Origin of the sequence: Clostridium acidisoli DSM 12555, from assembly GCF_900176305.1 — a bacterium.
Lineage (GTDB): Bacteria > Bacillota > Clostridia > Clostridiales > Clostridiaceae > Clostridium_I > Clostridium_I acidisoli.
The window spans coordinates 922,095-1,022,521 of record NZ_FWXH01000002.1 but is presented as its reverse complement, the minus strand read 5'-3'; the positions used below and the strand labels follow the sequence as shown (position 1 = coordinate 1,022,521).

Sequence of the window (100,427 nt, the reverse complement as noted above, 5' to 3'; positions counted from 1 at the left end):
TTCAATCCCTGTCACCCCGACCACATAAAAATATGCGGGTGTAACTCAATGGTAGAGTGTCAGCCTTCCAAGCTGATTACGAGGGTTCGATTCCCTTCACCCGCTCCAAAAGATGCGTTTTTAGCTCAGTTGGATAGAGCAACGCCCTTCTAAGGCGTGGGCCGGGGGTTCGAATCCCTTAAAACGCACCATTAAAAACTTATTAAATATTATATGCGCTTTTAGCTCAGTTGGTAGAGCACCTGACTCTTAATCAGGGTGCCCAGGGTTCGAGTCCCTGAAGGCGCACCATATGGTGGGTATAGTTCAGTTGGTAGAGCGCCAGTTTGTGGATCTGGATGTCAAGGGTTCGAGTCCCTTTATCCACCCCATTTAAATTAAATATTGGGATGTCGTCAAGCGGTAAGACACAGCACTTTGACTGCTGCATTCGTAGGTTCGAATCCTGCCATCCCAGCCAAAATTAAATATGGTTTACTAGCTCAGTTGGTAGAGCACATGACTTTTAATCATGTTGTCCGGGGTTCGATTCCCCGGTAAGCCACCAATGTGCAGGTGTGGCGGAATTGGCAGACGCACTAGACTTAGGATCTAGCGCCTACGGCATGGGGGTTCAAGTCCCTTCACCTGCACCAATTAATTAGTTATGTTACAATATTATTGTTTAAACACAAGAATTCGAATTCCTATAGATTAAAACATAGAATGTAAATTACTTAAGTAATATTAAATTTTGCGGGAGTGGCTCAGTGGTAGAGCGTCACCTTGCCAAGGTGAACGTCGCGAGTTCGAATCTCGTCTTCCGCTCCATACATGCGGGTGTAACTCAATGGTAGAGTGTCAGCCTTCCAAGCTGATTACGAGGGTTCGATTCCCTTCACCCGCTCCATATAAACAAAAGAAGAAAAGGCTTAGAGTTAAACTTATGGTTTAGGTCTGAGCTTATTTTAATACAATACAATAATATATGCATCCATAGCTCAGTTGGATAGAGTTACAGACTTCGAATCTGGGGGCCGGGAGTTCAAGTCTCCCTGGGTGCACCAGAACCATTAATACAAGCTGATTTACAGAAATGTAATGAAGCTTGTATTTTGCTTTTAACACACTTTTAAACACAGTTAAGTCTTATTGTATGTTTAAAAAGAATGAACTTGAAACAATTCTATATGAAGGAAAATAAGTATTGATAAGAACCCACCTTTCGCACGACCTTATATGGACAATGTTTAATTTTGGCTACATCTTAATTATTGTCACGATTCTAAAATATAAACAGTAAAGTTAAAGGCTTAAATGGAGATGGCTAACATTTAGTAAAATTGGTTATAAAATAGTAATATTTATTATTTATGATAAACTTCTGCACCTTTAATCCATTCTTCAGGATGATTCATTGTCCATTGTAATTCATCTAAAAATATCTTTATGTGATAGCCATCCACTGCAGCATGATTAACAGTAATAGATAAAGGCATAGTAATTATACCATTCACTTCAGTAAATCCTCCAGATTCAAAGATTGGTGCATAATAATTCTTTGCATTTTGCAAATGCATGGACAAGCTATTAAAAGTAAACCATGGACTACAAGCTATGATATAGTTATTAGAAGGTGGTGTTCCCTTTGATGACATAATACCATGACTCTCTCCATGCTGTGCCATGTCTGAAATATAAATTTTATAAAATGCCTCAAAATCATCATCATATTCTGTCCAAAGAAATGTTATTGTTTTGTCATCCTCATGCAATATTGGGTAAAAAGGAGCTCGACAATCCCAATATCCTAACACATCATCTTGAATTGCCATAAGAAATTCCTTTTGTTTTCTAATAGCTCTGGTTACCAGGTAAAGATATGTAGGAAAGAATTTCAATCCTTTACTTTTTAATGTATTTCTAAGGATTGTGACATCCATTGTTATGCTAATAGAATAAATAAGTGTTGATACTGTTTCTGTAAAATAAGTATATGTTTGTGCTCTTGGCCATGTCTCCATGTCAATGATATGAAAATCTGTATTCATATATTCCTACCTCCGTTTAATATAAATTAATACAACTCAAAACCAAATTAATCACATTGGTCTATTGATATACTTAAAGTATATCATGCTTACATAAACTCATAAATTATCATTTTTATAACAGATATTTAAACCAACAGCCCTAATGCTTATGTCTCTATAGGATTCAGTTATATCAATGTTTTAAAGAAAGTCTGTGTTATTTATGTTTTTACATAAAAACAACGCATTTTAACTTCATATCTGCGGTTTGGCAGACAATTGTAAAGGCATTCATATATTGTTAATTTGTGAATTATTTGTTACAATATAATAGAAAATTCTTTATAGGGAGTGACTTAAAATCATGAAAAGACATATTAAAATTTTAACATTGTGCTTATTAGCACTTATTTTATTAGCAGGATGTGGCACTAATACTGTAGCAAGTAATTCTAAAAAGGCAAAGGCAAAACCTAAAATAAAAGTTACCGCACAATTGGTTGTAAATAAACTAAAAGAAAAAGAAGGACAATACATGACCAATATAAGTACTGTAACAGCAGAAAATGATCCTAATAAACTTTTAGGAAGACCAAACCAATATACTGAAAAAATTACATGGAGTGATAGTAGATCACAAAATTCTAATGTTGATTGTTCTATTGAATTATTTAAGAATAAAGCAGATGCAGATAGCAGGAAAAAGTATCTAGAAACTGTTATTAAATCAATGCCTATGTTAACACAATACATAGAACAAAAAAATAATGTGTTAATAAGGGTAGATGGCGTGTTAACACCAAGTCAAGCAAACGAATATATAAATGTTTTTAAATAAATGGATATATAAAAATTATCTTATTGCAGTGGGTAATTAAATCTTTACAGACTATACTTAAATTTGACATAAGACTGTCATAAATAAACACTACAATGTAAACATAAAGATTACCCCTTTAATATATATTTTTAAGCATTTGGTTAATTCCAGGTGCTATTTTTTTATTAAACAATAATTAACATAAAATAGATTAAAATTGTTGCAAAAAATAAAGCTTAGTGCTATAATTACCTACATGATTACCCCTTTAATATATTTTAAGCATTTGGTTAATTCCAAGTGCTATTTTTTTATAGTATTATTTTTTAGTATATAAGCATACTATTTCTGAGGTGAATAATATTGTTTCAACCTAAAAGAATTATATTTGAAAAAGCAGCATTAGAATACAAAACAGGAAGAGATATTTTAGAGTATTTTAAAGATAAAGATATACAATTAATATATTCTAAAAGTGGAAGGGTGACACAAATACCAGAAGATACGGCTTCTAAAATGTATTTTGAGGGGAAGAATACTTTGGTAGTAGGGGTAAGAAAATCTTATAAATTTCAATCATGTAAACCATCAGCACATTATCAGTTGCCATTAGTAAGCGGATGTATGGGGATGTGTGAGTATTGTTATCTTAATACGCAAATGGGTAAAAAGCCATATACTAAGGTTTATGTAAACATAGACGAAATATTGAACAATGCAGATAAATATATTGAAGATAGATTACCAGACGCTACAATATTTGAAGGAGCAGCGACTTCTGATCCGATTCCTGTTGAACCGTATACTGGAAATCTTGGAAGAGCTATAACTCATTTTGGGAAAAGTAATAACGGATATTTTAGATTTGTAACTAAATTTACAGATGTAGAGAATATTCTTAATTTAACTCATAATGGAAGAACAACCGTAAGATTTAGTGTAAATACAAATAAAATTATAAAACAATTTGAGCATGGGACTCCTAAAGTAGAGGATAGAATTAAAGCAGCAATGAAAGTTTTAAATGCTGGATATAATTTGGGATTTATAATTGCACCTGTGTTTTTGTATCCTAATTGGGAAGACGAATATAAAGGTATCATAGATAAAATTGGAAGTAACTTTATCAATTCGCATATCTCTTTTGAAATAATATCTCATAGGTTTACTAAAAGGGCAAAAGAGAATATCTTAACAGTATATCCAAAAACAATATTACCTATGGAAGAGGAGACAAGAAAATTTAAATTTGGTCAATTTGGATATGGTAAATACCTTTACAAAGATGAAGAAATAAATTATATGAAAAGATTTTTTAAAGAAAATATAAGAAAATATTTCAATGAGGCAAGTATAAATTACATTATATAAGAGCCTTCACATAATGTGAGAGGTTCAATTTTTTTGTGAAAAGAACGTACCTTTCGATACGTTCTTATAAAGGATTATTTAAAATTGCTGTTTTATGGCTTGATAAAATATAAAAATTTATTGTAATTCTAAATAAAATGTGATATTAAAATCAATCCTCCAACTATCCAACAGTAAAAAGAAAATGGACGCATAGCATTAACTTCCTTTTTATTAAACCAGCGCATCAATATAGTAACACTTATTAGGGCACATATACCAGCTGCAATTCCTCCAATAATAGAAGTATGTAATAGTGGACGATTAGCGGATTTAAATAGTTTTGGCACTTCAAGTATTGCTGCTCCGCCTATAATAGGAGTAGCAAGTAACATTGAAAATCTAGCTGATTCTTCATGTTTTAGACCCATACCAAACCCAGCAGTCATACTAGCACCAGACCTTGAAAAACCAGGAATAAGTGCCAATGATTGAAATAGACCTATTATTGCAGCTTGGCTGTAACTTAAATCTTCTATATCTTTTTTACCCTTTGAAGCAGTACTTTCACCTACAAATAATATAACTCCATTTACAATTAAAAATATAGAGGCAACTAGGGCACTTCCAAATAATGCTGTTAATTTCTTTTCAAAAATAAATCCTATTATTGCTGCTGGGATTGTTCCTACAATAATTAAAAATAATAATTTTTTAGAATCTTTACTGTCAAAAATAGATTTTATTATCTCTTTCCAATCTTTCCAAAAGAAGATAAAAAGTGCGATAGATGTACCTAAGTGCATCATAACTACAAATGGAAGAAACTTTTCCTTTAAGAATACAGGGTCAAGCTTCCAACCTAAAACATAAGGAGTAAGTACTGAATGTCCAGCACTACTAATAGGAAATAATTCTGTTATTCCTTGTACAATTGCTAATATTAAAGTTTGTATAATTGTCATTTATAATTTCACCATCCTTTGTTAGTCAAACTTAATTGTAGTAAATTACAGCCCTAAATTCAATATTAATGACTTAAATATTAGGATTGTTTATGTAAAATTAACATTGTTCTTTCTTTTACATAATTGCAATTGTAATTGTTAATGTTTTATAGGATAATAACTTATACAAAAAATATTTTCTGAAGATAAAATGAAAGTTTATTAGGAGGAGGCTACTATGTTAAAGGAATTTAAGGAATTTGCAATTAAAGGAAATGTAGTAGATTTGGCTGTTGGTGTTGTTATTGGAGGTGCTTTTAGCAAAATAGTTACCTCTATGGTAAATGATATAATTATGCCATTAGTAGTTACACTAACTGGCGGAGTTAATTTTACATATTTAAAAGTTGTCATTAAAGAAGCTCACGGAAAAGATTCAGCAGTTACCATTAACTATGGAACTTTTATTCAAAATAGTATTGATTTCTTAATTGTTTCGTTTTCTATTTTCTTATTTATAAAATTAATAAATAAGCTTAAAAGAGAAAAGAAATCAGAAATTGTTGAAACAGAATTAAAACCGTCCGAGGAGGTTTTATTACTTCGAGAAATAAGAGACTTACTGAAAAAATAAAAAATGTAAAATAAAGTTTATCAATAATAATGTGATATAATATTCATAAAAGTTAGGCAACTATAGTAAAATATTACAATACAACTATCGGTTTAGAAAGGAGAACTTTGTATGCAAGGTATGTATGCTACTGGAATTATCAGCATAATTAATCTAATAATTATTTTAGTTTTATTGGGATTTTTTATTTATGGGTTCGTGCTGTTTGTAAAACTTGCTAAAAGAGGAATTAAAGCACTTGATATTTACATAAATGAAAAGAATAATAATAAATTGTAGGTACACATGTTTTTATTAAGTTAAAAAATTATAAGACATAAAAAAGAAAGCCCAGGAGGATTAATCTTAGGCTTTCTTTTTTTGTAAACTCAATGTAAAATTTATATAAAATACAAGCATGTATTTAAAAAGTATTATATCCAAAAATCATAAAAATATACAGACATATATTAAAATTTCACTATTAAATCTATCATACATTTATAATATTTTAAACAATAATAAGTAGTAGCCAATGGGATTTTTTCCTATTAAGTAGGTAACGAAATAATAAATATGTCTGTATTATATACTATGTTATAAGTATATAAAAAGTTACATAAAAAAAGTACAATCGAAGGCACGCTATTATATTAGTAGTGCATAAATATAGAAGATTACGACATACTAACAGCAGGTAGGTTATGTAAATAAAATATTTATAGAGGAAGTGTTTTAAAGTGATAAAACTTAAAACTTTAAAAAAGCCAGCCATCATACTGTTAGTTTTTGTTATACCGGTATGTTTAATTTCTGGATGCAATAATAGAAGTTATTCTAATTCTGAAAATTCAGCACAAAAATTAGTTGAAAAGGAACCCAATAAAGACCAAGTTAAAAAAAGCTATGATAGTGCACTTCAAACATTAGTAAATGATGCCACAATAACTAAAGATCAGGCTACAACAATATTGAATGCTCTTATGTCAAACGTAAACAATGTGGGTAAGGAAAGTAAAGAAAAGTCAAAAGAGACTTTAAATAAATTAGTAGAAAATAAAACTATCACACAGCAACAAGCAGATAAAATAATGGATGTTTTAGAAATAAATAAGTAAAAGACAAGAATAGCCAAATCGCTACCACTTATTTACTTTTACATAAGGCTATGTTTTAATATAATGTTGAAATATAGCCTTAAAAAATTATAGGTTGGATTGTCCACCTATAATGCTTAATATTAGAAATTTATGAAATTGCAAGTTTTCTCCTTGGTGAATAATATAAGAAGAACACAAACCATAAATTGAATAATAGAGTTATAGCATACCTGTCTAAATATAACGTCTCACTTTGTTCATATATTTTATATATTCTTCTCCGAATTTCTTAATACACCATCTTTCTTCTGAAAGAATAATCCAGTGTGCGGATACTTGAAAACCGATTAATAATGCAAGTAATATCAACGAATGTGTTAGCAATACACACCCTAAAAAATAAATAAAATATGCAATGTACATAGGATTGCGGGATACTCGGTATAATCCGTTTAAATTTATTCCATTCATTTTAGGCTTAGCATAATTTACTACAGATACAGCATATAAAATAATTCCTAAACTATATATTACTAAACCTATGTAAAACCAATCAGAGTTAGTTTTGATTTTGAGTAATAATAGGTATAGTAAAATAAGGACGGTTGTAATTTGATAAACCCAGAATGCTACTTTTTCTCTTCCGATTAATGGAGCAAAGAAACCCGCACGTTTAAGTGATTCTTTGTCTATTATACTTAAAATCCCATACCTAATAAGTATTAGTGGTATTACTGTCAAAAATGCATTCATTTTACCCCACCTTTTAGTTTTTTGCTCTATAACATTTCTATTTTAGTTAGTTCGTCTTTTCTAACTATTGTTCATTAGATTATAGTCCTGTATAACACTTATTATAACATAAATTACAAAATATTACGCATACATTGGTTCTCTATTTTTTAAATCTTTTACTTTGGTATATGAATATGCTACATTGCTTTGAACTATAAAGTTTTTAGCCTTTATTATATCTTTATCAAATACTTGAAGCCATTTGAACCACTTAATATAATTACTTATGTATTTTGTTGCAACACCATTAAACCTATTCATCCACTTAGCGTATTTAAGCCACTTATCCAATGTTTTCTTACTTTTATAGGTCGCAGAATTAGTAAAGTCCGTAAAAGTTTTCTTACAAGATTTGCAGATATATCTTTAGACTTTTTTGCATAAATTGCTTTTATCTTAAATGATTCATTTACCTATATACTTAAAATTTTTAAGTATAAACCGTGATATTTATACAGACAATACAGTAAAAAGTTTAAATATGGAGGTTAAAATGGAAAGTGAAAAAGTGTATAATTTAGATGTTTTTTCTAGCATTCATGAACCATATTGGATTGAAACTACAAATGGAATAAAATATCATACTTTAAAAGATGATATAAATGTTGATGTTGCTATAGTTGGTGGTGGAATAACTGGATTAACTGCGGCATTCCTTTTAAAGAATAAGGGTCTAAAGGTAGCCATACTAGAGGCTAACAGGATTGCTCATGGTACGACAGGTCATACAACTGCAAAGATAACTTCACAGCATAATTTGATTTATGATAAAATAATATCTAAATTTGGAGAAGAGAAAGCAAGGCAATATGCAGAAGCTAATGAATCAGCTATTAAATTTATTGCAAATTTGGTAAAGGAAAAAAACATTGATTGTGATTTTTGTTGGCGTCCTGCATATGTATATACTCAATCCGATTATTATATAGGAAAAATTGAAAATGAGGTAAAGGCTGCTAGAGGGCTAGGAATAAAAGCATCTTATGAGGATAATATACAACTTCCTTTTAATATAAAAGCTGCTATTAAATTTGATAATCAGGCTCAATTTCATCCCTTAAAGTATTTACTTGCAATAGCAAAAGAAATACCTGGAAGTGGGAGTGAAATTTTTGAATTCACTAAGGTTGTGGATATTAAAGAGGCAGATAAGTGTACAGTATTAACGGAAAAAGGGAAAAAGGTAATTGCAGATAAAGTTATTATTGCATCACATTTTCCTTGTTATGATGGAAGATCAATGTATTTTGCAAGGATATATCCAGAAAGATCGTATGTACTTGGAATTAAAATTAAAGAAAAATTTCCAGAGGGCATGTTTATAACTGCTGAAGATCCAGTACATTCTCTTCGTTCTCAAAAGGATGAAGATGGTGAAATTGTTCTTATAGGTGGAGGAAAGCATAAAACAGGTAACCAGAGTCAAACCCAAATACATTATAAAAATTTAGGTGATTTTGCAAAAAAATCTTTTCATTTAGAAGAAATATTATATAGATGGTCTACACAAGATTGCATGACTGTAGATGATGTCCCTTATGTAGGGTATTGTTCATCTAAAACTTCTAATATATTTGTGGCTACAGGTTTTGGCAAGTGGGGAATGACTAACAGTACAGCAGCAGCAAATATATTAACAGATTTAATTGTAAAAGGAGAAAGTCCATGGTCACCAGTGTATAATCCATCCAGATTTGATATATCCGCTTCAGGTACAAAATTGGTATGTGAAAATGTGGATGTAGCAGAGGAGCTTATAAAGGGTAAAATTGCTCAAGCGCCTAAAGATGTAGAAATTAATATTGGTGAAGCTAAAATAATTATCGTTGATGGTGAGAAGGTTGGTGCATATCGTGATGAGAAAGGTGATTTGCATATGGTTGATATAACCTGTACTCATTTAGGTTGTGAATTAGTATGGAATGAAGCAGAAAAAACTTGGGATTGTCCTTGTCATGGTTCTAGATTTAGCTATGATGGTAGTAATGTGGAAGGACCAGCATTTAATACTCTGAAGCATAGAGGAGAATGGCCAAATAAAAAAGATGCTAATATATTTTAGATTTAAAGTTATAAATATATGGAATTATTGAGGATGTTATTGTAAAAAATTAATTGTGTAATGCTATATTATATAACGTACCATAGGTAATAGTTTTAAAGCTTAATTAGTATATTAAATAAAAGTTAATAATTATTATATTAAGTGAGGTAGATTATGTTATCAGGTATTAGTTTTATACAACAATCTCTTGAATTACATCTTTTCTTTGCACGAATTATGAAAGAACATTCATTTTTTTTAGAAGCAGGGTTTACACAAAAGAATTCAAGGTTTATTGATGAAGCGGATTCATTTAGAAGGGCCTTCGATAGATTTTTAGCAGATGTTGTATCGCTTTCTAATGGTGTTGTTAGGCCTAATGTACTGAAGTCTGGTGAAGTGGTAACCCCGTTTACTCTAAAGGCTGAAATGGTTTCGTCATATTTTACAGGAATAAATATTGCGACTGGTTTGACGAAAGCAGAAGAAGGGTTAAAGGGTAGCAATATAAAAGGAGATAGTAATGTTCTTGAGCGAAGAGTATACATGCTTAATGAAAGATCAAAGGATTTAGTTAAATCCTTAATACAGTTTAAGGCTATGGTATTATCAGATGTTCTGTCCTGTAGGATATTTACAGTTAATTATCCTTTACTTATAGATCATATTATGAGAGAAGCAAAATTTTATTTTTCTATAGTTCAAAGATTGCAAAATCGTGAACAAATTAATTTAGAACGAGAGGCTTATGAACAAGAAACATTCTGGAATAGAATTATGGCTGAGCACTCAAAATTTATTCGTGGACTTCTGGATCCAACTGAAAATGAACTTATAGATATTGCAAATAACTTTGGAAATGAGTTTGATAAATTGACAAAAGAAGCGAGAGAAGCTATGGAGAATACAATGCCCATTTCAAAAGTTACAGATGATAGCCTAAAAGCAACTGTAGAAATAAGTAAATTTAAAGCACAAGGTACCCAAGGATTGATAGAATGCAAGATTAAGTCAATAATAATACCATTATTAGGTGATCATACTTTACGTGAAGCAAATCATTATTTACGGTTGTTAAAGATATTTGAAAAATGACAAAAAATTAAACACACAAGCCTAGGCATGTGTGCAATATAGATTAAATAAAAAATAAAATTTATTTAAAGTGTTTTTTAGTGGTTACAGTGACAGAAGCATTTTGGCTTGGAATAACATTTTCATTAGGTCTTCCTTCAAACGGAATTCCAACTCCTTGAGCAGCTTCAAGTTTAAGTTTATTTAAGGCTTCTTTTGTTGATATTTTATTTTTACTTTTGTTTGCCATAATATATAACATCTCCTTTTTACTATATGTATGTAGTTTTGATAATACTATTACAGGTGGTTAGAGGTTAACATGGAATTTAAATATTAAAATGTAATGATTTTGGAAAAATAAATTTCAGGAACGTGAAAAATAGCTAAGTTATGACTTGGTTATTTTTAGAATGATACTATAGCAAAAGGGGAACGTTGAGTAACGTTCCCCTTTTGCTATAGTATCATTTTGTATTATTTTAGTATTAATACATATCATAATCGTCATAATAATCGTCATAATCGTCATAATAATCGTCATAATAATCATCATAGTAATCATCATGATATGGGTAAGCAAAAATAAATGGGAAAAAAGGAAATGGTCTACGGCGCCTACGATTCCTACGGCGTCTACGACGTCTAGGATAAGGTTGTTGTTGTGCAGGATAAGATGGCCTTTGTCTATTCATAAAAGGACAATTCATTGATTGGTTATCATCGTACATAGAAGAATTAATAGTATCAATAGTATCTCCTATAGGTTGTGTATATTGAGTAGTTGCATCATCTTGTTTTTTAGTGTCTAAAGTAGAAGTGTCATTTTCATTTCTATAAAACATATACTCCTCCGAGAAATAAAGTTATTTATATTTGTATTGTATGTTTTTATATAAATAAAGTTACAATAATAACAACATTCTTCATAATCAAAAATAATATATATATACATAAATTATTTTTAATATCTGAAAGTTTAAGAGGATTATCTGATTGTAGCATGTCCAATATTTTTAGGTAGAAAGAGTACTTCAATTGCTGGAAATAACATCAATAGAGCAAGAAATATAAAACCTAGTTCATATGCAGTAGTAATTGAAACGAAAATTTGTAGTAAATTAACAATAACCGTAATAAGGGATATTCCCATTCCTTGGGCCAATGTTGAAGTGACAGCATTTATAGTATTTGCACTATTTCGATTTTCAGGGGCTATTTCAGAAAAACTTAATCCATTGTAGGCAGTTAAGGCTAATGAACGTCCTACACCTGAAATTAATGCGAGAAACATTATCCAAATAGGAAAAGTATTGGTATGAATAAATGCTAAAGCAATCGATGTAATAAACACCATTCCAAAAGAGGATAATAAGGCATTTCTATAGCCTAGTTTACGAATAATTGGGTTCGTAAAAGGTTTTATTCCAATATTTCCAATAAAAATGAATAATACATAACTGCCTGCTTTTACTGCAGACCAATGAAAGACAGTTTGTAAAAAAATTGTTAGTATGTAAGGTAATGCCCCAACACATAACCACAAAATAGAACCACTTGTCTGGCAGATTCTAAAAGAAGTTATTTTTAACGAATCAAGTGAAAATAACGGATTGGGTGATGTTTTCAAATGTTTGAAAACCATAATGCCTAATATAATTCCTAAAACTATTAATATTAAAGCACTAAACCAATAATTTTTTCCATGAGTTGCTAGTTCGGCTCCGACTAGAATTATTCCAGAGGAAAAGGCAATTTCTATAAAACCTAATAGATCAAAAGCAGATGATTTATTCAAATTGTCTGTATCAATTAGTTTTATACCTATTAATGTAATAATTAAACCTATTGGAACATTAATAAGGAAAATCCACTGCCAAGTCCAGTAGGTAACAATAAAGCCGCCAACCAGTGGTGCTATTGCAGGAGCTATTAATGCAGGCCAAATTAGGTAACTAATCATTTTGAGCAACTTTGAGGCTGGTGTCTTTTCTAAGACAATTAGTCTTGCAGTAGGAGTCATGAGTGCTCCAGAAATTCCTTGTAAAATTCTCATTAACAATAGAAAATAAAAATTGGGTGCTAATGCGTTACTTAAGGATGTAACAGTAAATATAACAACAGCTATAATCCAAATTCTCTTTTTTCCAAATCGATTGGCCATCCATCCACTTAACGGTATAAAAATTGCAACGGTAATCAAATAAACACTGACTAGTAGAGAAATTGTTGACGAACCCGTATGAAAATATTGAGCCATTTTAGGGAGTGCAGTAGTTACAATTGTTCCGTCTAAAATCTCCATAAAGAGACTAGCAGCCATTAATAAGGCTATTTTTATTTCTTTTGACATTCTTTTCACCATTCTTTCTTTAGTTCTTGTTTAAAGTTTTCAATCCATTCAAGTGCCACATTGGCCTCTTGTAGTCTTAACTCTAGCTTTTTACTTGCATACCAGTGATCTTTTGAATCTTTCTCGGTTAATCTTTTAAGTGAATATTGTGTATCTTCTATAATGTACTTTTGTTCTTTATAGAACTCATCCAATAGAGCAAATTGTTCATCTAGAGAAAGATGCTGCATAACGTCAAGTTTTATTAAATAAATATCAGCATTATGTGCGCCATTTGGTACAGGCTGTTTCATTAGTTCAAAAAAACGTTTTTTACCCTTCTCTGTAATGGTAGTGATTTTTTTAATTTTTCCTTCTGAGCTCACATCGGTTATTTCTGCAAGACCGTCCTTCTCTAATTTTTCAAGTAGAGGATAAATTACGCCATAGCTGATTTTACGATGGCGTCCTAAAGAAGCTTGCATGGCACTACGTAAATCATAACCACTTTGAGGTTCTTCCATTAATTCACCTAAAATAAAAAGTTCATTCATCATTTTAATTCACTCCTATATATCTAAAAGATATATGCATTATATATCTAAAAGATATATAATGCAAGAGTTAAAAAAAGCTATGTACATTTATTAAGCGCATCCTATTGTAGTTTTTAAGTGTTTGTGTAACAATTTAAAAGTAGGTTAGCTTAGCATATTATTGACATTAGGCTAGTCTTAAAATTTTCTACAAAGGAGGAAAGACATGATGGAATCTAATAACAAGGCAATAAGATTTGATAAAATGGTTAAAGATAAAGAAAATGATGAATTAGGTTTATTTGAAAAATATGATGATATTTTATCTGAAATAAGAAGCAGAATAATTAAAAATGGGGCTTTAAGTGTAGTTGACATAGGTTGTGGAACTGCTAATTTATGTGGTGAATTAAGTGATAAAATGGATGTAATAGGAATAGACCAAAGTTTAGAAATGATATTATATGCTAAAGAAAAATATAATAAAATGAAATTTAAATTAGGTAATTTTTTAGATAAGCCTTTTAGAAAAAATGATGTGGATATTGTGGTAACAACGTATGCTTTTCATAGTATAAAAGATGATGAAAAAAAAGAAGCAATTAAATACATGTTAGAATATCTAAAAGATGATGGTAAAATTATTATTTCAGATTTTATGTTTGAAAATAACATTGAAAGGGAGAAATGTAAAAATAACTTGTATGGTAAAGGGCGACAAGATTTGTGGAGTGCAATTGATAACAAATACTATACTAATTTAGAAGAATTAGAAAAATGTATTAATTTATTAGGGTGTAAAATTCATAGCGAACATATTGTAAATTTTACGTGGATAGTAGAGATTGAAAAAATCAAAGATTGAAGGGAGTGGAAATTTAATGGAACTGTATAATAATGTACAGTTAGCCATTAATCAAAAATTATGACTAATGATGAAATATATAAACGTATAATAGTTATGACTAGTGTTAAAGGTGCAATTGCTTATATAAAAACTTGTGATATAAAGAAATCTGACTTAAGTAAATTATGTAAGAGATATAATATAAATATTGTTGAAGGAAAGGCTACTAAAGAAGAAATCATTGATAGATTTGTAAAAGAAACACTTGGCGTTAAGTTAAGAAAAAAGGCTATAAATAAATACAATACTAAATAATAACAGTATTATTATTTTTTGATTGTCAAAAATATAAAAGAAGTTAAATTTTATGTAAAATTTTAACTTTGCCACTGTCAAATCTATTGAAGCGGTTTGATCTGTAATAACATCATCTTTATTTATGTATCCATTCGAATTTATTAAATACGATATCTTAATTTTTTTAAAAGTTTTTAATGCAATTTTAATTTTTAGTATCCATAATGAAAAACATTACAACATTTATGAGGAGGATATTTCTTTGGAAAATTACCAATTATAAAGCAACATTTCTCGTACATTCTAATGGATATTATTAAAGAAAAATGGAGGTAATAAAGAAGATGATATTGCAGTCTAAACATAATAAGGTTCCAGAAATTACGGCCTATTTCTGGATTATAAAAGTGTTAGCTACAGGAATGGGCGAGGTAGCATCTGACTATCTGGCACATCAGCTAAATCCTGTAATTGCTGTAGCAATAGCTGGATTTGGGCTAGTAGCCTCATTGGCACTACAATTCTCAGTACGTAGATATGTGGCATGGATCTATTGGTTAAATGTAGTTATGGTAAGTATTTTTGGTACAATGGCTGCTGATGTTTTGCATGTTGGATTTGGAATTCCATATATTGTTTCAAGTATATTTTTTGTTGTTGCTTTGGTAATTATATTTGTAACATGGTATTTGAGTGAAAAGACTCTATCTATACATAGCGTATATACTCGGCGTCGTGAATTTTTTTACTGGGCTACCGTATTGGCTACGTTTGCACTTGGAACCGCTGTTGGAGACATGACTGCCACAACCATGAACTTTGGTTATTTATTCTCAGGAGTACTGTTTACAATCTTGATTGCTATCCCGGCTCTGGCTTACTCGTTGTTTGGTATAAATGAGATTTTCACATTCTGGTTTGCCTACATAGTTACACGTCCGCTAGGGGCTTCATTTGCAGATTGGATGGGGGTGACTTCGAGTCGTGGTGGTCTTGGACTTGGAACTGGGGCGGTAAGTCTTGGATTAGCAATTATAATACTTGGACTTGTTTGCTACCTAGCGATAACACGCAAGGATATTAAGAACAATGAAAATCTCTAAGGTGCAGTAGACAGCTGGAGATGGCTGTCTATTTTATATATATAAAATTGTTGCATGACGTAAAAATTACATTTAAAGTGAGAATGTGATTTTTATTCTTTGAATCAGTTTGTTTTTGTAGCATAAAAATGGGATTCATAGACATAATAAAAAGAAAGGTGTTTACGTTTCATATACCTTAATTAAATAAGATAAAGGAGATATAAAATTATGAGAAATAAACCAGATGACAGAAGAGATAATGTAGATAAAATTCAATATAATATTGATAAAACAATTGAAAATGTTCGAGGAACAGAGGAATTGATTGAAAAAACAGATGACAAAAGAACGAAAGAAACATTAACAGAAAAAAATGAGAGAAGAGAAGAAGCACTTGATGGTATGAGAAAAGAAATTAGAGATGAGGCAATAAGTAAGGAAAACGGATATAAGTAGACAAAAGCTACCAGTGATATAGATTTATAAATTGTGATTTAAATAGCAGGTAAAATCTGAACTATAACCTGCTATTTAAATCGCAACAATAAGTTACACTTTCTTTGATTTGCCAACAAAAAGGCTGAAAATAACTCCAATAACAGCTATACTGCAGCAAAGTAAAAACGTATCGTCATAGGAAAAAATAACCGCATTTAGCTTATTCATAGTATTAGTTAGATGATAAGTGGTTCGTGAAGTCAAAAAACCTGTCATTATGACTGTGGCAAAAGATAAAATGATTTGTTGAAAAGCTCCTGTAAGTGGAGTAACTCTACTTACTAAATTTTCAGGGGCTGCGTTAAGAATATGGGTATTAAGTGGCATTACAGTAAGTCCTCCAGCTATACCAAGCATTATAAGGCATGTTACAATATAGGTTACACTTGTATCAGCAGATATTCTAGAAAGCATAAACAATACTATAGTACCAAGTGCTGTTCCAATAAGTGCTAAGTATTTTGCTCCAATCTTATCAAATAAATGTCCACTTATAGGCATCATAATACTCATTGCAAGAGCCTGTGGCAAAAGCATAAATCCTGTGTTAAGTGAACTATAACCTTTAACATACTGTAAAAATAAAGGAGCCAGTATAAGTACTGAAAAAAACACAATCTGAAAAGTCCATAATACAATTATACCACGAGTGAATTCCGAAGCACCAAATACTTTAAGTTCAATTAAAGGCTGCTTTTGGTGTAACTCCCCAAAAATAAAAATAGCTAGTGCAATACCGCCTACTGTTAAACCTGTGATGGTATTGATGGAAGACCAACTTTTGCTTCCTTCATTTACACCGTAAACTAGCATTGCAAAGGCAATAGGTGCTAGTAACATTCCCCGAATATCAAGTGAGGGCACAGTTTTTCTATGAAAATTTGGTAAGTATTTAATATTTATTAAAATAGCTATAATTCCAATAGGCAAATTAATACGGAAAATCCACTGCCAAGAACTATATTGTAAAATATAACCGGAAACAACAGGACCAATAGCAGGTGCAAGTAACAGCGGCATACCTAATAAACCCATTAAGGAGCCTAATTTTTCTTTTGGTGCTAAATGATAAATAGTTGCTAAGCCTATAGGTATAACCATGCCACCTCCAATACCCTGAATAATCCTAAATATAATTAGTTGACTAGGAGAAGTAGCGAGAGAGCAGAGAAATGAACCTATGGTGAATAATCCAATAACAATAATAAAAATTCGTTTTGCACCAAATCGGTCGGTAATCCAGCCAGCTAAAGGAATAACAGTAGCAAGAGAAAGCGCATATCCGGTTATAGTCCATTGCATAGTTGACAAGGTACTACCAAAATATTTAACTATTCCTGGTATAGCTACGTTTAAAACTGAACCATCAAGACTAACCATTGTTTAGAAAGAAAAATCTTTCCCTAAATAAACTTTTGGAGCGCACATGTACATTTCGCGCATAACAACGTTTTTAGGTTGCTTTAGGGCATATACTACGGCATTTGCTATGTCTTCTGGGCTTAAAAAGATTTGTTCCATGGCTGAGTGTATGCGATTAAGTAGTTCATCAGAAAGGTGCTGGCCCTTCTTGATTTCTGCATTAATTCCAAGTTTTGAAGCAAGTCCTTGTATCATAGCAGGATCCGCACTTCGTCCGAAATTAGTGGCAACTGCACCAGGCATAATATTAGTTATTTGTATTGGTTCATCTGCAAGCTCTTGAGTTAATGCTTCACAGAGTGAATTTACCATGTGTTTTGTGGAACTGTAAAAATCCTTTCCAGGTTCTTTGGCATTACCAGAAGAAATATTTATGATATTTCCTCCTCCATTTTCGGAGTTTTGGCGCATTGCATGAATAGCTGATTGTGAACCAGCTAGCAGTGCCAAAATATTAACATCAATCATCTCACGCCAGCTTTCTGGATCAGTTTCAGCTATTTTGCCGTGAATGTGTAGGCCAGCATTGTTGACCATTACATCCAAACGTCCAGTTTCTTCTTTTGCCCTCTTAATAAAATCTTGAAGTTTATTTATATCTCGTATATCAAAAGCACTGGCACTGACACTTCCGCCAGAATTTTCGATTTGGGAACGAACAAGTTCAAGCTTCTCATTATTTCGCCCAGTAATATAAACATGCATGCCATCCTTAGCTAGACTGTTTGCAATGGCACGACCAATACCACTAGATGCACCAGTAATAACGGCAGTTTTTTTGTTTAACATATAAATCACTCCTCATATAATTAGTTTACCTAAGGCTTTTTTTGCAAAATGCATAATTTAATATTTTGCAACCGAGGTATAATAAATATGATATTGTGGTGTAATAAATTTGTCAATACATTTGAGATTAAATTGACGATAAATTAAAAAACGTGATATTCTATAATAAAGTGAAACTTGCACTCAGGTGGGGTTTTGGGTTGACCACATCTGAGTGTTAGTTGAACTAAAGTCCAGCGCGTAGCAGCCGTTAACTATCCACTTTCAGAAGTGGGAGTTCTACGGATGGTAGCGAATGGATAAACAAATTCTATAGGGGGGCTTCTTTTGGCTGAGATAAAAACAAGACAACGAATTATTCAGGTAGCAATTCCTTTATTTCGTGAAAAAGGGTTTGATGCCGTAACAATTAATGAAATATGTAGTGCTGCATCAATAAATAAGCATACATTTTATTACCATTTTAAATCTAAAGATGAGTTGCTAGAGGAGTATTATAATTTTGAAAATGAAATTACTCCTGAAATTTTTGCCCGTATTATGAATGCTGAAAATTATGTTGAGCAGGTGTGGATAGTTTTCCAACATTTAATTGACTTTGTGACAACTTCTGGTCCTGAGATTTTTAAGCAGCTTTCTATAAAAGACATCTCTGAAAAAGTTAGTGCATTTAAGGATGAAAAAATAAAAATTTTATACGACACTGTGCTTCCTATGATACAAAAAGGTAAAGATTCAGGGGAATTTCGAACAGGCATGGATAATAAACTTTTATTCATTCTGTTTTTGCAAGCTTTTCACGGGACATCTAATTGGAATATAAAAGATGGGCAATTTGATTTTGAAAAAATGATGAGAATCATTTATGAAGCCTTGTTTGATGTCGCACCTGAATTCCGTATAAGTAATGAATCAGAGTTTGATGAAGCTTGGGCAAAAATTAAAGGGGCTTTTTAACAAGCATATAAAGTAAATAAGATAAACCGTCATCTTCTACAAAGTAAATAGTGATGACGGCTTGTATATTTTATACTGTTAAAAATTAAAAACTTATTCTTCTGCAGAAGAATATTCAGCTTTTAGATTATTGTAATTAAAGTTATTATTCATAAAATCAGAATTGTTTATAGGAAAATGAAGTTCAATATTTTCTGTGGTTTGATATTGTAAATTTCCATAATTTAATGTGAAATCTAACAAGTGTCCTCCAAAATTCTTATCGTCATTTATAAAATGTAAGTGAAAACCAGAACCAGATATACCTAAATATAACTCAGGCATATAAAAACCAATAATTGTACCTTTGCATTTTTCAATATTAAACTCTGGTTGAACTTTAGTTGCATCAATTAGTTTAGGATAAGGTTTTTCTTGTTTTGGCACTGTTCTAACGTGAACGTGTTGAAATTCTCCAGTTATTTTAAGCATAGAAAAAACATTTTTACTGTCTAAATGTGATAAAATCATTTCTTTTAATGTATCCGAGTATACACTATTTTTTAAAACAAGTGTTTTATATTCTTCAAAAGTTCCAACTATTGAGTAAGGAACTGTTTGGTCACCTTTAGCAAAGCCAAAACTGCCATCTTCACGGGCTTGATAAGCTTTGCCATCAAGTACTATAAGTTCTCCATCTAAATCAGTAAAGGTTCCTATACCAATATCTCCATGTTTTAGCAATTCATTAATAGATAGGGTACCTTCAAATAATCCAGCTAATAAGCTACCCATGGAACCATATTGAAATAATTTAGTTTTTTTCATTTTTATTTTATGTCTCCTTCATTAGTTAATATGAATTTTTCTCTCAAATAGTAGATAAATAATACAATCATATATTATTATATTCATTCCTGTATAAAAAGTAAAAAATTAAAACACAGATTTAACCTTATTTTAATATTTTGAGTATATAATTAATAAAAAAGTCGTATAAATAGACATAAAGATGTTGTTATTGCTGATTTTGCAATAATACATAGATAGAGGGATAGGTATAAAATGAAATTATTTATTTTTTGCGTAATAACGAGCTATATAATATTACCTAACTTGTATTATAGAAAATTTTCAAAAAAAATAATAAAGAGAATCCCGTCAAAAGAAAAAGTAGTTGCTCTTACTTTTGATGATGGACCTGATCCAAGATATACTCTGGAACTTCTTAATGTACTTAAAAAAAATAATGTAAAATGCACTTTTTTTGTTCTTGCAGAAAGCGCTCAGAAATACCCCAATATAATTAAGCAAATACAAAAGGATGGACATTATATTGGACTACATTCCCTTAAACATATGAATGCTATTTTTAGGCCTCCAAATAAAACAAAAGAAGACTTTTCTAAGTCTGTGAGAATCATGAATGAACTTAATTTAAAAATTAGATTTTTTAGACCTCCGTGGGGGATTTTTAATCTAGTAACATTTCATTGCGCAAAAACAAATAACTTAAAAGTTGTATTATGGTCAATACATGCAATGGACTGGAGTAGACTAGTAAGTGAAGATTATATTAAAAATAAACTTATTAACAAAGTGAGACCTGGAGACATAATACTATTACACGATGGAAGGGGGGCAAAAGCCTGTCCTCTAAAGACGATTAATGCTTTAAAAAATGTTTTACCAAAACTCAAACAAGATGGATATAAATTTGTTATGATTAATGAAATATCCTCTAATGCTTCAAAGGTTAATTTTTTAAATTGCACACAGTAGCCGTAAAATATTAAAAAAGTCATGAATTATAAAAACATGGCTTTTTTTATTTTCATTTTATTATAGGTTTATTTAAATGATGAATTGGGAAATATATAAGAAAAACAATTGGAGAGTTAAAATATGATAGGAGTATCTAGGTTATTATGTGGAACTGAGAGTTTTGGAGATAAATTAAGATATGTTCGTGGGGCCAATATACAAAAAAATGGTGTTAGGGAAGGGGTTGGACCTGTAGTTGTATGGAATTGCACTAGAACGTGTAATTTAAAATGTAAACATTGTTATGCAAATTCTGATAGTAAAACCTATAAAGAGGAACTGAGTACTGATGAGGCAAAGAAATTCATCAATAATTTGCGTGAATTTAAGGTTCCTGTAATATTATTTTCAGGAGGAGAGCCATTACTTCGAAAGGATTTATTTGAATTAATTAAATATGCAAAGGAATGTAACATTAGAAGTACAATTTCAACCAATGGAACGCTTATTGATAAGAAAACTGCGGTTAAGCTTAAAGAATGTGGAGTTGGATATGTTGGTATAAGTTTAGATGGAATGAGAGAAAGGCATGACGAGTTTAGAGGATCAAAAGGGGCTTTTGTAAGTGCATTAAATGGAATTAGAAATTGCAAGGAAGTAGGGCAAAAAGTTGGACTTAGATTTACTATAAATAAGCATAATTATAATGAACTAGAAGATATATTTAGCCTAATTAAGGATGAAAAAATTAATCGTGTTTGTTTTTATCATCTAGTGTATTCAGGGAGAGGAAGTTCTATGATTGACGAGGATGTATCCAGTGAGCAATCTAGAAAAGCAATGGATTTAATTATTAAAAAAACTATGGAATTAGGGAATAGAGTAGAGATACTTACAGTAGATAACCACGCTGATGCAGTTTATCTTTATATGACGGCTAGAAAAAAATATCCTAATTCAGCAGATAATATTCTTAGGCTTATGAAGTTTAATGGTGGAAATCGATCAGGAATAGCCATTGCAAATGTTGATTATAAAGGAGAGGTTCATCCAGATCAATTTACAGCTAAGTATACATTAGGAAATGTAAAAAATAGAAATTTTAGTGACATTTGGTCAGATAATTCTAGCCCTATTATAACAGGACTAAGAAATAGAAAAAATATTCTAAAAGGAAGATGCAGTGAGTGTAAGTGGATTGATATTTGTAATGGAAATTTCAGAACAAGAGCTGAAGCTGTAACCGGTGACTTTTGGGCGTCAGATCCAGCTTGCTATCTAACTAATGATGAAATAGGTGTACCTAAGTCTGCAAAGTTAATTTGAGGAGGTCATTTTTATGATTATGTCATGGAACACAACGAATAAATGTAATATGTATTGTAAACATTGTTACAGAGATTCTGGCAATGAAGCTAAAATGGAATTAAGCACTGAAGAAGGAAAAAAACTTTTAGATGAGGTGGTAAAAGCTGGCTTTAAAATAATGATTTTTTCAGGTGGAGAACCACTTATGCGTAATGATATTTATGAATTAATAGAATATGCGAGAAAAATTGGATTAAGGGCAGTACTTGGGAGTAATGGTACGCTTATAACTTTAGAAGTGGCTAAAAAATTAAAAGAAGCAGGGGTTATGGGTGTGGGAATAAGTTTAGATAGCTTAGATTGTAAAAAACATGATGATTTTAGAAATCATTCAAGTGGATGGAAAAAAGCAATAGAGGGAATGAAAAATTGCAAAAAAGTAAAATTGCCATTTCAGATACATACAACTGTAATGGAATGGAATAAGGATGAAATATTAGATATAACAGATTTTGCTGTTAGTATGGGTGCGGTAGCGCATCATATATTTTTTATGGTACCAACAGGAAGAGGAAAAAACATAGAAGCTGAAGCACTAAGTAGGGGAGAGTATGAAAAAACATTAAAGAATATCATGTTAAAGCAAAAAGAGGTATCTATAGAGTTAAAACCTACTTGTGCACCTCAGTTTATGAGAATTGCAGCAGAAAATGAAGTAAAAACCAGATTTAAAAAAGGATGTTTAGCTGGAATAAGTTATTGCATAATAAGTCCTATTGGAGATGTTCAGCCATGTGCTTATCTGAATATGCCTATTGGCAATGTTAGGGAAAAACCATTTAGTGAAATTTGGAAAGATAACTTAACGTTTAAGAAATTAAGAACTATAGATTATAAAGGCAAATGTGGTATTTGTAATTATAAAAAAGCTTGTGGTGGGTGTAGAGCACGTGCAACTTTTTATAATGATGGGGATATTATGGCAGAAGATAATTGGTGTTTACATTCTATTAAAGAGGAGAGGCTTAAAGGTGTTAGATAAGGAAAGAAAAGAAATGCTTAATTTGCTACAAACTGAATTTCCTTTAAATACTACTAAACCATTTTTAGAAATTGCATATAAACTTAACCTTAATGAAAAGGAAGTTATTGATAGAATTGATAACTTAAAAGCTGAAGGATATATCAGGAGAATAGGAGGGATTTTTGATTCTAAAAAATTAGGGTATTACAGCCTTTTATGTGCCATAAAAGTGCCTAAAGAGAAAATCATGGAGGTAGCAAATTTTATAAGCAATTATAGAGGTGTTACACATAATTATGAAAGAAATAATGATTATAACTTATGGTTTACGGTTACAGCTGTCTCGAAAGAAGAGATTAAAAAGTTTTTAGAAGGTATTAAAATACATACAGGTATTAAAGATATATTAGAGCTACCTTGTATTGATGTATTTAAAATCAAGGCTACTTTCCATGTTAAGGAGTGATAATAGGTGTTAAGTTCATTGGATATAAAGATTATTAGGAAGGTCCAAGAGGATATTCCACTTGTGTCAGAACCATATAAAGACATGGCGAAAGAATTAGGAATTTCAGAAGAAAAATTTCTAGAAAAAATTAAAGAACTTTCAGAAAGAGGAATTCTCCGCAGGTTTGGTGCTATTTTAAATCATAGAAATGCTGGCTTCAAGGCTAATGCAATGGTAGTATGGAAAGTTCCAGATGAAAAAATCAAGGAAACAGTTCAATTTATGGTGTCGTTTAAAGAAGTAAGTCATTGCTATAGACGTCCTATACGTCCTAACTGGCCTTATAATATTTTTACTATGATTCATGGAGAGACAAAAAGTCAATGTGAAAAGATAGTTGAAGATATTTCTAATGTTAGTCATATTAATGATTTTAACATATTATACAGTACACATGAGTTTAAAAAAATAAGTATGAAGTATTTTGATTTTTAGGAGGAGCAGTTATGATCTTCCTTTTTTACATTAAAAAATAAAGAGGTGATTTTAAAATTACTTATTGCAACTTTTTATATAAAATTATTGTTGACATTTATATAGTATGGGTGTACTCTGTAGATGAAACATATGTGGTAATAATGTTAACGTTAACATAAAATCTTCAATTATACAAATCTATAAATTACATTTTATAAACGTTAGGGACAATTCTAATGATATAAAATAAAAAATTGGGGGGTATTGTTATGAAAAAAATTAAAAAATCAGCAAAGATGGGACTTTTAATGACTATGGCATTCAGCTTATTGTTAACTCCTATACCAAAAGTATTTGGAGCAGCTGGGGGGGATATTACAGTCTCAAATTTTGATCAACTAAAAGCAGCAGCCTCTTCAGCAAGCAGTGGTCAGAAAATAGAAATTGCATCAAATTTGATTGACTGTAAAAGTCAGCTTGTACTTGACAAAATAAATTCAGGAATTACTATTGAAGCAGCAAGCGGATACACACCAGTGTTAGACTTTACATCTTTTAGAGAGGCATCGAAAATAGTTAGTCCTAAGGCAACTGGTGACGCATTTGCAGGTATCAGAATTACTGGTGGACAGTATACAATAAAAGGCTTAATAATCCAAAAAGCATATGACAATGGGATGCTAATAAAACCTAACTATAGTTCATCTGTTCCAGTATCCCAGATAGTACCTGGTAAACCTGATGATAATACAATTATTGATTGTGTATTTAGATATAATGGGGATGCAGGACTACAAATTTCAGGTAGTGATGGACTTGAGACAGCAGGGGTTCATGTACGTCCCAATAATAACCATGTAATTGGATCTGTAGCTTATAGAAATTTTGACATATTGACAAGTGGTGGAAATGCGGATGGATTTGCGGCAAAACTTTATCTTGGAACAGGTAATGTATTTTCACATTGTGTATCTGCCGAAAATTCTGATGATGCTTGGGACAGCTTTGGCGTAGGTAATAGTGACGTTACTTATGAATATTGCGTAGCATATCATTCTGGTGATCCTACAATATTTACTGGAGCATATGACAAGGCAAATGGACTTCCCGTAGATACAAATATGACAGTTGGAAAATCAAAAGGCAATGGAAACGGTTTCAAAATGGGATCAGGTTCTTCAAAGTATGGTGATCAGACAAATGGTGTAAGGAATCTTAAAGATTGCTTAGCCGTTGACAATATAGCAAAAGGTTTTGATGAAAATAACGGTGCAGGAACAATAAATCTTACAAATGGTATGGGGTTAGGTAACCTAAAAGGTGACTATGTGCTTGATCTTATGACAGCTGGAGCATTTACCAATGCACAAGCATTTGCATCAAAAAATCTTAAGGCTCCTATTGGTGGAAGTATATCAATTGTAGATACATCAAAACAAGCAGCTATAAGATCAGAAGTTAATAGTGCTATATCAAAGATGAGACAAGAACTTGCAGCAAACAAAATTCCAACATACATGAACTTTAGTTTTTGGAATTAATAAAAATAACTGAATAAATGGGGTGTCTCAAAATTATAAGAAATTGCAGGGCAATTTGTTAAGTTGAGACACCCCAAATTATTTTACAAAAAGTATATGTGACTTATGAAATAATAATTAAGTAACTTGATTTTTAACATCACTAGTAAGATACATAAAAATAGCACTTTAAATGTATAATAACAAGAGCAATTAATAAGTCATTATATACAGGGAGCTGTTATTTATGTACAAGAAAGATGAACAAGAAAAAGCTAAAAAAAATCTAATAATAACATCTATATTGATTTATGGAATTATATTAATTGTTTTTTTTAGTTATAAGCATAATAAAATAAATGATGTTACAGTATTAAAATATGGACGGACTGATAATTATATATTGAATAGACCTGAAATTGGCATATCTAAAAATGATGATAAAAATCAATATGCAGGGCAGTATACTCCTTGGACTGTCAAGACAAATGGTGGCAAAAAAGTTGCTTATCTAACCTTTGATGATGGACCATCACTTAATACTAAAAAAATATTGAACATATTGAATAAAAACAATATAAAGGCTACGTTTTTTTTAATAGGTAAAAATGCTGAGAAACATCCTGATTTAGTAAAAGATGAATTTTATTGTGGTGAGGTTATTGGAAATCATACATATAGTCATCAATTAAATTATAAAGAGGGAACTGAAAGCTTTATTAATGATTTAAATAAATGCGATGAGGTTTTAAAGTCAATATTGGGTAAAAGTTACAATTCAAAACTTATTAGATTTCCAGGAGGTTCTTTTGGCCCTAAATTAGAACCGTTTAGAGCTTCGGTCACTAGTGCTGGATATAGGTTTATTGATTGGAATGATGCAATTGGAGATGCGAATGGATACAATTTACCTGTGAAAACGTTATTAAGTAATCTGAAAAAATATACTACACAAAATACCGTTGTAATTTTAATGCATGATGCCGGCGCAAAAACAACAACTGCAGAAGCTCTTCCACAAATAATTGAATATCTAAAATCAAAGGGGTATAGCTTTGATACTTTAGAATAAAAAAGTAAAATGCGGTTTATAACAAATATTGTTAAAATATATTGATTTACTTTATTTTAATAGTATATAATAAAGAAGAAAGTTATTGTACTGACTAGTCTAAATAAAGTGAAAATTACACTAAGGCGGGGATTTGCTTCTGACGCCATGTGAATGGCATATGTGTGATTATTTTGGGGTGATTATATGAATAAAACAAAAAATTTGATATTTACTTCTGCGATTAAAGTTTTTTCAATTAATGGTTATGATAGAGCAACTATGGATGGAATAGCTTCTGAGGCAGGGGTTGCTAAAGGAACCTTATATTACTATTTCAAAAGTAAGGAAGAAATTTTTAAATATATAATTTCTGAAGGTATGAAAGTTATTCAAGAAGAAATTGATGAATCAGTAAGTAAAACGGATGGAGAAATTGAAAAACTAAGAACTGTTTTTAAAACTCAACTAAGCCTTGTAAATAGAAATAGAGACTTTTTTAAAGTTGTTGCAAGTCAGCTTTGGGGGAAAGAAATAAGACAGTTTGAATTAAGAGACATAGTTAACAACTATATTAATTATATTGAAAGTTTTATTAGTACATCCATTAATGCAAAAATGATAAAAAAAGGAAATTCTATGTTGATAACATATTTGTTTGTTGGAATTTTAAGTTCTTGTTCAATATATGAAGTCTCAAAAAACGAGGAAAATATTGATGATATTGTTGATAATGTTATGAACTACATACTAAATGGAATCGGAATATAATTAATTGTGAAGCAAAGACTAAAGAATTTTATCATAGCTAAAGCTAGATAAAAAGATTAAAGAAAGCCTTCGGCTAGATGAAAGCTTTGACGATGCTAAGGCCGTCAAAGGTGAGAGAAGTTACTTAAGTAACAGGTAAAAGATGAATTTTACAGCTTAAAGTGAATGGACTTATATGTTTTAACCGTAGGTTTTGGTTTTAGGCGTAGCCTTTGATGTTCATGTTATGTTAATACTCTAATAAATACTTATGAACGAACTCTAAAGACTTTCAGTCAAAAGTTGAATGTCAATATACTTTAGATTATAAGTTCAAAGATTTTTCGTAGCATAGCGTAGAAAAATCATCCTTTCCCATTTTGCTGAAAGCAAATTCTCTCACCATTAACGGCATTATCGTTAATTCCTTAATTTTGCCACTCTGGCAATCTTTCACCTTTTTACTAACGTAGTAGAGTAAAAATCTTTAATCAGTTGCTTCGCAATTTCTTTATATTACGAATAAACTTTATTTAAGGTTTTTATACTCAACTCCAAAGTTATAAATTGCTGATATTATTGGTTTAATTGATAGACCAAAATTCGTTAATTCATATTCAACTTTCGGTGGAACTTCAGCATAAACAGTTCTTTTAACAATTCCATCTCGTTCAAGTTCTCTTAGTTGAAGCGTAAGCATTCTGTGAGTAATTTTGGGAAGCATTCGATTTAATTCATTAAATCTTTTTTTGCCATCAAGTAACCTGTATATTATGACACCTTTCCATTTACCACCAATTATGTTAAGTGCAGTTTCTACAGGGCAAACTTCATTAATGCAAGAATCCTGTGTTTCATTATTTATATTACTGTTCATATATTACCTCACTATAAAAAATATACTAAGTACTATAATGTACATTATATACAAATATAAATTACAATGCAAATGGTAAATCAAAATATTAAATAAAAGTATTGACTAAAAGTGATAAAATGTATATTATTTATATAATAACTAAATATATAAACAATCTTGTTCTTATCAAGAGAGGTGGAGGGACTGGCCCTATGAAACCCAACAACCGGCATTCTCATTCGAATGCATCGGTGTTAATTCCTGCAGAAATTTATTTCTGGAAGATAAGGAAAGACGCGGATTTTGTATAGGTGCGCTGCTTTTCTTATGAAAGGCAGCTTTTTTATTTTATAAATTACATTATGATTGGAGGCATAATTTATGTGTGGAGACTGTAAAAATTTTGAGACAATAGCCGTTCATGGAAGTTGTGAATGGAGTGAAAATACTGGAAGTATAAGTGTTCCTATATATCAAACTGCAACTTTTAAACATGCAGGTCTAAGCCAAAGTACTGGATATGATTATTCAAGGCTTCAAAATCCTACAAGAGAAGAACTTGAAAAGACCATTGCAAGACTTGAAGGTGGAAAAGAGGGCTTAGCATTTTCTACAGGAATGGCAGCTATAGATGCTGTAGCGAGATTATTTTTGCCTGGGGACCATGTTATCATATCAGATGATTTATATGGAGGAACTTACAGATTATTTGAAGATGTATATAAAAATTATGGGATTGAGGTAACTTATGTTGATACAACAAATTTAGAGGAGATTTTAAAAGCAATTAAGCATAATACTAAAGCTTTTTATATCGAAACACCGTCAAATCCTATGATGAAAATTAGTGATATAAAAAAGATATCAGAATTAGCAAGAAACAATGGAGTTATAACAATAGTTGATAACACATTTTTAACTCCATATTTTCAAAAACCGTTAGACCTTGGAGCTGATATAGTAATTCATAGCGGAACAAAGTTCCTAGGTGGTCATAACGATACACTATCTGGATTATTAGTGGCAAGTAGAGAGGATCTTATTGAAAAACTTAGATTTGCTCAGGTTTCTATTGGAGCAACGCTCTCTCCGTTTGATAGTTGGTTAATTCAAAGAGGAATAAAAACATTACCAGTAAGATTAGAAAAGCAGCAACAAAATGCTATTGAGATAGCAAACTGGCTTAAAGAATGTAGTGAAGTTGAAGAAGTTTTTTATCCAGGGTTTAAAGAAAATAAAGGGCATGAAATATGTTTAAGACAAGCAAGTGGTTTTGGGTCAATGTTATCATTTACTGTAAAGAAAAAGGAAACAGTTGAAAAAATACTTGGAAATGTTCAGGTTATTTCCTTTGCAGAGAGTCTTGGAGGAGTGGAAAGCCTTATAACATATCCTTATTTGCAAACTCATGCAGCTATACCAGAAGAAATAAGAAACAAAATTGGTGTTACTGATAAACTTTTAAGATTATCAGTAGGAATAGAAAACATAAATGATCTAATTGAAGATCTTAATAAAAGTTTTAACAAATAACGGGAGGTTTTATACATGAATTTTGGAACTAAACTTATCCATAATGGAAATGAAATAGATAAAAGTACAGGAGCTATAAGTATACCAATATATCAAACTTCAACTTTTCACCAGTTTGATATTGATGATTTTGGTAAATATGACTATTCTAGATCTGGAAATCCAACTAGGGAGGCACTTGAAAACAGTATTGCCATTCTAGAAGGTGGAGACAGAGGATTTGCTTTTTCGTCTGGTATGGCAGCAATTTCTTCTGTATTATCAATTTTTGCTTCTGGAGATCATTTGATAGCATGTAAAGACGTATATGGTGGAACTTATAGAATAACTTCACAATTTTTGAGCAAATTTAATGTAGAGACTAGTCTTATTGATACTACAGACGTTGATGAAGTAAGAGAACATATAAGGGAAAACACAAAAGCTATATTCTTAGAATCACCATCAAATCCACTATTAAAGATCACAAATTTTCATGCAATTATTAAAATTGCTAAAGAACACAATATTATAGTTATTGTGGATAATACATTTATGTCACCATATTTACAAAATCCAATAAAACTTGGTGCGGATATAGTAGTACACAGTGCTACTAAATTTATTAGCGGGCATAGTGATGTTGTTGGTGGACTTGTTGCAGTAAAAGGAGAGAAATTGGCAGAAAGAGTGTATTTTGTTCAAAATGCCTTTGGAGCAATACTTGGACCTCAAGATTCTTGGTTAATTTTACGTGGACTTAAAACTCTTAAAGTTAGACTTGATCAAGAGCAAAAAAGTGCTGCAAAACTTACAGAATGGTTAAATGAGCAGGATTTAGTAGAGAAAGTGTATTATCCAGGACTTAAAACACATGAAGGAAGTGACATACATTTTTCACAGGCTAAAGGTGGCGGTGCCGTTCTTTCATTTGAAACAAAAACTGTAGAGACTGCAATAAAATTTATGAAAAATGTAAAACTTGCAGCGGTAGCCGTAAGCCTAGGAGGAGTTGAAACAATTGTATCTTATCCAGTTAAAATGTCTCACGCATCAATACCCAAAGAAGAAAGAGAAAAACTTGGAATAAAAGATACCTTAATAAGAGTTTCGGTTGGGCTTGAGGATATTGAGGATTTAATAAAAGATTTTAAAATAGCATTAGAAGCATAGGATATAATTGAATTTTATGATATAATATCTATTAAAAATTTAGTGTTTTTAATGGAGGAACTATGAATAAACTTATAAAAGTAACATATAAAGATGATATTTTGAATAAATATAAAAACACTCCAATTAGTAAACTTCTAGAATATCATAATTTAAATAAAAGTTGTGATAAGGTTAAAGTTCCGGAATTGCTAATTGGTACTTGTATGGATAATAGAATACAAATTAATATTCCTCAGAATTTTGCTTATGTAATTAGAACAGGCGGCGGAAACTTACATAATAGCGATTTTTATGTTTCATATGCTCTTGGATTTGGAGGGGCTAAAGCTATTGCCATAATTGTACATAGTGATTGCGGCATGGTAAATTTAGCAGGAAGAAAAGAGGCTATAGTTAATGGAATAACAAAGGCTACGGGATGGAAGGCAATTCATGCTGAAGATTATTTTAATAGTTTTGCTCCTATTTGCGAAATTGGTAATGAAGTGAATTTTGCTATAAGTGAAGTTAACAGATTAAGAAAATTGTATCCAAGCATTTTAATTGCTCCGCTGTTATATAATGTAGAAGACAATCTTATATATATGATTGAGGAATAAATCCTCAAAAAAATAAAAGTGTATTCATGGTTTACATGAGTGCACTTTTTGTTTATAATTAATAATTAGACATGTATATAAAAATATTTATAATTATCAATAGTATCATAACATAAAACAAATATAAATGTCAATAGTTTTTTTGGAGGAAGATATAATGTCAAAATTGAACAATGAAAAGGAATTAGAAGAAAGGTATCTAGACAACACTCTAAAATTTGTAAAGGACAGTATTAAAACACTTGAAATTGAGTTTGATGAAAAATTAAATAAATTTAGAGCAGCAGGTAAAGAGATGTGGGAAAATAGCGCACATTTTTCTAATGACAGTGATAAGATGGCAGATATTAATGTTCAACTTTTTGCAGTAGAGACGGCCAATAGAAATTTTTATTTAGGTCAAAAGGAATTGAAAAAATATAAAAAAAGTATATCATCCCCCTACTTTGGAAGATTTGATTTTATTGAAGATAGTTATGAAGAAAAGGAAAAAATATATATAGGCAGATTTAATATTATGGATAATAAAACAAACGAAATATATGTTTATGATTGGAGATCACCTGTAGCTAGTATGTTCTATAGGCATGAAATAGGAGGAGCAACATATAAATCACCAGTTGGAAATATTAATGGTGAAATTATGATAAAAAGACAATACAAGATTGAAAAATCAAAGCTAAAATATTATTTTGACAGCAGTACTGGAATTAATGATGAAATACTTCAGCAGGTATTGGGTAATAATTCCTCAAATAAAATGAAAAATATAGTAGAAACAATTCAAAAAGAGCAAGACATAATTATAAGAGATATTGAAAATGAATTATTAATTGTTCAAGGAACAGCTGGTAGTGGGAAAACTTCTATAGCTTTGCACAGAATTGCATTTCTCCTTTATGCTTATTTAGGAAAAAAATTAGAATCAAATAATATAGTGATAATATCCCCCAATTCTATTTTTAGTAACTATATTTCTGATGTTTTACCTGAACTTGGAGAAGAAAATGTAAGGGAAATAACTTATGATGAAATAATAAAGAAGACTTTTGGAAACAGATTTAAAATACAAACTAGAAATGAAGTTTTAGAAAATATAATTAATGAAAAAAACTTTGATAAAAGGAAAACGAAAACGGACAATATTACATTTAAAGGCTCTATGGATTTTGTTACAATTTTAGATAGATTTATAAAATATTATGAACATAATTTAATAAATTTTAAGGATATTTCTTATGATGGAACTATTGTAGAAACAAGACAAGAGTTAAAAAATGAGTTTCTTAATAATAAAATTAATATGCCTATATGTAGAAGACTTAAAAGAATGGAGAACAGGATATTATATAAAATTCAGCCTATGAGAAAAGGAAGAGTATCAAAACTTGAACAGATTGTTAGGCAGTATCCTTGGCATGAATTTGATGCAAAAGCTTTTAGCAGACTTTTATCAATAAAAAAATTCAAAAGCACATTAAGAGATATAAGGAGTTTTACAATTGTAGATTATTTTGAAATGTATAAAATACTGTTCTGTAAAAAAGAACTGTTTTATAGGCTTTCATATGGAATAAAACTGCCACAAAATATAGAAGAGGTGTTATCAGAAACTTACAGTAGAATTAAAAATGGATACGTGGAATTTGAAGATTGTGCCCCAATATTATATATTAAATTAATTATAGGCGGAAATGAAGCTTATGAAGAGATTAGGCAGGTTGTTATTGATGAAGCACAGGATTATTATCCAATTCAATATAAGATATTTAGCATGCTATTTAAAAATGCAAGATACACAGTATTAGGTGACTATAATCAAATAGTTGAAAAAGAAAAAAACAATAATATATATAATGAAATAATTCATATATTAAACAAAAATAAATGGACTAAATTATCCTTAAAAAAGAGTTATAGATCTTCTTATGAAATAAATTTATTTTCTCGAAAATTATTAGAAAGTAGCGATGGAATAGAACCTTTTATAAGGCATGAAGAAGAGCCGCTAATCTTCCATAAGAATAATTTTAATGACATTAATAATGAGATAGTTAGTGCTTTAAAAAAATGTTATGAGGATGGTTTTGAATCTGTAGGTATTATATGTAAAACGGAAGAACAGAAGAATGAAGCATATAAAAATTTAAGCAAATTAATTAAGGTGAATGGACTAAGTGAAAATGATAGAGAAGTTAAAAAGGGTACAGTTATTGTTTCAACTTATATGGCAAAAGGTTTAGAATTTGATGCGGTTATAATTTATGATGTATCAAATAAAAATTATAGCAGCAAATTGGATAGAAGATTGCTTTATATAGCATGCACTAGAGCTCTTCATAGATTAATAATTTGTTATACTGGAGAAAAAAGTCACTTGATTTAGGTATATAATTGGATGCTCAATAAATATAATTTCATGAGGTTACTAAATAATAAAAAGGGGAAGTGCATCAAAGTGTTTGGGATATTAAAAGTAGGTGGGAAAGTTAAAATAGTTGATCTTATTTTAAGTGTATTTATAGCTTTAGCGGTAGGGGGCTTAAGTGGATTCCTAGGAATGAGTAATATGAAAGATTATGAAACTTTTACAAAACCAATATTTGCACCACCGGCCTGGGTGTTCCCAATTGTTTGGACAGTTTTATACATACTTATGGGGCTTGCTGCATATAGAATATGTCAGCAAGGAAAAGCAGGTAAAGATACTAAAAAAGCACTAGTATTGTATGGAATACAATTGTTTTTAAATTTCTTATGGACAATTATATTTTTTAGATTTAGACTATATGGGCTTGCGTTTGTAGAATTGCTTTTGTTACTTGTATTTATAATGCTAACAACCTTTGAATTTTTTAAAATTGACAAAATTGCAGGCTGGTTAATGATACCATATATTTTATGGGTTTCATTTGCAGGAGTTTTGAATTTTGCAATATGGTTTCTCAACAGTTAAAATTAATATAAACTTAAAGTGTAGTTAAAATAGAAGCACAATATTTTATGTTATAATTCTAAAATAGGTACATTTGCAGAAGTTAAATAAATTGTGTAGGTGATAGAAATGAAATATAAATTATTGTGTATTGACATGGATGGAACACTTTTAAATAGAAAGAAGATAGTAAGCGAATATACAAAAAATGCTATTAGAAAAGCACATGAATTAGGTGTACATGTTGTTATTGCTACTGGGAGAGTGTATAATAATGCTGCTTTTTATTCAAATTTAATTGGAGTAAAATCACCGGTTATAGCTTCTAATGGAGCGATTATAAAAGAAAAAACAGAAGATAAAGTTATTTATAAAAACAAGCTTGGAGCTTATAATTTAAAAAAAATTATAGATATTTGTGAAAAACATAAACTAAAAGTAAATTTAAATACTCACAATAGTATAATTTGCTCTAGTAGGTTTGTGTATATAATAACAAAATATCTTTTCTTAAAGTCAATGATAAATGCTGAAGACGGCAAAATGAGCATAAAATACATATCAACCGATAAATTACTTAAATATATAGAAAAAAACGATGAAGATATTATAAAATGTGAAATAATAAATATTAATGAACAAAAACTTAATGGCTCAAAAGAAGAATTTAAAAAAGTAAAAACATTAGAAATCGTAAGTTCAAGTAAAAAAAATATTGAGATAACTTCAAGTTGTGTATCAAAGGGACAAGCAGTTGAAGCTCTAGCTAAATACTACAATATTAAAAGGGATGAAATAATAACTATTGGAGATAGTCAAAATGATTTATCCATGATAGAATATGCTGGACTTGGAGTTGCAATGGGAAATGGCACAGAACTTGTTAAAAGCAAGGCAGATTATATAACAGATACTAATGATAATGACGGAGTTGCAAAAGTTATAGATAAATTTATACTTAATACAGGTTGCTGAGTAATTATGTTGAATCATAATACAAAGAGATTACGAAGCAAGGACTAAAGAATTTTATCGTAGCTAAAGCTAGATAAAAAGATTAAAGAAAGCCTTCGGCTAGAGGAAAGATTTGACGAGGCTAAAGCCGTAAAAGGTGAGAGAAGTTACTTACGTAACAGGTCAAGGAAATTTTTCCTCCTTAGGTCGGAAAAATAATTAATTTATCCGATGACTACCATCCGTAACACTCCCATCTTCTTCAAAGTGGGAGATAACGGCTGCTACGTCTCTGGATAACGATTTCTAACTTTCAGATGGCAAAAAGCTCCACCTGAAAGTTTATATGTCTTAATATTTAGAGACAACTCTACAATATATTTTAACCGTAGGTTTTGCTTTTAGGCGTAGCCTTTAGTGTTCATATTATTGGTTAATATGCTAATAAATACTCATACGCTAAACATTACGACCTTCGGTCAAAAAAATGAATGGCAACATACTTCAGATTATTATACATTTAAGTTCAAAGATTTTTCGCAGCATAGCGTAGAAAAATCATCATAAACCTTTTGCTGAAAGCAAATTCTCTCACCATTAACGGCATTACCGTTAATTCTTTAACCTACTTACTTCGCAATTTCTAACTATTACGAATAAAAAATTTTATTTATTAAACAAATCACTAATACATAAAATTGTAGCATTGAAACTTATACATATAACTTCTATAATAATATTGATACAATAAAAATAGTGTATCAATATTATTATAGGAGGAAATCTAATTGAAAAGAATAGAAAAGATATATGATTATATTTTAAAGCAAAGTGAAACCTTTGATATTGATACTCTTAAGGAAAAAATTGGATTAAGTTCAACAGAAATATCTGAAAATCTAAATATATTAAGAAATAACGTGAGTATGGAATTAAATGAACTATCAAGACAGGGTAAAATAATAAAGATAAGAACTCGGCCAGTACTATATATTGATAAAAAATGTATTGAGAGGTTGCTAGGTAAAAAACTTTCAGAGGGACCCATAGAAATAAAAGCTATAGATGAAATAATAGGGGAAGAAAAAGAAGTAGAAACAATTGCAGAAGAAAACTCCCCATTTGATAGACTTATTGGTGCAAGTGGAAGTTTAAGAAATCAAATTGAACAGGCAAAAGCAGCTATATTATATCCACCTAATGGTCTTCATACTTTAATTGTTGGTCAAACTGGTGTTGGTAAAACTTTATTTGCAAACATGATGTACAATCAAGCCAAATACGTAAATAGATTGAGTGAAGATGCTCCATTTATAGTGTTTAACTGTGCTGATTATTATAACAATCCACAACTTTTGATTTCGCATCTATTTGGTCATATTAAAGGAGCGTACACGGGAGCAGATAGTGAAAAAGCAGGAATTGTTGAGAAGGCAAACAGAGGTATTTTATTTTTAGATGAAATACACAGGCTTCCTCCAGAAGGCCAAGAAATGTTATTTTATTTTATGGATACAGGAAAGTTTAACAGATTAGGGGAAACTGAAAGAAATAGAGAGTCTTCTGTTTTGATAATTGGGGCAACTACAGAAGATCCTAATTCATCGCTTTTAAAAACCTTTATAAGAAGAATACCTATAATAATAACAATTCCTAGTTTTGAAAAGAGATCTATAAAAGATAAAGTTGATTTGATTAAGTTTTTGATATCAAATGAGGCACACAGAGTAAATAAAGTAATCAAGATAGAAGATGAGGCTGTTAAGGCAATTATAGGCAGTACTTCATATGGTAATATCGGACAGATGAAATCAAATATACAGCTTGTATGTGCAACTGCTTTTTTAAAGAGTATTAATAATAAGGATTATATTGAAATAAATTTTAAATCACTTCCATCAGATATAAAAAGTGGTTTGTTTCACTTAAGTGGTAAAAGGAAAGAGATGGAGGCCATATCTGAGTATTTAGATTCGCAAATAATAATAACACCAGAAGGGCATAATATGTTAATTGATAAGGATCCATATGATCCTCCATTTAACTTATATAAAATAATAGAAGATAAAGCTGCAATTTTAAAAGATGGTGGAGCTGATGATGAATACATAAATAATTTTATTACTACAGATATTAATGTGCATATTAAATCATTTTACAATAAAGTAAAAAATGATGAGGATGGTAGGAATAAAATATTAAAAATTGTAGATGAGGATATACTTGATTTTTCTGAAGAAGTAATGAATAAAATTGAAAAAAAATTAAAAAGAAATTTAAATGATAGGTTTTTGTATGCATTAAGTCTTCATTTAAGCTCATTTTTAAATAGATTAAGTAATCACAAGAATCTTAAATATACTAATATAGAAGGAATAATAAATGACAAGCGAACAGAATTTAATATTGCAGTTGAGATTAAAGGAATGCTTGAAAAGAGATATGATGTAGTTGTACCTAAAATTGAGGTGATATATTTGACACTTCTAATTAGTTCAATTACTGAAGAACAAACAAATCAACATGTTGCAATAATTGTAGCAGCACATGGTAGTAGCACAGCTAGCAGTATGGTAAATGTTACAAAGCAATTATTAGGAGAGGGAGTAATAGAGGCAATAGATATGCCACTTGAAGTAAATCCAACCCAAATACTTGATGATATAATAGAAAAAGCTAGAGAAATTGATATGGGAAAAGGAATACTTCTATTAGTTGACATGGGATCCCTTGCAAATTTTGATTCTATAATAATGGAGAAAACTGATTTAAAGGTTAAGACAATAGATATGGTAACAACTTCTTTAGTACTTGAGGCTGTTAGAAAAGCAAATATTTTGGATATGGATTTAGATAGTATATACAATACATTAAAAGATTTTAGAGGATACAGTAGTTTGGAAGAAGAAACAGAAAATCATTCAGGTAAGAAAAATGTGATTGTAACAATATGTTCTACAGGTGAAGGGACAGCAGTGAAGCTAAAAGAGCTTGTGACAAACATTGTTACTAATACAACAAAAGAAGAAATTGAAATTTTGCCTGTGAGTGTAAAGGATATAAATAATACAATAAGAACTATTAAGAAAAAACATAATATTATTGCATCGGTTGGTATTGTAAATCCCAATATAGATGCACCGTTTATTTCCCTTGAAGAGCTGATTAGCGGGCAAGGCGAAAATGTAATTATGAATATAATACAGAAAAAGAATTTTAAGGTGCAAGGTAATCATGGCAATATAGTTGCAAAAGACTTGTGCGAAGACAGTTTAAATCAATTTTTAACGTATTTAAACCCATCAAAGATAATAAGTGTATTGTATCAATTTGTAAGTGTATTAGAAGAAAAAACAAAAATTAATTTTAATAATGCTACAAGAATAAGAATAATGGTCCATATTGGTTGCTCGCTAGAAAGAATGGTTATAAGGGATGGACTTAAATACAAAGGAGATATAACAAAGTTAAATTCTAATTTAGTTAAGATTATAGAAGAAGCAAATATTATATTTAAAGAATCTTTAAATATAAGCTTAAATCAAGATGAAATATATTATTTATCAGAAATGATTGAGTAAGTATTTAAATTAATTAATACAATAGGATACACTTTTTTATATAGCTAATTTATTTTAGAAATTTTAATACTATATATAGACTTAGAGTATTAAAATTATGAAAAAGTGTATTAGTGTTTTAAAATATTAAAAAAATTGAAATAAAAAAACGGCTATTTTAAAAGATTTAACAGAAATATAAAAAACAATACACTATTTTGGCACGACAATTGCTATATATATAAGTGTAACAACTTAGAAGTATGAAATTCAAAAAATGTAAACGTAATAACAATTAGAACAGGGACTTATAGTAGTTTGTCAAAAGAAATATTGAAATCATCAGAAATGATATTTGGAAAACAAAAATGTGACATTTGTACACATAGACCAAATAAAGGTGCTGATGAGGAGGATGATTTACAATGAATATAGTACTTACAAGAATCGATGACAGATTAATACATGGTCAAGTAGCAACAATTTGGGCAAAAGACACAAAGTGTCAAAGAATAATTGTATGTAATGACGATGTAGAAAGGAATCCAATTAGGAAGATGCTTTTGGAGCAAGTTGCACCTCCAGGAATAAAAGCAAGTGTTGTAGGAATTAATAAAGCAATAAGGGTCTATAACAATGCAAAAAACCAAGAGGATAAAGTACTATTTCTATTCACTAATCCAACTGACGTTTTAAGAATGGTTGAAGGTGGAGTACCAATAAACAGTGTAAACATTGGTGCTATGTCATTTAAAGCTGGAAAAAAGCAAATAACTAATGCAGTATCAGTAGATAATAAAGATATTGAAGCTTTCAAGAAATTAAATGAAAGAGGTATTGAACTAGAAATAAGAAAAGTTTCTTCAGATTTAAAAGTAAGTTTAATGTCAAAACTATAAAGTTTAATTGGTTTTAAATGTAAGCGATATCATTAATTTTGGTTACAGGTTCTTCAGAACTTTTATATAAATTTTTCTGTAACAAATAAAAAATAGGAGGTATAAAGATGGTAGGAATTATTCTTGCTAGTCACGGAGAATTTGCTAAAGGCATATTGCAATCTGGTACAATGATTTTCGGAGAACAAGAAAACGTAAAAGCTGTTACGTTGATGCCTAGTGAAGCTCCTGATGATGTTAAAGCAAAAATGAAAGATGCAATTGCGTCCTTTGACAACCAAGATGAGGTTTTATTCTTAGTTGATCTTTGGGGTGGTACACCATTCAACCAAGCAAGCAGTCTATTTGAAGAACACAAAGATAAGTGGGCAATTGTAGCTGGTATGAATCTTCCAATGGTAATTGAAGCCTATGGTTCACGTCTTTCAATGGAATCCGCACAGGAAATTGCGGCTAATATCTTAAAAACAGCTAGAGAAGGAGTTAAAGTTAAACCAGAAGAATTAGAACCAGCAGATACTGGTAAGGCTTCTGTAGCTTCTGCAGGACAATCTAATGCAGGTGCACCAGGTTTAATGAAATATGTTTTAGCTCGTATTGATTCTCGTTTACTTCATGGTCAAGTAGCGACTGCTTGGACAAAAACTATGCAGCCTACAAGAATTATTGTAGTGTCAGATGCAGTAGCTAAAGATGATCTTCGTAAAAAGTTGATTCAACAAGCTGCCCCTCCTGGTGTTAAAGCTCATGTTGTTCCGATTAATCAAATGATTAAACTTGCAAAAGATGATCAGCATTTTGGTGGTCAACGTGCATTGCTTCTTTTTGAAAATCCACAAGATGTACTTAGAGCAGTAGAAGGTGGTGTGCCTTTGAAGACAATCAATGTTGGTTCTATGGCTCATTCTCAAGGTAAAGTTCAACCAAACAAAGTGCTTGCTTTTAATCAAGCAGATATTGATACCTTCAATAAGCTTAAAAAAGCTGGACTTGATTTTGATGTTCGTAAGGTTCCAGGTGATTCAAACGGAAATATGGACGAAATTTTAAAGAGGGCACAAGAGGAATTAAATAAATTAAAATAATCTAGCTATTTAAATAAAAAGGAGGATTAATAATCATGAATCTAAATATTATTCAAATGATATTAGTCGTATTCGTAGCATTTCTAGCTGGTATGGAAGGTGTTATGGATGAATTCGAATTCCATCAACCAGTAGTTGCTTGTACGTTAATCGGCTTAGTTACAGGTAATTTAGTACCATGCCTGATCCTAGGCGGTACTCTTCAAATGATTGCCTTAGGTTGGGCAAATATCGGTGCTGCCGTAGCAGCTGTTGCATCTGCAATCATTTTAGTTCTTGGTGGTCAAGGTAAAGCAGGGGTTTCTTCAGCTATAGCTATTGCAGTTCCACTAGCAGTTGCAGGACTATTATTAGCAATTATTACTCGTACAATCGCTACAGCTATTATACATTTTATGGATGCTGCTGCTGAAGAAGGAAATCTGGGGAAAATTGAGATGTGGCATGTCATTGCTATTATTTTGCAGGGCTTACGTATTGCAATCCCAGCAGTATTGATATTAGCAATTGGTGCTGGCCCTATTCGTTCATTACTTCAAGCTATGCCTACTTGGTTAACAGATGGTTTAGCAATAGGTGGTGGAATGGTTGTTGCTGTTGGTTATGCAATGGTAATAAACATGATGGCTACAAGAGAAGTATGGCCATTCTTTGCAATCGGATTTGTATTAGCAACTGTTTCACAAATTACACTTATCGGACTAGGTGCAATCGGAGTATGTTTAGCTCTTATTTACTTAACGCTTAGCAAACAAGGCGGCTCAGGTAATGGTGGTGGCTCAAATACCGGTGATCCATTGGGCGATATTATCGATAGATACTAAGAAAGGAGAGGACACGAAAATGGCAAATGAATTAAAATTATCAAAAAAAGATCGTATTTCTGTTTGGTGGCGTTCAACTTTCATCCAAGGTTCTTGGAATTATGAAAGAACACAAAGTGGTGGTTGGGCTTTCACATTAATTCCAGCAATTAAAAAATTATATAAGACTAAGGAAGAACGTGTAGCTGCAATGAAACGTCACTTAGAGTTCTTTAACACTCATCCATATCTAGCTTCGCCAATAATTGGTGTAACATTAGCCCTAGAAGAAGAACGTGCAAACGGTGCGCCAATTGATGACGTAACTATTCAAGGTGTTAAGGTTGGTATGATGGGACCTTTAGCAGGTATTGGAGATCCAGTTTTCTGGTTTACAGTTAGACCAATTTTAGGAGCTTTAGCTGCTTCTCTTGCAATTAGTGGTAACATTCTTGGACCAATAATATTCTTTGTTGCTTGGAATATTATCCGTATGGGCTTCATGTGGTATACACAAGAATTTGGATACAAAGCAGGCTCTCATATTACTGATGATTTAACAGGTGGAATACTACAAGACGTTACAAAAGGAGCATCCATCCTTGGTATGTTTATTTTGGGATCACTAGTTAATAGATGGGTATCAGTTAAATTTGCACCAGTAGTATCTTCAGTTCAGTTAAGTAAAGGTGCCTTCATTGATTGGAGTAAACTTCCAGCTGGAACAAATGGAGTTAAACAGGCTCTAATGCAACAAGCAGGTGGGTTATCATTAACTGATCATAAGATTACAACACTTCAAAACAACTTGGATTCATTAATTCCTGGACTTGCAGGATTATTAATAACATTTATTTGTATGTGGCTACTTAAGAAGAAAGTATCACCAATTGTTATAATCCTTGGATTATTCGCAATAGGTATCGTATTCCACTTAATCGGCTTAATGTAATATTTTTAACTTAGCCTAGGCTTTTTAGTCTAGGCTTTTGTTAAAATATAAAATAGTTAAAATGGTAATTAAACATTGTAGATATCCAAGAAAATTCAAATTAAAATCTTAAAACATCATCAGCTTGATAGAAACGAATAAAAAATATATAATAAATATATAATAAAAACAAATGTGTGTATAAGTAGAAAAGAGGTAAATCATATGGTTCAATCACTCAATAAAAATGTGGATTTAGTAATTGATGGAACAGCCTTTACAGGTCTTTCTGAGTATGGAAAAATCATGATTGGCGATAAAGGCTTTGAGTTTTATAATTCTCGTAATACTAATAAATATATTCAAATTCCTTGGGAAGAAGTTGACTGTGTCATTGCCTCCGTATTATTAAAAGGAAAGTGGATTCCACGATATGCGATAAAAACAAAGAAAAATGGTACCTATACGTTTTCCTCTAAAGAAGCAAAAAAAGTACTTCGTTGCGTTCGAAAGTATGTTGATCCAAATAAGATGGTTTCTTCATTAAGCTTTTTTGATGTTGCAAAGCGAGTGGTGAAATCTGCATTTAAGAGAGGCTGAAAAATTTACCATGTGTATAAATTAGGCCAAAAATATGGAGATAGTGCGTTTCCTCGTGTAAAGGAAGCGCTATTTTTATTGATTTAGGTAATATACGAAGAGGAGGGATTTTATGAAGCTTTTAGTAGATAAATTAAAAAAATATTACTATTATATAGTTATTATATTTGGAATAATATTAAGTGCTTTATGGGTAATATTTATTAAGACTACACCAATATCCGACTTTAATTATTATAACCAGCTAGCAAATGATATATCAAAGGGTGGTTTCTTAGGAGATACAAGACAGGCAATTGGGTATCCAATAACTTTAGGAATTGTTTATTTTATATTTGGGACAGGAATAATTAAAGCAAAAATATTTAACATTGTTTTAACACTTATATCCTATATCTTGTTTTATAAAATATTAAAAAAGATAAAAATAAGAGAAGATGTCAGAAAGATAACTTTTTTATTATTTGTGTTGTTTCCTAATAATATATTTTATAACAGCATTTTAGCTAAGGAAATATTAATGACAACAGCGTTACTCTTAGTAACACATTTATATTTAAGTAAGTTTAAATATAGATATATATTTATTGGAATTATAACTGGTTATATTACAATTATACACGCGTCATTTTTAGAATATGTGTTTGGAATATTTTTAGTGGATTTAATTTGCAGTAGAAAAATAAAGAAAACTGTTATATCTAGTTTAATAGTGCTCGTTTTTGCACTTTTAACAATATCTCCACTTATATATAGAAACTCAAAATTAATGAATCAATTGACATATGTTTCAACAAATAGTGGAGTGGTGCTTTACATAAATAACAATTCTAAAAATAATACTGGTGGATGGATGTCTTCAAGTGATGTGGAGAATTCTGTAGTAAAAACTAGTGCGTATAAAAATGGTAATAGAGCTGTTAGATGTAAAATATTTAAGGCTGCAGCTATGAAATGGATAAAAACACATCCTAAAAGGTTTGTGGAGCTAGGTTTTATGAGACTTAAAAATACATATTTTGCGGCAGAAGATACCTTTTGGACTTTTCCAGGTTCTGGTTTCACATACGGACAAAAAAATTTATTACAAGAGTGTGTTAAATTAATAAGAAAATTGATTTTTATACCGGCACTTTTTTATATTCTTATATTAAGTGTAATGAAAATTATAGATATATTTAAAAAGAAAAATAATGAGAATAATATAAATTATAAATTTGAACTGTATCTTTTGATGTTGTTTTATATGTTCAGCATAACTCAATTTATAACAGAAGGACAAAGCAGATATTTTTTCCCATTGATATTCGTTATGGTGTTTTTCTTTGTTCAGTTTGTAAGTAGAATTTTTTATATATTTAGTAGGAGGTAAAATTTTGAAAAGTGATATGCTAAAATTATTAAAAAAAAATAAAGATGAATATGTATCTGGAAGTAATATTGGAGAAAGTTTTGGGGTAACTAGAACTGCCATTTGGAAGTATATAAATAAGCTTAAGGAAGAAGGCTATGAAATAGAATCTGTGCCAAAACTTGGGTATAAACTCCTTAAATGTCCGGATATTCTGACTTATGAAGAAATTAAAGATCAACTAGAAACAGAAACTATTGGAAGGAATGTTGTTCATTTTGACACTGTAGGTTCCACAAACGAGAAAGCGAAAAGCCTAGCTTTAGCAGCAAAACATGGAACGGTAGTAATAAGTGAAGAACAGACAGGTGGAAAAGGAAGGCTCGGAAGAAATTTCGTATCACCAAAAAATAAAGGAATTTGGATGTCGATTATTTTAAAACCAGATGTTGAACCAATGAAAGTTTCACTAATAACTCAAATTGGAGCAGCTGCAGTTAATAATGCACTTTTAAATATGGGAATTGAAAGCCTCATAAAATGGCCAAATGACATAATAATAAATAATAAAAAAGTATGTGGAATATTAACTGAGATGAGCTGTGAACTTACAATGGTTAATTATGTAGTGCTTGGAATTGGTATTAATGTAAACGTGGATAGTGAAGATTTTGGAGAAGATGTAAGCAAGGTAGCAACTTCGCTTAAATTAGAGACAAAGAGGGCAGTTGATAGGAAAAAGCTTACGGGGTACATCTTGAATAATTTTGAAAGATTATATGAAAATTATGTTGAGAAAGACGATATTACAGAATCTATTTCAATTTGTAAAAATAAATCTATTTTGATTGGAAAAGAAATAAGAGTAATAAAAAAAGGTGAAGCAAAAAAAGCAAATGCACTTGATATTAAAACAAATGGAAGTTTGGTAGTGCAATATGAGAGTGGAGAAATTGAAGAACTTATATCTGGAGAGGTATCCATAAGAGGAAAAGAAAATTATGTTTAAGGCACATTAAATAAACAGTGCAACTATTGAATAAATTAATCGGTAGATATATAATATTAAGTTGCATATACAAAATTTTCTTACGAAATGAGGTGCTGAAATGGCAATAGAAAAAAGTGATTTTCAATTTGAAAAAAAGAGACTTAAGGACACTAAAACTTGGATACAAAAAGAAATACATTTAGCTGATGAAAACGATAATGAACTTAAGAAAAAAATTGCTGAGTTAAAGAAAGAATCTAGGGGGAGATATAGTGAAGAACTAGAAACATCCCAAAAATTATATGAGATAACTCACAAAAATTTAGAAAAATACATAGAAGCAGAAGATCAACCTTATTTTGCAAGAATTGATTTTAAAGAAAAAAGAAAAGATAATGAAAGTTTTTATATAGGAAAATTCGGTCTTGGAGATAGCAAAACTGGAGATGAAATTGTAATAGATTGGAGAGCTCCAATTGCAGACCTTTATTATAGTAAAACACAAGGTGAAACATCTTATGAAATTCCAGATGGATTTATTGATGGAGAATTAACTTTAAAACGTAAATTTTTAATAAGAGATGGTGTACTAACTGATGCGTTTGATGAAGGAATAAATGAGATAATATTAAAATCTGGTGATAATGAAAATTCACTTACAGATGAGTTCCTTAAAATAAATCTTGAAGAAAGTGTAAGTAGCAAACTTAAAGATGTTGTTGCAACTATTCAAAAAGAACAAAATGATATAATAAGGGCAGGAAAAAATTTACCACTTATAGTGCAAGGATCAGCAGGTTCTGGAAAAACTACAATAGCATTACATAGATTAGCGTATCTTTTATATAAATATAACAAAACTTTAAGTGGAAAAGATATTTTAGTTATTGCTCCAAACAAATTGTTTTTAGATTACATATCAATGGTTTTACCAAGTCTTGGTATTGATAAGGTTATGCAGCTTACATTTGAGGAGCTTGCAGTAAAAACTCTTCAAATTAAAGGAAAGGTCTTAACTAAAGACAAAAAACTTTCCGCTGTAATTGAATCAAAGGAAAAGCAAAATTATTTGACAGAGAGCAGCAGACTTAAAGGGTCACTTCTTTACAAAACAATTTTAGACAGATACATAAGATATATTGAAATTCAAGATGCTGAAACTGAGGATATTAAAGTTGACGGCATTACTATTTTTAAAGCAGCTGAAATAAAAAGATTATTTATAAAAGATATGGCACATTTACCTTTAGACAAAAGAAAAGATGAAATAAAGAGGTATTTTAAAATAAAAATTAAAGAGAGATTGCCAGAACTTATTGAGAAGATGTCTTTTAATTATGAATATATTATAGCAAGAATTAAAAAAACTGTAGAAGACAGTCCAGATAGAAGAAAAAAAATAATAGAAATATATGATGAGAGAGATGCTAAGAAGAAACAAATCATTAAGCTTTCCAAAGAAGGTATAGAGGAATATTTCGAAAAATGGAAACATTCAGATACAAAGGCGTTATTACACAAAATGCTTAAGGATGAGGAAATTTTAGAAAAAGTCGCAGAAAAGTCAGTACCTAAAAACCTTTGGGAATATGTAATAAACGAATTTGAAAGCAATAATGAAAAAGGAATTATTGACAGTGATGATTTAACTACAATTATGTACTTAAAGTTTAAAATTGAGGGAGTTCCAGAAGGTTTCACTTTTAGACATATAGTTATAGATGAAGCGCAGGATTACAGCGCATTTCAATATGCAGTTATAAAAAATATGGCATTAAATGATTCATTTACAATCGTAGGTGATACTGGTCAGGGCATTTATTACTATAAGGGAATAAACAGCTGGGAGAAGCTCATAAAGGATGTATTTAATGATTCTGCAAATTATGTTCAGCTAACTCAAAGTTATCGTTCTACTGTGGAAATAATTGATTTTGCCAATAAAGTGTTATCTAAGCAGGAGAATTGTTTAGAACCTGCAAAACCTGTTTTAAGACATGGAAAAGAACCAGAGATTATTCAATTTAAAGGAAATAAAGAGTTTGCAAAAACATTGGACGACATTGTTAAAATGTGTGAGGAAAGTGGAAAACAAAACGTTGCAGTTATAGGAAGAACTTATGAGGAATGCAAGTATATAAATACATTTCTAAAGAAACATAGTAGTTATAAATGGGACATTATAAAAGATACAGATAAAAATGTAAAATTAGAAAAAATAATAATTCCTTCATATATGACCAAAGGCCTTGAATTTGATTGCAGTGTAATTTACAATTGTAACGAAAAAAATTACGGAGAAAATGAACTTGACAAGAAAATATTATATGTTGCACTTACAAGAGCGTTGCATCTTGAATATGTATGTTTTGAAGATAAAATTTCGCCGTTGATAATATAATTTGAGGTATTGGACTTTATGATAGCTGTAACAAACTTGTGAACATGCTCAATTGAAAAAAATTTTCAGTGTGATAGAATAAGTATGAAATGTTTTAGGAGGTTGGTTAGATGAGTAGCGAGAAAATTAAGGAAAATATTTATTGGGTTGGAGTAAAAGATGAAAATTTGAGAGTTTTCGATATAATAATGGAAACTAAAAAGGGAAGTACATATAACTCTTATCTAATAGATGATGAAAAAGTAGCAGTAATTGATACCGTAAAAAATGGATTTTATGATGAATTTTTAGGAAACATAAAAGAAGTTATAGGTGAAAGAAAAGTTGACTATATAATAGTTCAACATACAGAACTAGACCATAGTGGTTCTTTAATTAAATTAATAAAAACGTATCCAGAGGCAACAGTTATTGCATCAAAGGCAGCAATTACTTATGCAAAGGAAATTGTAAATAAAGACTTTAAAAATCAAGATGCTATAGCGCTTGGAACACTTGATCTTGGAAAAACAAAACTTAACTTTATATCAGCACCAAATTTACATTGGCCAGATACTATGTTTACATATGCTGAAGGTGCAAAAACATTGTTTACTTGTGATGTAATGGGGTGTCATTATTGCCCTGAAAATTCTATAGCGGACATATGTGCAGGTGATTATCTAACTGAAATGAAATATTACTTTGATGTTATAATGTCCCCATTTAAGAGATTTGTTAATATGGGATTAGATAAAATTGAGGGATTAAAGCTAGATATAGTAGCACCAAGTCATGGACCACTACACATAAATGATGTTGACAAATATATTAAACTTTACAGAGAGTGGGCTAAGGTAAAAACAAGTGAAAAAAACGTACAAATATTTTATATAAGCGCCTATAGAAATACAGAAGCTATGGCAAACTATCTTGCTGAGGTTATCAATAAAAAAGGTGTTAAAGCAGAGGTACATGAAATAACCGAAATAGATCCAGAAGAGGCTAATAGTCTTGTAGAAGCTGCAAGCGGATTATTAATAGGGTCTCCTACAATAAACCAAGATGCTGTAAAACCTTCTTGGGATTTACTTTCACATGTTTCAGCTATAACAAATAGAGGAAAGGCAGCTGGTGCCTTTGGATCGTTTGGTTGGAGCGGTGAAGGAGTGCCAATGCTTACAGAAAGACTTAAAAGTCTTAAATTTAAAGTAGTACCAGAAGGTTTAAAATTTAAATTTGTACCAGCAGAAAAAGAATACAAAGCTGCAGACGAGTTTGTAGAGAAATTTATGGAATTATTATAAATAGTAAAAATTGATAAATAGTTTACGAAAGCATCTTCAAAAAAGAGGATGATAAAAGACCTTCTGGTTATGCCAGAAGGTCTTTTAATATTAGGATTACATATACTTAAATGTCCAATTAACCAAATCTAAAACCAATCTAGTTGTAGTATCACCTTTATCAAGAAGAGTGTTAAATTCAACTAAATCCATGGATTTAATCATATTTGTCTCAAATAGATATTTTATTAGATATTTAGCATCGTCAACATTCATTCCATCGGAAACAGGAGTACCTGTACCAGGCACAAATGAAGGATCAAGACAATCAATATCAAAGCTAAGATGAACTGCATCCACATTACTATATAATAGTTTGTTGTAGATTTCATCTAATATTGGTTTGATACCTTTCTCAGCTACATCCTTAGTAGAATATACATTTAGTTTTTTTTCATTAGTAAGAGCCTGCTCACCTTTATCAAGGGATCTTGCACCTATAATAAATACATTTTCAGGCTTAACTTTTATGCCAGCATAAAATATATCAGTAAGATCTTTTGATCCTATGCCCATTGAAGCTGCTAGAGGCATTCCGTGAACATTTCCTGTGTCAGAGGTTTTATCCGTATTTATATCTCCATGAGCATCTACCCATATTACAGCAAGGTTTTTATAGTATTTACTTGCACCTGCAATACTACCCATGCCAAGAGAATGATCTCCTCCAACTATAAATGGAAAACAGTTTGATTTAAGTGAAGTGTAAACTTGCTGAGCTAAATTATTATTTACTTCAACAATTGGTGCTAAATATTTCATGTCAGCATTTGTTAAGTATTTATTTTCAGCAGCAACTTTTGGTACATATAAATTGCCTAAATCATATATTTTATGATGGTTACTTTCTATAACATTAATTATATTGTTCTCTCTCAATTTGTCTGGGCCGAGGTCCACACCTTTTTTATCAGATCCATAAAACAATGGAACGCCTATTAAATTAACATCCATTTCTCATACCTCCAAAAGTAAACGTATTGTTTGACTACTGTTTGATTATATAGCAATTAGAAAAAATATAAAGACTTAAAAAAATATACAGAACATTTGCAAAATTACCATAATAAATAAACATGCATATAAAAAAATATAATTATTTATAAAATAGCCTTATATGTGTTATCATAGTTAAGGAATAAGCTTTTGATATTAAATTTAACCAAAAAAGCTTATAAATATTAAAAAAGTTTTTCTGTAAGTAATTAGGTAATATAAGGAGGTTTGTATTTAAATGGAAAAAACAACTGTAATAGAGTATTTAAAATCAAATGACTTTGAGGATGTAGAAGAAATTAAATATAAGGATGAAAGTTTAATTGTAAGATTTTATTATGATTTTGATGATTCTGAAATTGAAGCAGCATCAGCTTATGCTAATGACGAATGTGAAGAGGAATCAGAAGGCGAAATCTGGTATAATAAATTTTTCATACCTTATTTAAATGATATAGTAGTTGATAATGTTGGTGAAATAATTGAAAATTGTTCTGAGGAATTTGATTTAGAGGCACAATTCATAACTTACGACATTGATGAAGAACAAATTGAATATGCAGAAATTATAGCTGAATTTGCTAATAGAGGTCAAGAAATAGACGTAGAAAAAGCAGTTGACGATTTAAAAATATAAAAATAAAAGTAAATGGTAGCATTTGTTAGAAACATAGAGTATATTGGATATAAAACCATGCAATGGCTTAAAATAAAATAATTTAAGTTTGAAACTAACTTTAAAAATGTTATAATAATACACGTACCAATCCTGAGGTGTTCGTAAGGCTTATATGTTCAACCGACATATAAATTTAGGGATTTTCAATAACAATTATAGATGTCAAGCTTCCAACTTAGGCGAAGTAGGCAGAAGGAATTTGAGAGAAACCCACCTGCTAAGATGCGGGTGTGACTTTTAAGTACAGCGGCACAATGGGAATAATATTGATATGATATTAATTAATGTATGACATGGAGTTTTTCATGTCATACAGTTATGATATGGCCTCATGGTCAAGCGGTTAAGACATCGCCCTCTCAAGGCGGAATCACGGGTTCGATTCCCGTTGGGGCTACCATATAGGAAAATAAGCAAGTTTACAGAGAATGTAGACTTGCTTATTTTTATAAACTTTACGTCAATTACAAATGGTAAGACTATACTTCATTAAGGATTAGTTTCAAGATTTAGAACTCATTCATTTAAAATAAATGTAAATTTATCCTTATGATATTTGCAAGCATTTCTAAAAAGCTTTACTACAGAATAAGAATAATCACCTAAGTTTTCTTTACTCTTGTTAAAATCATTCCAAACGATCTTAACTGGAAGTTTAACATCGGTAGTAATACAATCCCATAATGCATCTAAATTAGCACCATAATAATCTGGCAAATCCAAGCATTTTTTTAGTATCATATGAAGTTCTGTTCTAGTTTTAAATTCGGCACCATTCAATTCAATAATATTCATAAATAATCACCTTGTTCACTAATAGTATTGCGTAAATGTATTGTAATGATCTGAAGTACCATAAATTAATCCATCATTAGAATAAACTAATCTATCAGCACCCCTATGTCCACCATTATAGTTTATGTCACATTCATGCCAAACACGTCCAGGGGCGGATGGAAGTACACCTTCACTATTTGTAAATATATCTCCTCCTATGCTGCAGCCTGGTGCATAATCCCATAAATTAAAACCAGGTTCCCAGCCTAATTCTTCAGCTTGTTCTTTGGTTATATAGTTGCTAGGTAGTTTATTGTACTCATGAATGTAATTTGCTACCCCTTGGAAGTCATTAATAATGGTAACGGTACTAGCAGTATTTTTGGTAGACGCCATAGTAAAAGCATTAGTGTGCATAGGTAAAAAGTTTATGGCAGTAGCTACAAGGAAGAATAAAGACATTATTAGCAAAGAAAACTTAGTTTTGATTTTTTTCATAATAATACCACCTCTTTCGATATAAGTATATAATTTGGAATAAAAGCTTGTATTAAAAAAGTAATAATTTCTAGTTAAAATTAATTTACTTGCTAGCACATTTGTAATTTATATATAAAATGTTATAATATAACATAAAGCTATTATTTTAGGAGGGAATTTCATGAAAAAAGTAATTGGAATAATTAGTATTGTTTTATTTGTATTTGTTGTCTTTCAATCACATGCTGTGGAAGTAAGAAATGCAAAAGATATAAGTTGGTTGGCTGGATTTTTATTAGCATTATGTATGCTTATAGCTGGAATAGTGTCAATTATGTCAAATAGAAGTAAAGGTATGACTATAGCAGCTACTGTTTTTTATGTGATAGGAGGAATAATTGGACTAGTTAATGCAGGACATTTTAAAGACTTGCCAATATGGTCAATGTTAACTTTAATATTTGCAGTGTTGTTTATATTTCATATAGTTGGGTGCAAGGATTACTATAATAGAATTTAAGGTGAATAGTTAAAAAAGTAACTGAAGGTAAGCCTTTTTAAATAGCACATAAGACTATCATAAAATAAAAAACATTATCACACTTAAAAATGTTGCTTTTATTTCAGGATAGTTGTATATTATACATATATAGAATATTGTGGTAAAAGGTGAGGGAATGAATTTTTTAACTATGGGTGAAAAGGTTAAGAAACTAAGAGAACAATTAGATTTAAAACAGGAAAATTTGAAAACGGAAAAGGTTAGTAGAGGACTTATAAGTATGATTGAAACAGGTAAGAAAGACATAAGTTATGCTACAGCCATTAAATTAGCGGAAAAATTTAAACAAAAAGCTAATGAACTTAATGTTATTTTGAATGTAGATGCTGATTATCTAATGCGTTCTCCCAATGAAGATGCTGAGCTTTATTGTTTAGGCCAATTAAAAAACGACGAGATAAATCAAAATACAATTGACGAGATTTTGCAGTTATCAGAAAAGTACGATTTACTTAGAGTTAGAGCTAAAACATATTTTAAAATTGGACAAATTAATGAGGAAAAGAAAGATTATGATAATGCTTGTGTGAATTATCATAACGCTATAAAAATATATAAAACTATAGGTAAGAATGAAGAGTTGGCACAGATTTATCTTAGAATGGGTTCATGCAAAGGAAAGAATGCTCAACATGATACAGCGATAGTTTATTTCAATTTAAGTCAATATTATGCTTTTGTTTATGACAATCCAGAAGTTCAAAAGATGTCTTTATATAACTTAGCTAATGCTTATAAATATTTGAATAAGATAGATTTAGCCTTAGAAACCGTTGAAAAATATTTGGCAATTAGTGATAAATCACATGCGTTTTATATTTATGGACATGGTATTAAAGCGGGTTGTTATGAAGCAAAAAAAATTATGATAAGGCAATAGAAACTTACAAAGAATTACTTTCGGAGATTACAGATGACAAAAATGTATTTTTAGGTTATGCATATGTTAATTTAGGTAGAGCATATGCTGCTAAAAATAATTTTAAAGAAAGTATGAAATATTTTGAAATGTCTGAAAAGTTTAGAATTGAGGTAGATAGAGCAAATTTAGGATCTACACTTATAGAAAAATCAGAGGTCCTATTAAAACAAAATTTGATTGATGATGTTATAGAAAAATTAGAACTAGGATTAAAGTATTCAGATGAGTATAAAAACTTAGAATATTTATTAAAAGGAAATCTTCTATTAGCCGATGTATACGATAAAATAGATGATAATAAAAAGTTAGAAAAGGTTTATCTTAAAATTACAGAGATATTAAAAACCACTGAAAATAAATGCGAACTGAAGTATATTTATAATAAACTAGCACTTATGTATTTAAAGCAAGCTAAGGAAAATCTATGTGAAAAATATTTATTATTAGCAATAAATTTAATTTAAGAGAGGGGATTTTTTTATGAAAAATATAAAAGCTCATGTCTTTCAGCTTGATCAAGAGATGCCATATGGAATGATTAAATCTACCAATACAATCCATATAAATGTAGATATGCTAAATAGTTAAATACGTTACTAAGTTTTCACATTAATAAAGATAGTTTATGTTCAAATGACTTATTCAGTTAATATAACAGATAATAATATAAGAAAATAAGCAAGTTTACAGAGTGTGTAGACTTGCTTATTTTTGATCTATGGACTTTAGTTTGACAAACATGCAAATTTAAAATACAAGCTTGGAAATAGACATTTTTGTGAGCAGAAAAAATGCAAAAAAATTTTTATGGAAATTAATATATTTATTGATTAGAAAATAGATATCTTGAATGTAATAATTTTAATGACATGTTGAACAATATACAATTATATAAATAAATATAAATTTTACTATCATTATCCTTTTAAGTATAATGATAAAATATATCCCATTAATTAAAATCATATTAAAAAATTGGATGAAACCAAAAATAATTTTTATTACTTGGTATTAATTTGTTTTTGATATTAAAATGGAGGCTAATTATGGAAAACGTAATTTTTATGAAGGAAATAAGAAAAGTTTTCAAAGATAAAGTAGTTTTAAATAACATTACTTTTAATGTGAGGAAAAATGAAATATTTGGTCTATTAGGTCCTAGTGGTTCTGGAAAAACCACCACAATAAAAATATTAACATCTCAAATTATGCCTACCTCTGGTAAGGCATCTATTCTTAATAATGATGTTTATTCATTTGATAGAAGTATATTAAGTAGAGTTGGTATTTTAAGTGACAATAGTGGTGTCTATGAAAGGCTTACAGTTTGGGACAACTTGAAACTTTTTGCTGATATATGTGGTGCAGATAAAAAATCTATAGAAGATATTTTGGAGAGAGTTGGGTTAGGTAATGATAAAAGAACGACTGTTAAAAAACTTTCTAAAGGAATGAAACAAAGATTAATTTTAGCTCGGTCTATAATAAATAAACCTGAATTATTGTTTTTAGATGAACCAACCTCATCACTGGACCCTTTCATTTCAAACGAAATACATAATCTTTTGAAAGAGATAAATTCAGAAGGAACAACAATATTTCTAACAACGCACGACATGGTAGAAGCAGACAAACTGTGTGATTGTATTGCATTTTTAAACAATGGAACCATTGTGGAAGTTGATTCCCCCGAAAATTTAAAATTAAAATATGCAAAACCAGTTATTCAAGTTAAACTAAAATGTCAGGATAATAAGATATTTTTGAGTAAAAATGCAGAAAATGCTGAGAAGATAAGATTATGGATTGCAACAGATGAACTTGAGTCTATACATTCTTATGAGCCAAGCATTGAAGAAATATTTCTTAAAGTCACAGGGAGGAAATTGAAGTGAGGTCATCAATTAGGCATATAAAAGCTATATTTATTAAAGAGATTAATGATTATTATAAAAACCCATTCACTTTAATTGTACTTAGTGCTTCTTTAATAGTGTTTTTTATAATTTTTTTAATTCATAGATTTAAGCATGGTAGTAGCAGCTTAAGTTATTTTAATATTGCTTTAGCATTAGACTATAATATTTCATTTTCATGTACTCTTTTTCCTCCTTTCTATATCGTAGAAGAAAAAGAAAAAAGAACACTGGATAGTTTAATACTTTCTGGAATAAGCTCTCTAGAATCTCTTCTTGGTAAAAATTTACCAACAGTACTAATAACAATGTTAACAAGTACCTGTATGTTACTACTAGCTAAAGTTAATTTTAGATATCTTCCCTCATTGTGCATATTGATTTTTATAGTAATTATTAGTGAAGTGATTTTAATGTCCCTTATAGGAATTATATCTAAGAATTCTATACAATCTTTAATGTATTCTCTCCCATTTGTTTTGATTTTACTGTTAGCGCCTATGCTTTCGCTTATGAAAACTTTTAACAACATTAATAATCTTATCAATGTCTCAATTATGAATTTTATGATAAAAAATATTTTAAATGGGAAAGGACTTCTTTATTCTGGATACAGCTTATTAATAGTTTTTATATGGTTAATTATACCTTCCTTACTATTCATTTTAATTTATAAAACAAAAAAATTATATTAGAGCTGGTGGTGTTAAAATGCGTTTCACTAAAAAAACAGTCAAAGCCTTAATTATTAAAGAATTAAAAGATTATTATAGAAATCCTATCGTATTAATAATATTATTTCTACCGACTTTTTTCACTATATTTTATTCTAATATATTTAATGATCCCAGTCTTAAAATTAACATATGCATTAATTCTGGAATTATATTTTCTGGATTGTTTTTGCCACCATATCTTATTACTGAAGAAAAAGATAACAGAACTCTGGATGCCCTTATATTATTTTCGGTACATTCCTATGAATTTTTAGTAGGTAAACTTTTACATTGCCTATTTTTCTCTCTATTATCTAACATGCTTTCGCTATTTGCATTTAAATTAAAATTTACAACCTTTTTGCAAATTGCAATTCTAATGTTTATTTCTTTAGTTGGAATTATTTTAATTGGCACACTAATAGGTCTTATGTGTAGAAATCAACCTGAAGCTATGATTTGTTCTATTATAATAATATCTCTTTTATATATGATTCCAATTGTAGAAAATATAAATGTGGTAACATCAAAAATATTATTACTGTTAGGAATATCCAATATGGATTTAGTAATCAAAAATATTATCAATGGTAAAGGATTATTTTATTCGGGTTTCAGTTTATTAGTGATGGTGGTTTGGGTTATAGTTCCTGTTTTCATTTTTTCACATATTTATGGATCAAAGAAATTAGAATGATTTTTAATTACATATTTTATATAAAATATTGTCTAAATATGAAAAAAACATTATTATAATATATGTAATATAGCTTACATAATATTATAATATGAAAAAATTTGTATACAATATATAGTAAATAGGCACAAATAAAAATATTGTATACGATTTCTACAGCATTTTTTGTTCAGATGCACAAAAAAATAAAAAAAACGTAAATCAGTTGACTAATGAATATAGTTGAAAATTGGTTTAAAATTATATTTATGAATTCGACATTGATGCAAATGAACAAAGATGCGTGTATTAAGAAGAAAGGAGGAAACGTTCATGAAGCTCATAAGACAATTTGCAATTGTTCTTATATTTTGTTTTTTGGGAGAATTGCTTAGTAGATCTTTACACTTAACAATTCCCGGCAATGTTATCGGGATGATACTACTAGTAGTTTTTTTATGTACTGGAATTATAAAACTTGAAGCTGTAGAAACAGTAAGTGATTTTTTATTGGAACACTTGCCTTTCTTCTTTGTTCCTGCTGGTGTTGGACTCATTACGAGCGCAAGCACAATAAAAAATTGTTGGCCTTATTTAATTATTATAGTCATTATATCTACTATTGTGGCAATGGTCATCACAGGAATAACTGTTCAATTATTTAAGAGGAGCTGAACAACTTGAAAGAATTAATATCTATGCCATTATTTTCGATAATGATTTCTCTAGTAGCCTTTGAAATTGGATGTATTATAAACAGAAAAACTAAATTGGCTATTTTGAATCCACTTTTAATAAGTATAGCCTTATTAATTATATTTTTAAAATGTTTTAACGTTAGTGTTAAAGAATATAATGATGGTGGTCAATTTATAACTTTTCTTCTTTCACCTGCAACTGTAGTTCTTGCAGTACCACTTTATAAAAAGATAAAACTGTTAAAGGCATATGCACTACCCATAGTCGCAGGAATTTCCTTTGGAACTATTGGTGGCATGATAACCATAGTACTATTATGCAATTTATTCGGAATATCAAAAAAATTAGGTTTATCTATGATTCCAAAATCTATTACTACACCAATTGGAATGGCAGTTTCACAGCAAATTGGTGGAATTCAATCTGTAACGGTGGCAGCAATAATAATAACGGGTATATTTGGGGCAATAATTGGACCAGTAGTCTTTAAAGTCTTTAGAATAGAGGATAAAGTAGCGAAAGGAATAGCATTAGGATGTTCATCGCATGCTATCGGTACATCAAAGGCAATTGAACTAGGTGAAATTGAAGGTGGTATGAGTAGCCTTTCTATAGGGTTAACTGGACTAATAACTGTTATTATAGCACCAATAATTGCAAAAATTTTTCAAAGCTTAATATAAATAGTTGAATTTAGAGAGGTTTTAATATATTTATATTTTTACAAAGAGGAGAGACATTATGGTGAATTTGTCAAAACAGCTAGCACAAAAAATTGTGGATAAGATGATGGGTGTCATCCCCTACAATGTTATTATTACTGATGAGCAGGGTGTCATCATAGGTAGTGGAGACAAGGAAAGAATGTATAAGGTACATTCAGGTGCTCAAAAAGCACTAAAACTTGGCAAGATGATAGAAGTTTATGACGATGCCTCTTCTCTAGCTGTAAAAAAGGGAGTTAACTCTCCTATTTTTTCCGAAGGAAACATAGTTGGAGTCATAGGAATAGCAGGTAACCCAAAGGTGGTAAAGGAATTTAGTCAGCTTGTGAGTGTTACTGCTGAACTTTTGATTAACCAAGAACATTCGCTAAATCAGCGTAAAATAAAGGAAGAACAGATAGAAAAATTTTTGTATGAACTTTCTTATAAAACAGAAGAATACTCAGAAGCTTTTCTTGAAAGGGGTTTATCTCTTGGAATAGATCTTAATATTTCATACATTCCAGTAGTTATAGGTTTTAATGAGCTATCGTCTAAAAAGGTAGAGAATGCATTTAAACACTTTCTAGAGAAAGATGAATATATATTATTGTTAAATACAAATACAATAGTTGTATTTATGAATTCTGATAGACCTACTATTAAAAGAATAAAAAGATGTCTGGATTTGGAACTTTACAATGGTATTGATATTGGTTTAGGGCTACAAGAGCATATAATTTCAAACTCTGTGAAACAGGCTATTACAGCGTTAAATATAGGGAAAAAATTAGAAAGTAGTAAAAACATTTTTTTATATAAAGACTTGCGCTTCATTTCTATGCTTGCAAAATTTAAAGATGACTATAAATTTAACAACGTTATTGAGAAGCTTAAGGAGGAAGGAAAACAGGCGGATCTGTTGGAGACATTAGCAGCTTATGTTTACAATAATGGGGAAGTCAATTCTACTTCTGAAAAGCTACATATACATAGGAATACATTAAACTATAGATTTGAAAAGATTCAAGATATTACTGGGAAAAATCCAAGAAATGTAATTGAACTTTTTGAACTTTTTACAGCGTATGTGGTTTCCATGTTATGATTTATACACTTTATGGAGGAATGAAAGATGAACGTAGTAGAAAAAGTTAAAAACCGTACAAAAGAAATGTTTGTAAAAAAGATCGTTGAATTACTAGAAAAAGATCCCGAAAAGAATGTTGAAAGAATTTTTGACATGATAAAACATACCATTACTGAACCAGAAGACATGAAACAAATTGATGCCGTATATGATTTATATACTAACAATGAAGCTGTTAATACACTTATACAAGACATAGTAAAGACAACTGATAAACATTGTTTAGAGAAATTTTTTGTGAATTTCTTTGCTAATGCAGTTTGGTTTGGCGGAGAAAAAAGAGCTAAATATTTAAAAGAGCAGGATACAATGATTCCTTTTACAATTTTAATAAGTCCATCCATGAGATGTACATTAAAATGTTCAGGTTGTTATGCTGCTAGATATAGTAAAAAAGATGATATTCCAATCGAGGAGCTTGATAGAATAATAGGTGAAGCTAGAGATCTTGGAGTATATTATATAATTATCCTTGGAGGAGAACCTTTCATAAATGACTATATGTTAGATATTTATGAAAAGTATAATGATGTTATGTTCTCACCATTTACAAATGGTCAACTTATAACATCAGAAATAGCAGATAGATTAAAGAAACTTGGCAATGTTATTCCTATGTTTTCATTAGAAGGTTTTGAAAAAGAAACAGATGCTAGAAGAGGAAAAGGCGTATTTAAAAAAGTTATGTCATCCATGGATTTACTTAGAGAAAGAGGAATGTTATTTGGAGTTTCATCTGCAACTTCAACAGCAAATATGGACACAGTAACTTCAGATGAATTTATTGATATGCTAGTAAAAAAAGGAGCTAAAATAGGTTGGTATTTCATATACATGCCAATTGGTGAATCACCAGATGTAAGTATGATGCTTACACCAAGTCAAAGGTTAACGCTTGGAGAAAGAGTAAGAAAAATAAGAGTTACAAAGCCATATTTTGCAGCTGATTTCTTCAATGATGCACCTTACGTTGGTGGTTGTATTGCAGGAAAATACTATTGCCATATAAATTCAAAAGAAGAAGTTGAACCTTGTATATTTGCACATTTTTCAACTTATAATGTTAAGGACAAACCCATTTTAGATGCATTTAAGACAGAGTTTTTTAAAGTGCTTAGAAAAAGCCAACCTTACAATAAAAACATGCTTATGCCATGTATGATGATTGATAATACAAAGGTTGTAAGAAAAATAGTTGAAAAAGTTGGTGCTCATGTGACAGATCCAAGTGCAGAAAAGATGCTAAAAGATCCAGAATTTATGGGACAACTTGATAAATTAGCAAATGATTTTGCTCCAGAAGCTGAAAAAGCCTGGAAAGAAGTTTTCAATGAAAAAGGGAATATTAAGATGTCAAAGGGTTAGAATATAGATATAAAGTGGATTTTTTTAAATCCACTTTTTTATGTAAAAATAGGTGTACAGCTCTAAACAGTGCTTTCTATATAAAAATTAACACTTTTATTGTAAAAAAGTGTTATAATTCATTTAAGACATATTAAAAAATAGCCTAGTATATTTTGATTTATATGCCAAAGAAGTTGTTACAATATTCGTATTAGGAGGATACTTAATGAACATACTCTTTTTTTTACATGCATTTGAATTCATAATGATTATTAATTTATTATTTATCATAACAGCAATATATGTAGAAAGAAAAAACACAGTGGAAATAAGCACGTGGATATTAATATTCACGTTTTTACCCATACTCGGATTTATATTATATTTATTTTTTGGTAGAAGTATGCGATTTGGCAAGCAAAAGGTATTTAAGGGAAAAAAAGAAATTGATGAAAAGTATAGTGAATTTTTATTTGAGCAAAAATATTTGCTGCAAAATAACAAAGTAATTTTTAGAGATGCAAACAATGCAAATTATTATGACATTATGGAGATGCATATTAATGCAAGCAAAAGTATATTAACGCAAGACAATGACATTACTATCTTTACCAATGGAAAGGATAAATATGAGTCGCTTATTAAGGATATAGAAGAGGCTACTGAATCCATAAACATATTATACTTTATAATTAAAAATGATAATATAGGTAAAAGAATAGTTGGTTTACTAACAAAGAAAGCTAAAGAAGGACTTGATGTAAGGATAATCTATGATCATTTTGGAAGCTTCCTTACGCCTTTTAGTATGTATGAAGATTTAATAAAAGCTGGGGGAATAGTTAATAGATTCTTTCCTTTAAAATTAGGCACGTACCTTAGAGCTAATTTTAGAAACCATCGCAAAATTGTAGTTATTGATGGTAAAATTGGGTATTTAGGTGGAATGAACATTGGTGATGAATATATGGATCTCGGTGAAAAAAAAACTCATTGGAGAGATACTCATCTTAGAATAACGGGTTCAGCGGTTCAAGTTTTACAAGTGAAATTTATAAATGATTGGTATTATTGTTCAAATGAAAAAAATATTAATGAAGAAAAAATGAGGAAAAAGTTATTTCCTAAAATAGAGCAATCAGGTGAAATTGCAGTTCAAATTGTAAGTAGTGGACCTGACGCTAATGGAGAGCAGATTAAAAGAGGAATTATAAAGATGATAAATTGCGCAAAAGAATCTGTATTTATTCAAACTCCTTATTTTATACCGGATCAATCATTTCTTGAAGCTCTTCAAATTGCATCAATGTCAGGAAAAGATGTAAGGGTTATGATACCAGGAATACCTGATAAAAAAATGGTTTACCGGGTTACTTTTTCATACATTCAAGCTTTAATGGATTATGGAATTAAGGTTTATTTATATCCAGGTTTTTTACATTCCAAAATGGTTGTTATAGATGGTCAAGTTTCAACAATAGGAACAACAAATATGGATATAAGGAGTTTTAGATTAGATTTTGAAGTTAATGCATTTATATATGATAGAAAGTTTTCATCAAAATGCGCAGACATTTTTAAAATTGATATGAATAAAAGTAAGCTTGTAACAATGGAATGGTATAAGTCTAGAAGTACATGGATTAAATTTCAAGAAGGGTTCTTTAGGCTATTTGGAGCATTAATGTAATTATAAAAAAATAGGGGGCTACATTAAGAAATCTTTTAAAGTTTCTTAATGTAGCTAATTTAAATTTTTAGCTTAATAATTCGTGATACTTATTTAAAAGCTTGTCCAATTTTTGACTACAAAAAACCACATTACTATCAGTAAGGCTTTTATTATTAGTAAGCTTATATAATATAGTTCTAGCTTTGTCAATCTCTAGGTTTAAAATTTTGAGTTCTGGGTTCATAGTAATCCTCTCCTCTATACTAAAATAACTACTATTTTGTTGTAAATTCATTTTAACAAAATAGTAATAAGGTGTAAAATGTTTTCCGTAGTCATAAAAAATTATAAAATTACAAATAATGCCAAGATATGAGTAAGTATATACAAAAATAGCAAAATACAAATTATGTAAAATAAAGAAGCCTGTTGAAAAAAGCTATATGGAATAATATGTAAATGAAGAAACATGTCATATTATGGAAAAAATTAATTATAAATTATATTATTTTTTATAAATTAAATTTTTTTATGATAGTAAGAAAATTAAATATTATTTATTCAACACCATAATTAAATATGATATAATATTTGTGGAAATTAGTTATTTGTATAGCACATATATACTTTATGTATTATATATAAGACATATTTAAAAAATAACTAGTTAGAGTACTAGTTTATTTTGGATTGTATGCCTAATTTAAATTCTAGGAGGAATTTCTTAATGTTAAATATGGATATAAGTATGGCTCTTGTAAGAGTTACAGAAGCGGCTGCAATACAATCAGCCAATCTTATGGGTAGAGGCGACAAAATGGCAGCAGATCAGGCTGCAGTTGATGGAATGGAAAAGGCTTTTGGATTGATGCCAGTTAGAGGAACAGTTGTAATAGGTGAAGGAGAGCTTGATGAGGCACCTATGTTATATATAGGTCAAAAAGTTGGAATTGGTGAAGATAATATGCCTGAAATGGATATAGCAGTTGATCCACTTGATGGTACAATTTTAATAGCAAAAGGTCTGCCTAATGCAATTGCAGTTGTAGCAATGGGACCTAAGGGGAGCCTTCTACATGCACCAGATATGTATATGAAAAAGATAGTTGTAGGACCAGGAGCAAAAGGTGCTATTGATATTAAAAAATCCCCAAAAGAAAATATGATAAATGTAGCAAAAGCATTAAATAAAGATATTACTGAACTTACTATAATAGTACAAGAAAGAGAAAGACACGATTACATTGTAGATGCAGCAAGAGAAGTTGGAGCAAGAGTTAAACTATTTGGCGAAGGTGACGTAGCAGCAGCACTTGCATGTGGATTTGAAGAAACTGGTGTAGATATGCTTATGGGAATTGGCGGTGCGCCAGAAGGTGTAATAGCAGCAGCAGCTATAAAATGTATGGGCGGAGAAATGCAAGCTCAACTTGTAGCTCACAGTGAAGAAGAAATTGAAAGATGCAAAAAAATGGGCATAGATGATATACATAAGATATTTGGTATAGATGATCTTGCAAAATCGGATGATGTGTTTTTCGCAGCCACAGGAATAACGGAATGTGACCTTCTTAAAGGCGTTATTTATTCTAAAAATGAAGTGGCTACAACACATTCAGTTGTAATGAGCTCAAAAACTGGAACAATAAGATTTGTTGAAGCAATACATGACTTGAATAAAAGCAAAATAGTGGTAGAATAATATTAGGCATCTTCAACAAATTTTGAAGATGCTTTAAGGTACATTGAAAAAATTACAAGCTAATATATTTTGTGTACATAATTCTATAAATAATGAAAGGCGGTTTGATTAATGCCTGTTAAAATTGAAACAATAGCTGAAGATTTAAAATTAGATATAATTGTAAAAGGAGATAGTACTGCTGAGGTTTGCCAAAGTGATATAAACAGACCTGGACTTCAGTTTTCAGGATTTTATAATTATTTTGCCAATGAAAGAATTCAAGTGATTGGAAATGCAGAATGGAGTTTTTTAGATGCAATGAGAGTTGAAATTCGAAAAAAGAGGTTAAAAAAGTTTTTTCAATTTCATACTCCTTGTATAGTTTTTGCTAGAAATTTGCTCCCTCACGAAGAATTTATTGAAGAAGCAAAAGCTCATAATGTTTGGATTCTGAGAACAGATATTTTAACAACGCGTTTTATAAGTAAAGTAATGAATTATCTAGATGAAAAACTAGCACCAGAAACAAGAATGCATGGTGTTTTAGTTGATGTCTATGGTTTTGGAATACTTATAACAGGAGAAAGTGGTATAGGGAAAAGTGAAACTGCCTTAGAACTTATAAAGAGAGGACATAGACTTGTAGCAGATGACGCTGTAGATATTAAAGCTATTGAGGGAACACTAAATGGAAAGTCACCATACATTACAAATGGAATGTTAGAAGTAAGAGGTATGGGGATAATAGATGTACCTGCATTATATGGTCTTAGTTCTGTACTTGATTCAAAAACAATAGACATGGTTATGTACCTTGAACAGTGGAAAGAGGGACGTGACTATGATAGGCTTGGAATAGATAGTGAATATATTGAGATTTTAAATGTACCTATAAGAAAGATGACAATCCCAATAAGACCAGGAAGAAACTTAGCAGTAATTATTGAAGCGGCAGCAGCAAATTATAGATATAGTCTTACTTCAAATATAACTCCAGTTCAAACTATAAATGAAAGAATGGATGGAATTGCAGATAAAAAATAAAGAAGAAATAAGAAGATATATGTTAAATAAAAGAGACAAATTATCTAGAACTGAAAAAGCAAATTTAGATAATTTTATTTTCGAGAATATTACACAAAATCCATATTTTTTATCGGCTAAAGTTATATTTAGTTATGTTAGTTTTCAAAATGAAGTAGATACTCATAGAATAATAAGACACGCTTTTGATTTGGGTAAAAAAGTATGTGTACCAAAAGTAATTAACAGAGAAAAAGGTATGAAGGTTTTATATATAGAATCCATTGAAGAACTTATACCTAGTAAAATGGGAATATTAGAACCAGATATAAATAAAGAAGCCACATCAATAAATGACATTGATATGGCAATAGTGCCAGGTCTTGCTTTTGATAATTTTGGAGGAAGGCTTGGTTATGGTGGTGGTTTTTATGATAGGTTTTTTGAAGGATCAAATATTAAAAAAATTGCAATTGGATATGAATTTCAAATATTAAAAAATGTTCCAAAAGAGGAACATGATATCTTAATTGACGGAATAATCACAGAGAAAAACTTTATAAATTTTAAGAAGAGGTTTTAAAATCTATAATATGTGATAGAATATCCTATAAAGGAATATATGACAGGGGGACATTTGAGTGGTAACTAAAAAGGATGTATTAGGAAAAAAATATGAATATGCATGGGAAAAATATGAGGAAAAAGATTTAAAAAATGTATTTGAGGTTTCAGAGAGATATAAGGAATTTATATCAAAATGCAAAACGGAAAGAGAATGTGTAAGTGAATTTGTAAAACTTGCTGAAGCTGAGGGTTATGTTGATCTAAATAAGATAATTAGTGAAGACATAAAACTAAAAGCAGGGGATAAGGTTTATGCAAATAATAAAGGCAAAAATTTAGCATTGTACCTAATTGGAAAGGAACCTCTTCAAAGTGGAATGAAAATACTAGGAGCACATATTGACTCTCCTAGACTTGATTTAAAACAAAATCCACTATATGAAGACACAGATTTAGCACATTTTGAAACTCATTATTATGGTGGTATTAAAAAATATCAATGGGTTACAATACCACTAGCAATACATGGAGTGATTGTAAAAAGTGATGGAAAAGTGATAAATGTCAATATTGGGGAGGATGATTCAGATCCAGTATTTGGTGTTTCTGATCTTTTAGTTCATCTTGCTCAAGATCAACTTAAAAAGCCGCTTTCTACAGGAATAGAAGGAGAAAACCTAAACATTTTAATAGGAAGTATTCCAGTAAAAGATAAAGATGCCAAGGACAGAGTTAAAGCAAATGTATTAAACATATTGAATGAAAAATATGGAATTGATGAAGAAGACTTTGTATCAGCAGAATTAGAAGTTGTTCCAGCAGGAAAGGCAAGAGACTACGGTTTTGATAAGAGTATGGTTATGGGTTATGGACATGACGACAGGATATGTGCATTTACTTCTTTTGAAGCAATGCTTAAACTTAAAGAAACAGATAAAACCTGCGTAACTATACTAGTTGATAAAGAAGAAGTTGGAAGCATTGGTGCAACTGGTATGAGTTCAAGATTTTTTGAAAATGCAACTGCAGAAATCATAGCGCAAACTGAAGATTACAGTGACATTAAACTAAGAAGGACATTATCTAACTCAAAAATGCTTTCTTCAGACGTAAGTGCTGCTTTTGATCCAAATTATCCATCGGTAATGGAAAAGAAAAATGCAGCATATCTTGGAAAAGGTGTTGTATTCAATAAATATACAGGTTCAAGAGGAAAATATGGCTGTAATGATTCAAATGCAGAATTTGTAGCAGAAATAAGAGAAGTTATGAATAAAAATAATGTGTCATGGCAAACAGCAGAACTTGGAAAAGTTGACCAAGGTGGCGGTGGAACAATTGCATATATACTAGCTGAATATGCAATGGAAGTAATAGATTGTGGAGTTGCGTTACTTAACATGCATGCACCATGGGAAATTGCAAGCAAAGTAGATATATATGAAACAGTAAATGCATATGTGGCATTTTTGAAGGATATTAAATAGTTAGTTTTAAGTAATAAGAAATTGCAAAATATTAGTGGAGAGTTTTTAAATTTGCTCTGCTCATATTTTGCAATTTTTATTATTGTAGATATGTTATATAACATCAAGTGCTTTTAAAAACTTATTTAAATGTTTTTCTTCTAAATAAACCGAAGCTAGTTTTCCGTGTTTTGTGTCTTCTATAGTACCACTGTGAAAATCAGAACCAGCAGTAACAAGCTTATTAAATTCACTTGCAAGCTTCAAAAATCTTTCTGTATCTTCTTTTTTATTAAGTGGATAAATTGCCTCTATTCCATCAAAATCAAATTTCATAAGGTCCTTTATAGGTGTCTTTTTTACTAGAACTGGATGAGCAAGTATTACTAACGCATTTATTGACTTTAATAATTTTATTCCATCATGAAGTTCTAATTTTCTATTTGGGACATAAGCAGGGCTATCTTCGTTTATTATATTATTAAAAATATAGTCTAGAGAATAATTATAGCCGGCATCAATTATGGCTTTTGCAATGTGCGGTCTTGCCACAACCCCTCCAGCATTTTTTAATACTTCTTTATAGTCGATTATAATGTTAAAGTGCTCATTAAGTTTTTCAACAATTAGCTTAGCTCTTTTTACTCTAAAAGTTGTAATTTCAGTTAAGACATTTTGAAATTTATCAGATTTATAGGAGTCATCTTTAAAATATCCAAGCACATGAATGCTTTCATTATTGTGACGAGTTGAAAGCTCTATTCCAGGAATAATCTTAATATTTTCTTTTTTACCTGATAAAATTGCAGCTATAATTCCGTTAGTAGTATCATGATCTGTAAGGGCCATAATATCTATGTTTTTAGTTTTCGCAAGTTCTACTAAAGCACTTGGAGAAAACTTACCATCTGATTCAGTTGAATGAGTGTGAAAATCTCCTTTGAAATACATTAAATCACTTCTTTCCTATTGTATTAGAAACATTATATACTATATACTATAATAATTGAAGAACTCTATTTTAAAAGAGAGGAATTAACTTTATGGAATTACAAATGGAAAGAGTTACAAACATAATAAAAAATGAAGAATATAAGCAATGTGTTAAAAGCATAAAAATGCATGAGAAAAAAAGAAAGTTTTGTAAGCATAATAAAAAACATTTTTTTGATGTAGCAAGAATTGCTTATATATTAAAGCTTGAAAGAAACCTTAATTTAGATAAAGAAGTTATATATGCAGCAGCATTACTTCATGATATTGGTAAATTTCTTCAATATGAAAGTGGAATTCCACATGATTTAGCTAGTGCTGAAATTGCAGCTGAAATATTAAAACAATGCAAATTTAAAGAAGAAGAAATAAGTGAAATAGTTACCGCCATTAAAGAACATAGAAAAAAGGATGATAAAAATTCATTACTTGGAAAAATAATTTATGACAGTGATAAACTTTCCAGAAATTGTTTTTCTTGTAATGCTAAAGAAAAATGTAATTGGAATGATGAAAAAAAGAATTTAGAAGTAAAATATTAATTTATGAAGTAAGGAGAAATACATTATGAAAATCGGAAATAAAGATTTTGAATTAGGAAAAAGAACATATATAATGGGAATACTTAATGTTACACCAGACTCATTTTCAGATGGTGGGAAATTTAATGATATAGATAAGGCTGTTGAACATGCAAGAGAAATGATAGCTGCTGGAGCTGATATATTAGACATCGGAGGGGAATCTACAAGACCAAGTTATACACCGCTTGGAGAAGAGGAGGAGATAAGAAGAGTAGTGCCTATAATAGAGGCTATTGCAAGTGAGTTTGACGTGCCAATTTCAATTGATACATATAAAGCTGGAGTTGCAGAGCTGGCAATTAAAAATGGTGCTAGTTTAATTAACGATGTTTGGGGCTTTAAAAAAGACATTAATATGGCAAAAGTTGCAGCAAAATATAATGTACCTTGTTGTCTTATGCATAATAGACAAAATGAGAATTATAATAACTTGATAGAAGATATTATAGAGGATCTTAAAGAAAGTATAAAAATTGCAACGGAGGCTGGTGTTAAGATAGAAAACATAATTTTAGATCCAGGTATAGGTTTTGCTAAAACCTATGAGGAAAATCTTGAAACTATGAAAAAATTAGAAGACATATGTAATATGGGATATCCGGTACTTCTAGGGACATCAAGAAAGTCCATTATAGGAAACACTCTTAATTTGCCTGCAAATGAAAGGGTAGAAGGCACTGTTGCAACTACTGTAATTGGAATAATGAAAGGTTGTGCCTTTGTTAGAGTTCATGATGTTTTGGAAAATAAAAGAGCTGCTATGATGACGGATGCTATAATTAGAAAGTAGGAGTGAAAAGTTAATGGATAAAATATTTATAAAGGATTTGCAAGTATATGGATACCACGGAGTAAACAAAGAAGAAAAAGAAATGGGCCAAAGATTTTTAATATCTTTAGAATTATACATGGATTTAAGCATGGCTGGACAATCTGACGATTTAAATAAAACTGTAAATTATGCTGAGATATGTGAAAGAGTAGAAGCTAAGTTTAAGGAAGAAAAATTTGATTTGATTGAAGCGGCGGCGGAAAATGTTGCAACATTTGTACTTAATACTTTTAATTTGGTTAATGGAGTTAAGGTTAATATAAAAAAACCTTGGGCGCCTATTGGAAAACCTCTAGATTATGCTGGAGTTGAAATAACAAGATTTTGGCATACAACGTATATTGGCATCGGGTCGAATATGGGTAGTAGAGAGGAAAATATAAATAAGTCTATTGAAAAAATCAGTGAAATTAATGGCAATGGCAACATTAAAATTTCTAAAATGTATGAGACTAAACCAGTTGGGTACACTCAGCAAGATGATTTTTTGAATTGTGTTATAGAAATGAAAACTTTATTAAGTCCAATGAACTTAATTGATGAACTGTTAAAAATTGAAAAGGAACTAAAAAGAGAAAGAACCTTAAGATGGGGACCAAGAACAATAGATTTAGATGTTTTATTGTATGATGAAGAAATCTTATCTAGTGAAAAATTAGTAGTTCCCCACCCAAGAATGCAGGAAAGGTTGTTTGTATTGGCACCATTATGTGATTTAGTACCATACAAACTACATCCAATTCTAAGGACTAGAATAATAGAACTTAAAGAAAACTTGGATAAGAAAGAAAAAGATGCTGTAAAACTGTTTAATTAAAAATCAATCTCTTGGGATTATACTTTTGCAAAACTCAAATAGATTGTAAGCTGCAGGTAGGCTGTCCATGTTAATATAATCTTTTTCATAAGAACCGTCCCAAGGGTAAAGACACATGTATTTTTTATTATATATTTCAGCAACAAATTTGTGATTTTTAAATGTAAAATAAATTTTATATAAAGCTTTATTTGGTATATCCTTAGGTTTATCTATAAAATTATCATTATTTAAAGCTAACATGGATTTTTTTATTAGGTCACATTCAGCTTTGTCCATGGTTACTTTTTTATAAAAATTAGTATCAAGCAAAATTATTAGGTATTTATTTTGGCTTTTTATATCAGTAATCAGCAAATCTGTATAATAATTTTTATGGGGTTTTTTCTCCTTAAAAGTTTTAATATTATTGCAAGCTGTTAGATTTAATAATAAGATGATTATAAAAAATATGTATAATAATTTTTTCAAAGAGATATCATCCTTTCATAAACAGAGTTCTAAAATATGATATGTAAACCGAAACGAAATTAGTACAATATTATTCATGGAATAACTTATTGATTGGATAAATGCAGATATGATATACTATAAAATGCTGATTAAGGTAATTATAAAAGGAGATGTAAAATATATGCCCCAACATTCTTTGTCAAGAACAGAGCTTCTTATCGGTAAAGAAGCTTTAGATAAATTAAAAGATAGCAAAGTGGTAGTGTTTGGTATAGGTGGAGTAGGAAGTTTTACAGTAGAAGCGTTAGTAAGAGGTGGCGTAGGTAAAATTGTATTAATAGATGATGATACAGTTTGTCTTACAAACTTAAATAGGCAAATTCATGCTACATTTAAAACCATAAGTAAACCAAAAGTTGAAGTTATGAAGGAGAGAATTTTAAGTATTAATCCTAAATGTGAAGTTATCCTTCATCAGACTTTTGTAAAAGAAGATAACATTGATGAAATCATTGGAGAAGATGCAGATTATGTTATAGATGCCATAGATACGGTATCTTCAAAAATTGCTTTAGTAATGTGGTGCAGAGACCATAATGTTAAAATTATAAGTTGTATGGGTACAGGAAATAAACTTGATCCAACTCAATTTAAGATTTCAGATATATATAAGACTAAAATATGTCCACTAGCAAAGGTTATGAGGCGAGAACTTAAGAAGAGAGGAATAAGATCATTAAAAGTACTTTATTCAGAAGAAATGCCACTAAAACCAAAGGTAGATGAAGTTATTACATGTAAAGAAGGTTGTGTTTGTACTGGAGGAAGTAAAAAATGTTTAGCTAAAAGGCAAATTCCAGGAAGCATATCTTTTGTGCCACCAGTGGCAGGAATGATAATTGGTGGAGAGGTAATTAAAGATTTGATCAAAAAACAGCTGTAAATATTCATATTGAATCAAAGTAAAGGTGCTTACTAAATTTTTTATCTAGTAAGCACCTTTATTAATTTAAAATGATTTTCTGTCGTCAGGGTGGTTTTTAAGTTTTTCATCTATAGTAAGTCCACCCTTTTTTTCATCGATTCTTACAACTGTTATGACTCTTTCACTGCCAACTTCAAAAGGTATTCTATGTACCTTTTTTATAAGATCAAACACTTCATCGTATTCACCTTCAACGGTTGTACTCATAGCACCAATTTCATATTTTAATCCGCTGCTTTTAATATAATCAATAGCAGCATCAACTTGTTTGTACAACTCTTCTTCTGAAACAGCTGGAACTAAGGGCATAACAGCTATATCTGCAATTACCATACTTAACATCTCCTTTTTAAGTTAAAGCTCCATTCTTTTTTAACATTGTAGATAGCATTTTTATTGGTAAGATAGCGATTATTACTACACATAAACCACCTTCTACAAACATAAATGATCCATTAACAGTTAATGAATAAACTATAGCAGACATACCTTTTGGAGCAAAACTTCCAAAAAATGCAACGCCTGATATAAAATGAAATATAAACTTCACAAATACAGCTACAATACTACCAAGTACTTTTTTATTTCTAAAATAACCTGCAAGTCCAAGTGCCATAGAAGGAAGAGGGTAATCAAATAAAAGCTGTACTGGGTGAAGTATATATGGATCAAGAATTAAAGTTAACATTCCATGTAAAAATCCAGCAAGAAATCCAACTTCAGGTCCATATACAAAAGCAATTATGAGTATTGGAACCATACTTCCAAGAGTTACACTACCTCCTTGAGGAAAATGGTACAACCTAAATAGCTGAAGTACAGCTGATAAAGCTAAAGCAATACCAATTTGAGTTATCATCTTAGTATTTAATTTAACTTTTCTAATTTTAATAAATGCTAAAACCAAAATCAAAACACCTATTAGAGTTACTACAGAGGTAGGGTGCGCTGATACCTCTTTAAGATTTGTTATTAGTGACGGTATAATGTTTTTTATAAATGATACCATGTAAAAAGGACCTCCTAAGTTATAGCTAGGGGGGTCCTTGAACTTCCATAAGGAAGCTTCTATTTTAAAAATAAAAACTGTAATTAAAATTACAACAGTTAAAGTAAACTGCTTCCCTACGCTAGAATTATCTAGATCAGGTTAAAGGGTTAATGCACAAACATCTCTCAGCCTAAAGGCACCCCTAGCTAAATTATTATTTATTATCTACACAAATTATAGTACAAAGGAAAATAAGTTACAAGGTTTATTTGTAACTTTTGTTACTATCTAAAACATAAACTTTGTTTTCCTTTGTAATAAATGGTTCAGCATGAATTGTTGTATTTGAAATAAGAAAAACCCTGTCAAGCTCACTTTCTATACAATTGCATACCTCGTGAACTTCTAATAGAGACTTATTTGAATCAAACAATAAGTGCATATTTATTTCAAAGGTTTCACCACTTTTTCGTGTTCTAAGCTTATGAAAAGACTTTATTTCTGGATATCTTTTTAAGATTCGTATAATCTTCTCTAATTCATTTTTAGATAAACTACTATCTACGAGATCTTTTAAGGAATTTTTAATTAAAACAAATGAAGTCTTTATAATAAGCACAGAAACAAAAAGAGCAGATATAGAATCAATGAATTTAAGGCCAGTAATCCTTACAAGAAAAAGTCCAATAAGAACAGTAAATGAGGTAAGGGAGTCCGTAAGAATGTGATAGCCATCTGAACTAAGTGCAATGGAGTTACTTTTTTTTGAAACAGATAAAATGTATAGTGCCACTGCAAGATTTAAAATACAGGACAACGCCATAACAAACATACCAGAATACAAAGATTTTATGGTATTACCTAATATGAGTTTTGATATGGCTTCGTATATCATAATAATTCCTGTAAACAAAATTAATACAGCTTCAAAAAATCCAGACACATTTTCATATTTACCATGTCCAAAAGGATGTTCAGCATCCTCTTTTTCACTAGCTTTTTTTATAGAAAAAAATGAAATAACGCTAGCAAGTAAATCTATTGATGAGTGAATACCCTCCGATATAACACTTACAGAGTTAATATATATACCAATAGTTAACTTTAAAATTATCAAAATAAAGTTTGAAATCACCGAGAAAATTGCAGCTTCTTGCTTTTTCATTTTATGCTCCTGAATTATAAATTAGTTTATACTGAAGATTACTATAGTATAATATGTTCAATAAAAGCAAATTGTAAACAAAAAATTAGTTTTATTAGTATTGCTATGATAAAATAATACTAAGTTGTATTTATATTTATAATTAAGGGTAAAGATAGAAGTATAGAATATTTTGAATGTGGTGATATATTGTGAAGGGTAAAAACAGGACAGCAGCAAACGTAATACTTGTATTTTTTGCTATAGTATTTTTAATTTCGTATCCATTTAAGGACCTTTTTATTGGCGGTTTAATTTCTGGAGGTAGTCTAGCAGCATTTATTGGAGGTCTTGCAGATTTTTTTGGAATCACGGCTATATTTAAGAAGCCATTAGGTATAAATTTGCCTAAAAAAATATTTAGAACCGATATTATAAATAACAACAGGGATAAGTTTATAAATACTATTGTAGATACTGTAGAAAATGACCTGCTTAATAAGGATAAATTAAAGGATAAATTTAAAAGTTATGAATTATCCTTAATCCTAACAATTTTCTTAAAATCCAAAAGTGGGGATAAAATATTAGAAAAAGCTATTGAAGAGTTAAGTGAGTTTGTTGTAGAGGAAAATGATAAAATTTTAGATGTTTCATTAGATATATTGATAGATATATTAAAAAAATTTAATTTAAGTGGATTTTTATATGAACTCATAAAATATATAATAGCCAGTGGATATGAGGACAAAGCAATTGATAAGCTTGTTAATATAATAATTGTAAACTTAAGAAGTAAAGATGGTTTTGAATTAATCAATAAAATTTATATTGATTCTATGAAAAATTATGAACAAGAAAATTCTAGCAGAAAAATTGTAAATAAATTATTTTTAGGAAATATAATGGGCATATCGGATGAAAAGGCGTCTAAGATAATACAAGATAAAGCAATAGTTATATTACAAGACATACTTATAAAAAACAACAAAAACAGAATGCTTATTAAAAATAGAGTTGATTTTTATGTTGAAAAACTGAAGTCAGATGAAAAATTAATATATAAAATAGAAAATTATAAAGAAAAATTAATTTTAGAAAATAAAAATTTAAAGAGTTTTATGAAAAGTATTATAGATAATTATATAAATGTTAATAGTGAAAATTTAACTACCTGGGTTGATATTTTAAAGCTAGAAAAAAAGAGAGTGCTTTCTGATTTAATAAGAGATAAGGACAAAATTTACAAACTAGATAAGCTTATAAAGGATGTAATGTTTAAGACCATAGATGAAAAACACAATGAAATAGGAAAATTAGTTAAGAAAAATTTAGACAAATACAATAATTCTGATATAACAAAACTAATGCAGGAGAAAGTTGAAGATGATTTACAAATTATAAGGATAAATGGTTCTGTAGTTGGCGGCATGGTTGGAGTTATAACTTATTTACTAACATTTTGGATAGCATAGGGTGTGATTTTTATGAATTATAAAAATAAAGCAAATATTACTTTGATTTGTATGTTTGTAGCGTTTATATTGACAGCTATATTAAAATATTTCTATGGACATGAATTTTTAATAGATTTTTTGTTTGCTGTAGTAGAGGCGTCTTTAGTAGGTGGTACGGCAGATTGGTTTGCAATAACTGCACTTTTTAAAAAACCTCTTTTTATATCTTTCCATACAGCAATAATACCTAGAAATAGAGTGAAGATAATAGATGGTATTACATCAGCTGTTGAAGAGCAACTGTTAAGTAAGGATATAATAAGTGAAAAAATATCAGAGTTAAACCTTTCTAGAGGTGCTGTAAATTTAATAGAAAAAAATAAAGTTAATATATTAGACTATATTGAACAAGAAATTAATAAATATATTATAGAAAAAGGAAAAGAAAAATTATTAAATTTAAGTAAAAAGCTTAAAAATGACTATATTAAAAAGAGAAGTCTCACAGATGTTATTAACGTATTAACTAAGAACATATATAATTCAAATAATGATGAGAAAATTATAGACTTTATTATTGATGAAGTTATAGAAGAATGCAAAAATGAAAAATTAAAATTATTTATTTATAAAATATTGATGGATTTAAAAAAAGAAAAACTTGATAATTTTTTAGCTAAAATAAGTTTTGGATTTTTAGAGAAAACTGACAGTGTAAATCTTGAAGATGCATCGGAAAATTTTTGTAACCAACTAATAAAAGAATTATACAATATGAAGCATAAGGAAAATAAATATAGGGAAAAAATAAAAAAGGAACTGTTTCAAATGTTTCTTAAAATAGAATATAATAGAGAAAACATAGAAGATGAAAAAATAAAATTTATAGATACCTTGGACATAAGCAGTTTAATTGATGATATCACAAATAAAAAAAATTATGATGGAAGAGAAACGTCTATTTTAGCCTCATACATAAGAAAACAAATAGATGTTTATTTAGATAAACTTGTTAGAAATGAAGAGTTTAACTCACATATGGATAAAACCTTAAAATATGCTTTAGTAAAATTTATGAATAGAAATCATAATTTTATTGGATCTATAGTAAAACAAACGCTAGATCAATATGATGATAAAAAACTTAATGAATTTATTGAAGATAAATTTGGAGAAGACCTTCAGTGGATAAGAATAAATGGTTCTGTGGTTGGAGGAATAATTGGAGCAGGAATGTTTTTGTTCTTAAGGCTATTGTATGATCCGTTTGTTGTACCTGTAATTAGAAAATTAGTTCTATGAATAGCATAAAAGCTAAAGTATTAAAATTAAGGTAAATAAATCATATTGAGAAGTTTAAAAATCAGTAGTAAAATTATACATATAAATAACATTAGGGGGAAGTGTTAATTTTTGCAAGATGAAAAATGTATAGTTTGTGGAAAAATAGGAGAAAAACATCATATTATTTTTAAGTGTGAAGGTGGACTTGATTTTCCGCTGAATTATGTATATCTTTGTGCCGAACATCATAGAGGAAAAAACAGTCCGCATAAAAATAAAAAGGTTGATATAGCCTATAAATTAAAATTTCAGAACCAACTACACAACATTTTGTTGAAAAAATATTATTTTATGGATGAACTAACTAAACTGTTGCTTTTAAACCCTTCTCAAGCTAGAACCATTTGCAAAAAGTTTAAGTTATACAAAGAAGGCTATAAAAATGAAGACATAGTAAAGAGGCTCATGGGTGGTAAATTGTATTATGATTTTATGCTTGATGATTATTATGATGAGTCTTGGAATATTATAGATAAATTCAAGGAAGATTATATAGTATAAAAGACATGGAGAGAGCCCATGTTTTTTTATTTGTGAAAAATATTACCAAAATATAAATAAAAAACATAGTAATTATTAATATAAATTGGGGAAAATATAATCTGGAAGGAGAACTATCTATGGACAATAAATTAAAAAATACCACTAATAATAAAGCAGAGGACGGTAAGTTCTCAAAGAAAAACATTAAACATAGTCCTAAAGATGAAAGTTCAAGGGCTGTATTTGGAGAAAGAGATGAAAAACATTTAGAAAAATAATTTTAGAGAGGAGATCATATTATGACAGTTAGAGAAGGAATAGTACCAACTGCATTAGGGACAATAGTAACAGCAGCAGGAGCAACTTTAGTAGCAAAAAAAATTTCTCCAGCTTTAGCAGCAGGAGTTTTAGGTTTTGGATTAGCTCATGTAGTACTTGGATCCATTGATTTAGTAGAACATAAGCATAAAGGATTATTCGGTTAGAGGGTGAACTGTTATGGCAAAGGAAGATACAAATAAAAGTCTTAAAAGAGAAGATTCAGGAAATGAACCTAAAGTTTGGTCTAAAGATACTACTAGTGCAAAATATCATTCTAGGAGTGCAGAATTTAAAGCAAAACATAAGAGTGATAATAAGTAATATTGTGTTCAAAGTACTAAAAAATTGCAAAGCAATTGACTAAAGCTTTTCACCTATGAATTGTAGGGGAAAAGATAAAAGATTGCCTTGCAATTTCTTTTTATGTATTATGAATTAAATTAAAAAGGAATGTTTTAAAACGATATTAATCATCTTAAAACATTCCTCTTCGATACAGAAAACTATTTAGTTTTTATTCTGTTTTCATAATCTTGAACCATTTTTTTAGTCATCTGACCGCCAACGGAGCCATTTTGTCTTGAAGTAAGATCTCCATTATAACCTTGTTTTAGTGGAGTTCCAACTTCTTGAGCAGCTTCCATCTTAAATTGGTTTAAAGCTTCTTTTGCTTCTGGAACTAAAACTCTATTTCCTTTACTAGCCAAGTGAATTACCTCCTTTTCATTTGATGTTATTATTTTGCTCTAAAAGAAAAAATATATGTTAGGGAAACAGTTGCTAAATTACAAAATTAATGCAATAATAATAGAAATATTAACATAGAGAGGAAGAAGTTAATGATATTTTTTGGACATGTTGGACCGACAACTTTGATACTTAAAGCCTATGATAAGGTAACTCAAAAAGAAAATAGACAGGTTATTGATTATAGATTTGTTGCAATAGGATCAATCCTACCTGATTTAATTGATAAACCAATTGGAGGTTTCTTTTTTAGAAATGAATTTCATAACAGTAGATTATTTGGTCATACACTACTGTTTTCAGGTATACTATTAGTTATTGGACTTTTTTTAATGATAAAAAATAAAAATAGAAGCAATAAAATCTTTCTTTTAGGAATATGTAGTCTAATACATCAAGGACTAGATAGTATGTGGCTATATCCAGCAACATTTTATTGGCCATTTTTAGGCTGGAAGTTTCCAACAAGACCAGAAGGAAAATGGCTTATGGAAGGCTTTAAAAGATTGTTATCAGAGCCAAGTTATTTTATAGCAGAAATAGTTGGAGCAATAATAGTAATATTTTTTGTTGTTAGATTAATTAAGAATAAAAAAGTAAAAGAATTTTTAAAAACTGGTATTTTATAAATAAAATTAAAATTTAGGACTAATAAATGCCTAATTTGGATAAAATGTTTAATATACATGAAAGCTTGATATATAAAGCATGTACATTAAATAGGTAGGAGGTATTTATAGAGATGTCTGAAATGAACGGAAAAATTTGCGAAATTGATGTTTTAAGAGATAAACTTGAAGGTTTAATAAAAGAAAAACATGGTAATCTATTGGATTCAGAAGTAGTTAGTGTAAGTAAAGAATTAAATGAAGCAATAAATAGGTATAGTAAGGAACCTTAAAAAATGACTAGTCAATGGCTAGTCTATTTTTTTAATATGTAAAATATGATGTATAATTAAAATTGAATGTGGGTGAATTTTATGGATAAAATAATTTGTTTAATTGGAGAATCAGGTTCAGGAAAATCAACTATAGCAAAATATTTAGAAGGTGACGGCTACAATTATATTAAAAGCTATACCACAAGACCTAAAAGAAACTCAGAAGAAGAAGGTCATGTGTTTGTAGAAGAAAGCTTTTTTAAAAAGTTAAAAAAACATGAAATTATTGCATATGCAGAGTTTGATGATTACAAATATTGGAGCACCACCAATCAGTATAGAAATAAAGGGATTTCAATATATGTCATAGAACCTAAAGGAGCCGTAGAGTTAAAAAAGAGTCTTTATGATTGCGAAGTTATTATAATTTATCTTAAAGTTGATAAAGAAGAGAGACTAAAAAGAATGAAAAATGATAGAGGTCTTGTTATGGCACGAAGAAGGCTTAAACATGAGGATAAAACTGGAGTTTTCAATGTAATTAAATGCGACTATGTTTTGGATGGAAATAGGGACATGCCTAAAGTTATTTCTGATATTAGGAATATAATAAAATAAATAAAGATTCTTCTTTCGTATAGAAAGAAGAATCTTTATTTTGTTTATCTAGTAACTAAAAATGCAGTGGGAATGTATCTTCCTCCAGTACTTCCAAGAGGTCCACAGGGCTTATTTATTAGTTTCCCATCATAATACATACCTGTTGAGGAACCGCCATCTAAATTAGATGCATTGATAGCACCATATTTCACTAAAATATTTTGAACTTCTTTTACAGAAGCACCAACGCTGTAAAGAGGTTGTCTTCCGTCAATTTCAAGTAGTAAAATTTTGCCATCTATAGTTTGTCCAATTGCACTCCTTGGCTGAAGACCAGAACCGCCATCACCATCAATCTCAACAGCTTTACCATTAATAATTAATGCAGGCCCAAAAGAAACCGCATCTCTAATATTGTTTTTTGCTATATCATCTAGTGTAAACTGGCCAGTAATAAGTCTATTACTATAATCAAAGCCTATAATATTGAATGATTTAATGTCATAATCATGGTATACTATTTTACCGTTTTTTACAACTATACCCATAGGAGTACCGCCATTCCCAGTGCCGTTGTCATCTTGGAATGCACTGGCATTTAAAGCAGCAATTGCATCATATTTTTTTGCTAGAGAAGACAGACGCATACCAACTTGATTTTCACCAAAGGTATTAATGGTTCCTAATTTGATTCGAGACGGATTGTCCACAATCATAAGTTTTCCAACATAATTTGTACCTTTAATAGGAATGACTGAAATATTATCTGAAGTACTCATGCTGGCAAGATTAACAGTAATATTAGAATCAATGTCATCTTTCTGAGAAGACTGACTATCTACCTTAATTTTACTTGTAGTTGTCTTGGCATTTGTTGTTACAACTTTATTTGCATTTAAAATGCTATCAATCTCACTTTGTGAAATAAAGGTTGTAGCTAACCATTTGTGCCTGAAGGTAGTCATAGCTGTAGTTACCCATAGTGTTCTTAAATCTTTAAATGGCTTAATGTTGCAATAAAAAACTAGTGACATAAAAATACAGCCTAATATTGAAAATACAAGTATTATCTTAAAAATAAATTTAATTGCTTTTTTTACTAGTTTTAGTTCCATAAAGTCATCCTTTCTATTTAAAATAATATATTTTCAATTATAATATAATAAAGGGGAAAATGCATATTAACATATAGTGAACAAATTCGATTTGCAAATTTGCCCTAATTGTAGAAAAAATGGGGGCTATTAAAATATGAGTTATAAAGTTTTAATTACAGAAGATATAGATGATGAAGGGAAAGAGTATCTTAGAAAATTTGGATATGAAATTAAATTAGCTTCAGATATATCAGAAAAAAATCTTATAGAAGAAGTAAAAGACTGTGATGCAATTTTAGTTCGTATGGCAAACATAACTGAAAAAATTATTCGTTCAGGTAACAAATTAAAAGTAATATCAAAATTTGGGGTTGGCACTGATAATATAAACTTGGAAGCTGCCACAAAACACGGAATACAAGTTACAAATTCTAAAGAATCAAATAAAAATTCGGTAGCAGAATATACAATTGGGCTTATTATAGCACTTTCTAAACAATTTTTTCTTTATGATAAAGAAATTCGAAAAGGAAATTTTCAAATAAGAAATAGGCTGGGAATGGATGTTGAAGGCAAAACTCTTGGAATTATTGGAGCAGGGGCTATTGGAGAACTTGTTGCTAAAAAAGCAGTATACGGGTTTGGAATGAAAATAATCGAATACAAAAGAAATTTGAATTTAGAAATTAATAGTGAAAATATTAAGTACACAGATGATTTAGATTATGTGTTAAAAGCGTCTGATTTTGTAAGTTTACATGTACCCTTAACTTCGGCTACAAAATATATGATAGGCAAAAGAGAATTAGAACTTATGAAAAAGGAGGCTTTTCTTATAAATACCGCCCGTGGGGAAGTTGTTGATACTGAAGCATTAGCAAGTGTTTTAAAAGAAAACAAAATTGCAGGAGCTGCAGTTGATGTATTTGAGGGAGAGATACCTTCAAAGGACAATCCGCTTTTAGGTTTAGAAAATGTTATTTTAACACCTCATACTGCGGCTCATACAAAAGAAGCCTTTATAAGAATGTCTGTACATCCGGCTATTGGCATACATGAAGTTTTATCTAAAAAGAAGCCATCTTGGCCTGTAAATGAGATTTAAATTCAATTTCTAGTGTTCAAATAATAAATTGTATAGTATCATACTAAGTCACTATGTATTAAGTCTACATTGTATTGTTCAAGCAAAGTCATTATAGAATTATTGGGTGCAGTTTCTGTAATAATACTATTGAAATCTGATATATTTGAAAAATTGAAAATTCCATCTAGATTGAATTTCTCATTGGGTGCTATTAGATATAATTCTTTAGAGATACTCATGATTGCTTTTTTAGTAGATGCATCCTCAGATATACCTGAACTAATACGTCCATCTCTAAGATCTATTCCACTACATCCTATAAAAGATTTATTGCAACGATAAAGTTTAATTTGCTCAATAGAATGAGAACCTATATTTCCACCTGCAAAAGCATTATAATCTCCACCTATAAAAATAATATGCATTTTTAAATCAAGATGAAGCAGTGATGAGATTTCAACCATGTTTGTTATTAAAGTTATATTTCTATTATTTTGTATAAGAAATTTTGCAAGAAAATAGGAAATGCTTGATGCATCTAAAAAAATTGTATCACCATCTTTAATTAGCTCATATGCTTTTTTTGCAATGGTTTCTTTTAAATTTGTATTTTTTTCAACTCGATTGAAGAAGCTTTCAGCAGGCACTATAGTACGTTTTATGTTAATAGCACCACCGTAAGTACGTTGTAATAAGTTGTTTTTTTCTAAAACTCGAAGATCTTTTCGAATCATACTTTCACTTACTTCAAATTGTATACTTAAATCTTTTACTAATACCTTTCCGTCTCTTTCTAATAATTCTAATATATGTTTGTGTCTTTCTACAATAAACATGGTTTCCTCCAATTTGTTCTCATTTTATTCTATTTTAGCAATTATAATATTAAAATGCAATTAAATTTATTGACCACTGGGAATGAATGAGATAAAATGAAATTAAACAGGAAAAATAATATTAAATAAGAATAAACTATTAGGAGAGTAGGGGGAAATATGAAAAAGGCTGTATTTTTTGATATTGATGGAACTTTAATAGACTGTTTAAATGGAATAACAGATATTACTCCTAGAGTAAAAAATGCTATTCGTGCATTGCAGGCAGAAGGAAATTATGTTTTTATTGCATCAGGCAGACCATATGCTTTTCTAAACGAAGCTATATGTAATTTTGGATTTGATGGTTTTGTACTTACCAATGGAGCATGTGTAAATGTGAAAGAAAAGTGTATATATAAAGAGTCTATAAGGAAGGATTATATAAAAAAGTTGGTATCTAATTTTGAACAACTTAATATTCAATATATATTACAGGGAGAGATATATTCATATATTAAAGATGAATATAAAAAATTACATTCATTCTATGATTCCTATAGTATATCTAAAAAATATTTTAAAGGTAATTATAATATTGAAGATATAGACATATATAAAATTGAAATGTTATGTAAGGATGAAGAAGGGATAAATTATTGTTTATCTCTTGGAAATGATGATTACGATTATATTTATGATAAAGAGCAAGGTAATTTTGAAATATATTCAAAAACAAATACAAAAGCTTCAGGAATATTAAAAGTATTAAATTATTTAAATATTCCTTTAGAAAATAGTTATGCTTTTGGTGATGGAAAAAATGATATAGAGATGTTATCTTCAGTAGGATGTGGAATAGCTATGGGGAATGCTGATGATTATGTAAAGAGCTATGCTAAAAAAGTTACAGATACAGTACAAAATGATGGAGTAGCTTTAGAAATAGAAAATTTTATTTTATAAATCCGTGGCTTTTACGTTCAAACAATATAAATATTATGGTACAATTTAAACAAATAGAATTATAAGGAATTTTTTACAATGGGGATAAATAAAATAAAATTAATCCGTTTAGCATATGCTACATGAGAGATTAAAAGGAGAATTTAAAATGAAAGATAAGACAACTAAACAGAAAATAATATTAGCAGTTCAAAGGTTCTTAGAAAAGACAGGCGGAGTTAAACACGACTTAATAATATTAGCAACTATAATCGACAAATTTCCAGGTTCATCAAATTTGGGTGCTGAGGCATACCAAGAACTTATTGATAACAATTATATAGTTGAACTATTAGATTTAATGGATAAAAGAGAAGTAGCCCTTGCTGAGAACGATAACAAGAAAGCTGAGGAATATAATAAAGAAATCAAAATTATTGAAACAGAGCATGGTATAACTAAAGACGATTCTAAAGAATTAATTTCAGCATTATCAAAAGAAATTGCTAAAACCATTTCTAATAAGGAAGACTAATGCTGCTGAATTGATCAAACATGTTGCATAAGAAGGATAGTTAATAAGTTGTAAGTCTAAAGCCTTTTGTAATAAAAGGTTTTAGACTGTTTTTATTAAAGGCTTTAAATTAGTATATGAAAAGTAAACAAATCAATACAAAACCAAAGACCTGGGAGTGGACACTTAGAGAAGAACTTGTACAAGCTATCGAAGAACTAAATATATTTTTAGATTATAGTTATTCAGATGAGAATCTTATTGAAGCTGCCAGCAAAAATGATATTTCTTTGGACACAACATGTTTTGAATATACAGGTGAATCCAAAATTAAGAAAGAGCCTATTTGTGTGAAAAATAAGTATGCTTATCCTAGAAGTAGAAAGGTATCCATGAATGCTTTGCGACATGCAAATTATAAATGTGAAGTTGATACTACCCACTTAACGTTTATTAGGGAAAATTCAACTTTAAACTATACAGAACCTCATCATTTGGTACCAATTAATTATTACAGCAATTTTGAAGTATCCCTAGATGTTGAAGAAAATATTGTTTCTTTGTGCTGTAATTGTCACAAACAAATACATCTAGGAGAAGGCTTTGAAGTAATACTTGAAAAACTGTACAATGAACGTAAAGATTTATTAAAAACTGTTGGCATAGATATCTCTTTAGATGAGTTGATTAAGCTATATAGAAATGATAAATGATAAAAAAGACCGTATGACTTCCACTTCGATCTAAAGGATAAAGTGATTCACACCAAATGAAGATTTGGGTTCTCTACTTTTGCAAGTGGAGAGTTAACGGATGCTACGCGCTGGACTTTAGTTCAATTAATACTCAGATGGTGTCAAAACCAAAACCCCATATGAGCGCAAGTTTCACTTTATATCATGCATCTTAGGACAAGGAAGATTTGTTGTTCCACTTACAAATAAACTTAAATTACAGGGGGAAATATATGGAGATTGTGTTAGTCTTAATAATTATTTCTATACTATTAGCGTACATATTTGTTAAAGTATGTTGTGCTAACAAAAAATTGATTTCAACTTTATTAATTAGTATTGAAATTACACTTGTAGGAATAGCTTTTATAGTATTAGGTAGTAAGGAGTCTTATGGTAATGATGGTTTTATCTATAGTTTGGGAGGATTGATTATTGTTGTATTTGGATTGTTTGTAAGTATAATGGGATTTTTAAAAAACAATAATGAATAGTTAATATTTGATTTATCTTATTATGGAATAAATAAAATGTAAGTATTTCCAGATTTAGATGGGTTGTGTAGTCATATAAATTGGTTTATTCAAAATAGTAATTATTGGAATGGTGAATTTTTAGATGAAATTGAAAAATTATAGATGAAAAAAATCTAAATTTACAAGAATACTTATGACAGAAACTATTAATCTATAAATAAAAATTTTGTTAAAGGGGATGCAATAATGTGGATGAACAAATTAAAGATTTGGATGATTTGAAATATTATGAAGTAACAAAAGATAATCCTGTTATGATTAAATTAGAAAAAAGTGAAAGAAAAAAATTATACCATTATACTAGTAAAATTGCTGCTAAGGGAATAAAGGATAGTCAAAGTTTTTGGGTTACTCATAGCAGTTTTTTAGATGATCCAACTGAGATAAAATATATTTCTCATGTATTAGACGGTGTAATAATGTATTTAGAACAAAATAAAGAAGCTTATGACTCAGGTGTTGATGGACAATTTTATGTTTATGAAGCTATTATTAAAATATTATTAAAATATTAAAATCATTAAGAGATTTATATAGTGAAGGTAAACCGATTAAAGAAGGGAACCTTTTTATATTATCACTGACAGAAAATAAAAATAATAAATATTTAGTTGATAATTATTGTAGAGGAGATGGGTCTATACTTGAATTTAGAAATAACGTTGATAGGATGTTTAAAGAAAATAAACATGTGTTTCCAATTTTCTCAGCAAAAGTAGAATATGATTATTCAAAGCAAATGACACTCATTATAGAAGATATTAACGAATTTTATGCAGAACTTTTAAATAATTTAATTGGTGAAATTGGAGTCGATTATAAAGATGTTATAGACACAATTAAAACAGTGCTTAATATAAAAGTGATAAATTACTCTTTTTTCTTTAAAGATGATAAGTATGATAAAGAAGAAGAATGTAGGGTATTATTTTTAGTTGCAGATAAATATAATAATGAATTTTTAAAATACAGAGATAAAAATGGAAGAGATATACCTTATATTGAAGTTAAATTTAAGAAAAAAAGTTTGCTTAATATTAGGTGCGTCTAGATTGTGAATTGGACAAAAATGCATAAATGAATATAAAGAATATATAGATTTAAAATTATTAAAGGTTCCTAAAAATTGGATTGAATTGTTTTCAAAATAGTAGTTGTTGCTAATTTGTTGTTAAAAACTAAAAATTAACGATATTTTTTATTTAGTATAAAATAAGGTATCAATACTACTAATCTGCTACCAATGACTAGATTTATATTATAATTTAAGAGAGCTGCTAATTGCAGTTTTTTTTTATGCTTAAAATCTAATTTCAATCTAGTAGTACCAATTATAGTACCAAACCAATAAAAAAGACCGTACAACTTAGCTTTAAAACTAAGGAATACAGTCATTCTATAAAAATCTTGGTGCCGATGGTGGGATTCGAACCCACATGGTTTCCCGCACGATTTTGAGTCGTGTGCGTCTGCCGTTCCGCCACATCGGCAAGTTCAACATAAAAAATTATAGCATGGGTAGAAAATATAGTCAAGTTAAAATTTTCATGGTATGAATAAATGTTAAAATAGAATGTTAAAAAATATACATATTTATTTTGAATTATAAAATTTTACCATATATAATAATAAAAAATATTATATATCAAGGTTTTTTATAAAAATATATTGTTACTGAGAGCTTTATTTGCTAAAATTAAATAGGTTACAGTAATTACTTACGTTATTACTTTATATTGCTATGTCATGTAGCACATTTTTTTTGTTAAAGGATTAACGAGTAAAGTATTTGTGTAGGAAGGAGAAATAATAATGATTTATTCAACAGAAGTATCAAGTATGATGTGCGTTGCTAAAGGACCTAACCACGGACCAGCACCAATACCAGAAGAAGGAAAATGGGTACAAGCTAAAGAAGTAAAAGATATATCAGGTTTAACACATGGAATAGGTTGGTGTGCTCCACAACAAGGTGCATGTAAACTAACTCTTAATGTTAAAGATGGTATCATCGAAGAAGCATTAGTAGAAACAATAGGATGTTCAGGAATGACTCATTCAGCTGCAATGGCTTCAGAAATATTACCAGGAAAAACAATTCTTGAAGCATTAAACACAGATCTTGTTTGTGATGCTATAAACACAGCTATGAGAGAATTATTCTTACAGATAGTATACGGAAGAAGTCAAACAGCTTTCTCTGAAGGTGGATTACCAATAGGAGCAGGTCTTGAAGACTTAGGAAAAGGACTTAGAAGCCAAGTTGGTACAATGTACGGAACTAAAGCTAAGGGTACTAGATACTTAGAAATGGCTGAAGGTTACGTTAAACATTTAGCACTAGATGCTAACAACGAAGTTATAGGTTACGAATTCGTAAACTTTGGTAAAGTTATGGATATGATTAAAAAAGGTGTGGACGCTAACGAAGCAATGGAAAAAGCTACTTCAAGTTATGGTAGATTTGCAGAAGCTGTAAAAGTTATCGATCCAAGACACGAATAATAGGTAAGGAGGAAAAACGTAATGGCATTATTTGAAAGTTATGAAAGAAGAATTGACCAAATTATACCTGTATTAAAGGAATACGGCATTAACTCTATAGAAGAAGCTAAGGCTGTATGTGATGAAAAAGGTATAAATGTATATGATATAGTTAAAAAGATTCAACCAATTTGCTTTGAGAATGCGTGTTGGGCTTACACTGTAGGTGCTGCAATCGCTATTAAAAAAGGATGTACTAAGGCTGCTGAAGCTGCTGAAGCAATAGGATTAGGTTTACAAGCTTTCTGTATCCCTGGATCAGTTGCAGATGACAGAAAAGTTGGACTTGGACACGGAAACTTAGGAGCAATGCTTTTAAGAGAAGAAACAAAATGTTTTGCATTCCTTGCTGGACATGAATCTTTTGCTGCAGCAGAAGGTGCTATAGGTCTTGCTTTAGCTGCAAACAAAGTAAGAAAAGAGCCTTTAAGAGTTATACTTAACGGTCTTGGAAAAGATGCTGCATTTATAATCTCAAGAATAAACGGATTTACATATGTTCAAACTAAGTTCGATTATTATACTGGAAAATTGACTATAGTTAAAGAAACAGCTTACTCAAACGGAGACAGAGCTAAAGTTAGATGTTATGGCGCTGATGACGTAAGAGAAGGTGTTGCTATAATGCATAGCGAAGGCGTTGACGTTTCTATAACAGGAAACTCAACTAACCCAACAAGATTCCAACACCCAGTTGCTGGAACATACAAAAAAGAATGTATTGAACAAGGTAAGAAATACTTCTCAGTTGCATCAGGTGGTGGTACTGGAAGAACTCTTCACCCAGACAATATGGCAGCAGGTCCTGCTTCATACGGTATGACTGATACTATGGGAAGAATGCATTCAGATGCACAATTCGCAGGTTCATCATCAGTTCCAGCTCACGTTGAAATGATGGGTCTTATCGGAATGGGTAACAACCCAATGGTTGGTGCTACAGTTGCTGTTGCAGTTGCTATTGAAGAAGCTGCTAAATAAGCGGACAAGGTGTATACTTAAAATAAACATCTCCATCTAATAATAAACCTCGCTAACTTTCTAAAAAAGTTCGGGTAAAATAGATAGGGATTGGTTAAAAAGTACGATTTAAAAGCATGGAAGAAATGCAAGAGAAAATCTTGTGTTCTTTCATGCTTTTTTTACTTTTAGCTCTACATAGAGGAATATTGATGGTATTAGCTTGAGACTAAGAGTGATTCTATATTTGAAGAAAGCAAGGAAAGAACCAGTTATTTTAAATTGTGGATAAGAGTTCAAGATGGTGGAAAGGAGGATAGAGGGGATGAGTTTTGGGATGGTTTTTTATTTGCTAACATAGATAGGAGAATTCTAAATAAAATTTAAGCATTAAGTGTGAGAAATATTGTTAAAATTCACCAACGAAGAAAAAGTTTTAAAAAGCATAATAGATTTTGATATAAATAGTTAAAATTCACTCTGTATATGAAGAAGATAGAAAATAAATAAGTAATAAAAATTGTACTTAAAGTATATTAAGGACTTAAATATAAAAGTTATAGGTAAGAGAGAAAACTTAAAATTATTATTTTGAGGTAGTAATGATAATTATAGTAACTGAGGATAAATAAACCAATAAAGGACGTGGTTTATAAGTGAAAATAAAATTTCAAGTATTTGTTTAGTATAAAATATAAATATGTAAATGCTTTTATTTTGTATTAAATGGATAGATAATGAAAAGATATGGTGCATTGTGGTATTATATAGATTATGGATATATAGAATTTGTGATTATGTGTTAAGGGAGAGATATAATTGGAGTTAGAAAAATTTTTTATTAAAGATTCTGCTATTAATAAAAAACAAGATGATGCTTTTTCTTATATAGATTATGTTAATAACTTAAAAAAAGTTATAGAGCATAATGAACCACCATTTAACATTGCTATTATTGGTAAATGGGGAGTGGGAAAGAGTTCAATTGTTAATTTATTAAAAGAAGAATTAAAAGGAAAACATGAATATAAAATTCAGGAGATAAATGCTTGGAAGTATGAGAATACATCGCTTAAAAAGGCATTTATAAAACACTTATATAAAAATCTTAATGGGAATAAATATGATTTGGCACAAGATCTAATGAACTTATTAAATCCAAGTATTGATATTAAAGAAAAAGAAGAAACATTTTCTGATTTTATTAAAAAGGGTGTAATTAGAACAGTAGCCTTCTTATTATATTTTATATTATTAAGTGTGATTTTATATTGTATATTAATGTTATTTGATTTGTTTAATTATTGGATTTCAAATAGTGGAAAATCATTAGGTGAGGTATGGAAAGATTATATTAATCCTAAAAGTAATATAAATGTATATGAAACATTAAAATCATTTAAAGATAAAATGTTCATCCCTTTAGCAATATTGGGAATTGGCGAAATTGCCAAGTTTGTAAGTGCTTATAAGACTAAAAAAGTAGTAAAGTTTGAAATTAATCCTGCAATTGAAAGTACTGATGAATATGAAGAAAAATTTATAGAAACTTTGTCAAAGTATAAAACCCAAAATAGATATTTTAAAAAACTTATAGTTGTTATAGATGATTTAGATAGATTAAGTCCTAAAAAAATAGTAGATGCACTTGACGCAATAAAAGCATTTGTAGAAGTTAAGGAATGTATATTTATTGTTCCATTTGATGACTCAATATTGAGAAAAGCAATAAATTCTAAAAGGTTGTATGATTTTAGTTCATTAGATGGAGAATCTTATTTAGATAAATTATTTCAGTTTAAGCTTATTTTACCTCCGCTTATAGATTTGGATATGAAAGAATATGCTTATAATCTATGTGTTAATGAAATCCCTCAAATATTTAATTTGTGTCCAAGTTTTAAAACAATACTTGAAGAAATTCTAATTTATCCATATGTAAGAACTCCAAGACAAATAATAAAAATAATAAATACTTTTGTTAGTAATTTGCTTATTGTAAATAGTAGAGAAAATAAAAAGTTAGAGCCAAACTTAATTACAGACAAGACAGGATTAAATATATTAGCTAAAGTTTCTGTTTTACAGTCAGACTTTCCAGAGTTTTATGAACATTTATTACAAGACAATAATTCTATATCAAAGCTATTGAAAAAATATAATGAACAAGAGGATAAAGATATAAATAGTTTTGGAATGAATAGTATTGATACATTTAATGCATTAATAAGTTTTTTGATAAAAACAGAATATATTTATACAGATAATTTGGCACCTTTTATTTATTTGGGACAAGATTCATTAGGACTAAGTGCAGGAGATGAAAAACAACGTTCTATAAGGAAATATTTATTAAGTGGTAATGATGTTGCTTTAATTAAGTATTCAGAAAATAAAGTTATAGCTGATATTGATACAAGAATAATAATGCAAGGAATAAATGAAGCTAAGACTGTGGAATTACAGCAGGTATTAAAAGTTGCGATGCAAATAGTAGATTATATAGGGGAAGAATTAATTGAAGAGTTTTCAAATTTAATATCAAATAAAATTAATATTATAAATGAACTCAATATTGAATTTAGATATTGGCAGATAGACTTTAAAAATTATTTAACTGTATATAGAAAGGCTGTTGAAAAAAAAGGAATTGAGAAGGCATTAAATACAGTAATTAAATTGGTTTTTGAGCATAATAAAGAATGGAAAAGGAAGAATGGGGCAGAATATGATGAAGAATTATTTGCTGATATTATAGAGAACTTGATAGAAGAGTGTTTAAGTAATGAGAATATTTTAAGTGATGATGTTAAATTGAAATTGAAGACGTTTATTAATAACGAAAATTATCCAGTAGAAATTATTATTTCGATTTATAATAATCATAGAAATTTAATCAAGGAGTATTTTTCTGATAATTTTTATAATAGATTGTGTGAATATATGGGGAAAGAAGATATTGCTGATGAGGTAAATACTATAAAAGCCTTAGAGGAAATTGCTGTTACAATAAGAGAAATTGATATAGAAAGATTTTCAAAACCATTAACAAATGTAATCATTAATGAAATGAATGCCTTAAAGGTTTGCGAGTTATTGATTCCAGTAGCAGGAGAAGTTAAAATTGAAAATGCTATAAATTTAGTTAATGAATTTATATCTTTTGATTATTCTGAAGTTGCTATTGGAAAAATTATTCAAATTATTGCTGGACTAAATTGGAAAATAGATAAGATTGATAATGATAAGTTTAATAAGTTTATTATAAAAAGTTGTGAATTTAATTATCTTGATCAAGTGAATGATATACTGGTTAGGGAAATATCTCCAAATCAGTTTGGATTGTTAATAAATGCTATTGAATATATTGTAGATAAATGGTTGGTAAATGGTAGCTATGATAAAGTTTGTGATAGTATTGTATGCAATTTTACATTGGAACAATTAAATAATATAGTTAATAAGATAAAGAATGTTGTTGGAGCTGTAAGCAATGCTATAGCTGTGGATAAATTTAATAGATGTGTTTCAATTATAGGGATTTTGATAAAAAATAATAATCAGAGTCATAAATTACTGTCAGACATGGTAAGTAGTATGATAATTTATTATGGTAATAACTATAATTATGTAAGCTCATATCCGCAGTGGGCAGAAGCTTATACAGCGGTGATTGGGGCTACTAAGGGTGTAATTAGTGAAGCTAATTTAGAGACATACGTAGGGTTTCTTGTTAATTATGTTGCTTCATATAAGCCTGACATTATGATTAAAGGTTTTTATTATTTAGGTGAAAGTATTCCAAAACGTTATGTAAAAGATTCAATTAATAGAATTATTTCTTATGCAAAAACATTTGATACACAGACTATGGGAATAAGTTATTTAAAAAGTATAGAGAACTTTATTAAAGGAGATAAGGATAATGTGTCCTTATATGCAAAATTTCTAATAAGTTGTATAGGTGTAGATACAAATACTGTTTTATCTAATTTAAATGACTTTTACAGTTCCATAGGAAAAGAAAATTTAATTAATGCAGTTAAGTTTTTAATGAGCGACAATACATATGATAGAGATTTAGCTTTTCGTGTAGTAAATAAATTTTTTGATAAAGAGAACAAAAGCGAGTTTATAAAGGAAATTTTATTATTAGAAAATAGCGATAATTCTCTTGAGTTTATAAGAAACTTGTTAGATTACAATAATGAATTATTGTATAAGGAAGTGTTAAGTGATTTAATTAATGGTATTACAGACCAAGAAACTATAGTTTATTTATTAAACTTATTAATATTATCAAGTTATTATAAAGAGAAATTAGATAAAAAATTAATAGCCAACCTAATAAATTATATTTGGATTAAATTCGGAGACAGTGAGATAAATAAAATGTCAGACATATTAATTAATAAATATAATAATTTTAAGTTTAGAAATGCAAAGAGCATTTTAACTCAAAATATTATAGTAGTATTTAAAAAGTCAAATATGGAAACTAAGAAAAAAGTATTACAAATTGCAGATATGTTTGATTTTAATATGACATTTAAGAAAGCATCAAGAGAAGCTAACTTTTCGGATGATGAAAAAAGTCTAATAAAAGAAATATTAAGAATAGTATAATGTTATTTATAATAATGCTCTATATTTTTTAAATAAAGTTCTTTTATGCAAGAATCAATACAATGGAAGAAAGTCTGAATTTAGATATGGAGATAAAGGTCAATGTTTTAGTGTGATTTTGCCAAGAGTTAGGCAAGGTTCAATCATCAATTGAATAAGCTTAAATTTATAAGAAAAAAATAGAATAAAAGGCAAGATAAAAGGAAAGATTTTATTTGAATTAAATAAGATCTTTTCTTTTTATGTGGTTTTAATTAACGGATAAATGGTATTATTTATAAAAGAGATAATTAATTAAAATGGAATGTTGAATTAAGCAATTTGCATGTAAAGTATCATTTTGTAAATTAAATTTAGATACTATATGTGAGTTATTGCTAATGCAACATTCCCATTTTATTTTTTTGTGGTAAATTTTTATGGAAAAAATGGTTAAACATGTAACATGGTAGTATAATGTATTATATATTTGTATTTTAGGAGGAGCTGAATTGGAAAGAGATTTTAGATATTTGAGGGACAAGTATGGAGATGCAGGTGCTCGTGAAGTATTTGAAAAGATATGTGTTCAATTAATGCAGTTAAAATTTAAGGATGCCTATCCCGTAGATGTATCACAGGGAGATGATGGCATAGATATTTTTGTTGGAGATTTTTCAGATAGTATTGATGTGTATCTATGATTATATTTTATGTCCAAGTTGTTTACAGCCTATAAATAAGAATGATGATTTGCATACATGCGGTCTGTGTGGTAGAGAAAAAACTGAATTAGAAATAGATGAGATATTACAACTGAAACAAGATAAGAAAAAATTCAATAAAAAGCATAAAGAATTAGTTGGATTTATAAAAGGTGAAGAAGAAAATCTGAACATTCTCATAAAGAAAAATTCTGAATTTAAGGCTGATCTGCTAAATTTAGAGAAGGAGCTATTATATTTGCAAAAGGATTATATAAATCCGTATATTGAGCAAATAGAGCAACTAAATTATGAAATTGGTGAATTAAATAGAGTTTTAAGAGAATTGGATAATGACCATAAATTATTTGTTGAATTAGATAGAATAAAAAAGCTATGTGATGGTAAAGAGAAGTCAATCAAAGATTTAAAAGAAAAAATAAAAAAGACTGAAAATAGTTCTGTTAATAAAGATGACCTAATTGATGATTTGTCAGGGTTATTAAGTGAAATCTTAGATGCGTTTGAATTCCCTAAATTAGAAAATGCATATATTGATGGAAAAACTTATTTACCTTATGTAAGAGGTAGGCTATATAGAGACTTGGGAAGTTTAGCAGGTGTTACTTTGATAACTATGGCATACTACTTAGCAATTACTATTAAGGCAAGAGAAGAAGATTTTAATCATTTAGGGTTACTTATAATTGATTCGCCAAGAAAGAATTTAGGAGCTAAGGCAAGCGAGGAAGGTTTCAAAGATGAAGAAATATTTAGTTCAATAGTTAGATATCTTGTGAAAGTGAATAAAGACTACGGGGAGGATATTCAATTAATTGTTGTTAATAATGGCTATCCAACTTTTCTTAATAAAGTTAATATTGTTAAGGAATTTGATGGAGATGGTACAAAGGGACTTCCATATGGATTGATAGATGATATAAAAGCTTAATATTTATCATTTTAGAGAAGCATAAAGATAGTTATATTTTTTTATACTTGATATTGTTTGAAATATATAAGTTTTATAGAAAGAAGGAGACATATGAGTATTGCTATTAAAACATATAAAAATAAATTCCAATATAACCTTAATAAAAATGAAATTATATTAACTTTAAATATTCCTTCAGATGAAGTTAAGTTTTTATTTGAAACAGCTTATGGAAAGCAGTTTTATGCTAAAGATGAGCAAGGAATTCAAGGAGAAGATGTTGCTAAAAATATAAGTAATTTGTATAAAATAATTAGTAAAACGGCTACTGATAAATTTGTTTCATTAGCGGTCAGAACGGATTTTGACAATGCTGGGTATTATAGCTGTTATGGTGATGTAGTAGTTCTTGTCGATAAGAAACGAATAAGTGATGATGTTGTTATATTTAATGGTGATGTAAAAGATATTGCAAAAAAAGTTATGGAAACGGATAATCAAGAAAAGTGGGTTGAAATTCATTACATGAATGAGCCAAATTTATATGAAAGGTTAAAGAAATTATTTGAAAATGCAAATTCAATGGAACAGAAAATTCCAAGAAAAATGGGAAAATATTTTGAGGCAAGAATGCAAAGAGCACTTACACCAGAAGATATATTGGAAATATATATTGATGAAAAGAATGTGATAATAAAAAAATATGTGCAATCTGTAATATAGTAATGTAAATGTGAAATTTTTTTAGTCTTATTTTTATAACAAAATAATTGAATTTATGTAAGTTGGAGGTTGAAATGAACAGTAATGAAAATTTTTTAATTTTACCACTTCAGGGAGCTGTATTAAACGAGGATGTTAATGTTTTTTCAGACTTATATATTATAAATGGAAATAGTGATGCGAAAATAGATAAAATATCAAATCTAATGAATTCAGATAGAGAAACAGTAAAAAAGATGCTGATGCATATGATTAATAGTAGGTCGAATGATTTTTTGAAATCTCCAGTTTTAGTTTATAAAACAAAATTAAAAAATATTAATTTATTTAGGGATTATGTTCTTATAGCATATTACTTAATTGCTATTTTAAATGCAGTATATTTTGCATATGTATACCCTAAGAATAAAATTGATTTAGTTAGTTATATGTTCACAAAAAAAGATAGGTTAGAAGAGTTTAGAGTAGATATCAGAAAAAAAAATAATCATGTATTAATATGCAATGATTTTTGTAAAAATTTCATGTGTTATCCATTAAATTTTAATTATGAATGTTATCATGAGTTGGATTGGATTAATAAAAACAATAATAAGAATACAATAAAAGAAGTATTAGACATAATATATAAGAATGATGATTTAAGTAAAAGATTTTTAAGAGGATTTAGATTTTTTCAAAAGGCAATATTAACCGAAAAAGAAGCAACTTGTTTTAATAATGAGATAAAATCAGATGAAATATTGCTTCTACATATAGTGTTAGAGTGTTTACTTATAAAAGATACTTTTGCAAAAAATAACTCATTAAAGATTAGAAAATATATATCAAGAATAATTACATTAAATGATTATAAAAGCAAGGATGTATTTAATTTGATTAGAAATATGACAACAAGTAGAGGTCAGTATGTACATGAAGGAAAATATTATAAGGAAAGTAACGATAAATTAAGCAGAATATTGTATATGAGCGATGAAGAAATTGATAATTATATGAAAAATAAAGACTCCATTAATAATATCCCAAATTTAGATTTATTTAAAATTGTGGTTGCGAAAGTTTTGATAGATAACACTATTGAAATAAGTAAATTGAGTGATAATTGTTATAATGAGACAACTTGGTTTGATAAAGTTGAGAAAGTAATTAAAGACAGATAGACGGGAAGAACACGTTTATACCTCTAGAAAAAGTATTTTAACACATGTCTATTGAAGTTGCTGGCTTATGGTAGGTGAAAATTCATAAGTTTTAATTTGCTGTAGAATTGAATTTATAGAGCCCAATAAAAGTTGTAATACAGATGGAAATACTTTTGTATTAAATGATGAAAATGAGGATGCAGGATCATAATGGTTCATTTGATATAAATTAGAGTATATGATATGTACTTTATTGCAAGCATAGTAGATTTCTGTAGATATATAAATGATAATATTGAAAATCATGTTATAGTATCATATAAAATAAATTATAATAAAGGTTAGTAGCTTTAATTTAATAAATTAAATTTTAAATAAAAGAATCAACATTTGAACCGAAAATTGGTTTTAATGTTGATTCTTTTGGGTTCAACTTAATAAAATGGATCTATTAGTTGATTAGACAAGAATATAATTTAAGAGTGGGAGCTACATAAACCAAAGGAGATAGTAAGTAAACAGATAAACAATAAACAATAAACAAAAGATAAACAATAAACAAAAGACAAAGTTGAACAATTTTAGCTTTTATGATACAATAATTTTAGAAACAAAATATATTAAATAATTGATTTTTAGGAGGTAGAAAATGACTAATAATTTAAAGTTAAGGCCTCGTATGATTTATGAAGAAACTGGGTTACAAGGAAATGTTAATGTAGTAGTAAGTAATATAACTGTATTTAAGACGTATGATTTAATTCTGATAAATAAAGATTTTTCATTAAATATCGGAAGACAGACATTAGCTATTTATGGTGTAATATCACATATATTAAATGGTGGAGTAAGTGGAAGAAGCTTTAGAGATGTGAAAAGCATAAAAGTTCTTGGTATAGCTCATGATAGAATAACGCTTGAAGTAATAGAAAACGGTATTAACTACCATAAGTATTTTGGTAGGATTCTTGCTAATACGTACTCGCTAAGAAATTTTTGTGATCAAAATGATCCAAGTAGAATGTTTGAGTGGATACAAATACATTGAAGGTGGATGATATGTATCCACCAAAAAATAAATATGATAGGAGAAATTTAAATGATTATATATAAATTAATGTTATTTATGGCATTTCCAGTTGCTAATATTTTTAATTTTAGAAACAAAGTCGGCGAAATTGAAGAAGCTATAAAAGCTTTTAATGAGAAGTATACAAATAAGAAACAGATAACACTTATTGAAATAGGTGAAGATAACTTATTAATAGAATTAAAATCACAAATGGAGTTAAGAAATCCAACAAAAGAAATCTCAGCTTTTTCAAAGATTCTTTACCATAATTATGGATGGGAAGATTTTTCACAAGTAAAAAGTAGATTGTTTAATGTAAGAGATATAACTGATAGCAATTCAAACAAGGATATGGAGACATATGATATTAATAATATTGGTTTGAATTCTAATGTATCAAAAATCCATAGTGAAACTGCATTTAATATGTTTGCACAATTAATAATGAATGAGAAAGACGTAGTAGAATTAGATAATTATATTAGACAACTTAATAAACTCTTAGTTAGTGCTAAAGCAATGAAACAATTTTTGGAAAGCGAAAATTAGTTTGTGAGGTTAGTGAACTGCATTTAGAATAATTAAAATTGAATTCGTTATTTATTAATCAGAATTAGAAGGGATATAATAATAAAAAACATAAATGTAACTCGAAAGTTGTTTTTATATAAAAAATTACAGGAAATATGGTATGAATATTAATACAATACATATATGAAGTGATGAAACTTTAGATAAGGCAAAGTATCTTTTGAATTTTTGTAAGAAAAGTGGACTTGATGTTTAGTGTTTTAAGTCCAGAACTATAAAGTATTTATTTAGTTTTTAATCTATGTAAAAAACTAAAAAACCTCCCCATCTGTAACTCAAAATTCCCAAACTCATAAAAAAGTTTGGGAAAAATATATAGGGATTGGTTAAAAAGTACGATTTAAAAGCATGGAAGAAATGCAAGAGAAAATCTTGTGTTCTTTCATGCTTTTTTATTTTTAGCTCTACATAGAGGAATATTGATAGGATTAGCTTGATAATAATATTGGATGAAAGAAAAATAGACCTGATGAGGGATTGATTGAGAAAAAGTAGGATTTCAGAAGCGTGGGGGACGAGAAAGCTCCGCAGGAGCTTTCGAGATTACACTATGATGATTGGGACGTGGATTGATTCCATATTTGAAGGAAGCAAGCAAAGAACCAGTCATTTTAAACGTGCTTTTGGATAAATAAGGGTGGATTTATGCCTGATATTTTTGGGGAACTTTATTATGATACAGATTTTGGAAAGAGGGCGTGAGGGTAGGTGGGAGAAGGAACGAGAGGCTGTGGAAAAAATTAGGATGTTTCCGGGAACTTTATTATTAGCAATCAGTTATCTAATATCAATAAAGTTTAGTTAAAACTACTAAAGTTTGATTAAACATATAATATAGTTTATTATCGGCTGAGCAGTCATGAAGGATTTCTTCTTCATTGGCTGCTTAGCCTTTTTATTTTCCTGCCTTTACTTCTGAGATACCAGCCAT

At 29.5% G+C, this 100,427-nt stretch carries 106 protein-coding genes, 12 tRNA genes, 1 other RNA gene, 3 pseudogenes and 2 riboswitches; of the genes and pseudogenes, 94 read left to right on the top strand and 28 right to left on the bottom strand.

Annotation, left to right across the window (positions count from 1 at the left end; genetic code table 11):
* The first annotated feature begins 34 nt into the window (after positions 1-34).
* The 10 genes from B8978_RS05155 to B8978_RS05110 all read left to right on the top strand — a co-directional run bounded on the left by B8978_RS05155 (position 35) and on the right by B8978_RS05110 (position 1,046).
* Positions 35-108, top strand: a tRNA-Gly gene (locus tag B8978_RS05155).
* A 6-nt stretch (positions 109-114) separates the two neighbouring features.
* Positions 115-191, top strand: a tRNA-Arg gene (locus tag B8978_RS05150).
* A 24-nt stretch (positions 192-215) separates the two neighbouring features.
* Positions 216-291: transfer RNA gene (locus tag B8978_RS05145), tRNA-Lys, on the top strand.
* 4 nt (positions 292-295) lie between these two features.
* Positions 296-371: transfer RNA gene (locus B8978_RS05140), tRNA-His, on the top strand.
* Between the two features lie 14 nt (positions 372-385).
* Positions 386-460 (top strand) — tRNA-Gln (locus B8978_RS05135).
* A gap of 11 nt (positions 461-471) precedes the next feature.
* A tRNA-Lys gene (locus B8978_RS05130) sits at positions 472-547 on the top strand.
* Between the two features lie 4 nt (positions 548-551).
* Positions 552-635 (top strand) — tRNA-Leu (locus B8978_RS05125).
* Between the two features lie 100 nt (positions 636-735).
* A tRNA-Gly gene (locus B8978_RS05120) sits at positions 736-810 on the top strand.
* 5 nt (positions 811-815) lie between these two features.
* Positions 816-889, top strand: a tRNA-Gly gene (locus B8978_RS05115).
* 80 nt (positions 890-969) lie between these two features.
* Positions 970-1,046, top strand: a tRNA-Arg gene (locus tag B8978_RS05110).
* Between the two features lie 300 nt (positions 1,047-1,346).
* On the opposite strand, the gene B8978_RS05105 is transcribed toward B8978_RS05110, so the two are convergent.
* Positions 1,347-2,030 carry a CatA-like O-acetyltransferase gene (locus B8978_RS05105; RefSeq protein WP_084114377.1) on the bottom strand — a complete coding sequence of 228 codons (684 nt, stop codon included), beginning with the start codon at positions 2,028-2,030 and terminating at the stop codon, positions 1,347-1,349.
* 346 nt (positions 2,031-2,376) lie between these two features.
* Here B8978_RS05105 and B8978_RS05100 point away from each other — a divergent pair, with 346 nt between their 5' ends.
* Positions 2,377-2,850 (top strand): hypothetical protein, encoded by a 474-nt coding sequence (locus B8978_RS05100; RefSeq protein WP_084114375.1) that lies wholly within the window; start codon positions 2,377-2,379, stop codon positions 2,848-2,850.
* Between the two features lie 345 nt (positions 2,851-3,195).
* Positions 3,196-4,203 (top strand): spore photoproduct lyase, encoded by a 1,008-nt coding sequence (splB, locus tag B8978_RS05095; RefSeq protein WP_084114373.1) that lies wholly within the window; start codon positions 3,196-3,198, stop codon positions 4,201-4,203.
* A gap of 128 nt (positions 4,204-4,331) precedes the next feature.
* Here splB and B8978_RS05090 read toward each other — a convergent pair whose 3' ends face one another.
* On the bottom strand, positions 4,332-5,147 hold the full coding sequence (locus B8978_RS05090; RefSeq protein ID WP_084114371.1) for an undecaprenyl-diphosphate phosphatase: 816 nt from the start codon (positions 5,145-5,147) through the stop codon (positions 4,332-4,334).
* 220 nt (positions 5,148-5,367) lie between these two features.
* Between B8978_RS05090 and mscL the strand changes: the two genes are divergently transcribed.
* The 3 genes from mscL (at position 5,368) to B8978_RS05080 (ending at position 6,860) form a co-directional block, all read left to right on the top strand.
* The gene (gene mscL / locus B8978_RS05085) at positions 5,368-5,763 is read left to right on the top strand and encodes a large-conductance mechanosensitive channel protein MscL (RefSeq protein ID WP_084114368.1); all 396 of its coding nucleotides are present in this window, start codon (positions 5,368-5,370) and stop codon (positions 5,761-5,763) included.
* A gap of 111 nt (positions 5,764-5,874) precedes the next feature.
* Positions 5,875-6,042, top strand: a complete 168-nt coding sequence (locus B8978_RS19745; protein ID WP_176212612.1) for a hypothetical protein — start codon at positions 5,875-5,877, stop codon at positions 6,040-6,042.
* Between the two features lie 440 nt (positions 6,043-6,482).
* A complete protein-coding gene (locus B8978_RS05080) occupies positions 6,483-6,860 on the top strand; it encodes a hypothetical protein (RefSeq protein ID WP_084114366.1) in 378 nt (125 codons plus the stop codon).
* 216 nt (positions 6,861-7,076) lie between these two features.
* Here B8978_RS05080 and B8978_RS05075 read toward each other — a convergent pair whose 3' ends face one another.
* The 3 genes and pseudogenes from B8978_RS05075 to B8978_RS20580 all read right to left on the bottom strand — a co-directional run.
* Positions 7,077-7,595 carry a methyltransferase family protein gene (locus B8978_RS05075; protein ID WP_084114364.1) on the bottom strand — a complete coding sequence of 173 codons (519 nt, stop codon included), beginning with the start codon at positions 7,593-7,595 and terminating at the stop codon, positions 7,077-7,079.
* 123 nt (positions 7,596-7,718) lie between these two features.
* Positions 7,719-7,907, bottom strand: a pseudogene (locus tag B8978_RS05070) (IS1595 family transposase); the annotation flags it as partial.
* Positions 7,896-8,003: pseudogene (locus B8978_RS20580) on the bottom strand (IS1595 family transposase); the annotation flags it as partial. The pseudogenes B8978_RS05070 and B8978_RS20580, both read right to left, overlap by 12 nt.
* 127 nt (positions 8,004-8,130) lie before the next feature.
* On the opposite strand from B8978_RS20580, the gene B8978_RS05065 reads away from it, so the two are divergent.
* Together B8978_RS05065 and B8978_RS05060 are read left to right on the top strand one after the other, a co-directional pair.
* A complete protein-coding gene (locus tag B8978_RS05065; protein ID WP_084114362.1) occupies positions 8,131-9,699 on the top strand; it encodes an FAD-dependent oxidoreductase in 1,569 nt (522 codons plus the stop codon).
* A 156-nt stretch (positions 9,700-9,855) separates the two neighbouring features.
* Positions 9,856-10,776: a DUF2935 domain-containing protein gene (locus tag B8978_RS05060; protein ID WP_084114360.1), complete on the top strand. Its 921-nt coding sequence runs from the start codon at positions 9,856-9,858 to the stop codon at positions 10,774-10,776.
* Between the two features lie 61 nt (positions 10,777-10,837).
* Here the strand turns inward: B8978_RS05060 and B8978_RS19465 are convergent, their stop codons facing one another.
* From B8978_RS19465 to B8978_RS05045, 4 genes are all read right to left on the bottom strand, one after another.
* The gene (locus tag B8978_RS19465) at positions 10,838-11,005 is read right to left on the bottom strand and encodes a small, acid-soluble spore protein, alpha/beta type (RefSeq protein ID WP_139795969.1); all 168 of its coding nucleotides are present in this window, start codon (positions 11,003-11,005) and stop codon (positions 10,838-10,840) included.
* A 238-nt stretch (positions 11,006-11,243) separates the two neighbouring features.
* Positions 11,244-11,600 (bottom strand): hypothetical protein, encoded by a 357-nt coding sequence (locus B8978_RS05055; protein ID WP_084114358.1) that lies wholly within the window; start codon positions 11,598-11,600, stop codon positions 11,244-11,246.
* Between the two features lie 143 nt (positions 11,601-11,743).
* Positions 11,744-13,108: an MFS transporter gene (locus B8978_RS05050; RefSeq protein ID WP_084114356.1), complete on the bottom strand. Its 1,365-nt coding sequence runs from the start codon at positions 13,106-13,108 to the stop codon at positions 11,744-11,746.
* 5 nt (positions 13,109-13,113) lie between these two features.
* The gene (locus tag B8978_RS05045; RefSeq protein ID WP_084114354.1) at positions 13,114-13,644 is read right to left on the bottom strand and encodes a PadR family transcriptional regulator; all 531 of its coding nucleotides are present in this window, start codon (positions 13,642-13,644) and stop codon (positions 13,114-13,116) included.
* A gap of 205 nt (positions 13,645-13,849) precedes the next feature.
* Between B8978_RS05045 and B8978_RS05040 the strand changes: the two genes are divergently transcribed.
* The 4 genes from B8978_RS05040 to tlp all read left to right on the top strand — a co-directional run bounded on the left by B8978_RS05040 (position 13,850) and on the right by tlp (position 16,308).
* Complete coding sequence (locus B8978_RS05040; RefSeq protein WP_242950482.1) at positions 13,850-14,488, top strand: class I SAM-dependent methyltransferase; 639 nt, start codon at positions 13,850-13,852, stop codon at positions 14,486-14,488.
* A 60-nt stretch (positions 14,489-14,548) separates the two neighbouring features.
* On the top strand, positions 14,549-14,785 hold the full coding sequence (locus B8978_RS05035; RefSeq protein ID WP_139795968.1) for a hypothetical protein: 237 nt from the start codon (positions 14,549-14,551) through the stop codon (positions 14,783-14,785).
* Between the two features lie 308 nt (positions 14,786-15,093).
* Positions 15,094-15,870 carry a COG4705 family protein gene (locus B8978_RS05030; RefSeq protein ID WP_084114350.1) on the top strand — a complete coding sequence of 259 codons (777 nt, stop codon included), beginning with the start codon at positions 15,094-15,096 and terminating at the stop codon, positions 15,868-15,870.
* 210 nt (positions 15,871-16,080) lie between these two features.
* Positions 16,081-16,308, top strand: a complete 228-nt coding sequence (tlp, locus tag B8978_RS05025) for a small acid-soluble spore protein Tlp (RefSeq protein WP_084114348.1) — start codon at positions 16,081-16,083, stop codon at positions 16,306-16,308.
* Positions 16,309-16,401: 93 nt separating this feature from the next.
* On the opposite strand, the gene B8978_RS05020 is transcribed toward tlp, so the two are convergent.
* Positions 16,402-17,730: an MDR family MFS transporter gene (locus tag B8978_RS05020; protein ID WP_084114346.1), complete on the bottom strand. Its 1,329-nt coding sequence runs from the start codon at positions 17,728-17,730 to the stop codon at positions 16,402-16,404.
* A gap of 3 nt (positions 17,731-17,733) precedes the next feature.
* The gene (locus B8978_RS05015) at positions 17,734-18,561 is read right to left on the bottom strand and encodes an SDR family oxidoreductase (RefSeq protein ID WP_084114344.1); all 828 of its coding nucleotides are present in this window, start codon (positions 18,559-18,561) and stop codon (positions 17,734-17,736) included.
* A 327-nt stretch (positions 18,562-18,888) separates the two neighbouring features.
* Between B8978_RS05015 and B8978_RS05010 the strand changes: the two genes are divergently transcribed.
* Positions 18,889-19,518 carry a TetR/AcrR family transcriptional regulator gene (locus B8978_RS05010; protein WP_139795967.1) on the top strand — a complete coding sequence of 210 codons (630 nt, stop codon included), beginning with the start codon at positions 18,889-18,891 and terminating at the stop codon, positions 19,516-19,518.
* A 93-nt stretch (positions 19,519-19,611) separates the two neighbouring features.
* Here the strand turns inward: B8978_RS05010 and budA are convergent, their stop codons facing one another.
* Positions 19,612-20,325, bottom strand: coding sequence for an acetolactate decarboxylase (gene budA, locus B8978_RS05005; RefSeq protein WP_084114342.1), 714 nt, complete (start codon positions 20,323-20,325; stop codon positions 19,612-19,614).
* Between the two features lie 237 nt (positions 20,326-20,562).
* On the opposite strand from budA, the gene B8978_RS05000 reads away from it, so the two are divergent.
* The 8 genes from B8978_RS05000 (at position 20,563) to B8978_RS04965 (ending at position 27,860) form a co-directional block, all read left to right on the top strand.
* Positions 20,563-21,279, top strand: coding sequence for a polysaccharide deacetylase family protein (locus tag B8978_RS05000; protein WP_084114340.1), 717 nt, complete (start codon positions 20,563-20,565; stop codon positions 21,277-21,279).
* A 123-nt stretch (positions 21,280-21,402) separates the two neighbouring features.
* Complete coding sequence (gene nirJ1, locus B8978_RS04995) at positions 21,403-22,587, top strand: putative heme d1 biosynthesis radical SAM protein NirJ1 (RefSeq protein ID WP_084114338.1); 1,185 nt, start codon at positions 21,403-21,405, stop codon at positions 22,585-22,587.
* Positions 22,588-22,600: 13 nt separating this feature from the next.
* On the top strand, positions 22,601-23,611 hold the full coding sequence (gene nirJ2, locus B8978_RS04990; RefSeq protein WP_084114336.1) for a putative heme d1 biosynthesis radical SAM protein NirJ2: 1,011 nt from the start codon (positions 22,601-22,603) through the stop codon (positions 23,609-23,611).
* A complete protein-coding gene (ahbA, locus tag B8978_RS04985) occupies positions 23,601-24,059 on the top strand; it encodes a siroheme decarboxylase subunit alpha (RefSeq protein WP_242950481.1) in 459 nt (152 codons plus the stop codon). The genes nirJ2 and ahbA overlap by 11 nt, the downstream gene beginning before the upstream one ends.
* A 6-nt stretch (positions 24,060-24,065) precedes the next feature.
* Positions 24,066-24,536 carry a siroheme decarboxylase subunit beta gene (gene ahbB / locus B8978_RS04980; RefSeq protein ID WP_084114334.1) on the top strand — a complete coding sequence of 157 codons (471 nt, stop codon included), beginning with the start codon at positions 24,066-24,068 and terminating at the stop codon, positions 24,534-24,536.
* A 251-nt stretch (positions 24,537-24,787) separates the two neighbouring features.
* The gene (locus tag B8978_RS04975) at positions 24,788-26,059 is read left to right on the top strand and encodes a pectate lyase (protein ID WP_242950480.1); all 1,272 of its coding nucleotides are present in this window, start codon (positions 24,788-24,790) and stop codon (positions 26,057-26,059) included.
* 226 nt (positions 26,060-26,285) lie between these two features.
* The gene (locus B8978_RS04970) at positions 26,286-27,110 is read left to right on the top strand and encodes a polysaccharide deacetylase family protein (RefSeq protein ID WP_084114332.1); all 825 of its coding nucleotides are present in this window, start codon (positions 26,286-26,288) and stop codon (positions 27,108-27,110) included.
* A gap of 186 nt (positions 27,111-27,296) precedes the next feature.
* Entirely contained in the window at positions 27,297-27,860 is a 564-nt protein-coding gene (locus B8978_RS04965; RefSeq protein ID WP_084114330.1) for a TetR/AcrR family transcriptional regulator, read from the top strand.
* A gap of 508 nt (positions 27,861-28,368) precedes the next feature.
* Here B8978_RS04965 and B8978_RS04960 read toward each other — a convergent pair.
* On the bottom strand, positions 28,369-28,716 hold the full coding sequence (locus B8978_RS04960) for a winged helix-turn-helix transcriptional regulator (RefSeq protein WP_084114328.1): 348 nt from the start codon (positions 28,714-28,716) through the stop codon (positions 28,369-28,371).
* A gap of 162 nt (positions 28,717-28,878) precedes the next feature.
* Positions 28,879-28,989, top strand: a riboswitch (SAM riboswitch).
* Positions 28,990-29,079: 90 nt separating this feature from the next.
* On the opposite strand from B8978_RS04960, the gene B8978_RS04955 reads away from it, so the two are divergent.
* The 16 genes from B8978_RS04955 (at position 29,080) to B8978_RS04880 (ending at position 49,781) form a co-directional block, all read left to right on the top strand.
* The gene (locus B8978_RS04955) at positions 29,080-30,231 is read left to right on the top strand and encodes a trans-sulfuration enzyme family protein (protein ID WP_084114326.1); all 1,152 of its coding nucleotides are present in this window, start codon (positions 29,080-29,082) and stop codon (positions 30,229-30,231) included.
* Between the two features lie 15 nt (positions 30,232-30,246).
* Positions 30,247-31,383, top strand: coding sequence for a trans-sulfuration enzyme family protein (locus B8978_RS04950; protein WP_084114324.1), 1,137 nt, complete (start codon positions 30,247-30,249; stop codon positions 31,381-31,383).
* A 62-nt stretch (positions 31,384-31,445) separates the two neighbouring features.
* On the top strand, positions 31,446-31,985 hold the full coding sequence (locus B8978_RS04945) for a carbonic anhydrase (RefSeq protein ID WP_084114322.1): 540 nt from the start codon (positions 31,446-31,448) through the stop codon (positions 31,983-31,985).
* Positions 31,986-32,142: 157 nt separating this feature from the next.
* The gene (locus tag B8978_RS04940; protein WP_084114320.1) at positions 32,143-34,371 is read left to right on the top strand and encodes a HelD family protein; all 2,229 of its coding nucleotides are present in this window, start codon (positions 32,143-32,145) and stop codon (positions 34,369-34,371) included.
* Between the two features lie 33 nt (positions 34,372-34,404).
* On the top strand, positions 34,405-34,941 hold the full coding sequence (locus B8978_RS04935; protein ID WP_084114318.1) for a TspO/MBR family protein: 537 nt from the start codon (positions 34,405-34,407) through the stop codon (positions 34,939-34,941).
* A gap of 108 nt (positions 34,942-35,049) precedes the next feature.
* The gene (locus B8978_RS04930) at positions 35,050-35,895 is read left to right on the top strand and encodes a Cof-type HAD-IIB family hydrolase (protein ID WP_084114316.1); all 846 of its coding nucleotides are present in this window, start codon (positions 35,050-35,052) and stop codon (positions 35,893-35,895) included.
* Positions 35,896-36,662: 767 nt separating this feature from the next.
* Positions 36,663-39,455 (top strand): sigma-54-dependent transcriptional regulator, encoded by a 2,793-nt coding sequence (locus tag B8978_RS04925; protein WP_084114314.1) that lies wholly within the window; start codon positions 36,663-36,665, stop codon positions 39,453-39,455.
* 404 nt (positions 39,456-39,859) lie between these two features.
* On the top strand, positions 39,860-40,333 hold the full coding sequence (locus B8978_RS04920; protein WP_084114312.1) for a mannose/fructose/sorbose PTS transporter subunit IIB: 474 nt from the start codon (positions 39,860-39,862) through the stop codon (positions 40,331-40,333).
* Positions 40,334-40,440: 107 nt separating this feature from the next.
* Positions 40,441-41,418 carry a mannose/fructose/sorbose PTS transporter subunit IIA gene (locus B8978_RS04915; RefSeq protein WP_084114310.1) on the top strand — a complete coding sequence of 326 codons (978 nt, stop codon included), beginning with the start codon at positions 40,441-40,443 and terminating at the stop codon, positions 41,416-41,418.
* Positions 41,419-41,453: 35 nt separating this feature from the next.
* Positions 41,454-42,242, top strand: a complete 789-nt coding sequence (locus B8978_RS04910) for a PTS mannose/fructose/sorbose transporter subunit IIC (protein WP_084114308.1) — start codon at positions 41,454-41,456, stop codon at positions 42,240-42,242.
* A 19-nt stretch (positions 42,243-42,261) separates the two neighbouring features.
* Entirely contained in the window at positions 42,262-43,173 is a 912-nt protein-coding gene (locus B8978_RS04905; protein ID WP_084114306.1) for a PTS system mannose/fructose/sorbose family transporter subunit IID, read from the top strand.
* Positions 43,174-43,377: 204 nt separating this feature from the next.
* Positions 43,378-43,752 (top strand): DUF956 family protein, encoded by a 375-nt coding sequence (locus tag B8978_RS04900; protein ID WP_084114304.1) that lies wholly within the window; start codon positions 43,378-43,380, stop codon positions 43,750-43,752.
* A gap of 112 nt (positions 43,753-43,864) precedes the next feature.
* Entirely contained in the window at positions 43,865-45,124 is a 1,260-nt protein-coding gene (locus B8978_RS04895; protein ID WP_084114302.1) for a hypothetical protein, read from the top strand.
* 4 nt (positions 45,125-45,128) lie between these two features.
* The gene (locus B8978_RS04890; RefSeq protein ID WP_084114300.1) at positions 45,129-46,112 is read left to right on the top strand and encodes a biotin--[acetyl-CoA-carboxylase] ligase; all 984 of its coding nucleotides are present in this window, start codon (positions 45,129-45,131) and stop codon (positions 46,110-46,112) included.
* Positions 46,113-46,212: 100 nt separating this feature from the next.
* Positions 46,213-48,495 carry an RNA polymerase recycling motor HelD gene (helD, locus tag B8978_RS04885; protein ID WP_084114298.1) on the top strand — a complete coding sequence of 761 codons (2,283 nt, stop codon included), beginning with the start codon at positions 46,213-46,215 and terminating at the stop codon, positions 48,493-48,495.
* 110 nt (positions 48,496-48,605) lie between these two features.
* Positions 48,606-49,781: an FprA family A-type flavoprotein gene (locus tag B8978_RS04880; RefSeq protein WP_084114296.1), complete on the top strand. Its 1,176-nt coding sequence runs from the start codon at positions 48,606-48,608 to the stop codon at positions 49,779-49,781.
* A 96-nt stretch (positions 49,782-49,877) separates the two neighbouring features.
* Here the strand turns inward: B8978_RS04880 and rocF are convergent, their stop codons facing one another.
* Positions 49,878-50,774, bottom strand: coding sequence for an arginase (gene rocF / locus B8978_RS04875; protein WP_084114294.1), 897 nt, complete (start codon positions 50,772-50,774; stop codon positions 49,878-49,880).
* 280 nt (positions 50,775-51,054) lie between these two features.
* Here rocF and B8978_RS04870 point away from each other — a divergent pair, with 280 nt between their 5' ends.
* The 3 genes from B8978_RS04870 (at position 51,055) to B8978_RS04860 (ending at position 51,895) form a co-directional block, all read left to right on the top strand.
* The gene (locus tag B8978_RS04870; protein ID WP_084114292.1) at positions 51,055-51,453 is read left to right on the top strand and encodes a hypothetical protein; all 399 of its coding nucleotides are present in this window, start codon (positions 51,055-51,057) and stop codon (positions 51,451-51,453) included.
* Positions 51,454-51,579: 126 nt separating this feature from the next.
* A non-coding RNA gene (gene ssrS / locus B8978_RS04865) (6S RNA) lies at positions 51,580-51,760 on the top strand.
* 60 nt (positions 51,761-51,820) lie between these two features.
* Positions 51,821-51,895: transfer RNA gene (locus B8978_RS04860), tRNA-Glu, on the top strand.
* Positions 51,896-52,011: 116 nt separating this feature from the next.
* Here the strand turns inward: B8978_RS04860 and B8978_RS04855 are convergent.
* Positions 52,012-52,290: a barstar family protein gene (locus tag B8978_RS04855; RefSeq protein ID WP_084114291.1), complete on the bottom strand. Its 279-nt coding sequence runs from the start codon at positions 52,288-52,290 to the stop codon at positions 52,012-52,014.
* A gap of 18 nt (positions 52,291-52,308) precedes the next feature.
* A complete protein-coding gene (locus tag B8978_RS04850) occupies positions 52,309-52,770 on the bottom strand; it encodes a ribonuclease (RefSeq protein ID WP_084114290.1) in 462 nt (153 codons plus the stop codon).
* 163 nt (positions 52,771-52,933) lie between these two features.
* Between B8978_RS04850 and B8978_RS04845 the strand changes: the two genes are divergently transcribed.
* The 5 genes and pseudogenes from B8978_RS04845 (at position 52,934) to B8978_RS04830 (ending at position 56,131) form a co-directional block, all read left to right on the top strand.
* Positions 52,934-53,272 carry a hypothetical protein gene (locus B8978_RS04845; RefSeq protein WP_084114288.1) on the top strand — a complete coding sequence of 113 codons (339 nt, stop codon included), beginning with the start codon at positions 52,934-52,936 and terminating at the stop codon, positions 53,270-53,272.
* 157 nt (positions 53,273-53,429) lie between these two features.
* Positions 53,430-54,194, top strand: a complete 765-nt coding sequence (locus B8978_RS04840) for a helix-turn-helix domain-containing protein (protein WP_084114286.1) — start codon at positions 53,430-53,432, stop codon at positions 54,192-54,194.
* Positions 54,191-54,316 (top strand): annotated as a pseudogene (locus B8978_RS20490) (hypothetical protein); the annotation flags it as partial. The gene B8978_RS04840 and the pseudogene B8978_RS20490, both read left to right, overlap by 4 nt.
* A 6-nt stretch (positions 54,317-54,322) precedes the next feature.
* The gene (locus B8978_RS04835) at positions 54,323-54,700 is read left to right on the top strand and encodes a hypothetical protein (protein WP_242950478.1); all 378 of its coding nucleotides are present in this window, start codon (positions 54,323-54,325) and stop codon (positions 54,698-54,700) included.
* A 582-nt stretch (positions 54,701-55,282) separates the two neighbouring features.
* Positions 55,283-56,131, top strand: a complete 849-nt coding sequence (locus tag B8978_RS04830) for an ABC transporter ATP-binding protein (protein WP_084114282.1) — start codon at positions 55,283-55,285, stop codon at positions 56,129-56,131.
* A gap of 220 nt (positions 56,132-56,351) precedes the next feature.
* Here the strand turns inward: B8978_RS04830 and B8978_RS19460 are convergent, their stop codons facing one another.
* Entirely contained in the window at positions 56,352-56,699 is a 348-nt protein-coding gene (locus tag B8978_RS19460; protein WP_207651868.1) for a hypothetical protein, read from the bottom strand.
* A 164-nt stretch (positions 56,700-56,863) separates the two neighbouring features.
* Here B8978_RS19460 and B8978_RS04820 point away from each other — a divergent pair, with 164 nt between their 5' ends.
* The 6 genes from B8978_RS04820 (at position 56,864) to cls (ending at position 63,134) form a co-directional block, all read left to right on the top strand.
* Positions 56,864-57,565 carry an ABC transporter permease gene (locus tag B8978_RS04820; protein ID WP_084114278.1) on the top strand — a complete coding sequence of 234 codons (702 nt, stop codon included), beginning with the start codon at positions 56,864-56,866 and terminating at the stop codon, positions 57,563-57,565.
* 312 nt (positions 57,566-57,877) lie between these two features.
* On the top strand, positions 57,878-58,219 hold the full coding sequence (locus tag B8978_RS04815; protein ID WP_084114276.1) for a CidA/LrgA family protein: 342 nt from the start codon (positions 57,878-57,880) through the stop codon (positions 58,217-58,219).
* A 5-nt stretch (positions 58,220-58,224) separates the two neighbouring features.
* Positions 58,225-58,926, top strand: coding sequence for an LrgB family protein (locus B8978_RS04810; RefSeq protein WP_084114274.1), 702 nt, complete (start codon positions 58,225-58,227; stop codon positions 58,924-58,926).
* A 58-nt stretch (positions 58,927-58,984) separates the two neighbouring features.
* Positions 58,985-60,055, top strand: a complete 1,071-nt coding sequence (locus B8978_RS04805; RefSeq protein ID WP_084114272.1) for a CdaR family transcriptional regulator — start codon at positions 58,985-58,987, stop codon at positions 60,053-60,055.
* 27 nt (positions 60,056-60,082) lie between these two features.
* On the top strand, positions 60,083-61,462 hold the full coding sequence (locus B8978_RS04800; protein ID WP_084114270.1) for a radical SAM/SPASM domain-containing protein: 1,380 nt from the start codon (positions 60,083-60,085) through the stop codon (positions 61,460-61,462).
* 208 nt (positions 61,463-61,670) lie between these two features.
* Positions 61,671-63,134 (top strand): cardiolipin synthase, encoded by a 1,464-nt coding sequence (gene cls, locus B8978_RS04795; protein ID WP_084114268.1) that lies wholly within the window; start codon positions 61,671-61,673, stop codon positions 63,132-63,134.
* Positions 63,135-63,201: 67 nt separating this feature from the next.
* Here the strand turns inward: cls and B8978_RS04790 are convergent, their stop codons facing one another.
* On the bottom strand, positions 63,202-63,360 hold the full coding sequence (locus B8978_RS04790) for an aspartyl-phosphate phosphatase Spo0E family protein (protein WP_084114266.1): 159 nt from the start codon (positions 63,358-63,360) through the stop codon (positions 63,202-63,204).
* A 483-nt stretch (positions 63,361-63,843) separates the two neighbouring features.
* Here B8978_RS04790 and glpX point away from each other — a divergent pair, with 483 nt between their 5' ends.
* The 4 genes from glpX (at position 63,844) to B8978_RS04770 (ending at position 67,877) form a co-directional block, all read left to right on the top strand.
* Entirely contained in the window at positions 63,844-64,818 is a 975-nt protein-coding gene (gene glpX, locus B8978_RS04785) for a class II fructose-bisphosphatase (protein ID WP_084114264.1), read from the top strand.
* A 111-nt stretch (positions 64,819-64,929) separates the two neighbouring features.
* Entirely contained in the window at positions 64,930-65,844 is a 915-nt protein-coding gene (gene hprK, locus B8978_RS04780; RefSeq protein WP_084114262.1) for an HPr(Ser) kinase/phosphatase, read from the top strand.
* Positions 65,822-66,406, top strand: coding sequence for a 5-formyltetrahydrofolate cyclo-ligase (locus tag B8978_RS04775; RefSeq protein WP_084114260.1), 585 nt, complete (start codon positions 65,822-65,824; stop codon positions 66,404-66,406). The genes hprK and B8978_RS04775 overlap by 23 nt, the downstream gene beginning before the upstream one ends.
* Positions 66,407-66,464: 58 nt before the next feature.
* Complete coding sequence (locus B8978_RS04770) at positions 66,465-67,877, top strand: aminopeptidase (RefSeq protein ID WP_084114258.1); 1,413 nt, start codon at positions 66,465-66,467, stop codon at positions 67,875-67,877.
* A gap of 93 nt (positions 67,878-67,970) precedes the next feature.
* Here the strand turns inward: B8978_RS04770 and B8978_RS04765 are convergent, their stop codons facing one another.
* Complete coding sequence (locus B8978_RS04765; RefSeq protein ID WP_084114256.1) at positions 67,971-68,807, bottom strand: PHP domain-containing protein; 837 nt, start codon at positions 68,805-68,807, stop codon at positions 67,971-67,973.
* 92 nt (positions 68,808-68,899) lie between these two features.
* On the opposite strand from B8978_RS04765, the gene B8978_RS04760 reads away from it, so the two are divergent.
* Genes B8978_RS04760 through folK form a run of 3 tightly spaced genes read left to right on the top strand, consistent with a single transcriptional unit; the run spans position 68,900 to position 71,082 of the window.
* Positions 68,900-69,391: an HD domain-containing protein gene (locus tag B8978_RS04760; RefSeq protein WP_242950477.1), complete on the top strand. Its 492-nt coding sequence runs from the start codon at positions 68,900-68,902 to the stop codon at positions 69,389-69,391.
* A gap of 25 nt (positions 69,392-69,416) precedes the next feature.
* The gene (gene folP, locus B8978_RS04755) at positions 69,417-70,223 is read left to right on the top strand and encodes a dihydropteroate synthase (protein ID WP_084114254.1); all 807 of its coding nucleotides are present in this window, start codon (positions 69,417-69,419) and stop codon (positions 70,221-70,223) included.
* A gap of 13 nt (positions 70,224-70,236) precedes the next feature.
* On the top strand, positions 70,237-71,082 hold the full coding sequence (gene folK / locus B8978_RS04750; RefSeq protein ID WP_084114252.1) for a 2-amino-4-hydroxy-6-hydroxymethyldihydropteridine diphosphokinase: 846 nt from the start codon (positions 70,237-70,239) through the stop codon (positions 71,080-71,082).
* 3 nt (positions 71,083-71,085) lie between these two features.
* Here folK and B8978_RS04745 read toward each other — a convergent pair whose 3' ends face one another.
* Entirely contained in the window at positions 71,086-71,553 is a 468-nt protein-coding gene (locus B8978_RS04745) for a DUF4883 family protein (protein WP_242950476.1), read from the bottom strand.
* Positions 71,554-71,716: 163 nt separating this feature from the next.
* Between B8978_RS04745 and B8978_RS04740 the strand changes: the two genes are divergently transcribed.
* Positions 71,717-72,478 (top strand): tRNA threonylcarbamoyladenosine dehydratase, encoded by a 762-nt coding sequence (locus B8978_RS04740; RefSeq protein ID WP_084114248.1) that lies wholly within the window; start codon positions 71,717-71,719, stop codon positions 72,476-72,478.
* 66 nt (positions 72,479-72,544) lie between these two features.
* Here B8978_RS04740 and B8978_RS04735 read toward each other — a convergent pair whose 3' ends face one another.
* The 3 genes from B8978_RS04735 to B8978_RS04725 form a co-directional block, all read right to left on the bottom strand.
* Complete coding sequence (locus B8978_RS04735) at positions 72,545-72,853, bottom strand: MTH1187 family thiamine-binding protein (protein ID WP_084114246.1); 309 nt, start codon at positions 72,851-72,853, stop codon at positions 72,545-72,547.
* 16 nt (positions 72,854-72,869) lie between these two features.
* Positions 72,870-73,529, bottom strand: coding sequence for an energy-coupled thiamine transporter ThiT (gene thiT / locus B8978_RS04730; RefSeq protein ID WP_084114244.1), 660 nt, complete (start codon positions 73,527-73,529; stop codon positions 72,870-72,872).
* 96 nt (positions 73,530-73,625) lie between these two features.
* Positions 73,626-73,725, bottom strand: a riboswitch (TPP riboswitch).
* Positions 73,726-73,776: 51 nt separating this feature from the next.
* Entirely contained in the window at positions 73,777-74,676 is a 900-nt protein-coding gene (locus B8978_RS04725; RefSeq protein WP_084114242.1) for a cation diffusion facilitator family transporter, read from the bottom strand.
* Between the two features lie 191 nt (positions 74,677-74,867).
* On the opposite strand from B8978_RS04725, the gene B8978_RS04720 reads away from it, so the two are divergent.
* The 6 genes from B8978_RS04720 (at position 74,868) to B8978_RS19735 (ending at position 78,581) form a co-directional block, all read left to right on the top strand.
* Positions 74,868-76,130 (top strand): DUF445 family protein, encoded by a 1,263-nt coding sequence (locus tag B8978_RS04720; protein ID WP_176212611.1) that lies wholly within the window; start codon positions 74,868-74,870, stop codon positions 76,128-76,130.
* A 12-nt stretch (positions 76,131-76,142) separates the two neighbouring features.
* Positions 76,143-77,414 carry a DUF445 family protein gene (locus B8978_RS04715; protein WP_084114239.1) on the top strand — a complete coding sequence of 424 codons (1,272 nt, stop codon included), beginning with the start codon at positions 76,143-76,145 and terminating at the stop codon, positions 77,412-77,414.
* A 111-nt stretch (positions 77,415-77,525) separates the two neighbouring features.
* Positions 77,526-77,957, top strand: coding sequence for an HNH endonuclease signature motif containing protein (locus B8978_RS04710; protein ID WP_084114238.1), 432 nt, complete (start codon positions 77,526-77,528; stop codon positions 77,955-77,957).
* Positions 77,958-78,076: 119 nt separating this feature from the next.
* Positions 78,077-78,217, top strand: a complete 141-nt coding sequence (locus tag B8978_RS19740; RefSeq protein ID WP_176212610.1) for a CPC_1213 family protein — start codon at positions 78,077-78,079, stop codon at positions 78,215-78,217.
* 21 nt (positions 78,218-78,238) lie between these two features.
* Positions 78,239-78,424, top strand: coding sequence for an asparagine synthase (locus B8978_RS04705; protein ID WP_084114237.1), 186 nt, complete (start codon positions 78,239-78,241; stop codon positions 78,422-78,424).
* A 13-nt stretch (positions 78,425-78,437) separates the two neighbouring features.
* Complete coding sequence (locus tag B8978_RS19735; protein ID WP_176212609.1) at positions 78,438-78,581, top strand: hypothetical protein; 144 nt, start codon at positions 78,438-78,440, stop codon at positions 78,579-78,581.
* Between the two features lie 182 nt (positions 78,582-78,763).
* Here the strand turns inward: B8978_RS19735 and B8978_RS04700 are convergent, their stop codons facing one another.
* Positions 78,764-78,967: an alpha/beta-type small acid-soluble spore protein gene (locus B8978_RS04700; protein ID WP_084114235.1), complete on the bottom strand. Its 204-nt coding sequence runs from the start codon at positions 78,965-78,967 to the stop codon at positions 78,764-78,766.
* Between the two features lie 132 nt (positions 78,968-79,099).
* On the opposite strand from B8978_RS04700, the gene B8978_RS04695 reads away from it, so the two are divergent.
* From B8978_RS04695 to B8978_RS04685, 3 genes are all read left to right on the top strand, one after another.
* Positions 79,100-79,636 carry a metal-dependent hydrolase gene (locus B8978_RS04695; protein ID WP_084114233.1) on the top strand — a complete coding sequence of 179 codons (537 nt, stop codon included), beginning with the start codon at positions 79,100-79,102 and terminating at the stop codon, positions 79,634-79,636.
* A 113-nt stretch (positions 79,637-79,749) separates the two neighbouring features.
* Entirely contained in the window at positions 79,750-79,908 is a 159-nt protein-coding gene (locus tag B8978_RS04690) for an aspartyl-phosphate phosphatase Spo0E family protein (protein ID WP_084114231.1), read from the top strand.
* Positions 79,909-79,989: 81 nt separating this feature from the next.
* On the top strand, positions 79,990-80,508 hold the full coding sequence (locus B8978_RS04685) for a guanylate kinase (protein WP_084114229.1): 519 nt from the start codon (positions 79,990-79,992) through the stop codon (positions 80,506-80,508).
* 44 nt (positions 80,509-80,552) lie between these two features.
* Here the strand turns inward: B8978_RS04685 and B8978_RS04680 are convergent, their stop codons facing one another.
* Positions 80,553-81,605, bottom strand: a complete 1,053-nt coding sequence (locus B8978_RS04680; protein ID WP_084114227.1) for a phosphodiester glycosidase family protein — start codon at positions 81,603-81,605, stop codon at positions 80,553-80,555.
* A 136-nt stretch (positions 81,606-81,741) separates the two neighbouring features.
* Between B8978_RS04680 and B8978_RS04675 the strand changes: the two genes are divergently transcribed.
* On the top strand, positions 81,742-82,692 hold the full coding sequence (locus tag B8978_RS04675; protein WP_084114225.1) for a hydroxyacid dehydrogenase: 951 nt from the start codon (positions 81,742-81,744) through the stop codon (positions 82,690-82,692).
* A gap of 38 nt (positions 82,693-82,730) precedes the next feature.
* On the opposite strand, the gene B8978_RS04670 is transcribed toward B8978_RS04675, so the two are convergent.
* The gene (locus B8978_RS04670; protein ID WP_084114223.1) at positions 82,731-83,510 is read right to left on the bottom strand and encodes a DeoR/GlpR family DNA-binding transcription regulator; all 780 of its coding nucleotides are present in this window, start codon (positions 83,508-83,510) and stop codon (positions 82,731-82,733) included.
* A 159-nt stretch (positions 83,511-83,669) separates the two neighbouring features.
* Between B8978_RS04670 and B8978_RS04665 the strand changes: the two genes are divergently transcribed.
* The 6 genes from B8978_RS04665 (at position 83,670) to B8978_RS04640 (ending at position 87,269) form a co-directional block, all read left to right on the top strand.
* On the top strand, positions 83,670-84,455 hold the full coding sequence (locus B8978_RS04665) for a Cof-type HAD-IIB family hydrolase (protein WP_084114221.1): 786 nt from the start codon (positions 83,670-83,672) through the stop codon (positions 84,453-84,455).
* 148 nt (positions 84,456-84,603) lie between these two features.
* Positions 84,604-84,969, top strand: a complete 366-nt coding sequence (locus tag B8978_RS04660; RefSeq protein WP_084114219.1) for a hypothetical protein — start codon at positions 84,604-84,606, stop codon at positions 84,967-84,969.
* A 116-nt stretch (positions 84,970-85,085) separates the two neighbouring features.
* The gene (locus B8978_RS04655; RefSeq protein ID WP_242950475.1) at positions 85,086-85,661 is read left to right on the top strand and encodes a hypothetical protein; all 576 of its coding nucleotides are present in this window, start codon (positions 85,086-85,088) and stop codon (positions 85,659-85,661) included.
* A 254-nt stretch (positions 85,662-85,915) separates the two neighbouring features.
* Positions 85,916-86,176 (top strand): hypothetical protein, encoded by a 261-nt coding sequence (locus B8978_RS04650; protein WP_084114217.1) that lies wholly within the window; start codon positions 85,916-85,918, stop codon positions 86,174-86,176.
* Positions 86,177-86,406: 230 nt separating this feature from the next.
* Positions 86,407-86,733 (top strand): hypothetical protein, encoded by a 327-nt coding sequence (locus B8978_RS04645; RefSeq protein ID WP_084114215.1) that lies wholly within the window; start codon positions 86,407-86,409, stop codon positions 86,731-86,733.
* 155 nt (positions 86,734-86,888) lie between these two features.
* A complete protein-coding gene (locus B8978_RS04640) occupies positions 86,889-87,269 on the top strand; it encodes a hypothetical protein (RefSeq protein ID WP_084114213.1) in 381 nt (126 codons plus the stop codon).
* A gap of 134 nt (positions 87,270-87,403) precedes the next feature.
* On the opposite strand, the gene B8978_RS20065 is transcribed toward B8978_RS04640, so the two are convergent.
* Positions 87,404-87,613: a hypothetical protein gene (locus tag B8978_RS20065; protein ID WP_084114211.1), complete on the bottom strand. Its 210-nt coding sequence runs from the start codon at positions 87,611-87,613 to the stop codon at positions 87,404-87,406.
* 13 nt (positions 87,614-87,626) lie between these two features.
* A tRNA-Leu gene (locus B8978_RS04630) sits at positions 87,627-87,708 on the bottom strand.
* A gap of 322 nt (positions 87,709-88,030) precedes the next feature.
* Between B8978_RS04630 and B8978_RS04625 the strand changes: the two genes are divergently transcribed.
* From B8978_RS04625 to B8978_RS20365, 10 genes are all read left to right on the top strand, one after another.
* Positions 88,031-88,723 carry an iron-sulfur cluster assembly scaffold protein gene (locus B8978_RS04625; protein ID WP_084114209.1) on the top strand — a complete coding sequence of 231 codons (693 nt, stop codon included), beginning with the start codon at positions 88,031-88,033 and terminating at the stop codon, positions 88,721-88,723.
* A 21-nt stretch (positions 88,724-88,744) separates the two neighbouring features.
* A complete protein-coding gene (locus B8978_RS04620) occupies positions 88,745-89,743 on the top strand; it encodes a GGGtGRT protein (protein ID WP_084114207.1) in 999 nt (332 codons plus the stop codon).
* 798 nt (positions 89,744-90,541) lie between these two features.
* Entirely contained in the window at positions 90,542-94,348 is a 3,807-nt protein-coding gene (locus B8978_RS04615) for a KAP family P-loop NTPase fold protein (protein ID WP_084114205.1), read from the top strand.
* A gap of 491 nt (positions 94,349-94,839) precedes the next feature.
* Positions 94,840-95,031: a hypothetical protein gene (locus B8978_RS04610; RefSeq protein ID WP_084114203.1), complete on the top strand. Its 192-nt coding sequence runs from the start codon at positions 94,840-94,842 to the stop codon at positions 95,029-95,031.
* Positions 95,015-95,983, top strand: coding sequence for a hypothetical protein (locus tag B8978_RS20060; protein ID WP_207651867.1), 969 nt, complete (start codon positions 95,015-95,017; stop codon positions 95,981-95,983). Before B8978_RS04610 ends, B8978_RS20060 begins: the two co-directional genes overlap by 17 nt.
* 93 nt (positions 95,984-96,076) lie before the next feature.
* Positions 96,077-96,688 carry an exonuclease SbcCD subunit D C-terminal domain-containing protein gene (locus B8978_RS04600; RefSeq protein WP_084114201.1) on the top strand — a complete coding sequence of 204 codons (612 nt, stop codon included), beginning with the start codon at positions 96,077-96,079 and terminating at the stop codon, positions 96,686-96,688.
* Positions 96,689-96,762: 74 nt separating this feature from the next.
* The gene (locus B8978_RS04595) at positions 96,763-97,851 is read left to right on the top strand and encodes a HEPN domain-containing protein (protein WP_084114199.1); all 1,089 of its coding nucleotides are present in this window, start codon (positions 96,763-96,765) and stop codon (positions 97,849-97,851) included.
* 631 nt (positions 97,852-98,482) lie between these two features.
* Entirely contained in the window at positions 98,483-98,881 is a 399-nt protein-coding gene (locus B8978_RS04590) for a hypothetical protein (RefSeq protein ID WP_084114197.1), read from the top strand.
* A 51-nt stretch (positions 98,882-98,932) separates the two neighbouring features.
* Entirely contained in the window at positions 98,933-99,454 is a 522-nt protein-coding gene (locus B8978_RS04585; protein WP_084114195.1) for a hypothetical protein, read from the top strand.
* A gap of 715 nt (positions 99,455-100,169) precedes the next feature.
* The gene (locus tag B8978_RS20365; RefSeq protein WP_278326777.1) at positions 100,170-100,301 is read left to right on the top strand and encodes a hypothetical protein; all 132 of its coding nucleotides are present in this window, start codon (positions 100,170-100,172) and stop codon (positions 100,299-100,301) included.
* Positions 100,302-100,427 lie beyond the last annotated feature (126 nt).

Bases quoted from the DNA above. Each gene is read 5' to 3' on its own strand.
- B8978_RS05105 (WP_084114377.1), bottom strand. From the start codon at position 2,030: ATGAATACAGATTTTCATATCATTGACATGGAGACATGGCCAAGAGCA.
- B8978_RS05100 (WP_084114375.1), top strand. From the start codon at position 2,377: ATGAAAAGACATATTAAAATTTTAACATTGTGCTTATTAGCACTTATT.
- B8978_RS05090 (WP_084114371.1), bottom strand. From the start codon at position 5,147: ATGACAATTATACAAACTTTAATATTAGCAATTGTACAAGGAATAACA.
- mscL (WP_084114368.1), top strand. From the start codon at position 5,368: ATGTTAAAGGAATTTAAGGAATTTGCAATTAAAGGAAATGTAGTAGAT.
- B8978_RS19745 (WP_176212612.1), top strand. From the start codon at position 5,875: ATGCAAGGTATGTATGCTACTGGAATTATCAGCATAATTAATCTAATA.
- B8978_RS05075 (WP_084114364.1), bottom strand. From the start codon at position 7,595: ATGAATGCATTTTTGACAGTAATACCACTAATACTTATTAGGTATGGG.
- B8978_RS05065 (WP_084114362.1), top strand. From the start codon at position 8,131: ATGGAAAGTGAAAAAGTGTATAATTTAGATGTTTTTTCTAGCATTCAT.
- B8978_RS05060 (WP_084114360.1), top strand. From the start codon at position 9,856: ATGTTATCAGGTATTAGTTTTATACAACAATCTCTTGAATTACATCTT.
- B8978_RS19465 (WP_139795969.1), bottom strand. From the start codon at position 11,005: ATGGCAAACAAAAGTAAAAATAAAATATCAACAAAAGAAGCCTTAAAT.
- B8978_RS05055 (WP_084114358.1), bottom strand. From the start codon at position 11,600: ATGTTTTATAGAAATGAAAATGACACTTCTACTTTAGACACTAAAAAA.
- B8978_RS05050 (WP_084114356.1), bottom strand. From the start codon at position 13,108: ATGTCAAAAGAAATAAAAATAGCCTTATTAATGGCTGCTAGTCTCTTT.
- B8978_RS05045 (WP_084114354.1), bottom strand. From the start codon at position 13,644: ATGATGAATGAACTTTTTATTTTAGGTGAATTAATGGAAGAACCTCAA.
- B8978_RS05040 (WP_242950482.1), top strand. From the start codon at position 13,850: ATGATGGAATCTAATAACAAGGCAATAAGATTTGATAAAATGGTTAAA.
- B8978_RS05035 (WP_139795968.1), top strand. From the start codon at position 14,549: ATGACTAATGATGAAATATATAAACGTATAATAGTTATGACTAGTGTT.
- B8978_RS05030 (WP_084114350.1), top strand. From the start codon at position 15,094: ATGGAGGTAATAAAGAAGATGATATTGCAGTCTAAACATAATAAGGTT.
- tlp (WP_084114348.1), top strand. From the start codon at position 16,081: ATGAGAAATAAACCAGATGACAGAAGAGATAATGTAGATAAAATTCAA.
- B8978_RS05020 (WP_084114346.1), bottom strand. From the start codon at position 17,730: ATGGTTAGTCTTGATGGTTCAGTTTTAAACGTAGCTATACCAGGAATA.
- B8978_RS05015 (WP_084114344.1), bottom strand. From the start codon at position 18,561: ATGTTAAACAAAAAAACTGCCGTTATTACTGGTGCATCTAGTGGTATT.
- budA (WP_084114342.1), bottom strand. From the start codon at position 20,325: ATGAAAAAAACTAAATTATTTCAATATGGTTCCATGGGTAGCTTATTA.
- B8978_RS05000 (WP_084114340.1), top strand. From the start codon at position 20,563: ATGAAATTATTTATTTTTTGCGTAATAACGAGCTATATAATATTACCT.
- nirJ1 (WP_084114338.1), top strand. From the start codon at position 21,403: ATGATAGGAGTATCTAGGTTATTATGTGGAACTGAGAGTTTTGGAGAT.
- nirJ2 (WP_084114336.1), top strand. From the start codon at position 22,601: ATGATTATGTCATGGAACACAACGAATAAATGTAATATGTATTGTAAA.
- B8978_RS04975 (WP_242950480.1), top strand. From the start codon at position 24,788: ATGAAAAAAATTAAAAAATCAGCAAAGATGGGACTTTTAATGACTATG.
- B8978_RS04970 (WP_084114332.1), top strand. From the start codon at position 26,286: ATGTACAAGAAAGATGAACAAGAAAAAGCTAAAAAAAATCTAATAATA.
- B8978_RS04965 (WP_084114330.1), top strand. From the start codon at position 27,297: ATGAATAAAACAAAAAATTTGATATTTACTTCTGCGATTAAAGTTTTT.
- B8978_RS04960 (WP_084114328.1), bottom strand. From the start codon at position 28,716: ATGAACAGTAATATAAATAATGAAACACAGGATTCTTGCATTAATGAA.
- B8978_RS04955 (WP_084114326.1), top strand. From the start codon at position 29,080: ATGTGTGGAGACTGTAAAAATTTTGAGACAATAGCCGTTCATGGAAGT.
- B8978_RS04950 (WP_084114324.1), top strand. From the start codon at position 30,247: ATGAATTTTGGAACTAAACTTATCCATAATGGAAATGAAATAGATAAA.
- B8978_RS04945 (WP_084114322.1), top strand. From the start codon at position 31,446: ATGAATAAACTTATAAAAGTAACATATAAAGATGATATTTTGAATAAA.
- B8978_RS04940 (WP_084114320.1), top strand. From the start codon at position 32,143: ATGTCAAAATTGAACAATGAAAAGGAATTAGAAGAAAGGTATCTAGAC.
- B8978_RS04935 (WP_084114318.1), top strand. From the start codon at position 34,405: ATGAGGTTACTAAATAATAAAAAGGGGAAGTGCATCAAAGTGTTTGGG.
- B8978_RS04930 (WP_084114316.1), top strand. From the start codon at position 35,050: ATGAAATATAAATTATTGTGTATTGACATGGATGGAACACTTTTAAAT.
- B8978_RS04920 (WP_084114312.1), top strand. From the start codon at position 39,860: ATGAATATAGTACTTACAAGAATCGATGACAGATTAATACATGGTCAA.
- B8978_RS04915 (WP_084114310.1), top strand. From the start codon at position 40,441: ATGGTAGGAATTATTCTTGCTAGTCACGGAGAATTTGCTAAAGGCATA.
- B8978_RS04910 (WP_084114308.1), top strand. From the start codon at position 41,454: ATGAATCTAAATATTATTCAAATGATATTAGTCGTATTCGTAGCATTT.
- B8978_RS04905 (WP_084114306.1), top strand. From the start codon at position 42,262: ATGGCAAATGAATTAAAATTATCAAAAAAAGATCGTATTTCTGTTTGG.
- B8978_RS04900 (WP_084114304.1), top strand. From the start codon at position 43,378: ATGGTTCAATCACTCAATAAAAATGTGGATTTAGTAATTGATGGAACA.
- B8978_RS04895 (WP_084114302.1), top strand. From the start codon at position 43,865: ATGAAGCTTTTAGTAGATAAATTAAAAAAATATTACTATTATATAGTT.
- helD (WP_084114298.1), top strand. From the start codon at position 46,213: ATGGCAATAGAAAAAAGTGATTTTCAATTTGAAAAAAAGAGACTTAAG.
- B8978_RS04880 (WP_084114296.1), top strand. From the start codon at position 48,606: ATGAGTAGCGAGAAAATTAAGGAAAATATTTATTGGGTTGGAGTAAAA.
- rocF (WP_084114294.1), bottom strand. From the start codon at position 50,774: ATGGATGTTAATTTAATAGGCGTTCCATTGTTTTATGGATCTGATAAA.
- B8978_RS04870 (WP_084114292.1), top strand. From the start codon at position 51,055: ATGGAAAAAACAACTGTAATAGAGTATTTAAAATCAAATGACTTTGAG.
- B8978_RS04855 (WP_084114291.1), bottom strand. From the start codon at position 52,290: ATGAATATTATTGAATTGAATGGTGCCGAATTTAAAACTAGAACAGAA.
- B8978_RS04850 (WP_084114290.1), bottom strand. From the start codon at position 52,770: ATGAAAAAAATCAAAACTAAGTTTTCTTTGCTAATAATGTCTTTATTC.
- B8978_RS04845 (WP_084114288.1), top strand. From the start codon at position 52,934: ATGAAAAAAGTAATTGGAATAATTAGTATTGTTTTATTTGTATTTGTT.
- B8978_RS04840 (WP_084114286.1), top strand. From the start codon at position 53,430: ATGAATTTTTTAACTATGGGTGAAAAGGTTAAGAAACTAAGAGAACAA.
- B8978_RS04835 (WP_242950478.1), top strand. From the start codon at position 54,323: ATGTCTGAAAAGTTTAGAATTGAGGTAGATAGAGCAAATTTAGGATCT.
- B8978_RS04830 (WP_084114282.1), top strand. From the start codon at position 55,283: ATGGAAAACGTAATTTTTATGAAGGAAATAAGAAAAGTTTTCAAAGAT.
- B8978_RS04820 (WP_084114278.1), top strand. From the start codon at position 56,864: ATGCGTTTCACTAAAAAAACAGTCAAAGCCTTAATTATTAAAGAATTA.
- B8978_RS04815 (WP_084114276.1), top strand. From the start codon at position 57,878: ATGAAGCTCATAAGACAATTTGCAATTGTTCTTATATTTTGTTTTTTG.
- B8978_RS04805 (WP_084114272.1), top strand. From the start codon at position 58,985: ATGGTGAATTTGTCAAAACAGCTAGCACAAAAAATTGTGGATAAGATG.
- B8978_RS04800 (WP_084114270.1), top strand. From the start codon at position 60,083: ATGAACGTAGTAGAAAAAGTTAAAAACCGTACAAAAGAAATGTTTGTA.
- cls (WP_084114268.1), top strand. From the start codon at position 61,671: ATGAACATACTCTTTTTTTTACATGCATTTGAATTCATAATGATTATT.
- B8978_RS04790 (WP_084114266.1), bottom strand. From the start codon at position 63,360: ATGAACCCAGAACTCAAAATTTTAAACCTAGAGATTGACAAAGCTAGA.
- glpX (WP_084114264.1), top strand. From the start codon at position 63,844: ATGTTAAATATGGATATAAGTATGGCTCTTGTAAGAGTTACAGAAGCG.
- hprK (WP_084114262.1), top strand. From the start codon at position 64,930: ATGCCTGTTAAAATTGAAACAATAGCTGAAGATTTAAAATTAGATATA.
- B8978_RS04775 (WP_084114260.1), top strand. From the start codon at position 65,822: ATGGAATTGCAGATAAAAAATAAAGAAGAAATAAGAAGATATATGTTA.
- B8978_RS04765 (WP_084114256.1), bottom strand. From the start codon at position 68,807: ATGTATTTCAAAGGAGATTTTCACACTCATTCAACTGAATCAGATGGT.
- B8978_RS04760 (WP_242950477.1), top strand. From the start codon at position 68,900: ATGGAATTACAAATGGAAAGAGTTACAAACATAATAAAAAATGAAGAA.
- folP (WP_084114254.1), top strand. From the start codon at position 69,417: ATGAAAATCGGAAATAAAGATTTTGAATTAGGAAAAAGAACATATATA.
- folK (WP_084114252.1), top strand. From the start codon at position 70,237: ATGGATAAAATATTTATAAAGGATTTGCAAGTATATGGATACCACGGA.
- B8978_RS04740 (WP_084114248.1), top strand. From the start codon at position 71,717: ATGCCCCAACATTCTTTGTCAAGAACAGAGCTTCTTATCGGTAAAGAA.
- B8978_RS04735 (WP_084114246.1), bottom strand. From the start codon at position 72,853: ATGGTAATTGCAGATATAGCTGTTATGCCCTTAGTTCCAGCTGTTTCA.
- thiT (WP_084114244.1), bottom strand. From the start codon at position 73,529: ATGGTATCATTTATAAAAAACATTATACCGTCACTAATAACAAATCTT.
- B8978_RS04725 (WP_084114242.1), bottom strand. From the start codon at position 74,676: ATGAAAAAGCAAGAAGCTGCAATTTTCTCGGTGATTTCAAACTTTATT.
- B8978_RS04715 (WP_084114239.1), top strand. From the start codon at position 76,143: ATGAATTATAAAAATAAAGCAAATATTACTTTGATTTGTATGTTTGTA.
- B8978_RS19740 (WP_176212610.1), top strand. From the start codon at position 78,077: ATGGACAATAAATTAAAAAATACCACTAATAATAAAGCAGAGGACGGT.
- B8978_RS04705 (WP_084114237.1), top strand. From the start codon at position 78,239: ATGACAGTTAGAGAAGGAATAGTACCAACTGCATTAGGGACAATAGTA.
- B8978_RS19735 (WP_176212609.1), top strand. From the start codon at position 78,438: ATGGCAAAGGAAGATACAAATAAAAGTCTTAAAAGAGAAGATTCAGGA.
- B8978_RS04695 (WP_084114233.1), top strand. From the start codon at position 79,100: ATGATATTTTTTGGACATGTTGGACCGACAACTTTGATACTTAAAGCC.
- B8978_RS04690 (WP_084114231.1), top strand. From the start codon at position 79,750: ATGTCTGAAATGAACGGAAAAATTTGCGAAATTGATGTTTTAAGAGAT.
- B8978_RS04685 (WP_084114229.1), top strand. From the start codon at position 79,990: ATGGATAAAATAATTTGTTTAATTGGAGAATCAGGTTCAGGAAAATCA.
- B8978_RS04680 (WP_084114227.1), bottom strand. From the start codon at position 81,605: ATGGAACTAAAACTAGTAAAAAAAGCAATTAAATTTATTTTTAAGATA.
- B8978_RS04675 (WP_084114225.1), top strand. From the start codon at position 81,742: ATGAGTTATAAAGTTTTAATTACAGAAGATATAGATGATGAAGGGAAA.
- B8978_RS04670 (WP_084114223.1), bottom strand. From the start codon at position 83,510: ATGTTTATTGTAGAAAGACACAAACATATATTAGAATTATTAGAAAGA.
- B8978_RS04665 (WP_084114221.1), top strand. From the start codon at position 83,670: ATGAAAAAGGCTGTATTTTTTGATATTGATGGAACTTTAATAGACTGT.
- B8978_RS04660 (WP_084114219.1), top strand. From the start codon at position 84,604: ATGAAAGATAAGACAACTAAACAGAAAATAATATTAGCAGTTCAAAGG.
- B8978_RS04655 (WP_242950475.1), top strand. From the start codon at position 85,086: ATGAAAAGTAAACAAATCAATACAAAACCAAAGACCTGGGAGTGGACA.
- B8978_RS04650 (WP_084114217.1), top strand. From the start codon at position 85,916: ATGGAGATTGTGTTAGTCTTAATAATTATTTCTATACTATTAGCGTAC.
- B8978_RS04640 (WP_084114213.1), top strand. From the start codon at position 86,889: ATGTTTAAAGAAAATAAACATGTGTTTCCAATTTTCTCAGCAAAAGTA.
- B8978_RS20065 (WP_084114211.1), bottom strand. From the start codon at position 87,613: ATGACTGTATTCCTTAGTTTTAAAGCTAAGTTGTACGGTCTTTTTTAT.
- B8978_RS04625 (WP_084114209.1), top strand. From the start codon at position 88,031: ATGATTTATTCAACAGAAGTATCAAGTATGATGTGCGTTGCTAAAGGA.
- B8978_RS04620 (WP_084114207.1), top strand. From the start codon at position 88,745: ATGGCATTATTTGAAAGTTATGAAAGAAGAATTGACCAAATTATACCT.
- B8978_RS04600 (WP_084114201.1), top strand. From the start codon at position 96,077: ATGAGTATTGCTATTAAAACATATAAAAATAAATTCCAATATAACCTT.
- B8978_RS04595 (WP_084114199.1), top strand. From the start codon at position 96,763: ATGAACAGTAATGAAAATTTTTTAATTTTACCACTTCAGGGAGCTGTA.
- B8978_RS04590 (WP_084114197.1), top strand. From the start codon at position 98,483: ATGACTAATAATTTAAAGTTAAGGCCTCGTATGATTTATGAAGAAACT.
- B8978_RS04585 (WP_084114195.1), top strand. From the start codon at position 98,933: ATGATTATATATAAATTAATGTTATTTATGGCATTTCCAGTTGCTAAT.
- B8978_RS20365 (WP_278326777.1), top strand. From the start codon at position 100,170: ATGATACAGATTTTGGAAAGAGGGCGTGAGGGTAGGTGGGAGAAGGAA.